Origin of the sequence: Halalkalicoccus sp. NIPERK01 (assembly GCF_030287405.1) — an archaeon.
Classification (GTDB): Archaea; Halobacteriota; Halobacteria; order Halobacteriales; family Halalkalicoccaceae; genus Halalkalicoccus.
The window spans coordinates 107,489-214,218 of sequence record NZ_JASVVV010000003.1 but is presented as its reverse complement, the minus strand read 5'-3'; the positions used below and the strand labels follow the sequence as shown (position 1 = coordinate 214,218).

Annotated in this window: 123 protein-coding genes, 3 tRNA genes and 2 pseudogenes (2 of these 128 running past the window's edge); 64 read left to right on the top strand and 64 right to left on the bottom strand. The window is 66.6% G+C overall.

Features of this window, described 5'->3' with window-relative positions:
* Window positions 1–270, bottom strand: partial view of a DUF8056 family protein gene (locus tag QRT08_RS10595; protein WP_286045916.1) — the 5' portion only. 243 nt of this gene lie to the left of the window's left edge; only the first 270 of its 513 coding nucleotides appear in the window; the start codon lies at window positions 268–270; its stop codon lies beyond the left edge, outside the window.
* Window positions 271–355: 85 nt separating this feature from the next.
* Between QRT08_RS10595 and QRT08_RS10590 the strand changes: the two genes are divergently transcribed.
* Both QRT08_RS10590 and QRT08_RS10585 read left to right on the top strand, forming a co-directional pair.
* On the top strand, window positions 356–1,645 hold the full coding sequence (locus QRT08_RS10590) for a glucose-6-phosphate isomerase (RefSeq protein WP_286045915.1): 1,290 nt from the start codon (window positions 356–358) through the stop codon (window positions 1,643–1,645).
* Between the two features lie 93 nt (window positions 1,646–1,738).
* Window positions 1,739–1,885, top strand: a complete 147-nt coding sequence (locus tag QRT08_RS10585; RefSeq protein ID WP_286045914.1) for a CopG family transcriptional regulator — start codon at window positions 1,739–1,741, stop codon at window positions 1,883–1,885.
* On the opposite strand, the gene QRT08_RS10580 is transcribed toward QRT08_RS10585, so the two are convergent.
* The gene (locus tag QRT08_RS10580) at window positions 1,882–2,340 is read right to left on the bottom strand and encodes an NOB1 family endonuclease (protein ID WP_286045913.1); all 459 of its coding nucleotides are present in this window, start codon (window positions 2,338–2,340) and stop codon (window positions 1,882–1,884) included. The two genes, QRT08_RS10585 and QRT08_RS10580, sit on opposite strands and share 4 nt — an antisense overlap.
* Window positions 2,341–2,586, bottom strand: coding sequence for a PRC-barrel domain-containing protein (locus QRT08_RS10575; protein WP_286045912.1), 246 nt, complete (start codon window positions 2,584–2,586; stop codon window positions 2,341–2,343). It abuts the gene before it with no gap.
* A gap of 121 nt (window positions 2,587–2,707) precedes the next feature.
* Here QRT08_RS10575 and infB point away from each other — a divergent pair, with 121 nt between their 5' ends.
* Window positions 2,708–4,510 carry a translation initiation factor IF-2 gene (gene infB / locus QRT08_RS10570; protein WP_286045911.1) on the top strand — a complete coding sequence of 601 codons (1,803 nt, stop codon included), beginning with the start codon at window positions 2,708–2,710 and terminating at the stop codon, window positions 4,508–4,510.
* Window positions 4,511–4,535: 25 nt separating this feature from the next.
* Here infB and QRT08_RS10565 read toward each other — a convergent pair whose 3' ends face one another.
* Genes QRT08_RS10565 through pepF form a run of 5 tightly spaced genes read right to left on the bottom strand, consistent with a single transcriptional unit; the run spans window position 4,536 to window position 9,324 of the window.
* Complete coding sequence (locus QRT08_RS10565; protein WP_286045910.1) at window positions 4,536–4,922, bottom strand: DUF5811 family protein; 387 nt, start codon at window positions 4,920–4,922, stop codon at window positions 4,536–4,538.
* Between the two features lie 52 nt (window positions 4,923–4,974).
* Window positions 4,975–5,718: a DUF6517 family protein gene (locus tag QRT08_RS10560; protein ID WP_286045909.1), complete on the bottom strand. Its 744-nt coding sequence runs from the start codon at window positions 5,716–5,718 to the stop codon at window positions 4,975–4,977.
* 40 nt (window positions 5,719–5,758) lie between these two features.
* Window positions 5,759–6,226 (bottom strand): pyruvoyl-dependent arginine decarboxylase, encoded by a 468-nt coding sequence (locus tag QRT08_RS10555; protein ID WP_286045908.1) that lies wholly within the window; start codon window positions 6,224–6,226, stop codon window positions 5,759–5,761.
* A 39-nt stretch (window positions 6,227–6,265) separates the two neighbouring features.
* Window positions 6,266–7,483: a proteasome-activating nucleotidase Pan2 gene (pan2, locus tag QRT08_RS10550; protein ID WP_286045907.1), complete on the bottom strand. Its 1,218-nt coding sequence runs from the start codon at window positions 7,481–7,483 to the stop codon at window positions 6,266–6,268.
* 53 nt (window positions 7,484–7,536) lie between these two features.
* Window positions 7,537–9,324: an oligoendopeptidase F gene (gene pepF / locus QRT08_RS10545; protein ID WP_286045906.1), complete on the bottom strand. Its 1,788-nt coding sequence runs from the start codon at window positions 9,322–9,324 to the stop codon at window positions 7,537–7,539.
* Between the two features lie 91 nt (window positions 9,325–9,415).
* Here pepF and QRT08_RS10540 point away from each other — a divergent pair, with 91 nt between their 5' ends.
* Complete coding sequence (locus tag QRT08_RS10540) at window positions 9,416–10,744, top strand: M28 family peptidase (protein WP_286045905.1); 1,329 nt, start codon at window positions 9,416–9,418, stop codon at window positions 10,742–10,744.
* Window positions 10,745–10,750: 6 nt separating this feature from the next.
* On the opposite strand, the gene QRT08_RS10535 is transcribed toward QRT08_RS10540, so the two are convergent.
* Window positions 10,751–11,020, bottom strand: coding sequence for a helix-turn-helix transcriptional regulator (locus QRT08_RS10535; protein WP_286045904.1), 270 nt, complete (start codon window positions 11,018–11,020; stop codon window positions 10,751–10,753).
* A 102-nt stretch (window positions 11,021–11,122) separates the two neighbouring features.
* On the opposite strand from QRT08_RS10535, the gene QRT08_RS10530 reads away from it, so the two are divergent.
* Window positions 11,123–11,650, top strand: coding sequence for a universal stress protein (locus tag QRT08_RS10530; protein WP_286045903.1), 528 nt, complete (start codon window positions 11,123–11,125; stop codon window positions 11,648–11,650).
* Here QRT08_RS10530 and truA read toward each other — a convergent pair.
* Both truA and QRT08_RS10520 read right to left on the bottom strand, forming a co-directional pair.
* Window positions 11,625–12,422: a tRNA pseudouridine(38-40) synthase TruA gene (gene truA / locus QRT08_RS10525; RefSeq protein WP_286045902.1), complete on the bottom strand. Its 798-nt coding sequence runs from the start codon at window positions 12,420–12,422 to the stop codon at window positions 11,625–11,627. The two genes, QRT08_RS10530 and truA, sit on opposite strands and share 26 nt — an antisense overlap.
* Window positions 12,423–12,592: 170 nt before the next feature.
* Window positions 12,593–12,733 (bottom strand): hypothetical protein, encoded by a 141-nt coding sequence (locus tag QRT08_RS10520; RefSeq protein ID WP_286045901.1) that lies wholly within the window; start codon window positions 12,731–12,733, stop codon window positions 12,593–12,595.
* Window positions 12,734–12,806: 73 nt separating this feature from the next.
* Here QRT08_RS10520 and QRT08_RS10515 point away from each other — a divergent pair, with 73 nt between their 5' ends.
* Both QRT08_RS10515 and QRT08_RS10510 read left to right on the top strand, forming a co-directional pair.
* On the top strand, window positions 12,807–13,250 hold the full coding sequence (locus tag QRT08_RS10515) for a J domain-containing protein (RefSeq protein WP_286045900.1): 444 nt from the start codon (window positions 12,807–12,809) through the stop codon (window positions 13,248–13,250).
* Window positions 13,251–13,433: 183 nt separating this feature from the next.
* Entirely contained in the window at window positions 13,434–15,050 is a 1,617-nt protein-coding gene (locus QRT08_RS10510) for a GTPBP1 family GTP-binding protein (RefSeq protein WP_286045899.1), read from the top strand.
* Here QRT08_RS10510 and QRT08_RS10505 read toward each other — a convergent pair.
* The 6 genes from QRT08_RS10505 to QRT08_RS10480 form a co-directional block, all read right to left on the bottom strand.
* A complete protein-coding gene (locus QRT08_RS10505) occupies window positions 15,025–15,513 on the bottom strand; it encodes a double winged helix-containing putative transcriptional regulator (protein WP_286045898.1) in 489 nt (162 codons plus the stop codon). The two genes, QRT08_RS10510 and QRT08_RS10505, sit on opposite strands and share 26 nt — an antisense overlap.
* Window positions 15,510–16,442 carry a methenyltetrahydromethanopterin cyclohydrolase gene (gene mch, locus QRT08_RS10500; RefSeq protein ID WP_286045897.1) on the bottom strand — a complete coding sequence of 311 codons (933 nt, stop codon included), beginning with the start codon at window positions 16,440–16,442 and terminating at the stop codon, window positions 15,510–15,512. The genes QRT08_RS10505 and mch overlap by 4 nt, the downstream gene beginning before the upstream one ends.
* A 46-nt stretch (window positions 16,443–16,488) precedes the next feature.
* On the bottom strand, window positions 16,489–16,797 hold the full coding sequence (locus tag QRT08_RS10495; protein WP_286045896.1) for an MTH1187 family thiamine-binding protein: 309 nt from the start codon (window positions 16,795–16,797) through the stop codon (window positions 16,489–16,491).
* Window positions 16,798–16,943: 146 nt separating this feature from the next.
* Window positions 16,944–17,309, bottom strand: a complete 366-nt coding sequence (locus QRT08_RS10490; RefSeq protein ID WP_286045895.1) for a DUF7344 domain-containing protein — start codon at window positions 17,307–17,309, stop codon at window positions 16,944–16,946.
* Window positions 17,310–17,358: 49 nt separating this feature from the next.
* Window positions 17,359–17,472, bottom strand: a complete 114-nt coding sequence (locus QRT08_RS10485) for a helix-turn-helix domain-containing protein (protein ID WP_286045894.1) — start codon at window positions 17,470–17,472, stop codon at window positions 17,359–17,361.
* A gap of 71 nt (window positions 17,473–17,543) precedes the next feature.
* The gene (locus tag QRT08_RS10480) at window positions 17,544–19,769 is read right to left on the bottom strand and encodes a CDC48 family AAA ATPase (protein ID WP_286045893.1); all 2,226 of its coding nucleotides are present in this window, start codon (window positions 19,767–19,769) and stop codon (window positions 17,544–17,546) included.
* 93 nt (window positions 19,770–19,862) lie between these two features.
* On the opposite strand from QRT08_RS10480, the gene QRT08_RS10475 reads away from it, so the two are divergent.
* From QRT08_RS10475 to QRT08_RS10465, 3 genes are all read left to right on the top strand, one after another.
* On the top strand, window positions 19,863–19,991 hold the full coding sequence (locus QRT08_RS10475; RefSeq protein WP_286045892.1) for a hypothetical protein: 129 nt from the start codon (window positions 19,863–19,865) through the stop codon (window positions 19,989–19,991).
* The gene (gene larC / locus QRT08_RS10470; protein ID WP_286045891.1) at window positions 19,988–21,307 is read left to right on the top strand and encodes a nickel pincer cofactor biosynthesis protein LarC; all 1,320 of its coding nucleotides are present in this window, start codon (window positions 19,988–19,990) and stop codon (window positions 21,305–21,307) included. Before QRT08_RS10475 ends, larC begins: the two co-directional genes overlap by 4 nt.
* An 83-nt stretch (window positions 21,308–21,390) precedes the next feature.
* Window positions 21,391–21,534 carry a hypothetical protein gene (locus QRT08_RS10465; protein ID WP_286045890.1) on the top strand — a complete coding sequence of 48 codons (144 nt, stop codon included), beginning with the start codon at window positions 21,391–21,393 and terminating at the stop codon, window positions 21,532–21,534.
* Window positions 21,535–21,642: 108 nt separating this feature from the next.
* Here the strand turns inward: QRT08_RS10465 and QRT08_RS10460 are convergent, their stop codons facing one another.
* Window positions 21,643–22,368: a hypothetical protein gene (locus QRT08_RS10460; RefSeq protein WP_286045889.1), complete on the bottom strand. Its 726-nt coding sequence runs from the start codon at window positions 22,366–22,368 to the stop codon at window positions 21,643–21,645.
* Window positions 22,369–22,446: 78 nt separating this feature from the next.
* Here QRT08_RS10460 and radB point away from each other — a divergent pair, with 78 nt between their 5' ends.
* The 6 genes from radB to QRT08_RS10430 all read left to right on the top strand — a co-directional run bounded on the left by radB (window position 22,447) and on the right by QRT08_RS10430 (window position 26,327).
* The gene (radB, locus tag QRT08_RS10455) at window positions 22,447–23,145 is read left to right on the top strand and encodes a DNA repair and recombination protein RadB (RefSeq protein ID WP_286045888.1); all 699 of its coding nucleotides are present in this window, start codon (window positions 22,447–22,449) and stop codon (window positions 23,143–23,145) included.
* A 203-nt stretch (window positions 23,146–23,348) separates the two neighbouring features.
* Window positions 23,349–23,666 (top strand): 30S ribosomal protein S24e, encoded by a 318-nt coding sequence (locus tag QRT08_RS10450; protein WP_286045887.1) that lies wholly within the window; start codon window positions 23,349–23,351, stop codon window positions 23,664–23,666.
* Entirely contained in the window at window positions 23,667–23,801 is a 135-nt protein-coding gene (locus QRT08_RS10445; protein WP_286045886.1) for a 30S ribosomal protein S27ae, read from the top strand. It begins immediately after the preceding gene.
* A 23-nt stretch (window positions 23,802–23,824) separates the two neighbouring features.
* Entirely contained in the window at window positions 23,825–25,441 is a 1,617-nt protein-coding gene (locus QRT08_RS10440; protein WP_286045885.1) for a bifunctional N(6)-L-threonylcarbamoyladenine synthase/serine/threonine protein kinase, read from the top strand.
* Between the two features lie 39 nt (window positions 25,442–25,480).
* Entirely contained in the window at window positions 25,481–25,756 is a 276-nt protein-coding gene (locus QRT08_RS10435) for a DUF5808 domain-containing protein (RefSeq protein ID WP_286045884.1), read from the top strand.
* Between the two features lie 37 nt (window positions 25,757–25,793).
* Window positions 25,794–26,327: an XTP/dITP diphosphatase gene (locus tag QRT08_RS10430; protein WP_286045883.1), complete on the top strand. Its 534-nt coding sequence runs from the start codon at window positions 25,794–25,796 to the stop codon at window positions 26,325–26,327.
* Window positions 26,328–26,339: 12 nt separating this feature from the next.
* Here QRT08_RS10430 and QRT08_RS10425 read toward each other — a convergent pair whose 3' ends face one another.
* The 3 genes from QRT08_RS10425 to QRT08_RS10415 all read right to left on the bottom strand — a co-directional run bounded on the left by QRT08_RS10425 (window position 26,340) and on the right by QRT08_RS10415 (window position 28,739).
* Window positions 26,340–26,810: a DUF7384 family protein gene (locus QRT08_RS10425; protein WP_286045882.1), complete on the bottom strand. Its 471-nt coding sequence runs from the start codon at window positions 26,808–26,810 to the stop codon at window positions 26,340–26,342.
* Between the two features lie 173 nt (window positions 26,811–26,983).
* Window positions 26,984–27,658 (bottom strand): potassium channel family protein, encoded by a 675-nt coding sequence (locus QRT08_RS10420; protein WP_286045881.1) that lies wholly within the window; start codon window positions 27,656–27,658, stop codon window positions 26,984–26,986.
* Window positions 27,659–27,665: 7 nt separating this feature from the next.
* Window positions 27,666–28,739 (bottom strand): DNA-methyltransferase, encoded by a 1,074-nt coding sequence (locus QRT08_RS10415; protein ID WP_286045880.1) that lies wholly within the window; start codon window positions 28,737–28,739, stop codon window positions 27,666–27,668.
* Between the two features lie 148 nt (window positions 28,740–28,887).
* Here QRT08_RS10415 and mbhE point away from each other — a divergent pair, with 148 nt between their 5' ends.
* The 10 genes from mbhE (at window position 28,888) to QRT08_RS10365 (ending at window position 37,861) form a co-directional block, all read left to right on the top strand.
* Window positions 28,888–31,242, top strand: coding sequence for a hydrogen gas-evolving membrane-bound hydrogenase subunit E (gene mbhE, locus QRT08_RS10410; protein WP_286045879.1), 2,355 nt, complete (start codon window positions 28,888–28,890; stop codon window positions 31,240–31,242).
* Window positions 31,239–31,697: an MnhB domain-containing protein gene (locus QRT08_RS10405; RefSeq protein ID WP_369684832.1), complete on the top strand. Its 459-nt coding sequence runs from the start codon at window positions 31,239–31,241 to the stop codon at window positions 31,695–31,697. Before mbhE ends, QRT08_RS10405 begins: the two co-directional genes overlap by 4 nt.
* Window positions 31,694–32,047: a sodium:proton antiporter gene (locus QRT08_RS10400; RefSeq protein WP_286045878.1), complete on the top strand. Its 354-nt coding sequence runs from the start codon at window positions 31,694–31,696 to the stop codon at window positions 32,045–32,047. The genes QRT08_RS10405 and QRT08_RS10400 overlap by 4 nt, the downstream gene beginning before the upstream one ends.
* A gap of 23 nt (window positions 32,048–32,070) precedes the next feature.
* Window positions 32,071–33,627, top strand: coding sequence for a complex I subunit 5 family protein (locus QRT08_RS10395; protein WP_303650306.1), 1,557 nt, complete (start codon window positions 32,071–32,073; stop codon window positions 33,625–33,627).
* Entirely contained in the window at window positions 33,624–34,196 is a 573-nt protein-coding gene (locus QRT08_RS10390; protein ID WP_286045876.1) for a Na+/H+ antiporter subunit E, read from the top strand. The genes QRT08_RS10395 and QRT08_RS10390 overlap by 4 nt, the downstream gene beginning before the upstream one ends.
* A complete protein-coding gene (locus QRT08_RS10385; protein WP_286045874.1) occupies window positions 34,186–34,482 on the top strand; it encodes an MrpF/PhaF family protein in 297 nt (98 codons plus the stop codon). Before QRT08_RS10390 ends, QRT08_RS10385 begins: the two co-directional genes overlap by 11 nt.
* Window positions 34,482–34,826: a monovalent cation/H(+) antiporter subunit G gene (gene mnhG / locus QRT08_RS10380; RefSeq protein ID WP_286045873.1), complete on the top strand. Its 345-nt coding sequence runs from the start codon at window positions 34,482–34,484 to the stop codon at window positions 34,824–34,826. Before QRT08_RS10385 ends, mnhG begins: the two co-directional genes overlap by 1 nt.
* 42 nt (window positions 34,827–34,868) lie before the next feature.
* A complete protein-coding gene (locus QRT08_RS10375; RefSeq protein ID WP_286045872.1) occupies window positions 34,869–35,222 on the top strand; it encodes a 4a-hydroxytetrahydrobiopterin dehydratase in 354 nt (117 codons plus the stop codon).
* Window positions 35,223–35,333: 111 nt separating this feature from the next.
* Window positions 35,334–35,903 (top strand): hypothetical protein, encoded by a 570-nt coding sequence (locus QRT08_RS10370; RefSeq protein ID WP_286045871.1) that lies wholly within the window; start codon window positions 35,334–35,336, stop codon window positions 35,901–35,903.
* A 29-nt stretch (window positions 35,904–35,932) separates the two neighbouring features.
* On the top strand, window positions 35,933–37,861 hold the full coding sequence (locus tag QRT08_RS10365; RefSeq protein ID WP_286045870.1) for a nuclease-related domain-containing protein: 1,929 nt from the start codon (window positions 35,933–35,935) through the stop codon (window positions 37,859–37,861).
* Between the two features lie 70 nt (window positions 37,862–37,931).
* On the opposite strand, the gene QRT08_RS10360 is transcribed toward QRT08_RS10365, so the two are convergent.
* Together QRT08_RS10360 and QRT08_RS10355 are read right to left on the bottom strand one after the other, a co-directional pair.
* Window positions 37,932–38,003, bottom strand: a tRNA-Thr gene (locus QRT08_RS10360).
* Between the two features lie 61 nt (window positions 38,004–38,064).
* The gene (locus QRT08_RS10355; protein ID WP_286045869.1) at window positions 38,065–38,709 is read right to left on the bottom strand and encodes a DUF7114 family protein; all 645 of its coding nucleotides are present in this window, start codon (window positions 38,707–38,709) and stop codon (window positions 38,065–38,067) included.
* Window positions 38,710–38,762: 53 nt separating this feature from the next.
* Between QRT08_RS10355 and QRT08_RS10350 the strand changes: the two genes are divergently transcribed.
* Entirely contained in the window at window positions 38,763–39,431 is a 669-nt protein-coding gene (locus QRT08_RS10350; RefSeq protein ID WP_286045868.1) for an enoyl-CoA hydratase/isomerase family protein, read from the top strand.
* On the opposite strand, the gene QRT08_RS10345 is transcribed toward QRT08_RS10350, so the two are convergent.
* On the bottom strand, window positions 39,428–40,216 hold the full coding sequence (locus tag QRT08_RS10345; RefSeq protein ID WP_286045867.1) for an NAD+ synthase: 789 nt from the start codon (window positions 40,214–40,216) through the stop codon (window positions 39,428–39,430). The genes QRT08_RS10350 and QRT08_RS10345 overlap by 4 nt on opposite strands.
* Before the next feature lie 236 nt (window positions 40,217–40,452).
* Here QRT08_RS10345 and QRT08_RS10340 point away from each other — a divergent pair.
* Window positions 40,453–40,523, top strand: a tRNA-Gly gene (locus tag QRT08_RS10340).
* 385 nt (window positions 40,524–40,908) lie between these two features.
* Window positions 40,909–41,139: a hypothetical protein gene (locus tag QRT08_RS10335; protein ID WP_286045866.1), complete on the top strand. Its 231-nt coding sequence runs from the start codon at window positions 40,909–40,911 to the stop codon at window positions 41,137–41,139.
* Between the two features lie 3 nt (window positions 41,140–41,142).
* Here QRT08_RS10335 and QRT08_RS10330 read toward each other — a convergent pair whose 3' ends face one another.
* The 4 genes from QRT08_RS10330 to QRT08_RS10315 form a co-directional block, all read right to left on the bottom strand.
* Complete coding sequence (locus QRT08_RS10330; RefSeq protein WP_286045865.1) at window positions 41,143–41,931, bottom strand: YihY/virulence factor BrkB family protein; 789 nt, start codon at window positions 41,929–41,931, stop codon at window positions 41,143–41,145.
* Between the two features lie 72 nt (window positions 41,932–42,003).
* Entirely contained in the window at window positions 42,004–42,606 is a 603-nt protein-coding gene (locus QRT08_RS10325) for a hypothetical protein (RefSeq protein WP_286045864.1), read from the bottom strand.
* Window positions 42,607–42,858: 252 nt separating this feature from the next.
* Complete coding sequence (locus QRT08_RS10320) at window positions 42,859–43,566, bottom strand: Nmad3 family putative nucleotide modification protein (protein WP_286045863.1); 708 nt, start codon at window positions 43,564–43,566, stop codon at window positions 42,859–42,861.
* A gap of 22 nt (window positions 43,567–43,588) precedes the next feature.
* Window positions 43,589–44,497, bottom strand: coding sequence for an acyltransferase (locus QRT08_RS10315; RefSeq protein WP_286045862.1), 909 nt, complete (start codon window positions 44,495–44,497; stop codon window positions 43,589–43,591).
* Window positions 44,498–44,607: 110 nt separating this feature from the next.
* Between QRT08_RS10315 and QRT08_RS10310 the strand changes: the two genes are divergently transcribed.
* A complete protein-coding gene (locus tag QRT08_RS10310; protein ID WP_286045861.1) occupies window positions 44,608–45,663 on the top strand; it encodes an aldo/keto reductase in 1,056 nt (351 codons plus the stop codon).
* A 1-nt stretch (window position 45,664) separates the two neighbouring features.
* Entirely contained in the window at window positions 45,665–45,826 is a 162-nt protein-coding gene (locus QRT08_RS10305) for a hypothetical protein (protein WP_286045860.1), read from the top strand.
* Window positions 45,827–45,838: 12 nt separating this feature from the next.
* On the opposite strand, the gene QRT08_RS10300 is transcribed toward QRT08_RS10305, so the two are convergent.
* A complete protein-coding gene (locus QRT08_RS10300; protein WP_286045859.1) occupies window positions 45,839–46,030 on the bottom strand; it encodes a hypothetical protein in 192 nt (63 codons plus the stop codon).
* On the bottom strand, window positions 46,027–47,796 hold the full coding sequence (locus tag QRT08_RS10295) for a heme-binding protein (protein ID WP_286045858.1): 1,770 nt from the start codon (window positions 47,794–47,796) through the stop codon (window positions 46,027–46,029). The genes QRT08_RS10300 and QRT08_RS10295 overlap by 4 nt, the downstream gene beginning before the upstream one ends.
* Before the next feature lie 138 nt (window positions 47,797–47,934).
* On the opposite strand from QRT08_RS10295, the gene QRT08_RS10290 reads away from it, so the two are divergent.
* A complete protein-coding gene (locus QRT08_RS10290) occupies window positions 47,935–48,450 on the top strand; it encodes a PadR family transcriptional regulator (protein WP_286045857.1) in 516 nt (171 codons plus the stop codon).
* On the opposite strand, the gene QRT08_RS10285 is transcribed toward QRT08_RS10290, so the two are convergent.
* From QRT08_RS10285 to pyrH, 4 genes are read right to left on the bottom strand one after another with little or no spacing between them, the layout of a single operon-like run.
* On the bottom strand, window positions 48,439–50,190 hold the full coding sequence (locus tag QRT08_RS10285) for a site-2 protease family protein (protein WP_286045856.1): 1,752 nt from the start codon (window positions 50,188–50,190) through the stop codon (window positions 48,439–48,441). The genes QRT08_RS10290 and QRT08_RS10285 overlap by 12 nt on opposite strands.
* Window positions 50,191–50,232: 42 nt before the next feature.
* Complete coding sequence (locus QRT08_RS10280) at window positions 50,233–50,412, bottom strand: DUF7836 family putative zinc-binding protein (protein ID WP_286045855.1); 180 nt, start codon at window positions 50,410–50,412, stop codon at window positions 50,233–50,235.
* A 40-nt stretch (window positions 50,413–50,452) separates the two neighbouring features.
* Complete coding sequence (gene lysS, locus QRT08_RS10275) at window positions 50,453–52,123, bottom strand: lysine--tRNA ligase (RefSeq protein ID WP_286045854.1); 1,671 nt, start codon at window positions 52,121–52,123, stop codon at window positions 50,453–50,455.
* Entirely contained in the window at window positions 52,113–52,838 is a 726-nt protein-coding gene (pyrH, locus tag QRT08_RS10270) for a UMP kinase (protein ID WP_286045853.1), read from the bottom strand. Before pyrH ends, lysS begins: the two co-directional genes overlap by 11 nt.
* Window positions 52,839–52,928: 90 nt before the next feature.
* On the opposite strand from pyrH, the gene QRT08_RS10265 reads away from it, so the two are divergent.
* The 3 genes from QRT08_RS10265 (at window position 52,929) to QRT08_RS10255 (ending at window position 55,422) form a co-directional block, all read left to right on the top strand.
* Window positions 52,929–53,756: a molybdopterin synthase gene (locus QRT08_RS10265; protein ID WP_286045852.1), complete on the top strand. Its 828-nt coding sequence runs from the start codon at window positions 52,929–52,931 to the stop codon at window positions 53,754–53,756.
* A gap of 233 nt (window positions 53,757–53,989) precedes the next feature.
* Window positions 53,990–54,238: a DUF7123 family protein gene (locus tag QRT08_RS10260; RefSeq protein WP_286045851.1), complete on the top strand. Its 249-nt coding sequence runs from the start codon at window positions 53,990–53,992 to the stop codon at window positions 54,236–54,238.
* A 77-nt stretch (window positions 54,239–54,315) separates the two neighbouring features.
* Window positions 54,316–55,422, top strand: a complete 1,107-nt coding sequence (locus QRT08_RS10255; RefSeq protein ID WP_286045850.1) for a site-2 protease family protein — start codon at window positions 54,316–54,318, stop codon at window positions 55,420–55,422.
* A gap of 71 nt (window positions 55,423–55,493) precedes the next feature.
* Here the strand turns inward: QRT08_RS10255 and thiL are convergent, their stop codons facing one another.
* Window positions 55,494–56,357: a thiamine-phosphate kinase gene (gene thiL / locus QRT08_RS10250; protein ID WP_286045849.1), complete on the bottom strand. Its 864-nt coding sequence runs from the start codon at window positions 56,355–56,357 to the stop codon at window positions 55,494–55,496.
* Between the two features lie 88 nt (window positions 56,358–56,445).
* Here thiL and QRT08_RS10245 point away from each other — a divergent pair, with 88 nt between their 5' ends.
* The 5 genes from QRT08_RS10245 to hisS all read left to right on the top strand — a co-directional run bounded on the left by QRT08_RS10245 (window position 56,446) and on the right by hisS (window position 60,488).
* The gene (locus QRT08_RS10245) at window positions 56,446–56,907 is read left to right on the top strand and encodes a 30S ribosomal protein S19e (RefSeq protein ID WP_286045848.1); all 462 of its coding nucleotides are present in this window, start codon (window positions 56,446–56,448) and stop codon (window positions 56,905–56,907) included.
* A 47-nt stretch (window positions 56,908–56,954) separates the two neighbouring features.
* On the top strand, window positions 56,955–57,311 hold the full coding sequence (locus QRT08_RS10240) for a DNA-binding protein (protein ID WP_286045847.1): 357 nt from the start codon (window positions 56,955–56,957) through the stop codon (window positions 57,309–57,311).
* A gap of 6 nt (window positions 57,312–57,317) precedes the next feature.
* Window positions 57,318–57,908 (top strand): DUF7411 family protein, encoded by a 591-nt coding sequence (locus tag QRT08_RS10235; protein WP_286045846.1) that lies wholly within the window; start codon window positions 57,318–57,320, stop codon window positions 57,906–57,908.
* A gap of 36 nt (window positions 57,909–57,944) precedes the next feature.
* Window positions 57,945–58,805: a DMT family transporter gene (locus QRT08_RS10230; RefSeq protein WP_286045845.1), complete on the top strand. Its 861-nt coding sequence runs from the start codon at window positions 57,945–57,947 to the stop codon at window positions 58,803–58,805.
* A gap of 384 nt (window positions 58,806–59,189) precedes the next feature.
* Window positions 59,190–60,488, top strand: coding sequence for a histidine--tRNA ligase (hisS, locus tag QRT08_RS10225; protein WP_286046230.1), 1,299 nt, complete (start codon window positions 59,190–59,192; stop codon window positions 60,486–60,488).
* A 12-nt stretch (window positions 60,489–60,500) separates the two neighbouring features.
* On the opposite strand, the gene QRT08_RS10220 is transcribed toward hisS, so the two are convergent.
* Together QRT08_RS10220 and pyrF are read right to left on the bottom strand one after the other, a co-directional pair.
* Complete coding sequence (locus QRT08_RS10220) at window positions 60,501–61,298, bottom strand: inositol monophosphatase family protein (RefSeq protein ID WP_286045844.1); 798 nt, start codon at window positions 61,296–61,298, stop codon at window positions 60,501–60,503.
* Window positions 61,299–61,342: 44 nt separating this feature from the next.
* A complete protein-coding gene (gene pyrF / locus QRT08_RS10215; protein ID WP_286045843.1) occupies window positions 61,343–62,134 on the bottom strand; it encodes an orotidine-5'-phosphate decarboxylase in 792 nt (263 codons plus the stop codon).
* Between the two features lie 98 nt (window positions 62,135–62,232).
* On the opposite strand from pyrF, the gene QRT08_RS10210 reads away from it, so the two are divergent.
* Window positions 62,233–62,883 (top strand): HAD family hydrolase, encoded by a 651-nt coding sequence (locus QRT08_RS10210; protein ID WP_286045842.1) that lies wholly within the window; start codon window positions 62,233–62,235, stop codon window positions 62,881–62,883.
* Here the strand turns inward: QRT08_RS10210 and QRT08_RS10205 are convergent.
* Entirely contained in the window at window positions 62,871–63,248 is a 378-nt protein-coding gene (locus QRT08_RS10205; RefSeq protein WP_286045841.1) for a DUF7993 family protein, read from the bottom strand. The two genes, QRT08_RS10210 and QRT08_RS10205, sit on opposite strands and share 13 nt — an antisense overlap.
* Window positions 63,249–63,272: 24 nt before the next feature.
* Entirely contained in the window at window positions 63,273–63,725 is a 453-nt protein-coding gene (locus QRT08_RS10200) for a DUF2240 family protein (RefSeq protein WP_286045840.1), read from the bottom strand.
* A gap of 79 nt (window positions 63,726–63,804) precedes the next feature.
* Between QRT08_RS10200 and QRT08_RS10195 the strand changes: the two genes are divergently transcribed.
* Complete coding sequence (locus tag QRT08_RS10195; RefSeq protein WP_286045839.1) at window positions 63,805–64,176, top strand: 30S ribosomal protein S8e; 372 nt, start codon at window positions 63,805–63,807, stop codon at window positions 64,174–64,176.
* Between the two features lie 53 nt (window positions 64,177–64,229).
* On the opposite strand, the gene QRT08_RS10190 is transcribed toward QRT08_RS10195, so the two are convergent.
* A complete protein-coding gene (locus QRT08_RS10190; RefSeq protein ID WP_286045838.1) occupies window positions 64,230–65,228 on the bottom strand; it encodes a phosphate uptake regulator PhoU in 999 nt (332 codons plus the stop codon).
* A 224-nt stretch (window positions 65,229–65,452) separates the two neighbouring features.
* On the opposite strand from QRT08_RS10190, the gene QRT08_RS10185 reads away from it, so the two are divergent.
* Genes QRT08_RS10185 through phoU form a run of 5 tightly spaced genes read left to right on the top strand, consistent with a single transcriptional unit; the run spans window position 65,453 to window position 69,860 of the window.
* Window positions 65,453–66,424: a PstS family phosphate ABC transporter substrate-binding protein gene (locus QRT08_RS10185; protein WP_369684831.1), complete on the top strand. Its 972-nt coding sequence runs from the start codon at window positions 65,453–65,455 to the stop codon at window positions 66,422–66,424.
* A gap of 58 nt (window positions 66,425–66,482) precedes the next feature.
* On the top strand, window positions 66,483–67,418 hold the full coding sequence (gene pstC / locus QRT08_RS10180) for a phosphate ABC transporter permease subunit PstC (RefSeq protein WP_286045836.1): 936 nt from the start codon (window positions 66,483–66,485) through the stop codon (window positions 67,416–67,418).
* Window positions 67,418–68,302 (top strand): phosphate ABC transporter permease PstA, encoded by an 885-nt coding sequence (pstA, locus tag QRT08_RS10175; protein WP_286045835.1) that lies wholly within the window; start codon window positions 67,418–67,420, stop codon window positions 68,300–68,302. Before pstC ends, pstA begins: the two co-directional genes overlap by 1 nt.
* Before the next feature lie 11 nt (window positions 68,303–68,313).
* Entirely contained in the window at window positions 68,314–69,177 is an 864-nt protein-coding gene (gene pstB, locus QRT08_RS10170) for a phosphate ABC transporter ATP-binding protein PstB (RefSeq protein WP_369684830.1), read from the top strand.
* A gap of 2 nt (window positions 69,178–69,179) precedes the next feature.
* A complete protein-coding gene (gene phoU / locus QRT08_RS10165) occupies window positions 69,180–69,860 on the top strand; it encodes a phosphate signaling complex protein PhoU (RefSeq protein WP_286045833.1) in 681 nt (226 codons plus the stop codon).
* Window positions 69,861–70,565: 705 nt separating this feature from the next.
* Here the strand turns inward: phoU and QRT08_RS10160 are convergent.
* The 6 genes and pseudogenes from QRT08_RS10160 to QRT08_RS10135 all read right to left on the bottom strand — a co-directional run bounded on the left by QRT08_RS10160 (window position 70,566) and on the right by QRT08_RS10135 (window position 74,362).
* Window positions 70,566–70,650, bottom strand: a tRNA-Leu gene (locus tag QRT08_RS10160).
* A 200-nt stretch (window positions 70,651–70,850) separates the two neighbouring features.
* On the bottom strand, window positions 70,851–71,000 hold the full coding sequence (locus QRT08_RS10155; protein WP_286045832.1) for a 50S ribosomal protein L40e: 150 nt from the start codon (window positions 70,998–71,000) through the stop codon (window positions 70,851–70,853).
* A 41-nt stretch (window positions 71,001–71,041) separates the two neighbouring features.
* Window positions 71,042–72,505 carry a sodium:solute symporter family protein gene (locus tag QRT08_RS10150; RefSeq protein WP_286045831.1) on the bottom strand — a complete coding sequence of 488 codons (1,464 nt, stop codon included), beginning with the start codon at window positions 72,503–72,505 and terminating at the stop codon, window positions 71,042–71,044.
* Between the two features lie 8 nt (window positions 72,506–72,513).
* Window positions 72,514–72,714: pseudogene (locus QRT08_RS10145) on the bottom strand (DUF3311 domain-containing protein); the annotation flags it as partial.
* Between the two features lie 98 nt (window positions 72,715–72,812).
* On the bottom strand, window positions 72,813–73,778 hold the full coding sequence (locus QRT08_RS10140; RefSeq protein WP_286045829.1) for a patatin-like phospholipase family protein: 966 nt from the start codon (window positions 73,776–73,778) through the stop codon (window positions 72,813–72,815).
* 77 nt (window positions 73,779–73,855) lie between these two features.
* On the bottom strand, window positions 73,856–74,362 hold the full coding sequence (locus QRT08_RS10135; RefSeq protein ID WP_286045828.1) for a DUF367 family protein: 507 nt from the start codon (window positions 74,360–74,362) through the stop codon (window positions 73,856–73,858).
* A 76-nt stretch (window positions 74,363–74,438) separates the two neighbouring features.
* Between QRT08_RS10135 and QRT08_RS10130 the strand changes: the two genes are divergently transcribed.
* On the top strand, window positions 74,439–74,756 hold the full coding sequence (locus tag QRT08_RS10130) for a nuclear transport factor 2 family protein (protein ID WP_286045827.1): 318 nt from the start codon (window positions 74,439–74,441) through the stop codon (window positions 74,754–74,756).
* Here the strand turns inward: QRT08_RS10130 and QRT08_RS10125 are convergent.
* Window positions 74,744–75,892 carry an MFS transporter gene (locus tag QRT08_RS10125; protein WP_286045826.1) on the bottom strand — a complete coding sequence of 383 codons (1,149 nt, stop codon included), beginning with the start codon at window positions 75,890–75,892 and terminating at the stop codon, window positions 74,744–74,746. The two genes, QRT08_RS10130 and QRT08_RS10125, sit on opposite strands and share 13 nt — an antisense overlap.
* Before the next feature lie 155 nt (window positions 75,893–76,047).
* Between QRT08_RS10125 and QRT08_RS10120 the strand changes: the two genes are divergently transcribed.
* Window positions 76,048–76,302, top strand: a complete 255-nt coding sequence (locus QRT08_RS10120) for a ribbon-helix-helix protein, CopG family (protein WP_286045825.1) — start codon at window positions 76,048–76,050, stop codon at window positions 76,300–76,302.
* Entirely contained in the window at window positions 76,299–76,772 is a 474-nt protein-coding gene (locus tag QRT08_RS10115; protein ID WP_286045824.1) for a type II toxin-antitoxin system VapC family toxin, read from the top strand. The genes QRT08_RS10120 and QRT08_RS10115 overlap by 4 nt, the downstream gene beginning before the upstream one ends.
* Here the strand turns inward: QRT08_RS10115 and serS are convergent, their stop codons facing one another.
* Window positions 76,773–78,128, bottom strand: a complete 1,356-nt coding sequence (gene serS / locus QRT08_RS10110; protein ID WP_286045823.1) for a serine--tRNA ligase — start codon at window positions 78,126–78,128, stop codon at window positions 76,773–76,775.
* Between the two features lie 92 nt (window positions 78,129–78,220).
* Here serS and QRT08_RS10105 point away from each other — a divergent pair, with 92 nt between their 5' ends.
* From QRT08_RS10105 to QRT08_RS10085, 5 genes and pseudogenes are all read left to right on the top strand, one after another.
* Entirely contained in the window at window positions 78,221–79,138 is a 918-nt protein-coding gene (locus tag QRT08_RS10105) for an MBL fold metallo-hydrolase (RefSeq protein WP_286045822.1), read from the top strand.
* A 93-nt stretch (window positions 79,139–79,231) separates the two neighbouring features.
* Window positions 79,232–79,333: pseudogene (locus tag QRT08_RS10100) on the top strand (AEC family transporter); the annotation flags it as partial.
* Between the two features lie 117 nt (window positions 79,334–79,450).
* Window positions 79,451–81,436 carry an AMP-dependent synthetase/ligase gene (locus QRT08_RS10095; protein WP_286045821.1) on the top strand — a complete coding sequence of 662 codons (1,986 nt, stop codon included), beginning with the start codon at window positions 79,451–79,453 and terminating at the stop codon, window positions 81,434–81,436.
* Between the two features lie 106 nt (window positions 81,437–81,542).
* The gene (locus QRT08_RS10090) at window positions 81,543–83,459 is read left to right on the top strand and encodes a cation:proton antiporter domain-containing protein (protein WP_286045820.1); all 1,917 of its coding nucleotides are present in this window, start codon (window positions 81,543–81,545) and stop codon (window positions 83,457–83,459) included.
* Between the two features lie 47 nt (window positions 83,460–83,506).
* The gene (locus tag QRT08_RS10085) at window positions 83,507–83,914 is read left to right on the top strand and encodes a DUF2391 family protein (protein WP_286045819.1); all 408 of its coding nucleotides are present in this window, start codon (window positions 83,507–83,509) and stop codon (window positions 83,912–83,914) included.
* Between the two features lie 395 nt (window positions 83,915–84,309).
* Here QRT08_RS10085 and QRT08_RS10080 read toward each other — a convergent pair whose 3' ends face one another.
* The 6 genes from QRT08_RS10080 to QRT08_RS10055 form a co-directional block, all read right to left on the bottom strand.
* Entirely contained in the window at window positions 84,310–84,639 is a 330-nt protein-coding gene (locus QRT08_RS10080; protein WP_286045818.1) for a DUF5615 family PIN-like protein, read from the bottom strand.
* On the bottom strand, window positions 84,636–84,884 hold the full coding sequence (locus QRT08_RS10075; RefSeq protein WP_286045817.1) for a DUF433 domain-containing protein: 249 nt from the start codon (window positions 84,882–84,884) through the stop codon (window positions 84,636–84,638). Before QRT08_RS10075 ends, QRT08_RS10080 begins: the two co-directional genes overlap by 4 nt.
* 858 nt (window positions 84,885–85,742) lie before the next feature.
* A complete protein-coding gene (locus QRT08_RS10070; protein ID WP_286045816.1) occupies window positions 85,743–86,903 on the bottom strand; it encodes a hypothetical protein in 1,161 nt (386 codons plus the stop codon).
* Window positions 86,896–87,270 (bottom strand): hypothetical protein, encoded by a 375-nt coding sequence (locus QRT08_RS10065; protein ID WP_286045815.1) that lies wholly within the window; start codon window positions 87,268–87,270, stop codon window positions 86,896–86,898. Before QRT08_RS10065 ends, QRT08_RS10070 begins: the two co-directional genes overlap by 8 nt.
* Entirely contained in the window at window positions 87,209–87,898 is a 690-nt protein-coding gene (locus QRT08_RS10060) for an AAA family ATPase (protein WP_286045814.1), read from the bottom strand. The genes QRT08_RS10065 and QRT08_RS10060 overlap by 62 nt, the downstream gene beginning before the upstream one ends.
* An 855-nt stretch (window positions 87,899–88,753) precedes the next feature.
* Window positions 88,754–89,755, bottom strand: a complete 1,002-nt coding sequence (locus tag QRT08_RS10055) for an agmatinase family protein (protein ID WP_286045813.1) — start codon at window positions 89,753–89,755, stop codon at window positions 88,754–88,756.
* Between the two features lie 170 nt (window positions 89,756–89,925).
* On the opposite strand from QRT08_RS10055, the gene QRT08_RS10050 reads away from it, so the two are divergent.
* Both QRT08_RS10050 and QRT08_RS10045 read left to right on the top strand, forming a co-directional pair.
* Window positions 89,926–91,359, top strand: a complete 1,434-nt coding sequence (locus tag QRT08_RS10050; protein WP_286045812.1) for a sodium:solute symporter family protein — start codon at window positions 89,926–89,928, stop codon at window positions 91,357–91,359.
* A gap of 43 nt (window positions 91,360–91,402) precedes the next feature.
* Window positions 91,403–93,115, top strand: coding sequence for an aldehyde ferredoxin oxidoreductase family protein (locus tag QRT08_RS10045; RefSeq protein ID WP_286045811.1), 1,713 nt, complete (start codon window positions 91,403–91,405; stop codon window positions 93,113–93,115).
* Window positions 93,116–93,117: 2 nt separating this feature from the next.
* On the opposite strand, the gene QRT08_RS10040 is transcribed toward QRT08_RS10045, so the two are convergent.
* Together QRT08_RS10040 and QRT08_RS10035 are read right to left on the bottom strand one after the other, a co-directional pair.
* Window positions 93,118–93,708, bottom strand: coding sequence for a class I SAM-dependent methyltransferase (locus tag QRT08_RS10040; protein WP_286045810.1), 591 nt, complete (start codon window positions 93,706–93,708; stop codon window positions 93,118–93,120).
* Between the two features lie 78 nt (window positions 93,709–93,786).
* Entirely contained in the window at window positions 93,787–94,335 is a 549-nt protein-coding gene (locus QRT08_RS10035) for a VIT1/CCC1 transporter family protein (protein ID WP_286045809.1), read from the bottom strand.
* A 253-nt stretch (window positions 94,336–94,588) separates the two neighbouring features.
* Here QRT08_RS10035 and QRT08_RS10030 point away from each other — a divergent pair, with 253 nt between their 5' ends.
* Both QRT08_RS10030 and QRT08_RS10025 read left to right on the top strand, forming a co-directional pair.
* Entirely contained in the window at window positions 94,589–95,161 is a 573-nt protein-coding gene (locus tag QRT08_RS10030) for a DoxX family protein (RefSeq protein WP_286045808.1), read from the top strand.
* Window positions 95,162–95,219: 58 nt separating this feature from the next.
* The gene (locus tag QRT08_RS10025; RefSeq protein WP_286045807.1) at window positions 95,220–95,576 is read left to right on the top strand and encodes an SHOCT domain-containing protein; all 357 of its coding nucleotides are present in this window, start codon (window positions 95,220–95,222) and stop codon (window positions 95,574–95,576) included.
* A 33-nt stretch (window positions 95,577–95,609) separates the two neighbouring features.
* Here the strand turns inward: QRT08_RS10025 and QRT08_RS10020 are convergent, their stop codons facing one another.
* From QRT08_RS10020 to QRT08_RS10010, 3 genes are all read right to left on the bottom strand, one after another.
* Window positions 95,610–95,888: a DUF7521 family protein gene (locus QRT08_RS10020; protein WP_286045806.1), complete on the bottom strand. Its 279-nt coding sequence runs from the start codon at window positions 95,886–95,888 to the stop codon at window positions 95,610–95,612.
* Window positions 95,885–96,259, bottom strand: coding sequence for a winged helix-turn-helix domain-containing protein (locus QRT08_RS10015; RefSeq protein ID WP_286045805.1), 375 nt, complete (start codon window positions 96,257–96,259; stop codon window positions 95,885–95,887). The genes QRT08_RS10020 and QRT08_RS10015 overlap by 4 nt, the downstream gene beginning before the upstream one ends.
* A gap of 70 nt (window positions 96,260–96,329) precedes the next feature.
* Window positions 96,330–97,469 (bottom strand): thiolase family protein, encoded by a 1,140-nt coding sequence (locus QRT08_RS10010; protein ID WP_286045804.1) that lies wholly within the window; start codon window positions 97,467–97,469, stop codon window positions 96,330–96,332.
* A 222-nt stretch (window positions 97,470–97,691) separates the two neighbouring features.
* Here QRT08_RS10010 and QRT08_RS10005 point away from each other — a divergent pair, with 222 nt between their 5' ends.
* The gene (locus QRT08_RS10005) at window positions 97,692–98,228 is read left to right on the top strand and encodes an HTH domain-containing protein (protein WP_286045803.1); all 537 of its coding nucleotides are present in this window, start codon (window positions 97,692–97,694) and stop codon (window positions 98,226–98,228) included.
* 92 nt (window positions 98,229–98,320) lie between these two features.
* Here QRT08_RS10005 and QRT08_RS10000 read toward each other — a convergent pair whose 3' ends face one another.
* Window positions 98,321–99,235, bottom strand: coding sequence for an SDR family oxidoreductase (locus QRT08_RS10000; protein ID WP_286045802.1), 915 nt, complete (start codon window positions 99,233–99,235; stop codon window positions 98,321–98,323).
* A 122-nt stretch (window positions 99,236–99,357) separates the two neighbouring features.
* Between QRT08_RS10000 and QRT08_RS09995 the strand changes: the two genes are divergently transcribed.
* The gene (locus QRT08_RS09995) at window positions 99,358–100,041 is read left to right on the top strand and encodes a haloacid dehalogenase type II (RefSeq protein ID WP_286045801.1); all 684 of its coding nucleotides are present in this window, start codon (window positions 99,358–99,360) and stop codon (window positions 100,039–100,041) included.
* Between the two features lie 78 nt (window positions 100,042–100,119).
* Here the strand turns inward: QRT08_RS09995 and QRT08_RS09990 are convergent, their stop codons facing one another.
* Window positions 100,120–100,872 (bottom strand): hypothetical protein, encoded by a 753-nt coding sequence (locus QRT08_RS09990; protein WP_286045800.1) that lies wholly within the window; start codon window positions 100,870–100,872, stop codon window positions 100,120–100,122.
* A 197-nt stretch (window positions 100,873–101,069) separates the two neighbouring features.
* On the opposite strand from QRT08_RS09990, the gene QRT08_RS09985 reads away from it, so the two are divergent.
* Window positions 101,070–101,483 (top strand): universal stress protein, encoded by a 414-nt coding sequence (locus QRT08_RS09985; RefSeq protein ID WP_286045799.1) that lies wholly within the window; start codon window positions 101,070–101,072, stop codon window positions 101,481–101,483.
* A gap of 10 nt (window positions 101,484–101,493) precedes the next feature.
* Here QRT08_RS09985 and QRT08_RS09980 read toward each other — a convergent pair whose 3' ends face one another.
* Window positions 101,494–102,579, bottom strand: a complete 1,086-nt coding sequence (locus QRT08_RS09980; protein ID WP_286045798.1) for a CNNM domain-containing protein — start codon at window positions 102,577–102,579, stop codon at window positions 101,494–101,496.
* 144 nt (window positions 102,580–102,723) lie between these two features.
* On the opposite strand from QRT08_RS09980, the gene QRT08_RS09975 reads away from it, so the two are divergent.
* Complete coding sequence (locus QRT08_RS09975; RefSeq protein ID WP_286045797.1) at window positions 102,724–104,166, top strand: aryl-sulfate sulfotransferase; 1,443 nt, start codon at window positions 102,724–102,726, stop codon at window positions 104,164–104,166.
* A 249-nt stretch (window positions 104,167–104,415) separates the two neighbouring features.
* On the opposite strand, the gene QRT08_RS18810 is transcribed toward QRT08_RS09975, so the two are convergent.
* On the bottom strand, window positions 104,416–105,081 hold the full coding sequence (locus QRT08_RS18810; protein WP_286045796.1) for a helix-turn-helix domain-containing protein: 666 nt from the start codon (window positions 105,079–105,081) through the stop codon (window positions 104,416–104,418).
* 597 nt (window positions 105,082–105,678) lie between these two features.
* Here QRT08_RS18810 and QRT08_RS09965 point away from each other — a divergent pair.
* Window positions 105,679–106,104 (top strand): EamA family transporter, encoded by a 426-nt coding sequence (locus QRT08_RS09965; protein WP_286045795.1) that lies wholly within the window; start codon window positions 105,679–105,681, stop codon window positions 106,102–106,104.
* 158 nt (window positions 106,105–106,262) lie between these two features.
* Here the strand turns inward: QRT08_RS09965 and QRT08_RS09960 are convergent, their stop codons facing one another.
* Window positions 106,263–106,730, bottom strand: the 3' portion of a protein-coding gene (locus QRT08_RS09960; RefSeq protein ID WP_286045794.1) for a DedA family protein. It continues 75 nt past the right edge of the window; the window shows 468 of its 543 coding nt (coding positions 76–543); the start codon falls outside the window, past its right edge — the gene reads right to left on this strand; it ends in the stop codon at window positions 106,263–106,265.

The following is a 106,730-nucleotide window of genomic DNA, read 5'->3' as shown; positions in this document are numbered from 1 at the left end:
GCGACGGGCGACCAACAGGACCGGCGCGAGGATCGGCGCGATCACGAGCATCCCGACGAGGAGGAAAAACGAGCGCACGAACGTGATCGACTCGGAGGCCCCGAGGGTGGCGGCGATGACGCCGATCAGCGCGAGCGTGAACAGCAACGCCAAGAGGAGCGAGACGAGGGCGCTGACGAGGACGTACCCCCGGTAGACGGGCGAGTCGCTCGCGCCGAAGGAGTAGCGAAACGAGCCGAGCAACCCCGAATACGTCCGCTCCTCTGCCATCGCCGGAGGTTGGGCGGGCGGGCGAATAAGCACCCCGGTCGGCGAGGACGACAACCCTTTTGCGCCGCGCCCGCGCGCACCCGGTATGGAAATCGACATCGGCAACGCCCTGGAGTCGGTCGCCACGCCCGGCGTCTCGCGCGAGGCCCTCGAACGGCTCGACGAGCGGGTCGCCGCGGCCCACGACCGGATCGAGGCGGGGATCGACGAGCGCGAGCACGGGTACGCCGCCCTCGCGCTCCCCGAGACCGCCGACCCCGACGCGATCCGCGCGGCGGTCGACCCGATCGACTGCGACACCCTGCTGGTCGTCGGGATCGGCGGCAGCGCGCTGGGCGCGGCGACGCTCGCCGACGCCCTCGACGTCGACATCGACGTCCACACGCTCGACAACGTCGACCCCGAGCACACCGCGAGGCTGCTGGACTCGCTCGACCTCTCGCGGACGGCACTGCACGTCGTCTCGCGGTCGGGAACCACGGCGGAGACGCTCGCGAACTTCCTCGTCGCCCGCGAGGCGATGGATTCTGCGGGAGTGGACTGGACCAAGCGCACCCTCGTCACGACGGGCGAGGAGGGCAACCTCAGGGATCTCGCCGAACGCCACGACCTTCCCGTCCTCGACGTTCCCGCGGGGGTTCCGGGCCGGTTCTCCGTACTCTCGACGGTGGCGCTGCCGGTCGCGGCGCTCGGCGGCGGCGACGTCGAAGGACTGCTCGCGGGGGCGGGCGCGGAGGCAGAAACGCTCTCGGGATCGCTGTTCGAGACCCCCGCGTACGCCTACGGCGCGACGACCTACGCGCTGGCCGGCCGTGGGTGGACGGTCAACGCGATGATGCCCTACGCCGAATCCCTCGAGACCTTCGCCGAGTGGTTCGCCCAGCTGTGGGCCGAGAGCCTCGGCAAGGACGGCGTCGGCCAGCTCCCGGCGCGCGCGCTCGGCGCGACCGATCAGCACTCACAGCTCCAGCTGTATCGGGCGGGCCCCCGCAACGCGATGGTGACGCTCGCCCGCCCGCGCGAGCGGACCGACCTGACGATCCCCGAGACGGAGTTGGAGGGGTTGGCGTACCTCGGCGGTGCGTCGCTCGGGGAGCTACTCGACGCCGAGTTCGAGGCGACCGAGGCGAGTCTGGCGGCGGCGGGTCGGCCCTCGATTCGGATCGAGATCGAGCGCGTCGATGCCCACGAACTCGGGGGCCTCCTCTATGTCCTGGAGGCGGCCTGCATCGTCGCGGGCGAACTGTTCTCGGTGCCGACCTTCGAACAGCCCGCAGTCGAGTGGGGCAAACGCGCCGCCCGCGGCCTGCTCGGCGGCGGGGAGTTCGAGGAGGCGCGCGCGGTCGAGGAGAAGACCCGCCTCGTGATCGACTGACCGCCTCCTATCTGACAGTGGATATGTAACTTCGATAGAGAAGTTATAGAAGTCTGACATAGTTTTATATCGGATGGCGTCGTAGAGGAGGGTATGACCCAGCGGTACAGCCTCGTGTGCGACGACCAACTCGCGGCGAGGGTCGACGCCATCGCACAGGAGTACGGCCTGACCGAGACGGAAGTCCTCCACCAACTCGTCACGATCGGACTCGAACGACGCGAGACGGTCGCGCGCTAGGTGGGGTTCTTGCGCGCGAGCGGACTCCCGCAGACCTCACAGCGGTCGTGCTGTTCGTCGAACTCCCGACCACAGCCCTGACACTGGAACGTCCAGCGGCGCTGCTCGGTGATCCCCTCGCGGGCGATCACCTCGACGTCGACGTTGAGTTTCTCGGCGACGTTCTGCATCGCGTAGTCGTCGGTCACGAGGGTGCCGTCAAGCTCGAACGTGGTCGCGATGAGGCGGACGTCCGTCCGCGAGAGTTCCTCGAGATCGCCGAGTTCCGCGGCCGCCCGCTTGACCGTGTCGACCGTCTCGTCGGTCGGGATGTGGATGTGCATTCCCGAGCCCTCCATGGCGTCGTAACGGTAGGCGCTCTCGTCCTCGAGTTCCTCCCGGACGAGCGGGACGCTCGCGGTCTGCTCCGTCGTGTGGTACTCGTGGATGAACGCAGAAGAATCGAGGACGTACATTTAGCGCTGGACGACGATGTAGTCTTTGACGGCCTGCACCCGGGAGACGGGCATTCGCAGTCGGTTCTCCTCGTCGAGTTCGAGCCCGAGGTCCGCCGCGGTGATGTCGTCGTTCGGCGTGACCACCAGGTCGTGGAGTTCGCCGGTCTTGATGTCCATCGTGATGTTGTACAGCATCCCGAGTTCGGCACCGTCCGCACCCATGACCGCCTTTCCCGAGAGGTTCTCCGCCAGTATCTCCGACATACCCCACAGAAGAGAGCGGACGCTAATAAACGCCACGGGGCCGATTTCCCGGTTTGCGCGCTACGATGGACTTAACTACCGCGCCCCGTTCGGCTAGGACACGAGCTTCTCGGGTGGTAGGATGTCGGACACAGATACAACACGGACGTCGTCGGGGCTCAGGACGCCGATCGTCGCCGTCCTCGGGCACGTCGATCACGGGAAGACCAGCCTTCTGGACAAGATCCGCGGCTCGGCGGTGATCGAGGGCGAGGCCGGCGCGATCACCCAGCACATCGGGGCGACGGCCGTTCCTCTGGAGACGGTCTCGCGGGTCGCGGGCAGCCTCGTCGACCCCGACGACTTCGACCTTCCGGGGCTCCTGTTCATCGACACGCCGGGCCACCACTCGTTTACCACCCTCCGTTCGCGCGGCGGCGCGCTCGCGGACATCGCGATCCTCGTCGTCGACGTCACCGACGGCTTCCAGCCCCAGACGATCGAGGCGATCACCATCCTGCAGGACTCCTCGACGCCCTTCGTCGTCGCCGCGAACAAGATCGACACGGTCGCGGGCTGGAACCCCCGCGAGGACAGCCCCGTCCAGCGGACCTACGAGGCCCAGAGCGACCGGGCGCGCTCGCGACTCGACGAGCGCCTCTACGAACTCATCGGCGAACTCTCGGATCACGGCTTCTCCGCCGATCTCTACTGGCGGGTGCAGGACTTCCAGAAGAACGTCGGGGTCGTCCCCGTCAGCGCGATGACCGGCGAGGGCATCCCCGACCTGTTGACCGTCCTCATGGGCCTCTCCCAGCGGTACATGAAAGAGGCCATGGAGATCGACGTCTCGGGGCCCGGCGCGGGCACGGTGCTGGAGGTCAAAGACGAGAAGGGCTTCGGGGCGACCGTCGACGTGGTGCTCTACGACGGCACCGTCAGGGAGGACGAGACCATCGTCGTCGGCGGCACGCACGAGCCGATCGTCACGGACGTGCGCGCGCTGCTCCAGCCCCGCCCGCTGGCCGAGATTCGGGCCGAGAGCCGGTTCGACCGCGTCGACGAGGTGGGAGCGGCGGCGGGCCTGAAGATCGCCGCGCCCGACCTCGAGGAGGCGATGGCCGGCGCGCCCGTCCGCGTGGTACGCGACCGCGAGATCGACGACGTGATCGCGGAGGTCGAGGCCGAACTCGCGGAGGTCGAGGTCGAGACCGAGGAGGAGGGCGTCGTCGTCAAGGCCGACACCCTCGGCAGTCTCGAGGCGATGGCGAACGCGCTGGCGGAGGCCGAGATCCCGATCATGCGCGCCGAAGTGGGCGACATCGCGCCGCGGGACGTTTCGGTCGCGAGCACCGCCGACGAGCCGATCCACCGGGCGATCCTCGGGTTCAACGTCGAGGTGCTGGGCGACGCGAAACGCCACGCCGACGAGAGCGAGGTCCGGGTCTTTCGCGACGACGTGATCTACCAGCTCGTCGAGGAGTACGACGAGTACGTCGAGGACTCGAAGCGCGCCCAGCAGGAGACGATCCTCGAGAACATCACCCGACCGGGACGGTTCCAACTGCTCATGGACCACACGTTCCGCCAGAACAACCCCGCCGTGGTGGGCGTCGAAGTGCTCGGCGGCACCGTGAGAAACAACGCCCAGGTCGCGAAGTTCGAGGGCAACGAACCCACGCGTGTGGGACGGATCAAGGGCATCCAGGAACAGGGCGAGGACGTCGCGGAGGCCCGACAGGGCAAACGCGTCAGCGTCGCCATCGACGGGCCGACGGTCGGCAGACAGATCGAGGAGGGCGACGAACTCTGGATCGAGATCCCCGAGAAACACGCGAAGATCCTCGAACAGGAACTCACCGAGGACATCCCGGCCGACGAACGCGAGGTTCTCCAGATGTACCTCGACAAACAGCGCCGTCGGGACCCCTTCTGGGGGAAGTGAGGGCGGAGCCGCCTCGAAATCGGGGCTACCGAGCGGTCGGCGAGACGTCGTCGTTTATCGCGTGTTTGACCTGAAGGGCGGCGCTCGCGGCCAGACCGCGGGCGACCTCCTCGCGGTCGTCCTCCGAGATGTACTCCTCGCTCTCGAGGTCGGGCTGGAAGCCGGCGCTGATCGGGTGGCCGATGGGTGGCTGGACCGCGACCATCGCCTCGGGGCCGCCCTGACCCTGACTGACCTCCGCGCCGACGGCGTACTCGTCGGGCAGGTACTCGCGGACGCGGCGGGTGATCGCTGAGAGGTCCGCACGAAGCGTCCGGCGCTGGTCCGCCGTGAGTTCGGGCATCTCTTCGGGCATGCGCTGACCGGCGTTCGTCGTCTCCGGCAGCCCGGCGTACGGCGTATTTCCGTTCATGAACTGGAACCACCCGGGATAGGTGCCCCCACGTCAAAAGTCCGTCGGCCCCTCATCCGGTCGCCTCGACGAGTCCGACGACCTGCTCGCGCAACGTCGAGGGGTCGAACCCCAGATCGAGAACGCTCGCGAGGGAGACCCCGGAGACGCCGGGAACGAGCGTTTCGAGGGCGTCTTCGGGGGGAAAGACGCCGCCGGCGACGTACGCCGTGTCGACCGCCGGCTTCCAGACCGCGAACACGCCCTCCATGTCGAGGGGCTGGCCCGAGAACTCGACCGTCGTCGAGACGCCGTGGGCGCTGACCTCGCGCGAAAACGGCGGCAGGGGTGTCAGACCGCGGTACTCGACGATTTCGCCGTCCATCGCGGGGAGCGGGTCGGCGGGGTCGACGCGCTCTACCGCCTCGATCCCCCGCGCTCGAAAGCCCGACTCGACGCCGCGCATGGCGTCGTCGACGAGGCGTTCCGGGGTGGCAAAGCGACGGCCGATCCCTTCTAGGGTCATGCGCGAGGCGACGAAGCGCGCGAGGCTGCGGTCGACCTCGCCACGGGAGAACTCCGCGATCGACTCGCGAAGCGCCGTGTAGTCGTACGTGTAGGTCCGCTCGTGGACCGAAAGCGCGTCGATCCCCCGGTAGGAGACCTCGTACTCGTCGCTCCGTTCGCTCAGTCGCCCCCACCCCTCCAGGGCATCGTCGTCGATCACCGGCCACGGGTACGTCTCCCGCGCGCTCCCGAGGCAACCGGCGAGGGCGGCCATCCCGACGACGCCGCCGAGAACCTGTCTGCGCTTCATGACACACAGATGTGAAAACAGACCGATAGTTATGGAGTGCCTATCGGATCGGTCGACCCCGGCCGTAGACTGCGAGGACCACGGCGGTCGCGTACCCGCCGTCGGGTTCGGCGTGGGCGGTGACGGCTTCGGGGTCGCGGAACGTCCACTCCCTGAGCGCCATCCCGGCTTCGAGGCCGCGCTCCGCCCGCTCGCGGGCGCGGTCGGTCGATCCCTCGCCCGCCGCCTCGTAGAAGAGGCCGGGGCCCTCCTCGCTTCTCGCCCACGCGAGGGCGGCGCTCACGGGTCGTTCGGAACTCATCGCGCGCGCCTCGACCACGGTGAGGCCCGTTCCGACGGGGCCGAGGTCGGGCGCCGCGTCGACGAACTCGACGCTGGCGTCGGCGGGGATCACGGAAGAAACGTGCGTGAGGTTGTAGTTGTGGACGTTGGCCCCGGCGAGGGCGGCGTCGTACGAGGCCATCTCGGTGGGGGCGGTGGCCCCGCCCCGGACGATACGGATATCCATGCCCGAACTCGGCCCGAGCGGACCAAAGGGGGTTCGATTCTAGTAGACGTAGTAGCGCGTGTCGTTCTCGGCGTCGGTGGCGACCTTCCGGAGGGCCTCCTCGAAGTCCTCGTTGGTGACTTCGGTGCGGTCGTCACGGACCGCGAACATCCCGGCCTCCGTACAGAGGCTCGCTAGTTCGGCGCCGCTGAAGCCGTCGGTGTCTGCCGCGAGCGCCTCGAAGTCGACGCCGTCGGCGACGTTCATCTCGGCCGTGTGGATCTCGACGATCCGCTCGCGGCCCTCGGCGTCGGGTTCGGGCACCTCGATGAGGCGGTCGAACCGGCCCGGCCGGAGGATGGCGCGATCCAGCATGTCGAAGCGGTTGGTCGCCGCGATGATGCGGATCTCGCCGCGTTCGTCGAAGCCGTCCATCTCCGAGAGGAGTTGCATCATCGTGCGCTGGACCTCCGCGTCGCCCGACGTCTTCGACTCCGTCCGGGTGGCGGCGATGGCGTCGATCTCGTCGATGAAGACGATCGCGGGTTCGTGTTCCCGGGCGAGTTCGAAGAGGTCGCGCACGAGACGCGAGCCCTCGCCGATGAATTTTTGAACCAGCTCCGAGCCGGCCATCTTGATGAACGTGGCGTCGGTCTCGTTCGCCACGGCCTTCGCCAGCATCGTCTTGCCCGTCCCCGGCGGGCCGTGCAGGAGGACGCCGCCCGGCGGGTCGATACCCACTTCCGCGAACTGCTCGGGGTTCGTGAGCGGGTCCTCGACGGCCTCGCGGACCTCGCGGATCTGCTCGTCGATCCCGCCGATGTCGGCGTAGGACACCTCGGGGCTGCGGTCGACGGTCATCGCCTGTGCCCGGGCGTCGGTCTCGACGTCGAGGGCGGTCTCGACGCCGAACGAGTCGTTGACCGCGACCCGGTCGCCCGCATCGAGACCCTCGGCGAGCGCGGGGTCGACCTCGGTGAGCACCTCCTGGTTGGTGCCGTGCTGTTTGATGATCGCCCCGTCCTCGGTGAACTCCTCGACGGTGGCGACGTACAACGAGGCGGTCTTGAGCGCGCCGTTCTCGCGTTCGAGCGAGTCGACGCGGTCGTGGAGCGTCTCGCGGCGGTCGGTCGCGTCCTCGATGCGCTCTTCGAGCTGGTCGTTGATCCTGACGAGGTCGACGTAGTGTTCGCGGAGGGCGGCGAGCTGTTCGCCCTCGGGCATCTCGGAGTCGATGTCGAGGCGCGGTCGATCGGGAACAGAGGGGCTATGGGCCATTGATGTCCACTCTAGGAAAGCACGTCAAAAGTGCCTTTGGGTGGCGGCCGATCCTACAGCAACGAATCCATCTCCCCGAGGTACTCGTCGTACACCGAGAGCGCCTCGGATATCGGCTCGGGAGAGCGCATGTCGATGCCCGCGACCTCGAGCAGTTCGAGGGGGTACTCGGTCGAGCCCGATCGGAGGAACTCCCGGTAGTCCGCGGCGGCGGGTTCGCCGTCTTCGAGGATCCGCTTCGAGAGCGCGACCGCGGCGCTGATCCCCGTCGCGTACTGGTAGACGTAGTACGCCCGGTAGAAGTGCGGGATGCGCATCCACTCGCGAGCGATCCGGTCGTCGACGACGGCGGGTTCGTAGAACTCGGCCTTGAGGTCGCCGTAGAGGTCGTCGAGCGCGTCGGGCGTGAGGGCGCCACCCTCCTCCTCGATCTCGTGAGCGCGGTGTTCGAACTCAGCGAACATGGTCTGGCGATACAGCGTCGAACGGAACCGTTCGAGGTACTCGTTGAGGACGTGCAGGCGGAACGCCTCGTCCTCGACGGTGTCGAGGAGGTGATGCGTGAGCAGCGCCTCGTTGACGGTGGAAGCGACCTCCGCGACGAAGATCTCGTAGCCGCTGTAGACGTAGGGCTGGTGCTCGCTGGTGAGTTGCGAGTGCAGCGAGTGGCCCAGTTCGTGCGCCAGCGTGTACATCGAGGGGATGTCGTCCTGGTAGTTCATCAGGATGAACGGCTGGGTGTCGTACGTACCCCCGGAGTACGCGCCCGCCTGCTTGCCGACGTTCTCGTAGACGTCGACCCAGCGGGAGTCGAGCCCTTCGGCGACCCGCGACTGGTACTCCTCGCCGAGCGGCGCGACGGCCTCGACGACGTGATTCGCGGCCTCGTCGTACTCGACGTCGGGGCTCTCGCCCTCGGCGACCGGCATGTAGACGTCCCACATCCGCAGTTCCTCCACCCCGAGCGCCTCGCGCTTGAGGTCGACGTGGCGATGGAGCGTATCGAGGTGGTCGTGGACCGTCTCCACGAGGTTGTCGTACACTTCGACGGGGATGTTCGGCCCGTCCATCGCCGCCTCGCGGGCGGTCCCATAGTCCCGCGCCCGCGCGAGTTTGACGTCGGCCTTCACGCTGTTTTTGTACGCGGCGCCGACCGTGTTCCTGACGTCCTCCCACGTGTCGTAGAAGCCCTCGTAGACCTCGCGGCGGAACTCTCTATCCAGATTCTTCTGGAGCCTCGTGAAGTTCGCCTGCGTGATCTCGACGGCCTCGCCGTCGCGCTCGACGACCGGGAACTCCAGATCCGCGTTCGAGAGCATGTTGTAGATCTCGCCCGACGCGCCGGTGACCTCGCCCAGTTCGGCGAGCAGACCCTCGATCTCCGCCGATCGCGTGTGGGGTTTCATCCGCAACACGTCGTCGAAGTAGTGGTCGTACTCCTCGAGGGCGGGTTCCTCGGCGATCAACGCGTCGAGTTCGCCCTCCGAGAGCTCCTGCAGTTCGGGCTCGACGAAGCTCGCGGCGCTCGACGCCTCCGAAGCAAGCGACTGGGCGCGGGCGGTCAGCGCCTGATACTCCTGATTGCGGGTGTCCTCGTCGCGGCGCATCCGCGCGTAGGCGGCGACCTGCGAGAGTTCGCGCATCACCTCCTCGCGCAGCGAGAGCAGGTCGTACAGCGTCTCGCCGTCCTCCGTGATCCGGCCCTCGTAGGCCTCGAGGTCCGGGATCCGATCCTCGATCGCCTCGTAGGCGGCCTCCCAGTCGTCGTCGCTGGCGTAGATGCTCTCGAGGTCCCACGTGTACTCCTCGGGGATCTGGCCGCGTTCGGGAACCGAACTCATAGCACACGGTAGGTGTCAGTACGGACTAAACACTAGCGGTTCGCCGCGAACGCAACGCAACGACCATGTGACGGGCGCGAGAGCACCCGATATGACGGAACTCGACACGCTACTGGGGCGGGCGTGGCACGACGACAGCGCGTGGGAGTTGCTGACCCGGCTGACCGAACTCCCCGAGCGCATGGGGGGGCATCCCGGCGAGCGACGGGCGGCAGAACACGTCGCCGACGCCTTCGAGGACGGGGGCGTCGAGGGCGTCGAGATCGAGGAGTTCGAGATGTGGCGCTGGGACCGGGGTCGCGCGGCCCTCGCCGTCACCGATCCCGTCGAGCGCTCCTTCGAGACGCTCGCGCTGCCGTACTCGCCGGCCGGCGAGGTGAGCGCCGAGCTGGTCGACGTCGGCTACGGCACGCCCGGGGAGATCGAAGACGCCGACGTCGCGGGGAAGATCGCCGTCGCGAGCACGACCACGCCCCCCGAGATGGGGCGGTTCGTCCACCGCATGGAGAAGTTCGGCCACGCGGTCGCGGCGGGCGCGGAGGCGTTCGTCTTCGCGAACCACGTCCCCGGCCAGCTCCCGCCGACGGGCGCGTTGCGGTTCAACGGGGAGGCCGCCGCACCCGGCGTGGGCGTTTCGAAGGAGACCGGCGCGTGGCTCACCGACTACGCCGAGCGGGGCGGACGGGCGAAACTCTCCGTCGAGGCGAGTACGGAGGAGGGGACGAGCCAGAACGTCCACGGGACGCTCGGCGAGGGAGGGGAGGAGATCGTTCTCGTGGGCCACTACGACGCCCACGACATCGCGGAGGGCGCGCTCGACAACGGCTGTGGGATCTCCGTGGTCGCTGGTGCGGCCCGCCTCCTCTCGGAGATGGACCTCGACTGCCGGGTCCGGGTCGCGGGCGTCGGCTGCGAGGAGGTCGGCCTGATGGGCGCCGACGCGCTCGCCGAATCCCTCCCCCTCGATTCGGTTCGGGCCGTCGTCAACGTCGACGGGGCGGGGCGATTTCGAAACCTGAAGGCGTACACCCACGGTTCCGAGCGGATCGAGGATCTCGTTCGGGGAGTCTGCGGGGAGTGGGGTCAGCCGGTCTCCTTCTCGCGCGATCCCCACCCCTACAGCGACCACTGGCCGTTCCTCCAGCGCGGCGTCCCGGCGCTCCAACTGCACAGCGAGCGCGCCCGGCCCGCGGGCGGCGTTCGGGGCCGGGGCTGGGGCCACACCCACGCCGACACCCGCGAGAAGGTCGATCCCCGCAATCTGCGCGAGCACGCGATGCTCGCGGCGCTACTGGTTCGCGAACTCACCGAAATCGAGGTCCCACGGATCGACGAGAGCGAACTCCGCGAGCGGCTCGAAGAGAGCGACGCCGAGGCAGGGATGCGCGCGGCGGAGGTGTGGCCCGACCACTGGGAGTGACGACGGTCAACACGGCGCCGGGTGGCCGTCGGCGGCCGTCTCGCCCGCCTTCGAGAGGGAGTAGATGCGCTGTCGTGCGTCCCTGAACGAGATCCGCTCCTCGACCAGCCCCTCCTCTTCCAGCCGGGAGAGCGCGTATCGAGCCGTCCGAGCCGTCAACAGTGACTCGTCACGGATCTCCCGTTGGGTGAGCGAACCGTTGTGTTCGAGCACGAGGAAGACGAGTTTGGCACTCGGGGGGAGATCCGACAGCCGCTCGGCGGGGAACGCGCTCATCACCTATGTCAGGCGTCCCGAGGTTTGAAACCGTTTCGCGCTCGTGCGCGTCGTTCTCACGACCGGGAATCGTTTTCCTCGTAGCGGATCGAACGCGCGACCATGAACCGCCACGTGCTGGTGGCGATGGGGGCGACCGAGGCGTCCGAGACCGCCCTCGAACACGCGCTGCGGGAGCATCCCGACGCGAGGATCACGATCGTCCACGTGACGGCCACGAGCGATCCGCTCGGCCTCTTCGGGGACCGCGACCCGGAGGCGTACATGGTTCCGGAGTGCGGGTTCGATCTCGACGACGAGGTGATGCCCGACGGGAACGCGTTCAACCGAGCACAGCGGCGGCGGGCCGAGCGCGTGTTCGACCGGGCGTGCGAACTCGCGGACGAGCACGAACGGGAGATCGAGCCCGTAGTGAGATCGGGAAACGCGGTCGAGGAGATCGTCACCTGCGCCGACGAGCGGAACGTCGACCGCGTCGTCATCGCGGACCACCAGCAGACGGAACTGCGCCCCCTGCTGTGGAGCGTCCCCGAGTCGGTCGCCAGAAACGCCAGTCCCCCCGGTCACGGTGCTGTGCTGACTCTTAGCGTGGAGACGCCCGTCGTTACCCGTCGACTCCGCGTTCGATGAACCCGGCGACCCGCGCGCCTGCCTCGCGCTCGACGCGCTTCTCGCCGAAGACCTCACGGGCGCTCTCCGCACCACGCTCGTCGACCTCGAAATCGAGGTCGTACGTCACGTCCACGAGGACGAGCGGCTCCGGCGGCGCCGGTGGAATCCCCTCCGGGCCGGTGAGGCGCTCGTCCGAGAGCGCCCTCTCTGCGAACGCCGGGTCGCGCTCTCCCCGGCCCACCGCGGCGACGAGCGAGACGAGCCGGCGGACGAGCTGCCTGAGGAACCCGTCGGCGCGGACCGTGACGACGACGAACTCGCCCTCCCGTTCGAGATCCGCCTCCCGGATCGTGCGGGTGGTGTCACCGCCGTCGGGCGTGAGGTTGTGGAAGTCGTGGGCGCCTACGAATCGGTCGAGAGCCGCCCGTAACAGCTCGTCGTCGGCCGCCGGCGCGTGGAGGTGGTAGGCGTACGCCCGCGAGAGGGCGTCGTACCGGGCGTGAAACCCCTCGGCGTCGGCGCTCGCCCAGACGCGGATCTCGGCGGGCAGTTCGCCGTTGAACGCGGCGGGGGTGAGCCACTCCGGACACTCGAAGGCGACCGTCTGGGCGAGCGCCGAGACGCCGGCGTCGGTCCGTCCGGCGGCGGCGTAGTTTTCGGGTTTCTCCCCCTCGAAGACGCCGTGCCGGCGGAGCGCGCGAAAGAGGGTCCCTTCGACGGTTCGGACGTCGGGCTGGCGCTGGAAGCCGCGATACGGATCGCCGTCGTAGGCGACGCGAAAGGCACGCATACCGCGAGTAGCGGGCCGAATCGGATAGCTCCCCCGACATCTCAGTCCGACGACTACGTCACCGGCTGGAACCGCCTCGTGGACGTACCGGGAGTCAGCGAACCGGACGAACCGATCGAAGGGGTCCCCGAGCGGCCACCCGAGTCGCTCGCGAAACGACGGGACGCTCGCTAGCCCATCCCGCCGAGACAGCGCGCACACCGCCCCGCCGGGCCGTCGAAGTGGCGATCACAGACGAGGCTCCCGCAGTTCGGACAGGTGTGGCTGGCGGGCGCGCGCTCGCAGTGCTGACAGACCCCCGTGAGGCTCATGGCGGGGGTACGCCTCGCTGCCCCTTCAGTTCGCCGGCGAGACGTTTACGGTCCCCGCCTCCCTACCGAAGCCGTGACCGGATCGCGGCTGCTCGTGGTGCTCGCCTCGGTGTTCGCGGGGATCGCCGTCCTCATGGTCGCGCTCGCCGCGGCCTACCGGACGCCGGTGCCGCTCGCGATCGCGCTCCCGTTCGGCGTCACCGGCTACGTGCTGTGGTATCAGGGGACCGGCCGGCTGGCCGCCCGCGTCCGGGAACGCGCCCGCCGGCCCGGCAGGGAGCGAACCCGGACGCGGGAGCGAACGCGCCGCCGGAACGCCCGGACCACCCGCCCGCCCCGCACGTCCGGGCCGACCCGCCGGGAGGCCTACCGGACGCTCGGTCTCGACCCCGGCGCTGGGACGGGCGAGGTCAAGCGCGCCTACAGGGAGAAGGTCAAAACCACCCACCCCGACCGGGGCGGCGACGAGGAGGCGTTCAAGGAGGTTGCGAACGCCTACGACCGGCTGACGGAGTGAGAGGGATCGTGGCAGTCCGGGGAGGTCCTGCCCGGGGATCGAACCACGGCGTCGGCTCTCGGGAGGCGACGTAGCCGGGTGGCTACGAGACTCCCTGTGAGTATCGATGGCGGGGGATCGCTCCCGTGTCCAACGGTACCACGAAACGAGTGGTTTTTGTCGACCTCCCCCCAACCCCTCCCCATGAGCCCCGACCGAGCCGTGTTGCGCGACGCGATCGAACACGGCGAGAGGGAGGGTGGCAGCGTCGAGTTCAAGGAACGACTCACCAGAGCCGACCACCTCCACGGGGGGCGAATGGAGAGCCTCGCGGCCCAGTTGCGCCACCGCGTCCTCTCGGGCGACGGCGAGGCGACGTACGTCGTCGGCGTCACCGATTCGGGGGGGATCGCCGGCATCAGCCACGACGCCTTCTCCGAGTCGATGGACGTCCTCTCGCTGCTCGCGGAGGAGGCGAGCGCCCACATCCACGACGTCCAGACGTGGGGTGCGGACGGCCCGGACGGCGAAGACGGCCTCGTCGGCGTCGCGACCCTCAGAACGGGGTCGATGCTCCGGACCGACGACGAGCACGTCGTGATCGGCACCGCCGGCCACGTCGACCACGGCAAGAGCACGCTCGTCGGGAGCCTCGTCACCGGCCAGCGCGACGACGGCGAGGGCGGGACACGGGGCTTTCTCGACGTCCAGCCCCACGAGGTCGAACGCGGCCTCTCGGCGGACCTCTCGTACGCCGTCTACGGCTTCCGCGAGGGCCAACCGGTTAGAATGGACAACCCCCACCGGAAGGCCGACCGGGCGGGCGTCGTCCGGGAGTCCGACCGGCTCGTCTCGTTCGTCGACACCGTGGGCCACGAGCCGTGGCTCCGGACCACCATCCGGGGGCTCGTGGGCCAGAAGCTCGATTACGGGCTGCTCACCGTCGCGGCCGACGACGGCCCCACGAAGACGACCCGCGAGCACCTCGGGGTGCTTCTGGCGACCGACCTGCCCACCATCGTCGCGATCACCAAGGTCGACCTGGTCGACGACGAGCGCGAACGCGAGGTCGCCCGCGAGGTCGAACGCCTCCTTCGCGATGTGGGGCGCACGCCCCTGCCGGTCGCGCGCCACGGCGTGAACGCGGCGATCGAGGAGATCGACGAGACGGTCGTCCCGATCCTGCGGACGAGCGCGGTCACCGGGCGAGGGCTCGACACGCTGGACGCGGTCTTCGAGCGCCTCCCCAAGCGCGCGAGCGACGACGGCGAGTTCCGGATGTACATCGACCGCACCTACTCGATCACCGGCGTGGGCGCGGTCGCCTCCGGAACGGTGAAATCCGGCGTCGTCGAGGCCGGCGACGAACTGCTCCTGGGGCCGCTCGCCGACGGCACCTTTGCCGAGGTCGAGGTCCGATCGATCGAGATGCACTACCACCGCGTCGAGGAGGCCCAGTCGGGCCGGATCGTCGGCATCGCGCTCAAGGGGGTCCGCGAGGCCGACATCGAGCGCGGGATGGTGCTGCTCCCCCGCGAGGCCGATCCCGAACCCGTCCGGGAGTTCGAGGCCGACGTGATGGTGCTCAACCACCCCACGCGGATCACGACGGGCTACGAACCCGTGGTCCACCTCGAAACGATCAGCGAGGCGGGCGTGTTCACCCCCTCGGAGGGGCGGTTGCTGCCGGGCGACACCGGCACCACCCGCGTGCGCTTCAAGTTCCGCCCCTATCTCGTCGAGGAGGGCCAGCGCTTCGTCTTCCGCGAGGGCCGCAGCAAGGGCGTCGGCACCGTCACGGACGTGACCCCGGCCGACTGACGTATCCTTCTTCCCGGCGCTCGGCGAGACCGACCAGCACCAGCCACTCCAACAGTCTCCCGACCCGCTCGCCCCAGAACGCCTCCCAGTCGGGGTCGCGGTGGCGCTCCCACCGCGGGACCGCCTCGAAGCGCTCGAAGACCTCCTCGGCGGTGAGCGGTTCCCGAGAATCGAGCAGCGCGTCCACCTCGCGTGCGCCGTAGACACCCGAGAGCAACGCCTCGGACAGGGCGGGATCGGGCTCCTCGTGCGGCCGGTAGAATCCCGTCTCACCCTCTCGAACCAATCCCAGTCCCCGAAGGAACGTCAACCAATCGCTCGCCGCGTCGGGATCGACGTCGGTACGCGAAGCGAGGCGCTCACAGCAACTCGCCTCGGGTTCGGGAACGAGGGGGACCGCCTCGCGGATCCGCTCGACCGCCTCGACGGCGCCGGGCGGTTCGGGCACCGGTTTGACCCTCATAGTCCGAAGCTCGATTCGAGCAACGCCTCGTCGCGCCGGCCGTAGTGGTAGGTCGCCCCGCCGAGCACGTCGATCGTCACCTCCGCGGGCGCGAAGATCGACTCGGGCACGTCGTACAGTTCCCAGCCGACGTCGTCGAAGATCTCGACGAAGGGGCGACCGTACTCCTCGCTGGCCGTGGAGGCCACTTCCTCGAATCGGTCGAACTCCTCGCGGACGACGACGTGGGCACGCCCCCCGTAGGCGAGCGCGTCGTTCGTCCGGCCGATGGCGGCCTCCTCGCTGCCGGCGACGGGCGCGACCGGCGCGCTCGCGCTCGCGGTGACGACATCGAGCGGGTCGTAGCCGAGTTCCGAGAGGCGGAAGACGGCGAGTTCGGCCCCCCGGGCGGCCATGTTGACGCTGCCGGCGATGCTCGCCGTCGAGAACGCGGGGAGGAAGAGCGCGCCCGTGTCGACCTCGGCCAGTTCGGCGACCTGCCCGGCCGCGGCCGCGGTCGGGAGGTCCTCGCTCTCGACGGTAAGCACCGCGAAGTCGAGGACGTCCTCGTAGCCCACGCGGGCGAACTCCTCCTCCTCGGCGACCAGCGCGCGTGCCGGACCCGACCCGAGCCCCTCGAAATCCTCGACGGCGAGTTCCCAGCCGGCCTTCTGCGAGCAGAGCACCGAGAGGGCGGGCTGGTCGGTCGAGAACTCGACGAACGGCATCGGAACGCCCCCGACCGCGTCCATCCGGGTCTGGACGGTCGCCAGTCCCGCCGTCTGGATCTCGACGAGCAACAGGCCGGCCTCGAGGCCGCCGTCGGCCTCGACGCCGAAGTCCAGCACGGTGGTCTCGCCGTCGAGTTCCGAGACGAGGAGGTTGAGTTCGTCGGCGAAGTCGATCGCCTCGTCGACGAGTTCGAGCGCCATGCGATTGAGGCTGTCCATACCCCCGACTGCGAGGGGACTCACCTTGGGAATACCGGTCGATCGGTCAGGAACTGTGTGGTTCGCGCCCGAGTTCGCGCTCGACGGCCGCGACCTTCTCGCTCGCGCTCTCGTCGCTCGCGCGTTTGTCGTCGACCTTCAACACGGTGCTCACGCGGTCGGCGTCGACCGCCTCGTGGGCCGCCCGCGCGGCGGCGAACAGTTCCTCGGTGCTCTCGGCCTCGATGACCGTCCCCATCGGGTTGGTCTCGTAGCTCACGTCGAACTCCTCGAGGGCGTCGACGGCCTTGGCCACCTCGCCGGCCATGCTCCCCTCGGTCACTGGCGCGACGCTCAGCAGTGCGATCACGGTCATACCCGATGGAACGCGGTCCAGTTACTAAAACGGACGGTGCCCACACCATCGGTCGTGGGAGATCGAACGGCGATGATCGATTCGGTGAGCAACAGCGCGTTGCCAGCCCGTCTTCACCACCGCCGATGGACGTGTGACCGACAGTATCAGAGGAGCGACTGTTCGAGGTCCGAAAGCGCCCTGCCGCCGGCCTCGGTCGCGACCGCCGTCTCGGTTTCCCGATCGTATTCGATCAACCCCGCGGCCGCGAGTTTCGGGAGGTGGACGTGTCGGAGCGACCGGAGGACCCGCTCGCGCTCGCCGGCCGGAACGGGTTCGTCCCTCCCGGCCCACTCCCCGGCCACGACCGCCGTCGCGACGGCGGTCGCGTCGACCGGTTCCCCGCACTCGCACACCTGCCTCAGTATCGCCCGCCGCCGTGGCTTCGACAGCGTTCTGAGCACCGTTTCGATCGCCACGCCCCCCTCGGGCGGGACGGATGGCACGTCCGATTTATCGGTTTTCGTCGGCATCTCTATTAATGGAATACGGAATAGTATATAAATAAGTCTGGACCACGGGTCAGGCACCGTCCGGTCCCGGGCGCGCGAAGACGGCGTCGAGGTGTTTGCGCTCGGCCACGCGGAGGTGCTGGTGGAGCGTCGAGGGAGTGATCCCGAGCGACGCCGCGATCATCCTCGGGGTCCTCGCAGGTACTCGCGCGCGGCCAGCCGAAGAGGCCCGAGAGGTACGCCGCCTGCTGTCGTCTACTGGAAGCCGATCCGGCTACCCTGTCTGCCCCGCCCGGGTTCGGCGGTGCCGCCGGCGAACTCGTCTTTGATCTGCTCGTAGTAGTCGAGGATGTCGTCGGTGATCGTCGGACGCACGGACTCCATCGCCCCCCGGAAGTGGCGCATCTCGACGACCTCCGCGTCGGGGTCCTCGCGCAGCGCGGTCATCGCCGCCTCGCGGGCGATGCTCGCCAGATCGCTGCCGACGAACCCGTCGGTGATCTCGGCGAGTTCGCGCAGGCTGACGTCCGCGGCCAGCGGGATGTCCCGGGTGTGGATCTCGAGGATCTCTTTCCGTCCTTCCTCGCTGGGCTGGCCGACCATCACCAGCCGATCGAACCGCCCCGAGCGGATCAGCGCGGGGTCGATCATGTCGGGTCTGTTGGTCGCGGCGATCACCATCACGTTCTCCATCTCCTCGAGCCCGTCGAGTTCCGTGAGGAGCTGGTTGACGACTCTCTCCGAAACGTTCGAGCCGACGTCCTGACCCCGCGAGGGGGCGAGGCTGTCGAGTTCGTCGAAGAAGATCACCGTCGGCGAGACCTGCCGGGCCTTCCTGAACGTCTGGCGGATCGCCTTCTCGCTCTCGCCGACCCACTTGCTGAGCAGTTGGGGCCCGCGGATCGAGATGAAGTTGGCGTTGGTCTCGTTGGCGACGGCCTTCGCCATCAGCGTTTTCCCCGTTCCTGGTGGCCCGTAGAGCAGGACGCCCGCGGGCGGGTCGATCCCCAACCGGGTGAAGCGCTCGGGGTTCGTCAGGGGCCACTCGACGCTCTCTTTGACGTCGCCGATGGCGTCCTCGAGGCCGCCGACGTCGTCCCACGACATCTTCGGGAGTTCGACGAGCACCTCGCGCATCGCGCTGGGTTCGACCTCGCCGAGCGCACCCCGGAAGTCCCCGCGTTTGACGATCATCCGGTCGATCAGTTCGGGCGGGACGTCCTCCTCGTCCAGGTTGATCTGCGGGAGATACCGACGAAGGGCGCGCATCGCCGCCTCCTTGGTGAGGCTCTCGACGTCCGCGCCCACGAAGCCGTGGGTGTCGTCCGCGAGTTCCGAGAGGCTCACGTCGTCCGACAGCGGCATTCCTCTGGTATGGATCTGGAGGATCTCCTCGCGTCCCTTCTCGTCGGGCACGTCGATCGAGATCTCGCGGTCGAAGCGGCCCGGCCGCCTGAGGGCGGGATCGACGCTGTCGACGCGGTTGGTCGCGGCGATGACGATGACCTGGCCACGGGATTCGAGGCCGTCCATCATCGTCAACAGCTGGGCGACCACGCGCCGTTCGACCTCGCCGGTGACGTCCTCACGCTTGGGCGCGATCGAGTCGAGTTCGTCGATGAAGATGATCGCGGGGGCCTCCTCGGCGGCGTCCTCGAAGATCTCCCTCAATTGTTGTTCTGACTCCCCGTAGTACTTCGAGATGATCTCGGGGCCGGCGATCGAGAAGAAACTCGCGGAGGTCTCGTTGGCGACCGCCTTCGCGAGCAGCGTCTTGCCCGTCCCGGGCGGGCCGTGCAACAGGACCCCTTGGGGCGGCTCGATCCCGAGTTTCTTGAAGATCTGGGGGTGTTTCATCGGCAGTTCGACCATCTCCCGGACGCGTTGAATCTCGTTCTGGAGGCCGCCGATGTCCTCGTAGGTTATCCCTGATCCTGCTTTCTCGAAGCCCGAGATGGGCTCCTCGCGCAGTTCGACGTCGGTGTCCTCGGTGATGAGACACACCCCCTCGGGGTCGGTCTCGACCGCAATGAGGGGAATCGCCTGGCCGGGCGAGCGCATGAACGGGTGGTTCGTCGAACTCATCACGGGGACGATGTCCCGTTCGACGACCGGGCGTTTGAGGATCTGGCGCTTGACCATGCCGGCTGCGTCCGACCCGAACTGAACCGACGCCTCCTCGGGTGGGGCGAGCACGAGTTTCTCGGCCTTCGTCGCGTCGGCCTTCCTGATCGTGACGCGCTCGCCGATGCCGACGTCGGCGTTCTGCCGGGTGAACCCGTCGATGCGCACGGTATCGGTGTTCCAGTCCTGGCGGTCGGCGCGCCAGACCTTCGCGGCGGTGGTGTCGCCGCCCTCGATCTCGATGATGTCGCCGGGACTCAGCTTCAGGTGCAACAGCGTGTCCGGGTCGAGGCGGGCGATGCCCCTCCCGGAGTCGTTCGGGTAGGCTTTCGCCACCTCGAGTTGTACTTCGTTCATGATGGGCCTGCGGGGATGGTTGTGTGTCCACCTGCAGCGCCGATAGGTCTTGTGTTCCCCCTACCGACCCTGCGTGGTATTCATTCGCACGGTATGGTACGCACGAACGACTACAAAACCCTATTGCTTGACGGACCGCCCGGCGGCCACCAGAACGACGGCGTTCGGGGATCGAGCGATCGCGTGGGCTTTTTGCTCGCGGGCGCGAGGGGCGAGGTATGAGAACGCTTGCGTTCGACGGTCGGACCGGTGCGAGCGGCGACATGATCCTGGGGGCGCTCGTCGCCGCCGGCGCGGATCCCGGCGTGCTCGCCCCGATCGAGGCGGCCCTCGGGGTGCGATACGAGATCCGCGACGTGGTGCGAAACGGGATCGGCGCGACGAGCGTGGACGTGGTCCTCGCGAGGGAAGGGGGCGAACGGCACGCGAATCACGATCACGACGTGGATCACGGAGATCACGCCCACGAACGCGAGGATCACACGGATCACGCGGGCCACGCCCACCATCACCACGATCACGCGGACCACACCCACGCGGAAGGGGCGGGACCGAACCGTTCCTACCGGGAGGTCTGCCACCTCGTCGAGTCGATGGACCTCGATCCCGACGTCGAGGGGAGCGCGATCGAGGTCTTCACGGTCCTCGGGGAGGCCGAGGCCGAGGTCCACGGCGAGGACCTCGACTCGATCCACTTCCACGAGGTCGGCGCCGACGACGCGGTCGCCGACGTGGTCGGCACGCTCGTTCTCCTCTCGGACCTCGATCCCGACCGCATCGTAACGACGCCGCTGTCGGCGGGCGGGGGAGTGGTCGAAATGAGCCACGGGACCTACCCCGTGCCCGGCCCCGCGGTCGTGGCGATCGCCGAACGCGCCGACTGGTCGATCCGCGGCGGCCCGGTCGAGACCGAACTCCTGACCCCGACAGGCGCGGCGATCCTCGCGGTCGTCGCCGAGGGCGTCGAGACGCTGCCCGGCCTGCGGGTCGTCGCCTCGGGCTACGGCGCGGGTGACCGGGAGCTAGAGGACCACCCGAACGTCCTTCGGGCGACCGTCGGCGACGAGGAGGGGATGGCCCGCGAGGAGATCACGGTCCTCGAAACCAACGTCGACGACGTCTCGCCCGAGGTGCTGGGCGGGCTTCAGGAGACCCTCACGGAGGCCGGCGCTCGCGACGTCTCGATCCTGCCCGCGACGATGAAGAAATCGAGGCCCGGCCACCTCGTGAAGGTGATCTGTCGGCCCCCGGACGCGGAGCGGGTGGCCCGTCGACTCGCCGAGGAGACCGGAACGCTGGGGGTGCGTGCGGTCCCCGGGATCCACCGCTGGGTGGCCAGCAGGGAGATCGAGACGGTCACGCTGGAGATCGACGGCGACGCCCACGAGGTGGACGTGAAGGTCGCGAGCGACGCGTCCGGCGAGGTCTACGACGCCAGCGCCGAGTACGACGACGCCGCGGCCGTCGCTCGTGAGACCGGCCTGGCGATCCGCGAGGTCCTGACCCGCGCGGAGGCGGCGTGGCACGACCTCGCGTGAACCTAATACTGAAATAAACACATGGTATTATCATATCATTATCAGGACCAGGGTTATGTCCGAGGCGGGTCGAGTGGTCGTCGATGACACCGGAACTCGTCTCGCGGCCGGAGAAACCGACGGCGACCACGAACGACTCGACCGAGGAGGGCACCTGTCCCGACTGTGGCGCGACCGCGATCAACGTCCAGGGGCTGCTCGACTGTCCCGAGTGCGGGTTCTGGTAGGGACTCTCGTTGCCGATCATCGTCTCTTCGCCGGTTAGCTGAACCACGATGGCTGGTTCGCCCAGCCACCATCTATGGCTTCTAACGAGAATCCCCATGAGCGACCGGCTACTCCTCGCGGTGTTCCTCCAAGGCCTCCTCGACGGTGAGTTCGCCGTGGGCGACCCGTTTCGCCAGTGCCTCGTCGATCTCCCGGTTCTCGGGCGAGCGTTCCCGGGAGCGGCGTTTGATCACGGTGAGTTCCCCCGCCGTGGGTTCGATTTCGCGGCTCTCGACGGCGTCGCCCTCCATCCGGGCGATGTTGACCGCCGCGAGCACGTCGCCCATCCCGCGGGCGCCGGTCCCCAGCGAGGGGGTCGTTCCGGTCTCGTCGACGAGTTCCACTCGGACGCCATCGAGGGCGTTGACGATCGTCGCGCCCTGGAGGCGCGCCCCGTCCCCGATCCGTACCAGCGGGTCGACGCCCCCCCGAACCTCCTCGAGGACGAGTTCCGCGGCGTCGGCGAGGGGCACCTGAAAGGCCGCGACGACCGTCTCCCCCGAGAGGACCGCGATGCCCGGCCGGTCGCCGGGATCGACGCCGACGATCGTCCGGCCGTCGCCCTCCCGGAGGGTCGAGAGGGCCGCCTCGACCGCCCCGCGGGGGTCGTCGGGGTCGGCCCGGATCGACTCGACGCCGCCGGGGAGTTCGTCGGCAGGACCGGTGATCACGACCTGAGCGTGTTCGGGGAGGTCCTCGCCGGGTTCGATCGTCGTGAACGCGACCCCGCGCTCGCGGAGTTCGCCCACGACGCCGTGGTACACCTCGAAGTCCTCGGTGGCGACGACGATCACGGGCAGGGTTCGATCGCGGGTCGCTAAACCCTTTCGCGGACCGGGGCGTTTTTGGCCCCGTCACCCCGACGTTGCGGCGTGAACGACGCCATCCCCGTCGGCTGCCCCCCGGTCGACGACCTGCTCGGCGGCGGCGTCGAGCGCGGGACCGTAACGCAGGTGTACGGCCCGCCCGCCGCCGGCAAGACGAACCTTGCGCTCTCGGCGGCCGTCGAGTGCGCCGCGGCCGGCGAGCGCGTCGCCTACATCGACACCGAGGGCCTCTCGCCGGACCGGTTCGAACAGCTCCTCTCAGCCCACGAGGGGGACATCGGGACCCTCTCCTCGCGGATCGTGATCAGCGAGGCCCACACCTTCGACGAGCAGGAGGAGGCAGTCCGGGACGTCGAGGACCTCGCCGAGGAGGTGTCGCTGATCGTCCTAGACAGCGCGACCGGCTTCTACCGACTGCAGCGCACCGAGGACGAACGCGAGGGCGACGCGCTGCGCTCGGTGGCCCGCCAGGTCACCCACCTGCTCGGTCTCGCCCGGAAGCACGACCTCGCCGTGCTGATCACCAACCAGGTCTTCACCGACCCCGACTCGGAGATGACCCGCGGGCTGGGGGGTAACACGCTCGAACACTGGACCGGCACGGTGCTGCGGATCGACCGCTTTCGCGGCGGCAAGCGCCGGGCGACGCTCGAGAAACACCGCTCGAAACCCGCCGGAGAGAGCGTCCAGTTCCGGATCACCGCGGAGGGACTGGCGGGGATCGACGAGTTGGCCGGGCCGTAGCGATACGGATCACTGTAGACGGCTGTGGACCGCGAACGAGCGGAGCGAGTGAGCGGTAGCAGAAGCCGACCAACGGGAGGATTCTGCGCTTTTGGTGCAGCTTTTGCCGAGCGAGTAGCTTGGAGAGCTACTCACGCAGCGCAAAAGGTGCGTCCCGAAATCCTTTTACGCGCCTCAGGGAGACGTATAGACAACTGAGCATCATGGACATCTCAATCGTTTCGGAGGAGGAGAACCCGATGTTGCACCGTACGGACGTCACCTTCGAGATCACCCACGAGGAGGCCACCCCCGAGCGCCTCTCTGTCAGGGATAGCCTCGCGGCGAAACTCAACAAGGACGCCGAGGAGGTCGTCATCCGCGAGATGAACACGAAGTTCGGGATGCGCACGACCGTCGGCTACGCGAAGGTCTACGAGAGCCCCGACTTCGCGCGCGACGTCGAGCAGGATCACATGCTCGAACGCAACAAGATCAGCGCTGGCGACTCCGAAGGCGCCGACGAGGGGGAGGAAGCGTAGATGGCCCGCTACGACCTCTACGGCGAGGATGGCTCGGTGGAGCGCGAGCAGTGTCCCCGGTGTGGCGACTCGTTCCTCGGCGACTACGGCGACCGCATGCACTGCGGTCGCTGTAGCTACACCGAGTGGAAGTAGTGGCGTTGCGGAGTCAGCGATAAATGCGCGTTCTCGGGATCGAGGGGACGGCGTGGGCCGCCAGCGCCGCGTACTTCGACTCCGAGACCGACGGGGTCCTCATCGACTCGGACCCCTACCAGCCCGGCAGCGGCGGCATCCACCCGCGCGAGGCCGCCGAACACATGAGCGAGGCGATCCCGCGGGTGATCGAGCGGGTACTCTCGGAGGCCGATCAGGTGGACGTGGTCGCGTTCTCCCGCGGACCGGGACTGGGTCCCTGTCTGCGGATCGTCGCCAGCGCCGCCCGCGCGCTGGCTCAATCCCTCGACGTTCCCCTCGTGGGCGTCAACCACATGGTCGCCCACCTCGAGATCGGCCGACACCGCTCGGGCTTTACGAACCCGGTCTGTCTCAACGCCAGCGGCGCGAACGCCCACGTGCTTGGCTACCACAACGGGCGGTATCAGGTGCTCGGCGAGACGATGGACACGGGCGTGGGCAACGCGCTCGATAAGTTCGCGCGCCACCTCGATTGGAGCCATCCAGGCGGGCCGAAGATCGAGGACCGTGCGAAAGACGGCGAGTACGTCCCCCTCCCGTACGTCGTCAAGGGGATGGACTTCTCGTTCTCGGGGATCATGAGCGCCGCGAAGGACGCTGTCGAAGCTCCTTCGACTGGCAACCGGAACTCTTCGAGTTCCGGTGACGCCGTCGATTCCGGCGAGCGGATCGAGGACGTCTGTTTCTCGCTGCAGGAGACCGTCTTCGCGATGCTCGCCGAGGTCAGCGAACGCGCCCTCTCGCTCACCGGAAGCGACGAACTCGTTCTCGGGGGTGGTGTCGGCCAGAACGCCCGCCTCCGGGGGATGCTCGCGGAGATGTGCGACGCCCGCGGCGCGTCGTTTCACGCCCCCGAACCCCGATTCCTGCGCGACAACGCCGGAATGATCGCCGTCCTCGGCGCGAAGATGGCGACGGCGGGCGACACCCTCCCGATCGAGGAGTCCCGTGTGGACCCGAACTTCCGGCCCGACGAGGTCGACGTGACGTGGCGCGGCGGGGAGTCCGTCTCCCGCCCGACGACCGACGCGGAGGAGGTGATCGGCGCGGAAGCGGTCGTGGACCTCGGCGAGGACGTGAGCAAGCGCCGGCGTCCCAAGCGGTATCGACACCCCGACCTCGACGCCCGGCTTCGACGCGAGCGCACCGCTAGCGAGGCCCGACTGACGAGCCTCGCCCGCCGCGAGGGCGTCCCGACGCCCACGGTGCGGGACGTCGACCTCCGGGAGGGGACGATCGTCCTTGAGCGCGTCGGTCGGGCGGACCTGAGCGCGGGGATCACGCCCGAGCGCGTCCGCGAACTGGGCGGTCACCTGGCGACGCTCCACGGAGCGGGGTTCGTCCACGGCGATCCGACGCCGCGAAACGTGCGGATCTCGCCGGAACGAACCTACTGCATCGACTTCGGGCTGGGCTACCACACCGACGAGACGGAGGACCACGCGATGGACCTCCACGTCTTCGAGCGGTCGCTCGCGGGGACGGCGGCGGCGTTCGAAGTCTGCAGGGCGGCGTTCGAGGCGGGCTACCGCGAGGCGGGCGACGAGGCGGTGCTCGACCGGCTTCGCGAGATCGAGGGGCGGGGACGCTACCGGTAGTCCTGAGGCTTTATAATGCGGGCGGGCGTTGGGTGAGGTATGGCCGAGAAACCAGACTCCGGGACGCTGTTCGGCATGCCATACAACTTCGAACGACCGAGCATCGGGCGGCTGCTGTCGGCGTACTGGCAGCCGGGCAAGGGGATGCTCGTCGAGAAGCCCTTCGGCGTCGGCTACACGCTGAACCTGGCGAGTTGGCGCTCGTGGGTCGTCCTCCTCGTGGCCGCGGGCCTGCTCTACAACGAGCGAAGCGCCTCGATGGAGCCCGAGGACAGCGACGAGGAGGAGCCGGTCGAGGTCGTCGTCGACGACTGATCGTCAGCGCTTTTTCGGTGCGGGTCGCCCCTCCGGTATGCTCCGGTTCGTGACGAGCAACGCCGGCAAAGCATGCGAGGCCCGCGAGTACCTCCCCGAGGAGGTCGAACGCGTCGAGTACGACTACCCCGAGATCCAATCGGATAGTTTGGAGGAGATCGCCGCGGCGGGCGCACGCGACGCCTACCGCGAGATCGGCGAGCCCGTCTTCGTCGACGATTCGGGGCTTTTCATCGACGCCTTCGAGGGGTTTCCGGGACCGTATTCCTCGTACGTCGAGGGGAAACTCGGGATCGAGCGCGTCCAGGAACTCACCCACCGCGAGGAGGACCACCGCGCACGGTTCCGGGCCGTCGTCGCCTACGCCGACGGCGATGGTGTGGAGACGTTCGATGGCTCGGTCCGGGGCCGGATCGTCGCCCCCCGCGGCTCCGGCGGGTTCGGCTACGACCCGATCTTCGAACACCGGGGGACGACGTTCGCGGAGATGAGCGCCGAGGAGAAGAACGCCGTCTCCCACCGGGGGCGAGCGCTCGCGGCGTTCGGCGACTGGTTGGCCGAACGCGAGTAAGCCGTCCTGCGGCTACGCACGGGGGTCCCGGTCCGGGCCGGGGTACTCCCCGTCCCTCACGACTGGATAGAGCCGTTCGGGGTCGAAGACCGTCAGGAAGGCCTCGGGAGAGCGGACGCTCGTCGAGAGTCGGGGCTTGAGTTTCGCTCCCGTCCGGGCGCTCAGGAGGTCCTCGTCGAACGAGAGGATCTGGGCGGCGTTCCCGTGGTAGGCCGCCGCGAGCGCGGGGTGGTCGCCCGGCGACTGCTCGACGACCCGTGCGAGCCCCTCGGTTTTCACGCGCCACGCGAGCGCGAGATCCTCCCCGCGCAGGTCGGCGACGACCGCCTCGGCGTCGTCGAGCAGCCGGTCGGTGACGACGAGCGTGAGCCACGAGTGGCTCCTGAGGAGGTCCACGGCCTCGCGTGCGGTCTCGTCGCCGAGGAGGTCCGCGACGAGGACGTCGGCGTCGGCGACCACGCGGGTGGGGTCAGGCTCGCTCATTTCGGAGGTTCTCGAGGCGGCGCCGGATCGCCTCGCGCTCGACCGGCGAGCCGGCCCGCTCGAACAACTCCCGCCAGCTGATATGCGTCATTCGATCGTCTGACATAAATTTAAGTCCCGACGGGTCCACTCGGAGGATGGGGCGCGAGATCACTCCCCATTCCACCCACACGTCACGCGCCCACCGCCTCCTCGCTGCCGAGGAGTGCCGCCCTGACCCCTTCGACACTCTCTTGCTCGACGATGACGGCGATGTCGTCACCGCCTCCGATCGTGGTTCGTGGGAGCGGTATCGTCATCGCCTCGTGGTCCGACCCGTGGGCGTAGATACGCGCGCCCTCGGGGAGGTCGATCTCGCTGACGCGCTTTCCGATCGCGGGCGAGCCGTCGGGGACGGTGACGGTGATGAGTTGGAGGCGTTCGGTCAGGTCGGTCACGAGGTTGAAGTCCCCGCCGAGGAGGGCGGTCTTCGCCCCCGCCGCACCCAGCCGCTCGGGGTAGACGATCTCGTCGACGTCGTCGGCGTACTTCTGGTAGATCTCCTCGCGGTAGTCGTGGTCGATCCGCATGACCGTCCGACAGCCGTAGTGCTTGCCGACCATGCACGCCGCGAAGTTGGTGTTGAGGTCGCCGGTCAGCCCCGCCAGCGCGTCGGCACCGTCGACGCCGGCCTCCTCGAGGACGCCCTCGTTACCGCCGTCGCCCTCGACGGCGTCGAACCCCGCCTTCCGGGCGCGCTCCGCTTTGTCGTGGTCGATGTCGACGATCGAGACGTCGTGGCCCTCCTCGTCGAGGATCCGTGCCGTGCGCATCCCGACGCGTCCGTACCCGACGATAACGAACTTCATGGCCATTCTATGACGACCCGCTAGAAAAACGTTGGCCCCCGTTTTCACGCCTCCCGGCCTCGACGGGTCGGTAGACCACCTCGTAGCCCGCATCGCTTTCCTCAACCCCCTCGACGGCGTAAAACCGGACGTTTCGCTCCTGTTTCGTCCGCACCGGGAAGTCGTAGTGGGCCGCGTCGTAGCCGAGTTCCTCGGCCCCCACCCGTTCGACGAACGCCTCGTGGGCCGCGAGGCGTTTCTCGATCACCGCCCGGGAGAACGCCGGGAGGTCGGCGAGTCGCTCGGAGAACGCCTCGACCAGTTCCGGATCGAGTTCGTAGCCCACCGAGTGCCGCCCGGCGACCATCGCCGCGAGCGTCGTCGTCCCCGTCCCCCAGAACGGGTCGCAGACCGTATCGCCGTAGATCGAGAACATGTTGATCAGTCGGTAGGGGAGTTCGAAGGGAAAGGCCCCCGAGCGCTCGCGGGCCTCGCCGTCGAGGCGCTGGTCGATTCCTCGAATATCGCTCCAGAGGTCCGAGAACCAGCGGTTTCGCTCCTCCCAGAAGTACGCGCTCTCGTAGCGCGCCTCCGAGTGGGGTTCGAATCGGCGGGGACCGCCCTTGCGAAAGACCAGCACGTGTTCGTGTTCGAGGGTGGGATAGGCGTTGGTCGGGACCATCCCTGACCCCATGAACTTCGCGGCGCTGTTGGCGGGTTTTCGCCAGAGGATCCCGGGAAGGGAGACGAACCCCCGCTCGCGAAACGCCTCGGTGACCCGGACGTGGTTCGGGTAGGTCTGGAAGGTGTTTTCGACGGTGCGGGTGGCGTCGCCGACGTTGACGCAGGCGATTCCCCCCTCCCGGAGGACGCGGTCGAGTTCGTCCCAGACCGAATCCAGGACCCCGTGCATCAGTTCGAACGCTCGCTCGCCCTCGCCCGCGTCGAGCGCCGCGTCGATCTCGGGGTCGAGGCTCGCGAACGCCCCGTCCCACATCTCGATCATCGGGTACGGCGGCGAGGTGACGACCAGGTCGACCGACCCGTCGGGGAGCGCGAGGTCGCGCGCGTCGCCGACGTGGAGGGCGTGTTCGGTCCGCATACCCGTTCGTTCGCCGCCACCGGGTTATATGCTCCTATCGATAGCGTTGATTCAATATGGCCGACGACCGCCAGGTCCGCCACGCCGCCGAGTGGGGTTTCGTACGAATGGACAATAGCTAAGGCCGGTCGACGGCCAGCATACGCGTATGGTTTTCTCCTCGGAGCCGGCGGTGGCGTTTCTCGTCGTCTGTCTCCCCTTCCTCGCTGCGGCGCTGGTCCCGGCGGTCCACCGGGCGGTCGGCGAGCGAACCGGCTACGTCGGTGCGGCCGTCGCGCTCGTCTGTTTCGGGCTCCTGGCGACACTCGTGGGCACGGAGGCGACCGTCTCGGTCCCGTGGATCCCGGCGCTGGACGTCGCGTTCGAACTCCACGTCGACGGCTGGGCGCTGCTCTTCGCCCTGCTCGCGAGCGGGATCGGCGCGCTCGTCTTCACCTACTCCGTGGGCTACATGCACGGCGAGCGCGGGCTTGTGCGGTACTACGCCGCGTTGCTCGCGTTCATGGGCTCGATCCTCGGGGTGGCGCTGTCGGCGGACCTGATCGCGCTCTTTCTGTTCTGGGAGCTGACGAGCGTCTGTTCGTTCCTCCTGATCGGCCACCACACCGAGGATGCCGCCTCGCGGTACGCCGCCCGGATGGCGATGATCGTCACGGTCGGGGGCGGGCTGTTCGTCCTCGTGGGCTTTCTCGCCCTGTTCGTCGCCTCCGGGAGCGCGCTGGGCACCGAGACGTTCTCGCTGGTGGCGATGCTCGAGGAGCCGGATGCGATGCGGGCGGCGCTCCGCGAGGCGGGCCTGTTCGTGCCCGCGCTCCTCCTGCTCGCGGTCGGGGCGGCCTCGAAGTCCGCACAGGTCCCCCTGCATTTCTGGCTACCGAATGCGATGGAGGCACCCACGCCCGTCTCGGCCTTTCTCCACTCGGCGACGATGGTGAAGGTCGGCGTCTACCTCGTCGGCCGGCTCAGACCGCTCCTGGGGAGTTCCGAGTGGATGCTGTTGTTCGCGACCCTCGGGCTGGCGACGATGACGATCACCGCGGTGCTGGCGGTCGCCGCCTCGGACGTCAAGGAGTTGCTCGCCTATTCGACTGCGAGCCACCTCGGGTTGATGATCGCGGGCTTCGGCTTCACGGTTCCCTATGGCGCGGAGGCCGGCGTCTTCCACCTGCTGAACCACGCCCTGTTCAAGGCACCCCTCTTCCTCGTCGCCGGGATCGTCGCCCACGAGGCCGGGACCCGCCGGATCGACGAGTTGGGCGGGCTTCGCCACGACCTGCCCGTCACGGCGCTCATCACCGTCGTCGCGGCGCTGGGCATGGCCGGCTTCCCCCCGTTCAACGGCTTCTACTCGAAGGAACTGCTGTTCGAGGCGGCCTACGAGGTCGGCCACGCCGCGGGCGGGCTGGCGTGGCTCTACCCCGTCGTCGCGGTGTTCGCGAGCGTCTTCACCGTGTTGTACTCGCTGCGGTTCCTCGCGCTCTTTTTCGGGACGCGTCCCGAGGGGCTGGGAACCGTCCATCGCCCGCCCGCGACGCTTCTGGTTCCGCCGGCCGTCCTCGCGGCCGTCGCGGCCGTCGTCGGAATCGCCCCCCAGTTCGCCGTCGACGGCTTCGTCGGGTGGGCCGTCGAGCCGACCGCGATCGAGGCCCACGAGATGCACGCCGGCCTGCCCACGTCGCTCTCCCCGCCGGTCCTGATGTCCGTCGCGGCGATCGGCGGGGGCGCGCTCGCCTACCCGTTCTACGCCGGCGTTCGGGACGCCGTTCGGGCGCTCGCCTCGGTTCGAGCCCTACGCCCGAACTGGTGGTACGACGTCGCGCTGGCCGGCCTCGATTCGGGGAGCGCGCGGCTGATCCCAGCGGTTCAGAACGGGCTGTTGCGAACGTACGTGACGTGGGTGCTGGGCGCGACCTGCGCGCTCGCGCTCGCGGGCTACGCCGCCGCGGGCGTCTCGATACCGGCCTACGACGGGGTCGGCGTCTCGCTTCCGATCGTCCTGATACTGGTCGTCGCGGTCCTCGTGGCCGTCGCGGTCGCGGTCGCGCCCTCGCACATCGCGGGCGTGCTCACGGTCTCGATCCTCGGGGTCATGATCGCGGTCTTCTACGTCCTGACCAGCGCGCCCGACCTGGCGCTGACGCAGCTCGTCGTCGAGACGCTCGCGCTGCTGGTCTTCCTGCTCGTCCTCGAGGAGATCCCGGAGTTCTACGGCGACATCGAGACGGGACCCGCGCTCCGGGACGCGGGCCTCTCGCTCGTCGTCGGTGCGACGGTCTTTCTCACGGTCCTGTTTACGACGCGCTCGCCGCCGGGCGGGGGCGAGTCGATCGCGCGCTACTTCACCGAACACGCGGTCCCCGGCGGGGGCGGCACCAACGTCGTCAACGTGATCCTCGTCGACTTCCGCGGGTTCGACACGCTCGGGGAGATCACGGTGATCGCGATCGCCGCGGTCGCCGTGCTCGCGCTCATGACCATGCGGGACGGAGGTGAGACGACGTGACGACGGTCATCATGCGAACGACCGCGCGGGTGGTCGTTCCGATCATCCTGATCGTCTCGATCTCGCTGTTCCTCCAGGGCCACAACCTGCCCGGCGGCGGGTTCATCGGCGGCGTGCTCGCCACGACGGCGTTCGCGCTCGTCTACATCTCCTACGGGCTGGACTTCCCCCGCGTGCTCGGCCACGAGATCGAACCGGCCGAGCGCGTCTTCGAGGACCCCATCGTCGTCGCCTACCGCCGGACGTTCCTGCTGGGGCTGGTGATCGCGATCGGCGGCGGACTCGTTCCGATCCTCTTCGACCTGCCCTTCCTCTCGCAGACGTACGTGATCCTCCACGACGTCCCCATCTACGGCGAGATCGAACTCGCGAGCGCGCTCGTGTTCGACCTGGGCGTGTTCCTCGTGGTCGTCGGGGGCCTTCTCACCGTGTTGTCGGTGGTGGGAGCCGAATGACCGCGTTCGTCCTCGCGTCGGTCCTGGGGATCCTCTTCGCCGCGGGCACCTTCCTCCTGTTGCGCCGTGACCTGTTGCGGGTCGTCTGGGGGGTGACGATCCTCAGTCAGGCCGCGAACGTCTATCTCGTGACGATCGGCGGCATCGTCGAGCCCTCGGCCGACAGCGTTCCCGTCCTCGCGGGCCACGGCGAGCACGCCCCCCACACGACCGACCCGCTCGTTCAGGCGCTCGTCCTGACGGCCATCGTCATCAGTTTCGCCATGACAGCCTTCGCACTCGTGTTGACCTACCGCGTCTACCAGGAGCACCACACGCTCGATCTCACGACCCTCGGAGGTGAGCCGTGACCGACCAGTTCGTCGCCGCGCCGATGCTCGTGGCGCTCCTCAGCATCGTCGCCACCCTCGGGACCCGTCGACGGCTCGGCACGCAGATCGCCCTGAGCGTCGCGGGCGCGCTCGCGTACGCGGGGACGGTCCTCGCCATCGTCTGGCGGGTCGTCTTCTCGCCGACGGCGAGCGCCGCGACCTACCAACTGGGAGGCTGGCCCGCCCCCTTCGGGATCACGCTCGTCGCCGACGCCCTCTCGGCGTTCATGCTGAGCATGGTCGCGGTCGTGGGATGCGCGGCGCTCGTGTTCTCGGTGGGCTACATGACCCCGGACGAACAGCGAGTCTTCTACCATCCGCTGTTTCACTGCCTGCTCCTCGGCGTCAGCGGCGCCTTTCTCACGGGCGACCTGTTCAACCTCTTCGTCTGGTTCGAGGTGATGTTGCTGTCGAGCTACGTCTTCGTCGCCTTCTACGGCCGGAAAAAGCACACCCGCGCCGCGTTCTGGTACGTCGTGCTCAACCTGGTCGGCAGCGTCGTCATGCTGGTTGCGATCGGCGGGCTCTATTCGGTCACGGGCACGCTCAACATGGCCGACATGGCCCGCCGGCTCGCCGATCCCGCGGCCTTCGGCATCGGGGTCGAGGCCGTCGTGGGCCTTTCAGCACTACTCTTCGCGGTGTTCGCGCTCAAGGCCGGGCTGGTCCCGTTCCAGTTCTGGGTGCCCTCGGCGTATCGCGCCGCACCCCTCCCGGTGACGGCGCTGCTGGCGGGCGTCACCAAGAAGGTCGGCCTGTACGCGATCGTCCGGCTGTACTTCACCGTCTTCGGGGCGACCCGGCTCTCGGTGTCGATCCCCGGCGTGGGCGGCGACTCGCTGCTCGCGTTCTACGGGGCCGTGCTGTTCGCTCTGGCGACGGCGAGCGTCCTCGTCGGGGGACTGGGCGCGCTCTCGGCGGGCGAACTCGAGGGCGTGTTCGCCTACTCCTCGATCAGCCAGATCGGCTTCATCTCCATCCCGCTGGCGATCGGGGCCGCCTCCTCTACGCCGGCGATCCACCGCCTCGCGGTGCTGGCGGCGCTGGTGTACGCGCTCAACCACGCGCTGGCGAAGGGGACGCTCTTTCTGGCCGCCGGGACGGTCAGGAGCGCCGTCGGGACGAGCCGCCTCCGCGACCTCGGCGGGATCGCCTCGCGCTCGCCCGCGCTCGCGGGGGTCTTTTTCGTCGCGGCGCTCGCGCTCGTCGGAATCCCGCCGCTGTCGGGCTTCTTCGGCAAGTTGCTGGTGTTCGACGTCGCGCTGCGCGCGGAGGCGACGTTCGGACTGGCGCTGTTGCTCGGCGGGACGGGCCTGACCATCGCCTACACGACGCGGGTGTGGAACCGGGCGTTCTGGGGGACACAAACGCCGGCCGTCTCGGCGTCGAGCCCCAACCGCCTCCAACTGGCAGTCGTCGTGGCGCTGGCCGCCTGTATCGTCGCGGTCGGCCTCGGATTCGACCCGATCTACCGCTTCGCCGACGCCGCCGCGAGCGCGGCGATCGACCGGGGTGCGTACGTCGACGCCGTCGGCCTGACCGGGGGTGAGGGGGCGTGAGGGTTCGGACGTGGCCCGTCGTCGGAACGGGATTGGGCGTGCTGTGGGTGTTCGTCCGCGACGTCGAACCGACCGTCGACGCCCTCTTCGGGCAGTTCCTCGTGGGGCTCGCGGTCGGACTGCCGCTCGCCTACCTCTTCCGGCGGTTCTACGACGACCGCATCGATCTCCGACGGCTCGTACACGCGGTCCCCTACGTCCTGTTGTACCTCCTGACGTTCTCGCGTGAGGTGATCGTCGCCAACCTCGACGTGGCCTACCGCGTGCTCGCGCCGGGCACGCGCATCGAACCCGAGGTGATCCTGATCCCCCTTCGCGTGCAGGGTGACTTCGGGGTAACGACCATCGCCAACAGCATCACCATCACGCCGGGGACGATCACCCAGGACTACGACGCGGAGCGAAACGCGCTGTACGTCCACGTGATCGACGGGCGCGACCCCGAGGCCGTGGTCGCGCCGATCCGGACGTGGGAGGACTACGCGCTGTTGATCTTCGACGAGGAACTCGACCCCGGGTCGCCGGCCCCCGAGATCGTCGTCGACGGGGGTGAGCGCGATGGTCACTGAGGGGGTCGATCCCGAGTTCGTCGTCCTCGCGGTTCGCGCCGGACTGGTGGTCGTCAGCGCCCTGTGTATCCTGTGTGCGTACCGCGCGATCGCCGGGCCGACGGTCCCCGACCGTGTGGTCGCCATCGACACCATCGTCACCAACGTCGTCGCCATCGCGGTGCTGTTCGCGCTCCAGACCGGACGCAGCCTCTTCGTCACGGGCGCGCTCGTGCTCGCGATCATCGGCTTCATCACCACCGTCAGCGTCGCGAAGTTCGTCACCGAGGGGGACATCATCGAATAATGCTCAGCACGCTCCAATCCGTTCTGATCACCGTACTGATCGCCGTCGGGTGTTTCTTCCTGACGGTCGGGACCATCGGCCTGCTGCGCTTTCCGAACGTCTACAACCGAATGCACGCCACCAGCAAGCCCACGACGCTCGGCACCGCCGCGATCTTCTTCGCGGGGTTCGTCCACTTCGGCCCCGGCGGGGCCGGCCTCGCCTCGCTTGTCGGCGTCTTCTTCCTCTTCCTGACGGTGCCGACGGGCGCGCACATGATCGCCCGCGCCGCCCAGCGCATGGGCGTGCCGTTCATGGAGGGCGTGACCTGGCCCGGCGAGACCGACGAGGACCGCGAGAGCTGACCGGGGCGAAGCTACAAACGCCGGGATGCCCTACGCCCGCACATGGCACAACAGTTGGCGGACCAGGCCTGTGAGGCGTGTACCTCCGAGGACGAACCGCTCTCCGAGGCGGAGTACGCGGAGTATCTAGAGGAACTCGACGACGAGGTCTGGGAGGTCGTGGAGGACCACCACCTCGAAGGGACCTACGAGTTCGAGGACTTCCGAGATGCGCTTGAGTTCACCTACGAGGTCGGCGAACTTGCGGAGGAGGAGTTCCACCACCCGGACCTACACCTCTCGTGGGGCGAGGTAGTAGTGGAGATGTGGACCCACAAGATCGACGGCCTGCACAAGGGCGACTTCGTGATGGCCGCGCGGATGGATAGGATGTACGAGGAGTACGCGCCGGAGTGATGGAACGGCAGTTCGTCTATGAGTTGTGTCGCGAGCGCTTCGAGAAGCGCGACGCGCTGGTGAAGCATGGGTTGGAGGAGCATCAAAACCAAGAGGTAGAATAGGTGATGTATGCCCCTGTTCTTAAGTATATATAGAGCTACTACCGTGATGATATTGTATGGCATTCAGTGGGTGAATACTATGGTTGATAAATATGATTTCAGGGATGATCCGCTTAGAACTGACAGATTACAAGCTCCAGAAGGTAACCTTGAGGAGGTGAAAAACCTTGTTGACAAATACGCCAATGACCATGGAGATCTATCTAGAGAGGAAACTTTGGAAGTTTTTTCTGCAGTTTTATCTATGATGTCAATAGATATGGTGAAGGGAAATGAAAAACTATCTTTTGAGATAGTAGAGAACTTACTGCGTAGTACAGCTAATGATAGCGAAAACTTAGAAAAATTGGCTGGTATATCTGGCAAAATAATAAAAAATGGCGGAGGAGAAGAATTATTTAGAAAATCAATGTCTCTCGAGAACAATAACCCTGTTAGACAATACCATATTCAAGCGTTACTCTGGATTGCAGCAATAAAGAATGAGGAAGGAATTACTCAACAGGATATCCATGACCATCTAATATTATTGTCAGACTCATTCAGGAATTTCCGAGAAAAGCGGGGGCTGGAATAATATATTATATTATACACTATAAATATAAAATGACCCTCTGTGAATTATGTTCAGCGAAGGGCGCAGAGTCGGTTTCAGATCATGTGGCTCTTTGTAATGAATGCTTAGGAACTAGACGTGGGGAAGAAATCAAATTTCAACAATCGTTATTTCAAACGTTAGAAAAGGTAGATACCAAAAAAACAATCACCCAGCTCAAGATACATCTTGTAATACATAATTATATAACTAATAACCCAAATATCAACGCTGACTCGGCGGGAGTACCTCCAGGGCTACTTCGCCATGGAATTAACTTGTTATGTAGTTTTGAAAATAGTTCGGGGAAAATTGCCTATCAAGAAGTGGTTGACGAGTTGTTCAATGTGTTTTCGAATTACCAAGATAAAGATATGAACTCGTTGAGAGCTGATGGTATGAGTGATCAAAAAAAGATTGAATCAGATATTGAGCTAGCTCTCCGAGATCGCGATCTTATCTCCGGTCGTTTTGCTTCTGGGCAGCAAGAAAAAAGGGTGGCAAAAGTTTCATATAGGGAATTCGACAAAGAATTGACTGAACAAAATGGATTTACTATAGACGAAGCCATACAATTTGTCATTAGTATTAATCAGCTATTTCATAAGAAAGAAAATAAGATAGTCAATCTATTCATACGGCTCGCAAATCCGGCTGATTATCCTACTCACGATGAACTGAGATTTTTTAAAGATGATATTCTTAGATCAGCAATAACTCCTATTGTTGAAAATATATCTGAACGATATTTTGATTCTCTTTGGATATACGATAGTAAAATGTATAATGAAATAAAAATACCAAATCATGGTAAATTTTCGAGGTTCTTGAATCGAATGTCTACTACGTTTGGAAATCAAGAAGGAATCGGCATAACACCAGAAATGGAGAATTTCAACAGGCCATATCGATGTCCTTACGATATTGGCCCTTTAGAAAAACATTTGTTCGTTAAAACTGGCAACAAGTATCTGTGGCCGGATCGGCAATCAACATTTTTAACTTTATCATCTACATTTTATTACGATATTAGAAAATCGAATATAGATTCGGGCGAGTTTTCTGATAGATGGGGGAAGTATGTGGAGGAACTAACATTTGAATATATAAGGAATTTATTCAATGATAAGAATATATATCAAAACGTAAAATATGATAATCCAGATCATCCAGATAATAATGATAAAGCTGAAGCAGATATTGTTATTAAACATAATGATAGACTCCTTGTAATCGAATGCAAATCACGAAAACTTACGGCAGGGACTAGGTCTGGTTATGACTCTTTGGAAAAAATTCGTAGTGAAGTTGAGGACGGTATTGATGGAGGATACAGACAAGCAACCAGGTTTATTGAAGGAGTGAAGAGTGGATATATAAATAAAATATCTGTAGACGGTAAGAAAATAAAGATAGGAGATAACTATGAAGATTATATCCCAATTATCATAATGGGAAATCATTACGGAAGGATAACAACTAGATTCCTCTTAGAGCTGATCAAGGAACGAAATTTTTCTCCTTATGCAACTGATGTTTACTCTCTAGAGGCTATCTCGAAGGATGCGTCTGCTGATGAATTTCTTGAATACATTAATGTGAGACGAAGACTAGTTAACACACAGGTTGAAGTTTGGAATGATGATGAGCTGGACTGCTATTGGAGTTATAAAAAAGGAATATTGAATCATAAACTAATATCTATTTTAGAGAGAGCACAGTTTGAACGACCGAATGAGTTGTATCTCGGAAAGGTGGACGATGTCTTTACCCGAACTACCCTCCATCCTCATTTCGATCTTCCAAGTGATATTCTACAGGCTGAAATATCTATAGGTGTCAACGAAAGCCGGAAAATTGGATGGATATGTTTCCCGCTAGAGGGGGCGCAAATTCGTCACCATATTTTTGGAATAGACCCCGATTTAGAGTATAATTAATTAATCTTTCCTCTATATTATTTACTGTCTTAAAGAAGGCCATCAATTTAACAGGAGCAGGATTCTTAGAAGCCTAGGCCGGGATTTGAACCCGGGCTCTCGTCCTTACCAAGGACGCGCTTTACCGCTAAGCTACCCAGGCGCGCATCGCTTCCTTCCCGTGGAGCGTGTTTAAGGGTTTCCATCCGCGTTCCCTCGCACGGTTAGGGGTCGGTCGCGGAGGGCGGGACGTGCCCGTCGGCACTCGGAAGGAGGGTCGTCCCGCGAAACAGCGTCGCGGCGTCGGGCAGGGGGTCGCCGGCCTCGCGTGCCAGTCGGTCGAGCGCGCCCCGGACGGGGGTCGGGACGGGCGGGTCGACCGCGCTCGCGGCGGCGACGTCCGCGAGTTCGAAGACGTCCCGCTCCAGGTTGGCGTCGAGCGTCGCCCGGTCCGCGTCGGGTTCCCGCCGGTGGGTCTGGTCGCGGCCGAACGCGCGGATGGTCTCGACGGCCCGTTCCGCGGCGTCGGTCATCGCGAGCAGGTAGAAGCCCCGCGAGACGAGGATGTCGGCGACGAGCACGTCGAGGTTCGCGGCGGTCTGATCCTCCGAATCGGCCCACGGTTCCTCGTGGGCGAGCGTACGGGTGAGTCGGAGCCCCTCGTAGATGAGCTGGACGCCCGCGGCCCGTTCGGAGAGCGCCTCGGGGTCGACCGCGGGGTCGGCACGCTGGGCGACCAACAGGACGAGCGCGCCGGGGGCCATCGAGGCCGTCGCGAGGAGCGAGTCGATCCGGTCGGCCAGCCGCGGTGGTTCGATGTCGGCGAGGGCCTCGCGCGCGCCCCGGCGTGCCAACTCGGCCTGTTCCATTTGCCCGCGATAGGGATGGAAGGGGCAAAGACCTTTGGAAACCACCCGCCTGCATGATCGAGACCGAATCCACGGGCGACGTCCGCCGCGTCACGCTCGCGCGTCCCGAGCGCCGAAACGCACTCACCCCCGAGGGGCTGGACGACCTCGCCCGCGCCGTTCGCGAGGCCGACGAACCCGTCGTCTACCTCTCGGGCGCGGGCTCGGCGTTCTGTGCGGGCGCGGACCTCGACGTCGTCGCGGACCTCGAGGACGGCCGCGCGTTCGCCGAGCGCGGTCAACGGACGGCACGAGCGATCGAGGAGGCCGAGAGCGTCGTGGTCGCCGGCATCGACGGCCCCGCACGCGGCGGCGGTCTCGAAATGGCGCTGGCCTGCGACCTGCGGATCGCGACCCCCGAGGCCACGTTCGGCGAACCCGGCGTCAGCCTCGGCCTGTTCGGGGCGTGGGGCGGCACCGTCCGTCTGCCACGGCTGATCGGCTCGGCCGACGCGATGGACCTCTCGCTTTCGGGGAGAGTGATCGACGCCGAGGAGGCCCTTCAGATGGGCTTGATATCGCGAATCGTCGAGGCTCCCGAGGAGGTCGCCCGCGAGGTCGCGGACAACGACCACCGGGCGCTCGCGCTGACCAAGGAGCGACTGCGCGACGACTCGCCGACCCCCGAGCAGGAAGAGGCGGAGGCGGCGGCGTTCGCCGAACTGATCGAGCGCCGGCGTTAGCGCTCGGGCGCGGGCGGCACCGCGCGCTTGTGGGCGCTTCGCTCGTAGAGCGAGTCGACCTCCCGGACCACGCGCTCCTCGCAGCCGACGATTCGACTGGTCGCCGCGACCGAGAGCGGGCCGTCGACGTGGAGCGCGAGCACCGCGTCGAGGGTGTCGTAGTCGATGCCCAACTCGCCCTCGTCGGTCTGGTCCTCCCAGAGTTCGGCGGTCGGCGTCTTCTCGGCGAGGTCCTCGGGGATCCCCAGGTGGTGGGCGAGCTGGCGGACCTGCTGTTTGTAGAGGTTGCCGATGGGGTGGCAGTCGACCGCGCCGTCGCCGTACTTCGTGAAGTAGCCCACCGCCGCCTCCGCGCGGTTGCCGGTCCCCAGCACGATCCGGTTCTCGTGGTTCGCGAGCAGGTAGTTGAGCACCGCCCGCGTCCGCGCGCGGGCGTTCCCGACCGCGACGTGGTCGCCCTCGACTTCCGGAAGGGTCGAGACGAACGTCTCGACGATCGGGTCGATCTCGATCACGTCGTACGCGATTTCGAGGTCGCGCGCGACGCGTTCGGCGTCGCTCATGTTCGCCTCGCTGCTCACCTCCCCGGGGAGGACGAGCCCGCGGAGCCCCTCGCTCCCGAGCGCGTCGACGGCCAGATACGCGGTGAGCGTGCTGTCGATCCCGCCCGACAGCCCCAGGACCGCGCCGTCGGCCCCGGCATCCGTCACCGTCTCCGTGATGAAGCCGGTGATCCGGTCGTGAACGGTGTCGAGTTCCTCCTCGGAGAATCGCAGGTCGATCATGGGTGCCGATAGTGACTACAACGCCTAATAGCCACCTCCACGCGCGAGAAACGGGATGTGCGTCCACCGGAACGAAGCGCTACGTTCAAGTGACGCGGTCGGCTATTCGGAGCTAAGCGCCGGTGTCTCACCGAGCGAAGGTGGGGCTCGGGGCGTGAGCGAAGCGCAGTGCGCCGGTGGTGAGCGATTCCGTAGGAATCGCGATCCTCGGCGCGCGAAGGAGGCCACGACTGAGCGCGCCGGTGGTCTAGTGGTAGGACATGAGCTTCCCAAGCTCATAGCCCGGGTTCAACTCCCGGCCGGCGCATTTTTGTCGCGAGCAGCTCCGCGAGCGACAAAATCGTAATAGGGAGTTGAATTAGACGAGTCGCAGCCCGCACAGCCGAGCGAAGCGAGGCGAGCAGGACCGTCTCGGCGTTGTTCAACTCCCGGCCGGCGCACTTCTGCCGAATCGAACCCGCGAGTGGCGCGTAGCGCCGCGAGCACTCCGGTGAGGCGAATGCAGTACGAGGGAGTGAAGCGAGCGAACGGAGCGACTGGGTTCGCCTCCCGACCACTGCCCTTCACCTGCTCGGGGAGTCGGTTACGTATCGTTATCCGAGGGCTCTTTCGGTGGAGCACGAGACGGGCGGAGGGATCGTTTCCGAAGAACTATGTCGGATGTCAACACAGATCCGGCCGGTCGGAGAACCATGACAGCACCCGACTCGCTCAGGGACGTCAAGGAACTGCTCGAAGCGGGCTGGGACGTCAGGTGGCAGGGTCGTACCGGGAGCGACTACCCGCCCGACTACCGGCTGGTCGAGTTCGAGAAGAACGACGACCAGGTCGACTACACGCCCGTCAAACAGCTCCACCTCCAGGAGGAGGACTACGAGGAGGTAGCGAGGTTGCGCGAGGACGGGTCGGAAGACGGCGAGTGACGCCTACGCCCCTGCTTCGCGGTGGTGGCCCGCGAGGACGACGTTCGTCGTCGCCCCCACGAGCAGGACGAACGCGCTCCCGTAGAGCCAGATCGACAGCAGGATCACCGCGCCCATCGTTCCGTAGATGCTGACGGTGTCCGCGAGGTCGACGTAGACCCCGAACACCGCCTCCATCGCCGTCCAGCCGACCGCGGCGATGACCGCCCCCGGCAACGCCTCGCCGACGGTGACGTCGGCTTCGGGAAAGACGTAGTACATCGGGAAGAACGCGACCGTCAGCCCGACGACGAGGACCAGCGGGTTGAGCGCCTGCACCACCGGATGGTCGCCGAGCGCGAGCGTCGCCGCCGCGAGGCCCGCGCCGACCGTCCCGAGGACGATGGCGACGAACACGACCAACCCGTCGACGACCCGTCCGACGACCCCCTCCTCGCCGGCGTCGTAGAGTTCGTCGAACGCGGTGTTGATCCCGCGGAAGATGCGTAACATCCCCCAGAGCAGCGACGCGACGCCGATGACCGACGCCCCGGCGCGTTCCGAGGCGGTCGTCAGCGCGTCGACGACCAGCCCCTCGCCGGCAGGGCTGAGGTACGTCCGCGACAGCGCGACGATGCGCTCGGTCAACAGGTCGTTGCCGACGGCCGAGGCGATGACGAGCAACAACACCAGCAGCGGGAGCAGCGAGAGGAAGGCCGCGTGCGCGATGCTGCCGGCCATGAAGGTGACGTTGTGCGCTCGCATCTCCCGGACGACGTCCCGGCCGACGGCGATCACGCGACGCGGCTGCATAGCTGAGGATATCGTTCGTCGCGGAAAAAACCGATTCGATGTCGTTCGACCGGTTGGGACGGGCGGTGGGCGTTACTCCTCGTCCTCGTCGCCCGGCTCGTCCGAGGCCACGTCCTCCTCCTGTTCGTCGGTCTGGAGGCTCCCCTCGTTGATCTCCTCGGCGTCGGGGTCGACCATCTCCACGTCGTCGGCGGGGTGGCCCTCGGAGCCGCCCTCCTTGGTGTTCTCGGGGACGGCGTCGCCCTCGGTCGGGCCGGCGATCTCGGCCTCCTCGGCCGCGCCCTGTGCCTCGGGCGTCTCGCCCGTCTCGGGGTCGCCGAAGTCCCGCGGCGTCTCGGTGTTCGCGTCGGCGATCACGCCGCTTTCCTCCTCCTCGGGGTCGTCGCTCGTCCACGGCTCGCTGACCTCGACCTCGGCGTCCGAGGCCTGCTGCTGGGCGCGCCCGATGGCGATCCAGCCCGCGCCGACGGCGATCTGGCGGAGCGCCCGACCCGTGTTCGAGCGAAGCCCGGCCAGCCCCTTCAGGACCGTATAGCCGCCGACGAGCAGCGAGAGCGTGCCCATCCGGCCGTGTTTGACGACGATCGGTCGGAGCGTCTCGACCGCGGAACGCACGCCCGCCGGCAGTTTCCCCTCGCTGTCCGTCGAAAGCGGCACGTACTGTTGTGGTCGCATCGGTCCGGGATACTCCACCCAGACGCTTAAAAGCACGACCGGCAGGCGCGACCGGCCGTTCATACTGTCGGCCATACCGACGGACAGCGAGCGCTGGCAGGACGGGAATTACTCGCGCTGTTGCTCATCACAGCAGGCATATACCGGTTGATACGGATGGTTGTAACTGTTTACCGGTGGATCACCCGTGCGGGTCAGCGATCACCCGTAACGGACTACAACCACCCGTATGAGTTCCTCTGACCGACGGTATCAGAAATCGAGGTCGGCCGGCGACAACGAGAGCAGTTCGTCGGTCGCCTCGCCGTCGAACCGCAACGGTCTGCGCCACCACGGCCCCTTCCCCGAGTCCGAGGAGAGGTCGGTGACGATCCGGTTGGGCTCGCTGCCCCGTTCGCCGGAGAGCGGCAGCGCGCGATCCCGGAGGCCGGATCGCTCGGGGTCGCCGACGAGCAGCACCTCGGCGTCGAAGACCTCGCGTTTGCAGTGGGCGTTGCTCGCGAACGGCGCCCGGTCGGCCTCGGGAAGTTCCAGATACTCCTCGCCGCTCACCGGGTCGGCCGCGAGGGTGAACGACCCGATGACGTACGCGCCCCACTCCGGCGCGATCCACGGCTCGGGGTCGTCGCCGACGGTCGAGAGCGTCGCGTAGAAGAACACGACGTCGCCCGCCGCGAGGTCCGAGAGCGGTCCGGCCTTGACCGCGTGTTCGTCGCCGTAGGTGTAGGCCTCACAGCCCGGATAGCCGACGAAGGAGGGGTCGAGGTGGACGCGGCGGTCCAGAAGGGAGTCGGGGACCTCGAACTTCCGGTCGAGGTCCCCGTAGGTCGGCACCGGCTCACGGACGGGTTCGCGCTCGGGGATCGGGACGTACTCGAAGCGGCCGTCGGGATAGATCGGCCCCCGAAACCCCGGAAGCGAGGTGTTCGCACCGACGTTGATGGCGACGGCTCGGCTCATTCGACCGATACACGCTACCGTCTCACTTGACTGTATCCCCCGGTTCGAGCGTCCGGCCGAACTCGTCGAACCGCTCCAGGTCGGACGGCAGGTCGTAGGGGATCTCGCGGTCGTCCCGGCGGTTCGCGAGGCGGTCCCCGATGGGTTCGGCGCGCTCCTCGAAGCCGGGTTTGATCCGCACGCTCTTCGCCGGCGTGCCGACGACGACGTGGTGGGCGGGGACGTCCCCCTGAACGATCGCGCGTGCCCCGACGATGCTGTTCTCGCCCACCCTGCATCCGGCCCGGACCATCGCGTCGTAGGTCACGCGCGCGTCGTCTTCGATCACGGTGCGGAAGTTCGTCACCTCGGTCTGGTCGACCACGTCGTGGTCGTGGCTGTAGATGTGGGCGCCGTCGGAGATCGAGACCCGGTTTCCGATCGAGAGCCGGCCACGGTCGTCGAGGTGGACGTCGTCGTGGACGACCGTGTTGTCGCCGACCGTGATGTTGTGCCCGTAGGTGAACGTGATCCCCTTGAAGAACCGACAGCCCTCGCCACACTCGGCGAAGAGGTGCTTCGCGAGCATGCTTCGAAAGCGCAGCGCGAACTCGACGTTGTCGGCCATCGGCGTGGCGTCGAACTGCCGCCAGAGCCACTGGAGGTGCTTCGAGCGCCTGAACGCCTCCTCGTCCTTCTCGGCGTAGTACTCGCTCTCGAGCGTCGAGTTACACGGATCGTAGCCCTGCAGGCGGACCCGCTCGGCCGGCGAGACGTCCTCGCCCGCCCGCCAGCGCTCGTAGGCCGCCCGGTCCCCGTAGAGGTCGATCAGGGTGTCGCGGACGACCTCGCAGGTGTCCTCCTCGCCCGCGAGGCGCTCGTCGACCTCCGCGATGAACGTCTCTACCCCTTGTTCTGCCTCCTCGGGGAGCGAGACGTGGCGTTTCGTCATGGCGGGGCGTTCGACGCGGTCGTTCAAATGGGTTCGGTTATCCCCGCTCCTGTGCCCCATCGGCGGTGCGCTCCGCATCCGCTAAGTGCCCCCGCTCCATACCCGCGGGTATGCACTACCGCACGCTCGGCGACTCGGACGTCGAGGTAAGCGAGGTCGGCTTCGGCGCGTGGGTCGTGGGCACCGACTGGTGGGGCGACAGGGGCGAGAAACAGGCCCTCGACATGCTCGAACACGCCCTCAACCGGGGGATCACCTACTTCGACACGGGCGACGTCTACGGCCACGGCCGCTCGGAGGAACTCGTCGGCGAGGCCTTTTCCGACCGGCGCGAGGAGGTCACGCTCGCCACCAAGGTCGGCTACGACTTCTACAACAATCCCCAAGCAGGTCACGGCGAGATCCCGAAGGAGATCACGCCCGAATACGTCCGCGAGGCGGTCGAGAAGAGCCTCGCTCGCCTCGATACGGAGTACGTCGACGTGCTCCAACTGCACAACGCGGACGTCTCGGAGGTCGACGACGACGTCCTCGAAACCCTCGACGAACTCCGCGAGGAGGGGCTGATCCGGGCGACCGGCTGGGCGCTCGGCCCCTCGATCGGCTGGCTCGCCGAGGGCGATCGGGCCATCGCCGAGGAGTTCGATTCGGTCCAACTGGTCTGGAACCTGCTCGAACAGGAAGTGGGAACTCACTTCCTCGAGACGATCGAGGACCTCGACGCCGAAACCAGCCTGATCCCGCGCGTCCCCCACTCCTCGGGTCTGCTCAACGAGCAGGTCACCCCCGAAACCGAACTCGGCGAGGGCGATCATCGAGGATTCCGGCCCGACGAGTGGTACGAGACGGGCTGGGAGAAACTCGAGACGCTGCGGTTCTTGGAGAGAGACGGCGAGCGCACGATGGGCCAGGCCTCGATCGCGTGGCTGCTCGCACACGACGAGGTCGCGAGCGTGACGCCGACGTTCCGAACCACAGAGGACATCGACGAGTGGGCGGGCGCGAGCGAGGTGCCGGCGCTATCGGAGGAAGAACTCGACCGCGTCGCTGAACTCCACGCGACGAACTTCGGGATCGACCGCGACGACGGAATGGACTCGCTTCGTTCCTCCGTCGGCGGCGCGGACCTGCGCGAGGCGGGGATCGAGAAACAGCCCGCCGACTGACGTGCGCAGGTTCCTCCTCGGTACCGCCGCGTTTCACGCGGTTCTCGCCGTTCTGATCTTCGTCCACGCCCGGCGACGGGGCCGGTCGGCGGGACGATGGGGCGTTCTCACCCTCGCGTTCGGACTCGGCGGCGTCGCCGGCTACGCACTGCTCGGACGTTGAATCGTCGGCTCCTCAGCCGGCCAGCCGCCCGTAGACGACGACCGCCAACGCTAGCCCGAGACCGATCCCCGCGCCGATCACCAGCCCCGATCGGAGGTTCCCGCCCAGCAGGCCGATCAGGAGCGCGACGACGACGGGAAACCCCGCGAGCACGGCGATCCTGAGTCGTTCGGCGGAGCGGCCCTCCGTCGGCCCCTCGCTCATGCCAGGAAGACGTGACGCGGCCGGTCCGCGAGCACGTCACGGCCCCACTGGACCGTGTCGCGGAAGGCGTCCGAGCGGAAGAAGGCCATCGCGTCCTCCTTCGAGCGCCACTGGCTGGCGATGAACATGTCGTTCTCGTCCGCGACGTTGACCATCAGGTCGGTCTCGTGGTGGCCGTCCATCTCTTCGAGCAGGCCGCCGACGGTGTCGAACTTCTCGACGAACTCCTCGCGATGGTCGGGCTCGACGGTGTAGAACATCCCCATCGTGCCGAAGCCGCTCTCCTCGCCCGCGCGACTCGCGGGTCGTTCCTCCCCGCTCGTTTCCTCCGCGGGACCCCGTCCCGCGCGGGCGACGATACCGGGCAGGTCGGCCAGAAAGCCCCCGGCGGTGTCGGCGGCGTCGGCCGTCTCCCAGATGCTGACCACGGCCGATCGGTCCCCGTCTTTCGCCTGGTAGGTCGCGGTCTTGACGTGGGTGTCGTAGCGGTCGAACCCCTCGGCGAGGTCCTCGACTTCGGGAGCCAGCGTGTCGGGGTCGGCCTCCGAGTACAGCACCATCGCGTAGACGTCCTCGCCGTGGGGCTTTCCGGCGTAGATGTCGAGGTCCGCGAGTTCGCCGCGGATGTCGTCCGTATCGGCCTCGCCGGTCTCTTCGGGTTCGACCTCCTCGTCGGCGAGCGCACCCGCCGTCACCTCGCGTACTCCGGGCAGTTCTTCGAGGAAGCCGCGGGCGGTGTCGGCGGCGCGTTCGGTCTCCCAGACGCTGAGGACCGCCGTCTCGTCCCCGTCTCCGCGCACCTCGGTCAACACGTGGCTGTCGTAGTGCTCGAAGTTCCCGCGGAGCCCGTCGACCTCCTCTCGGACGGTTTCGACGTCCGCGTCCGATCGGAGGACGAGTCCGTGTGCCCCCTCGGGGGCGTCGACCTCGACTCCGAGCCGGCCGAACTCCTCGGCGAGGTCGGTGTCGACGCCCCCACCCGTAGCGGTGGAGACCGACTCGCCGGCGAGAAACGCCTCCAGCTGGGAGGGCGCGAAGCGCCGCCCCGTGTAAAAGCGGCCGAACTCGGCGTACTTCGAGGAGGAGGGGTCGAAGCGCATCTCGGTGAGCAGGCGCTTGATGTCGGTCATGTCGTCGGCGAAGAGGGTGACGCCCCACTCGTGGTCGTCGAGGCCGACGCTCCCGGAGATGATCTGGGTGACCTTCCCCGCATAATCGCGCCCGATCTCGCCGTGTGCCGCCATCAGTTCGCGTCGCTCCTCGAACGGCAGGTCGTACCAGTTGTACTCGGGATCCCGCCGTTTCGACATCGGGTAGAAACTGACGAACTCCGTCTCGGGGAGGTCGGGGTACAGCCGCGAGTCCATGTAGCGCCTGAGGCCGGGGTCGGCCTCGACGTCCGGATCGAAGTAGTCCGCGGCGGCCTCGGTGTAGCCCGAGGCCTCCGTGACCGACAGGTAGGAACTCGCCCGGTCGGTGAACTCCGAGAGCGCACAGCCCTCGAACTCGCGTTCGGCGGTGTCGAGTTCCGCGAGCGTGGGTCGGAGGTGGAGGATCAGCAGGTCGGCCTTGTGTCCGAGCACGCTGAACGCCGCCGTATCGCCCTCCTCGACGGCAGCGTGGTCCTCGAGGAACGCGACGCCCTCCGCGAGGGCGGCCTCGCGGTCGCGGTCGGTGGCCGCGCGCCAGGCGTCCCAGTCGACGCTCCGCAGGTCGTGCAGCACGTACAGCCCCTCCTCGGTTCGGGGCGGCTCGCGTCGTCCCATGTCGGGCGTTGGAGGCCGCGTGGGAAGGACCTTTCTACACGGGGCGGCGATCCAAGCGCGAGGGGTGTCTCGGCGGGTACAACGGGCGTACATACCGGAAACGAAACGCTTTCACCCCGCCCCTCTGAACAGGGGCCAATGCGAAAGAGTGGGCCGCCCAAGGGGGTCATCTCGTATCTCGTTCTCGAACTCCTGGACGAACGCCCCCGGTACGGCTACGAAATCCTCAAGGAGATCACCGAGATCAGCGGCGGCCACTGGGAGCCCTCGTACGGCTCGGTCTACCCGATCCTCTACAAGTTCGAGGAGGAGGGCTGGGCCCAGCGCCTCGACCGCGAGGACGAACCCGACCGGAAGTACTTCGAACTCACCGACGCCGGCCGCGAGGAACTGGGGAGAAAACGCGAGGAGATCGCCACGACGGGCCGGGAGTTCGCTGACGTGATCCTCGGGTTCTACCACGTCTACGTCGCGCTCGCGACCGACGAGCGCTTCTCGCTCCCCGAGCGGGAGGGCCACTGGCGCTTCGACGGGACGTTCAGCGCGTGGATCGCCGAACAGGTGATCCGCCACTACGAGCGCGACTTCGGCGCGTTCGAGCGCGTCGAGGACACCCCCGAGGGGTTCGCGGAGCGCTACGGCCTAGACGAGTAGGCCCTGCCCGAAGATCATCACGAGCAGGCCCACCAGCATCGTGACGCCGACGGAGATCGTCACCGTCTTCGTGAGTTCGTAGCTCCCGCTGATCGGTAGGCGCGAGACGATCGCCTCGGTGCTCGTCCGCAGGATGTGCCCGCCGTCGAGCGGGAACGCCGGGATGCAGTTGAAGAATCCGAGGTTGAGGTTGATCCACCCGGTCCAAAACAGCAGGTTCGCAAGCACGAAGACGCCGCCGCCGAGCGGCGCGAGCGCGCCCTCGACGACGTAGAACTCCGTCACGAAGCCGGTGAAGCCCGCGAAGTTGAAGGGGACCGACGGGTCGACGATCGAGAAGATCGGCAGCGTGAGCGCGACGAGGATCGCGCCGACGAGCGTGTTCGCGCCCGCGTCGCCGTCGCCGCCGAGCAACCCGAGGAAGGTGCTCGCGGGGTAGGGCTGGATCCCGAGGTCGTCGACGACCACTCCGCTCACGCCGGGCTGGACGTTGATCCCGACCTGACCGTACCCCCCGGGGTGTTCGCCGAGTTCGACCGTGTAGGTCTCGACCTGTCCGTCGACGACGGCCTCGATCTCGACCGTTTGGCCGGGCTCGGTGGTCCGGAGGACGGACGTCAGCTCCCCGCTGTCGACGGTTCGCTCGCCGTCGACAGCGGTTATCACGACCCGCTCGCCGGCGGGCATGCCGGCCGCGCTCGCGGGACCGTCCTCGGCGACGGTCGAGAGCGCGCCCGCGGCGAAGGTGTGTTCCGCGCCCGCGGCGGTCCGGACGGTGGCGGTCGGGTCCGCGCCGACGGCCTCGCGGAACTCGGCCTCGGTGGTCACCGACTGGCCGTTCACCGAGGCGACGGTGTCGCCGGCTTCGAGGCCGCTCGGCCCGCCGTCGACAGTCTCCGCGACGCTCACCTCGCGCTCGACCGTCACCTCGCGTTCGCCGTCGACCGTCAGCACCACCTCGCCGTCGGCCCCCGAGAGGGCCTCGTCGAGTTCACCCGCGTCGGCGACGGACTGGCCGTCGACGGCGGTGATCCGGTCGCCGGCCTCGATCCCCGCTCCCGCCGCGGGCGATCCGGGAAAGGCACCGCCGACGGGCGCGCCGGGCGCGACCGCGATCGAACCCGCGACGGGCCCGAACAGCAGGCCGAACGCCAGCACCGTCACGACGAAGTTCGCGGTGACGCCCGCGGCGAACATCCGCGTTCGGCCGCCGCGGTCCGCGCGCTGTTGGCTCTCGTGGTCCGGTTCGACGAACGCGCCGATGGGGACGATCGCCAGCAACGCGACGCCCATCGACTCGATGTCGATGCCCTCGACCCGGCAGAGCAGGCCGTGGGCGCCCTCGTGGACGACCAGCGCGACCAGCAGTCCGAAGACGATCTCGGGGGCGACCGAGAGCGGGAGAAAGTCGTTGACGCCGGGGATAACGACGACGTTTCGCGGCTCGGTGACGGCGGTCCGCTCGGGCGTGTAGAGCGCCGAGACCGCCGCGAAGAGGACGAACGCGAACGACAGCGCCATGACCACGAGCGCGATCCCGACGCCGACGTTGCTGAAGGCCCGCCAGAACCGCCTGGGGCGCGAGAGCCGATCCAGAAGGACGCGGCCGCGTTTCGTGTGGAGGGTGATGATCGGGCCCTGTGTCCCGATGTAGCTGGGAAGCAGCCCCCGGTTGCGAAGCGAGAGCAGCGCCGCCCAGTAGATCGCGACACCCACGAGGACCCACGTGAGCGTACTCATTACCCTTCATCGGCGACCGGCGCTCAAATGGGTTTGGTTCCGCTACTGGAACTGCTTCAGCACGTCGAGGTCCCGATCCGTCCGGGTGAACTCGGCGGTGCGGCGTTCGGTCCCGCAGCCGTCACAGGCGAATGCCTCCGTGTGCGCGGGGAGGTCACCCGGCTTTCGCTCCCACGTCTTGCGGCACTCGGGACACAACAGTCGCACGAACGTCTCGTTCATACGTGCCACACAATAACACGAAACAAAAACGTTGCCCCGATCAGCGCTCGCGGCGAAGCCGCGCGAGGACGAATTCGCGGTCGATCTGTCCCAGGAACTGCCCGAGTTTGGGTCCCTGCTCCTGATCGAAGAAGAGACGATAGCCCGTCGTGAAGAGGTCGCCGACGGGGACGTCGTTTCGCTTCGCGGCCTCGTAGATCTCGCCCTGGATCTCCCCGGGGGAGTGGCCCGCCTCGACGAAGTCGGCGAGTTCCGAGAGCGCCCGCGCCGTGTTCTCGTCGACCACCACGTCGGGCAACTCGGATCGCTTCAGGTCGTAGTCGTACTCGTTTCCGGTCTCGCGGGCCCAGTTCCGCGCCAGTTCGACGCGCGCGAGGGCGTTCTCGATCGCCCGGCCGGGGGCGTCCTCGGGGACGTGCCCCTCGCGGCGGGCGATCTCCGTACGGAGTTCCGGATCGTCGGTCATCCCGAGCACCGCGGCGAAGGTGTAGGGCAGACGGATCCGATCGTCGCGAACCTCGTCGACGCAGAGGGGATAGACCCGCTCGGCGCGCGCGCGTTCGCGTTCGTCGGCGTCCTCCTCGCCGAGGTAGATCCGCTCCAGCCTATCGAACTCGTCGACGAGGAGGTCGATCCGTTCGACGTTGAAGTCTCGCGCGCGGCCGGGATCCTTCGCGAAGAAGTACCTGAGAACTTCGGGTTCGATCAGGTCGAGCACCTCGGAGACGAGCATGACGTTGCCCGCCGAGGAGGAGAAGGCCTCGCCGTCGAGGGTGAACCACTCGTAGACCATCGGGATCGGCGGCTCGAACCCGAAGACCGACCGAGCTATATCGACGCCGCTGGGCCACGACCCCTCTGCGTGGTCCTTGCCGAACGGCTCGAAATCGACGCCCAGAACCCGCCACTGGGCGACCCACTCGAAGCGCCACGGGAGCTTTCCGTCGCGGAGACCCGCGGTCCCCTCGTGGCCACAGCCCTCGATGACCTGCTCGCCGGCCTCGACGTCGACACACTCGTACTCGACGGTACCGGAACCGAGGTCCACACCGGTGATCCGGTCGGTCAGGTGGCCGCACTCGGAACACTCGGCGAGGAAGGGGACGTACGACTCGTCGACGCCGTCCTGATACTCCGCGAGGACCTCGCGGGCGCGTTCGCGGTTCTCGAGCAGGTATCTCGTGGGCTCCTCGAACGCGCCCTCGGCGTACATCTCGGTGTTCGAGACGATCTCGATGGGCACCCCCAAGAGATCGGCGCTTCGTTGGATGAGCCGCGAGAAGTGGTCGCCGTAGGAGTCACAGCACCCGAAGGGGTCGGGGATCGCGGTGTAGGGCTTTCCCAGGTTTCGCCCGAGCGCCCCGGCGTTCACGTCCCCGAGGTCGACGATGTTCCCCTCCAGATCCGCGAGTTTGCGGGGCAGCCCTCGAAGGCGGTCCTTGTCGTCGGCCGTAAAGACCTGGCGGACCTCGTGACCCCGCTCCCTGAGGACCTCCGCGACGAAGTAGCCCCGCATGATCTCGTTGACGTTGCCGATGTGTGGGACTCCCGACGGGGAGATACCGCCCTTGATGACGATCGGGTCGTCCGGGTCGCGGTCCTCGATCCGGTTCGCGACCTCGTCGGCCCAGAAGACGTAGCCGCGCTCGCCGTCGTCTCCATCCCCGTGAATCGCGTAGGGATCGGCGTCCGCGTCGGCGTTATCGCTCATCCTCGGCCCAGTAGGTGGGTTCGTCGCCGACGCCCTCGGGAACGACGTCGGTCCCGTCGTGGTCGCCGTACCTGACCGCGCTCGCGACCCGTTCCGGTTCGGTGCCGTCAAGGACGATCGTGCGCATCCCCGAGCGCTGGATGATCTTCGCCGCGAGCAGGTCGACGGGTGCCGAGGAGCCGGCGGTCATCTCGATGTCGGCGATGACGTCGACCAGTTCGCCGGCGGTGATTCGTTCGAACCGCTCGGCGTCGGGGTCCTCGTTCGGGTCGGCGTCGAACACGCCGGGGACGCTCGTCGCGTACACCAGCAGGTCGGCGTTGGTGTACTCCGCGAGGGCGGCGCTGACGGCGTCGGTCGTCTGTGCCGGCGCGACCCCGCCCATCACGCAGACGTCGCCGTTTCGCAGCACCTCACCGGCCTCCTCGTAGGTCTCGATCGGGGCGGGAACGACCGCCTCGCCGAGCGCGGCGATCAACAGCCGGCCGTTGAGTCGGGTGACGTCGATCCCGATGGTGTCGAGTTCGATCTCGTTCGCCCCGAGTTCGCGACCGGTGGAGATGTACTCGCGTGCGATCCCCCCACCGCCGACGACCGCGCCGACCGAACAGCCGTCGTCCGCGAGGTCCCGGATCACGGCGGCGTGCTCGGCGACCCGGTTCGCACCGAGATCCGGCGCGAGAACGCTGCCACCGATAGAAACGACCACGTTCATGCTTGCAATCGGGTAGCCCCGTCCCCGGCTTAAGGATTGTCAACTCCCGGCGGCGACACGTACAAGGCCGGACCGCCCCTGTCTGCGGGCATGTACGTACTCGGGATCGTCGGCCCCTCCGACAGCGGAAAGACCCGTCTGGTCGAATCACTCGCGGCCCGCCTCGCCGAGCGCGGACGCGTCGCCGCGGTCAAACGGCTGGGCGAGTCCCCGACGATCGACACCGCCGGAACCGACACCGACCGACACCGCGAGGCCGGCGCGGCGACCACGTACGGGCTGGCCGACGGGGAGTGGTTCGCAGCCGGGGTCGACCGGACGCTCGCGGAAACGCTCGACGAACTCGCGTCAAGCCACGACTACGCCCTCGTCGAGGGGTTCGCCGACGCGGCGATCCCACAGGTCGCCCTCGGCGGTCGGGACCACCGCGGCGAGACGGTCGCGACCGCCGAGGACGCCGACGGGATCGACACCGGGGCCGTGATCGAAGCACTCGAATCGACCGAGCCCTACGTGACGCTCGACGCGCTCGTCCGGCGCGCGAAGGACTCGGACTGGGCGGATCGGGCGGGCGCGATCGCCACCTTCACCGGACGCGTCCGCGAGAGGGACGGCGTCGAGGACGCCCCGACCGAGTTCCTCGAGTTCGAGACCTACGAGGGGGTCGCCGAGCGGCGTCTCGCGACGATCCGAGAGGAGCTAGAGGCGCGCGAGGGCGTCTACGAGGTGCTGATGCACCACCGGACCGGCGTCATCGAGTCGGGCGCGGACATCGTCTTCGTCGTCGTGCTCGCGGGCCACCGTGAGGAGGCCTTCCGGACCGTCGAGGACGGCATCGACCGCCTCAAAGACGAGGTCCCGATCTTCAAGAAGGAGGTGACGGCCGACGAGGAGTTCTGGGTCCACACCCGGGTCTGAGACCCTCGAAACGATTCGGAACGCCGCCTCGGACGGAAAACGACAGGTTTGTATGTCTCCACTCCCTACTACCAAACGGAGCCCGTAGAAGTCGTAATAAAACGTCTTGACCGGTCTAGAAGCTTTTTGAAAGGTTGTTTTTAGTATGATTTTCCGTGAAGGGGGTAGAACCGACCCTAAACATCCTCTACTTATAACATTATATGGGCGTTAAAGAACTGGCGAGGAAGACGATGAGCACCACCACCCAGCCCTCCATGACCCAGGAATCGAAGGAAGCGCGGCTTAAACAATACCTTAATCAGCGTGCGGCCGGCGGCGAACTCTACTTCAAGAGCAAGTTCATCGCCGACGACGTCGGCCTCTCCGCGAAGGAGATCGGCGCGCTGATGGTCAAGCTCAGCGATTCCGCGGAGGACCTCCGGATCGAGAAGTGGTCGTACACGAGTGCCACGACGTGGCGCGTGACCCCGGTCGCATGAACTGAACACCCCGCTGGCGCTGCCCTCCCAGTCGCCTCGTCGAACCCTTATATCGGCGGGGGCCCAACCCAGGGACGATGAGCGAGGCCCCGACCGAACCCCCGGTCGCCGACGTCGAGGACGTGTTCTTCGTCTACGAGTCGGAAACCGACGGCGACGTCCTCCGGTACTACGGTACGCCCCGGACCGACGGTCGCACCGTGATGCAGGAGCTCTGGCCCGTGTTCCGCGAGCGCGGCTACGAGGTCCGCCTGACCCGCGAGTACGGCGAGTGGGTGCTCGTCGCCGAACCGATCGACCTCGGCGTCGACGGCGTCCCGTGGACGAACGTCGTCCTGTTCGTCGCGACGGTCGTCTCGACGCTCTTCGCGGGATCGCTCTGGTACCACCTCGATCCCTTCTCGCCCGAGGTCGTCCACGCGTGGCCCTTCACGATCGCGATCATGGGCGTCCTCGGCGTTCACGAACTCGGCCACTACGTTCTGAGCAGGCATCACCGGGTCAGCGCCTCGCTGCCGTACTTCATCCCGATCCCGACCCTGATCGGGACGATGGGGGCGGTGATCAAGATGAAAGGCCAGATCCCGAGTCGGAAGGCGCTGTTCGACATCGGGGTCGCGGGTCCGCTGGCGGGGCTGGTCGCGACCGTCGTCGTCACCGTGATCGGACTCCACCTCCCGCCCGTGACCGCTCCCGCGAGCCTGCTCGGGGATCCCAACGCCGTCCAGATCGAACTCGGCTACCCGCCCCTGCTCGAGGCACTCGCGTGGCTCGTCGATCAACCCCTCCGATACGAGGACCCCGCTACGTCGGTCAACCCGGTCGTGATCGGCGGCTGGGTCGGGATGTTCGTCACCTTCCTGAACATGATCCCGGTCGGCCAACTCGACGGCGGCCACGTCCTGCGGGCGATCCTCGGCGAGGAATCCGAGCGGATCGCCGCGTTCGTCCCCCTCGCGCTCTTCTCGCTGGCGGGCTACCTCCACTACGTCCGCGACGTCCCCGGCGACGCCGCGTTCATCTGGGCGTTCTGGGGCTTTCTCGCGCTCGTGTTCTCCTTCGTCGGCTCCGCGACCCCGATCGACGACCGCGAACTCGGGCCGAAACGGATCGCCATCGGCGTGCTCACCATCGTCCTCGGACTGCTGTGTTTCACGCCGGTCCCGATCCAGGTCGTCGGCTGATACCGTCGGCCGTACGTCGTTACGGATCCTCGCCGCTACGAGGTGGGGAGACTCTCCAAATACCGCCCGTATCAGCCGTGGGTGAACCCCCTGTCCGCGAGCGCCTCGCCGTCCATCTCGACGCCCGCCTTTCTCACCTCGCCGACGACCGTGATCGGCGTCGGCGAGGCCGATTCGACCGTCGATAGCTCCGTCTTCGGGAGCGTGAACACGAGTTCGAAGTCCTCGCCGAAGAAGAGGGCCGTCTCAAGGGGGTCGTCCGCCACCTCCCGTGCCGCCCCGTCGACGGGGATCGCGTCGCTCTCGATCGAAAACCCGCAGTCGCTCGCCTCGGCGAGTTGGTGTAACGACCTGGCGAGGCCGTCGCTCGAATCCATCATTGCGCTCGCGTGGGGCGCGAGCGCGCGCCCGGCGCCGACCCGCGGCTCGAACCGGAAGAGGTCGTTCGCCCGGTCGCGCTCGCCGTCCCGGAACAGTTCGAGGGCCGCGGCGCTGCGCCCGAGGGTGCCGGTAACGCAGACCGCCTCGCCGGGCCGCGCCCCCGAGCGATACACCGGTTCCACACAGGCGCCGACGACCGTCGTGGCGACGGTGAACTCCCCGTGGGTGTCGAGGTCGCCGCCGACGTACGCCCCGCCGACGAGGTCACAGACCGCGCTCGCGCCCGCGACGAACCCGCGGATCTCCTCTTCCCTGAATTCGGGGGCGGCGTAGACCGCAACTGCCGCCGTGGCCTCGCCGCCCATCGCCGCCACGTCCGACAGGGAGGCCCCGACGGCCCGCCAGCCGGCGGTGTATCGCGTCGTCCCCGCGGGGAAGTCGGTCGTCTCGTGGAGCATGTCGGTCGTCACCAGCAGGTCCCCGACCACGGCGGCGTCGTCGCCGGCGTGCGAGAGCGCCCCCGAGAGCATCCGGAGGGCGGCGCGTTCGTCCATACCCGTCCATCCGTCGATGGGCGCAAAAACGGCCCGGTCGAATCGTGACAACGATGCTTTTAAACACGCCAGCGCCGAACTGCGGCCAATGACGACGCTCTACGACGTTCCGGCCGACGAGCTCATCGAGGCGCTCTCGGACCGACTCGACGACCGCATCGACCAGCCGGAGTGGGCCGCCTACGCGAAGACCGGCGCGAGCCGCGAGCTCCCGCCCGAACGCGAGGACTTCTGGACGGTCCGTGCGGCGAGCCTGCTTCGAAAGGTCGCCGTCGACGGCCCCGTCGGGGTCGAGCGCCTCGCGACCCACTACGGCAGCGCGAAGCGCGGCTCGAACCGATACACGGTCGCCCCGCCGAAACAGACCGACGCCAGCGACAACCTCATCCGGACGATCCTCCAGCAGCTCGAGGACGAGGGGCTCGTCTCCCAGCAGGGCGACGCGGGCCGCGTGCTGACCGCCGAGGGCCGCAGCCTGCTTGACGAGACCGCCGGCGAGGTGCTCGCCGAGATCGCAGCCGAGCGTCCCGAACTCGAACGCTACGCCTGAGTCAGCGCTCCGTAATCGTTTTGTCGCCCGCGTCGGAACACCTACACATGAGCGAACGCCCGGACGACGAGCGACTGGAGGAGCTCAGACAGAAGAAGCTCGAACAGCTACAGGACCAACAGCAGGGCGGTGGCGAGGGATCGGAGGAGGCCCAACAACAGGCCCAACAGCAGGCCGACGCCCAGAAGAAGGCGATGCTCCGCCAGCACCTCACCGACGGGGCCAGAAAGCGGCTCAACTCCGTGCGCATGAGCAAGCCCGACTTCGCGGAGCAGGTCGAACGCCAGGTGCTCGCGCTCGCCCAGAGCGGCCGGATTCAGGGCAAGATCGACGAACAGAAGATGAAAGCGCTGTTGCAGGAACTCACGCCCGAGCAGAAGAGCTTCGACATCAAGCGGCGCTGAGGCGATATGGACCTCGGGCTGCTGTACAGCGCCGGCAAGGACTCCTCGCTCGCGGCGCTGTTGCTCGATCCGTTCTACACCGTCACCCTCGTCACCGCGACCTTCGGGATCACCGACGACTGGAACCACGCCCGGCGGACGGCCGAAGCCGCCGGCTTCGACTTCCGGACGCTCGACCTCGATCCGGCCGTCGCGGAGGCGGCCGTCGACCGGATGATCGCCGACGGCTCCCCCCGAAACGCCATCCAGGAGGTCCACACGCACGCCCTGGAAGAACTCGCGGGCGAGGGGTTCTCGGCGGTCGCCGATGGCACCCGGCGCGACGACCGGGTCCCGACGGTCCCGCGGGCGCAGGCCCAGAGCCTGGAGGACCGCCACGGCGTCGACTACGTCGCGCCCCTCTCGGGGTTCGGTCGCGGGGCGGTCGACCAGCTCGTCGACGCCCGACTCGACGTCGAGTCGGGACCCAGCGAGTCGGTCCCACGGGCCGACTACGAGGCCGAACTCCGCGCGCTGCTCGCCGAGCGCGAGGGGCGGGCGGCCGTCTCGGCGGTCTTTCCCGATCACGAACAGAGCCACGTCACCGACTTTCGATAGCGAACCGTTCATGGCGGCCAGCGGCGACCCGTGCGTATGGACCTCGGTCTACTCGCAAGCATTCTCGCCGCCCTGCTCTGGGGTGGCTATCTCGTCGCGCTCAAGCGCTTCTTTTCGGAGTACTCCGCGGGGGTCATCATCGTGGTCGTCCACGCGGTCGCCATCGCGCTGTACACGCCGGTCGCACTCGTGCGCGTTCCCCGGGGCGCCCTCGGAGCGCTCGTCGCCGGCGCGCCGGGGCTCGCGGTCGTCGTCGTCTCCAACGCGCTGGCGTTCATGGCGTTCATCCGGGCGATCGAGACCGGCGAGATATCCTACGTCGCGCCGATCAGCAAGATCGTGCCCGTTTTCGTCCTGCCGATCGAGATCGTCCTCCTCGGCGAGCATCTCACCGCCCTCCAGATCTCGGGGGTGGCGCTCGCGACGCTCGCGGTCTACGTCGCGAACTTCACCGGCGGGTCGCTTCTGGACCCGATTCGTCACGCGCTCGGGTCGCGTGCGGCCGGGTTCGCGCTGCTCAGCGCGGCGCTGTACGCCGTCGGCGACGTGGGCCGGCGGATCACGCTTCAGGAACTCGCGCTCCCCCCGGAACTGCTCGTCCTCGGCCTCCTGGGCGGGATGGCGCTGGTCCTCTCGCCACACGCCGCCCGGACGTGGGACGGGATCGGCGGGGACTGGCCGAAGTTCCTCGCGGCGGGGACGCTGGTCGCGGTCTCGGAACACCTCACGGCGCTCGCGTTCTCGCTCGTACCCGCGAGCATCGCCTCGCCGGTCATCAACACGCAGGCGATCGTCGCCGTCGTCCTCGGGGGGCTTTTCCTCCACGAGGCGGCGTTTCGCACCCGGTTGATCGCCGCGATGCTCGCCGTGGTTGGGGTGGGGCTGATCGCGCTGTGAGCGGCGGCAAGTGAGAGGAGTCAACTGCCCCACCCCACACGCCGAAGGCGTGTTGAGGGTGTTGCCAGAACTCTTTGAGTTCTGGTTGCTAACCCGAAGTCGCTGACTTCTGGTGATGGGGCTTGTCCGTGAACTCGACCTCGAACCCGTCAGGGTAGGCGGTGAATCCGCTCTTCGGCTTCAATGTGGCTTCGTGACTGGTTATATGTAACTGGAATGTCCAGCTATGCGAACGCGCTCCTTCCTACCGCTCGCTTCACTCGCGTCATCAGAACGCGAAGCGTTCTGATTGGCTAACGAGACGCTTTGCGTCTCGTGAACGCTTGAGGAAGGGGACTCCGCGCTACCGATTAGTTGAAGCGCCTCACCCCCAAACCCGGGGACATGTACAAGCGGATCAAGGGGTTTCGCGACTTCTACCCCGAGGAGATGCGCGCGCGCCGCGCGGTGACCGAGCAGTTAGAGGAGACCGCCCGGCGCTACGGCTTCCGGGAGATCGGCACGCCCGCCTTAGAGCGAACGCGGATGTACGTCGAGAAGAGCGGCGAGGAGATCACCGACGAACTCTACCACTTCACCGACCAGGGCGGGCGCGACGTGGCGATGACGCCCGAACTCACCCCGACGGCGGCGCGGATGGTCGTCGCCAAACAACAGGAGCTCTCGAAGCCGATCAAGTGGTTTTCCACCAGGCCGTTCTGGCGCTACGAACAGGTCCAGCAGGGGCGCTTTCGCGAGTTCTACCAGACCAACGTCGACGTCTTCGGCTCCGCCGAACCCGAGGCCGACGCCGAGGTCCTCGCGTACTGTGCCGACGCGCTCACGGGATTGGGGCTCACGGGCGAGGAGTTCGAGTTCCGCGTCTCGCACCGCGACATCCTCGGGGGGCTTCTCGAGGCGTTCGACGCGACGGTCGATACCCGCGAGGCGATCCGCGCGGTCGACAAGCGCGAGAAGATCGAGGAAGGGGAGTACTACGGCCTGCTGAGCGACGCCGGCCTCTCGAACGCGCAGGCCGAGCAGTTCGACGCGCTGCTCTCGACGGACGACCTCGGGGAACTCGCCGAGTTCGCGGGGACCGACCGGGTCGAGGCGGCGGTCGGAAACCTCGAAGCCGTCCTCGAGGCCGCCGAGGACTTCGGCGCGCGCGAGCACTGTACGATCTCGCTGGAGACCGCCCGCGGGCTGGATTACTACACGGGCGTCGTCTTCGAGTGTTTCGACTCGGCGGGCGAGGTGAGTCGATCCGTCTTCGGCGGCGGCCGCTACGACGACCTGATCGAGGGGTTCGGCGGCCAGCCCACGCCCGCGGTGGGGTTCGCCGTCGGCCACGAGACGCTCTCGCTCCTGTTGGACCGGGCGGACGCCCGACCCGCCGGGGCGTTCCGGACCGACTACTACGTCCTCTCTGTGGGCGACACCCGCCCGGTCGCGGCCCGCGTCGCCCGCGAGTTGCGCGAGCGGGGCCACCGCGTCGAGACCGACCTCTCGGACCGGAGCTTCGGCGCGCAGATGAACTACGCCGACGGGATCGACGCCGAGACGGTCGTGATCGTCGGCGAGCGCGACCTCGAAACCGGCGAGATCACCGTCAAGGACATGCGCTCGGGGGACCAGACGACGACCCCCGTCGAGTCGTTCCCCGGCGAGTCAGAGCGGCCGACCTACGACGACCTCGCGTAGCCCGTTCCCGACCTACCGCTCGGTAACGGACCGGACCGCGTCGAGGACCGCCCCGTGGACGTGGCCGTTCGACACCACGAGCCCGCGGCTGTCGTGGCGCCAGCGTTCGCCCGCGACGTCCGTCGCCTCGCCGCCCGCGTTGCGCAGGAGGTGGACGCCAGCGACGGTGTCCCACGGGTTCGGGCGGACGTCGCTCAGCGCCCCGTCGAGGCCGCCGTCGGCGACGAGCGAGAGCGTGGCCTGCGCACAGCCGAACCGGCGCACGTCGCCGAAGCGCTCGACGACCCCCCGGACGACCCGGGCGAACGCCTCGCGCTGGTCGAAGTCCCACCACAACGTCGGCGCCACCGTGCAGGCCTCGGGGTCCGTCCGGTCGCTAACGTCCACGGGTTCGCCGTTCAGGCGCGTTTCATCAGCGTCGGCCACGTAGTAGTCGTCGATCGCGGGCATCGCGTTGGTCGCGGCGACGGGTTCGCCGTCGACCGTCGCGGCGACGCTCGTCGCCCAGATCGGGATCGATCGTACAAAATTGCTGGTGCCGTCGATCGGGTCGATCACCCACGCCGGCCCCTCTTCGGGGACCTCCTTCAGCGCGTCCTCTTCCTCGCCGACGATCGCGTCGCTCGGGAACTCCTCGCGGATGACCTCGATGGCTCTCGATTGTGCGTCCCGATCGGCCTGCGTCACCACGTCGGTCTTGTCCTCTTTGGTCTCGACGGCGATGTCGGTTCGGAACTCCGACATCGCGAGGTCGCCGCCGGCGCGGGCGGCGCGTTCGGCGACCGCGGCCCTCGTTGCCAGATCGTCCATGGGCGTACGGGGGCCGTCGAGTCACATAAGGGTGGGAGTCGAGGCTACCGATACCGGTTCAACCGCCGTTTGAGGCGTTTGGCCGCCTCGCCCGCGGCCTTCGCGAAGTCCTCGCCCTCTCCTGCAAAGATGATGCTCCGCGAGGAGTTGACCAGGCCCACCCCGCCGGCGAGGCCGAACTCGATGGCGGCCTCCGCGTCCCCGCCCTGCGATCCGACGCCGGGCACGAGGAAGGGAAGGTCGGGGACCTGCTCGCGAAGCTCCTCTAGCTCCTCGGGCGCGGTCGCGCCGACCACGAGGCCGACGTTGTCGTTCGCGTTCCACAGGTCACAGAGCGCGGCGACCCGCTCGTAGACGGCCTCGCCGGAGGCGAGTTCGAGGTCCTGGAGGTCCGCGCCGCCGGGATTCGAGGTCCGGCAGAGCACGAACACGCCCTTCCCGGCGTTCGAGAGGAACGGTTCGAGCGAATCCCGCCCCATGTAGGGGTTCGCGGTGATGGCGTCGGCGCGGTCGAGGAGTTTCGCGTACTGTCTCGCCGTATTGCCGATGTCGGCGCGTTTGGCGTCGAGGATGACCGGCACGTCCTTCCCGTGGGCGTAGGCGATCGTCTCCGTGAGCGTGCGCCACCCCTCTGGATCCTCGTAGAAGGCGGCGTTGGGCTTGTAGGCGGCGGCATGGGGATGGGTCGCGTCGATGATCCGGCGGTTGAACGCCCACCGCGGGAGGTCGTGTTCGCGGAGGTGCTCGGGGAGCCGATCGGGGTCGGGATCGAGGCCGACGCAGACGACCGAGTCGCGCTCGTCGATCCGCTCGCGGAGTCGTTCGAAGAAGTCCATGTCCCCCCATCGCGGGGCGCGGACTACAACGTTCCCGTTCGGCCGCGAGGCCCCGAACGATGCTATAGGCTCAAATGCCGGGGGCGCCAAGGAGGGGTATGGCACTCAGAGCGGTCGTGTTCGACCTTGATTACACCCTCGCGGTGGTGTCGCGCGACCGGTCGACCCTGCTTGCGGAGGCCTCCGACGCGGTCGGCGTTCCCGCGGTCTCCCGGGAGACCTACGGCGAGGCCCACCAGCGCGCACACGCCCACGAGACGCGCGGGCCGATCTTCTCGGACCTGCTCGACGGGGGCGACGGCGAGGCGCTCGCGGAGGCGTATCGAAACGCGATCGCCGACAGCCTCACGCCGATCGAGGGGGCCGAATCGCTGATCACGACCCTCCAGGATCGGTACGCGGTCGGCCTGCTGACCAACGGACCGGTCGTCGCCCAGCGCGACAAACTGCGGACGCTCGGCTGGGAGGGGCTGTTCGACGCGGCGGTCATCACCGGCGAACTCGAGGAGGGGAAACCCCATCCGGGGGCGTTCGAGGCGATCCTCGATGCGCTCGGGGTCGATCCCGAGGAGGCGGTCTACGTCGGCGACGGCGTCGAGACCGACGTCGCGGGCGCGACCGGGATCGGCATGGCCGTCGTCCAGGTGCTGTACCCGGACGGGCCCGGCCCCGATCCGCGGGCGGACGCCCACGTCGACCGGGCCGACCTCGTGAGCGACCTCCCCGATCTGGTCGCTCAGTTCGACTGAACCGCCCGTTCGAGCACCGACACCGCCCGCTTTACCTCCGCGCCGTCCTCGACGAACACGAGCGTCCTCGGGGGGCGGGTCGCCTTCGGACGCACCCGCAACCCCGCCGATTCGGCGCCCGCCACGGCTTCCTCGTGGCTCGCCGAGAACTCGACGTGTGCCCGGTCCGGATGGACGTACACGCCGGCCAGACGCTCGCCGGCGGCCGCGATCGCGTAGGCGAACGCGCCGTCGGCCGTCGGTTCGACGTCGGGGTTCGCCTCGGTCACCGCGAGGGCCGCCAGTTCGCCGTCGGTCCGACCGTCGACCTCGCTGGCGAGCAACCGGGCGATCCGCGTTCCGTCGGTCAGCCGTTCCTCGACCATGGGGACGCTACCTCCGCCTCGGGATTAGTCCTCCCGGTTCAGCGTCCCGCGGACCGCCGGGACCTCCGCCGAGACGTCGATCCCCTTCCGGCGGGCGAAGACGACCGCCGCGACCTCGATCGTGACCCCCAGCTCCCCCTGCAGTTCGTTGATCCGCGCGACGGCGGTCCGCTTGTCGACGCCGCCGGCGACGATCCGTTCGAGGACGCGCTCGAACGGCGAGCGCCGGACGAGGAGGTCCTCATCGGGGACGAACTCCTCGGGAATCTCGACGTCCTCGACGGCGAAGGTGGCTTCGAGGCCCCCGTCGGTCCGCGAGAGCAGCCCCTCGCTCACGGCCACGTCGATCAGGCGCTTGGCCTGGTCCGGCGAGAACCAGTCCCGATCCAGCGAGAGCGAGACGACGAAACGACTCTCCTCCATCGTGCGCGTGCCCGCCCCCCGAAACGGCGCGGCGACGGCGACCCGGAGACTCATCGCTCGGGAGTGCTCGCGGCCGAACCCTAAACGGTTCGGATGCGATCCCTTTTAGTAGCCACCGCCACTCCTTCCGGCCATGAACGATCACGGCCGTTCGACGCGAAAGCGCACCGGCGGGCGACTGCGCCCGATGGCGAAGCGGAAGAAACACCAGCTCGGGCGCGGCCCCACCGAGACCCAGGTGGGCGAGAAGAAGTTCAAGACCGTCGACGCCCGCGGGGGCAACCGGAAGGTCCGCGCGATCGCCACGAACGTCGCGAGCGTCTCCGCCGGCGGCGAGGTCAAGAGCGCCGAGATCGAGGACGTGATCGAGAACCCCGCCAACCCCAACTACGTCCGCCGGAACATCATCACGAAGGGCGCGCTTCTCGACACCTCCGAGGGGACCGCCCGCGTCACCTCCCGGCCCGGCCAGGACGGGCAGGTCAACGCCGTCCTCGAGGAGTAACCGACCGATTCCCGGCCCGTTTTCCGTGTGCTACCGGCGAGTCCGAACCGGGACTACGGCCGCGGCGCGGCCTTCTGGAGCGCCGTCTCGGCGATGTTGCCGCCGTAGTCCGCGGTCCGGGAAAGCGAGTCGACGACGAGTCCGAGGAACTGCGCCTGGTGGGCGTCGTCGAGGTTCCTGATCCGCTCGTCGGCGCTGCGGGTGTGTTCGTCGATCGCCTCGACGTCCTCGCGGGCCTGGTTCGCCAGCCGGGTCGCCCGCGAACTGTCCCCTTCGAGAAAGGCGTCCATCGCCCGCTCGACGACCGCGATAGCGTCCTCGTGGAGTTCGACGAGCGCCCCGGCGACGTCCTCGGGGATCTCTCCGAGGTCGAGCGCGATGGTCGCGATCTTCGTGGAGTGGTCGGCGATCCGCTCTAGCTGGCGGGCGCTGGAGTGGTAGTCGAAACACGCCTCCCGTCCCAACCCGATCTCGGCCGCCGCTCCCGGGTTCCGGAGGGTCGAACGGAACACCCGCGAGACCATGAACCACAGGCGGTCGACGTCGTCGTCGCGCTCGATCACGTCGGCCGCCAGTTCGTCGTCGTCCTCGAGCAGCGCGCGGACGGCGTCGGCGAGCATCGTGGTCGCGATCATCCGCATCCGCGTGACGGCGTTGTGGACCGAGAGCTGTCCCGAGTCGAGCAGGTCCTGGAGGACGACGTGCTCGCCCGTCTCCTCGACGACCTCGAAACCGACGAGCCCCTGCGTGGCGTCCCGAACGCTACGGCGCTGGTCGGCGGTGACCTGTCCCGTTTCGAGGCGGACGACGTCGAACCCACTGACGTACATCGTCACGACCGCACGCGTGAGGTCCCGGCCGCGGAGGTCGCCGATGTCGAGGGTCCCCTCGACGACCTCGTCGCCCCCACGCGGCGAGAGCAACAGGGAGTCGCCGTCGGGGTAGAACGCGACCTCGGTCCCCGCCTCGACGCCGTTGGCCGTCGCCCACTCCTTCGGGATCGAGACGGTGAAGGTCGAACCGCCGGTCACCTGGACCTTTCGGGTGTCCATACCCGACCGTCTCCGCCGGGGAAGGTAAATCTGGCTATGAATATATAGCACACGTCCGCCGCCGCTCGGGACCGGCGTCGAACGCGGGGCTCCGTCGGGAGCGACCGGTCGTCATCGGAGACCTCGAACTCGGTTGGGGATCGAGCCCGAAGCGGGCTCGAATATTGTCCTCTATATAGTACTCATAGAAGGGTATTTAGTCCTCAGACGGTCACGTTCCGGTGATGTCGAGAGACACATCGGGGTGGCCGACACGCTCCGTCTCTAGGCGCGATCTTTTGGCGGCGATGGGAGCGTCGGGCGCGATCGGACTCGCCGGATGCACACGGGTGGCGAGCGACGAGCCCGAAGAGGTGAACATCGCCGGGAGCAGCACCGTCTTCCCGATCGCGGAGGCGATCGCATCGGACTTCGTCCAGGAGAACCCGGACATCAACGTCTCGGTCAGTCAGACCGGCAGCGGCGGCGGGTTCTCGAACTTCTTCTGTCCGGGGATGACGGACCTCAACAACGCCAGCCGGCCCATCGAGGAGGACGAACGGACCCAGTGTAGCACCAACGGGGTCGAGCCGATCGAGTTCACCGTCGGAACGGACGCGCTGACCGTGGTCGTGAACCCGGAGGCCGACTGGGTCGACTGCGTGACGATCGACGAACTCCGGCAGATCTGGCGGGCGGACGGGGCCGAGCGCTGGAGCGACGTCCGCGAGGACTGGCCCGACGAGGAGTTCGACCTCTACGGGGCCGACACGGTCAGCGGCACCTTCGATTACTTCCGCGAGACCGTCATCGGCGAGGACGCGAACCACCGCAACGACTACGCGGGCACCGAGAAGGACCGGACCATCGTCCGGGGCGTCCGGGGGTCGCCGTACGCGATGGGGTATTTCGGCTTCTCGTACTACAGCGAGAACCCGGACGCGATCAAGGCGCTGGCCGTCGACGGCGGCGAGGGCTGCGTCGAGCCGAGCCTCGAGACGGCCCAGGCCGGCGAGTACCAGCCGCTCTCGCGGCCGCTGTTCACGTACGCCGCGAAGGGGTCGCTCTCGAACCCCGCCGTCGAGAAGTTCGTCCGGTACTTCATCGAGAAGGCGGCGACCGACCTCGTCGCCGACGTCGGGTACGTCCCGATCACCGAGGAGGAACGCGACGAGGACCTAGAACGCCTCGACGCGGCACTGGAGGACGTCGCATGACCGGGTTCGAGACGACGGCCGACCGGGCGTATCGACCACGGCCGGAGGTGACGCGGCGATGAGCGACACGACGGCCCCCGACCTCTCGCGGCGGAGCGGGCAGAACACCCGCGAGTTCGCCTATCGGGCGGTCTTTTTCGTCTGTGCGTTGCTGTCGATCCTCACGACCCTCGCCATCGTCGTGACGCTGCTTTCGGACGCGCTCACGTTCTTCGCGGAGGTCTCCCCGATCGCGTTCCTGACCGGGACGACGTGGAGCCCGGCGAACGAGCCCGTCAGCTTCGGCGTGCTCCCGCTGGTCACCGGGACGCTCGTCATCACCTTCGGCGCCGCGGCGATCGCGCTGCCGGTCGGACTGCTGACGGCGATCTACCTCGCGGAGTACGCGAGCGACCGCGCCCGGTCGGTGCTGAAACCCGCGATCGAGGTGCTCGCGGGCGTGCCGACCGTGGTGTATGGCTACTTCGCGCTGGTGTACGTCACGCCCGCGCTGAGCGTCGTCTTCCCGACGATCAGCACGTTCAACGCGCTTTCCGCCTCGATCATCGTCGGCATCATGATCATCCCGATGGTCTCCTCGATCAGCGAGGACGCGATGAGTTCGGTGCCCGACTCGCTTCGGGAGGCGGGGTATGGGCTGGGCGCGACGCGATTTACGGTCTCGACGAGCGTCGTCGTCCCCGCGTCGGTCTCGGGGATCGCCTCCTCGTACATCCTCGCGCTCAGCCGCGCGATCGGCGAGACGATGGCGGTCACCATCGCGGCGGGCAACACGCCGCGGCTGGTCGATCTCACGGATCCGGCGGGGATCTTCCTCGACTCGATCCAGACGATGACCGCCGCGATGGTCCAGTTGGGCGCGAGCGACGTGACCGGCCAGTCGCTGGCCTACCGGAGCCTCTTCGCGGTCGGATTGACGCTGTTCGTCATCACCTTCGCCATGAACCTGATAAGCGAGTGGGTGGCCTCGCGCTACCGGGAGGAGTACCGATAATGGCCGCCGAAACCGAAACACGAACCGACTTCGGCGAGGTCAGCCGGTGGAAGGACGGGGTGTTCAAGTACGTGACGCTGGCGGCGGCGCTGTTCGGCGTCGTCACGCTCGGGGTGTTGCTGGCGTACGTCACCGTCGACGCCGTCGGCTGGCTCGACTGGCAGTTCCTCACGAGCCCGCCCCATCCGCTCCCCGAGGAGGCGGGGCTGTTCCCGGCGCTCGTCGGGTCGATCGTCCTGATGCTGCTGATCGCGCTGGTCACGTTCCCGCTCGGCGTGGGCGCGGCGATCTACCTCGAGGAGTACGCCTCGGACGGCCGCCTGACGCGGTTCATCCAGCTCAACATCGCGAACCTCGCGGGGGTTCCCTCGGTGGTCTACGGACTGTTGGGGCTGGGGCTGTTCGTCCAGCTGCTCAGTTTCGGGTACGGCACCCTGCTGGTCGCCGCGTTCACGGTGTCGCTGCTGATCCTGCCGATCGTCATCATCTCCGCACAGGAGGCGATCCGGTCGGTGCCGGACTCCCTGCGGCAGGCCTCCTACGGGATGGGCGCGACCAAGCGCCAGACGATCCGGAACGTCGTCCTGCCCCGGTCGCTACCGGGGATCATGACCGGGACGATCCTCGCGCTCGGGCGGGCGATCGGCGAGACCGCGCCGCTGATCATGATCGGCGTTCCGACGACGGTGTTCGGCGTACCCGACGGCCTCTTCGCGAAGTTCAGCGCGATGCCGATGCAGATCTACACCTGGTCGAGCTACCCCGACACGGCCTTCCAGTACGGCGTGGTCTCGGCGGGCGTCGTGACGCTGCTGGTGGTACTGCTCTCGATCAACTCGATCGCGATACTCATCCGCAACAAGTATCAGACGGAACGCTCATAATGACACGAGACATGACGACATCGGATCCGGACGAAAGCGACGGAACGACCGCCTCGGCGAGTCCGGATCCCGGCGGATTCTCGGAGGCACAGGCACAGTCGAGCACGCGGGAGGACTCCTCGACGGCACGAACCGTCGTCGAGAGCCGGGATCTGGCCGTCTACTACGGCGACGAACAGGCCCTCCAGCCCACCACGATGGAGATCCCCGAAAAACAGGTCACGGCGATCATCGGCCCCTCCGGCTGTGGCAAATCCACGTTCCTGCGCTCGATCAACCGCATGAACGATCTGATCGACGTCGCCCATGTCGAGGGCGAACTCCTGTTTCGCGGCAAGAACGTCTACGACGAGGACGTCGACCCCGTCGCCCTCCGACGGAGGATCGGCATGGTCTTCCAGAAACCCAACCCGTTCCCCAAATCCATCCGCGAGAACGTCGCCTACGGGCTGAAGGTCCAGGGTGAGACGGTCACCGACGAGGCGATCGAGACCGCGCTCAAACGCGCGGCGCTCTGGGACGAAGTCAAGGACAAACTCGAGTCCTCCGGGCTGGACCTCTCGGGCGGCCAGCAACAGCGGTTGTGTATCGCGCGGGCGATCGCGCCCGACCCCGAAGTCATCCTGATGGACGAGCCCGCGAGCGCGCTGGACCCGGTCGCGACCAGCCAGATCGAGGACCTGATCGAGGAACTCGCCCGGGATTACACGGTGGTGATCGTCACGCACAACATGCAGCAGGCGGCACGAATTTCGGATAAGACCGCCGTCTTCTTGACCGGTGGGGAGCTCGTCGAGTTCGGCGACACCAACCGCATCTTCGAAAACCCCGAGAACCAACGGGTTGAAGACTACATCACGGGTAAGTTCGGATAAGAATGGCTCGGAAGGAATACCAACAGAAGCTCGACGAGTTGCGCGAGGACGTACTGTATATGGGCGAGGTGGTCCAGGAACGCCTGCGCATGGGGCTCGCGGCGCTCGAGGACAAGGACGAGGAGCTGGCCGAGGAGGTCATCACCCGCGACGCCGAGGTCAACGAGATGTACCTCGAACTCGAGCGCGAGTGTACGGACCTGATCGCGCTCCAACAGCCGGTCGCGGGCGACCTCCGGTTCATCGCCGCCTCGTTCAAGATCATCACCGACCTCGAACGGATCGCGGACCTCGCGACCAACCTCGGGAAGTACACCAAACAGGCCACCCGCGACCTGTTCCCCGACGTGGACGTCCAGGGAATCGGGGCGATGACCCTCGAGATGATCGAGGCGGCGCTGACCGCCTACGCCGAGGAGGACGTCGGGGCCTGCTACGAGATCGCGGAGCGCGACGACGAGTTGGACGAGCGCTGTGAGCGCGCGAGCGAGGTGGTCGTCCGGGACCTGATCGAGACGGAACTCGGCGACGGCACCGACGAGGAGGAGGTCGAGGAGATGCTCCAGGACGTCTCGCGCCTGCTGCTGACGATCCGGGACCTCGAACGCGTCGGCGATCATGCGGTAAATATCTCCGCGCGCACCCTCTACATGGTCGAGAACGACGACGAACTGCTCTTCTAGCGGACCTTTTTCATCGTCGGGTGTCCTCGCACGCCTCCGGCGTGCTGCGGGCATCACTCCTCGAAAAATCTCCTCCAAAAAGCCGCGAGCGCGGAGCGCTCGCGGTCCACTACATAATCAACGGAGGAATTGGGATATTAATACTAATTAGTACTGTTGTGTTTTTATATACAATGGATAAATTCAGAACAATAATTGAGTGGGTCGTGGTTAACACAACCTCCTTAAAAATATCCGAAGATCTGATTAGTGAGTTTGAAGATGTATTCGTTAAACGGTTGTATTTTCTCACGCCATTTCTGAGTATAGTATTCGTATGTTTTCTTAGGTTTTCACGGAAGGCGTATGGTTCTTTGTTGACATTGTCCGGAGCAGCTATTATATTTTATCATATAATAAATGGATTAGGTAGAGTACAGTCTCATATAACTAAAACTTTCGACGGTCCCGACCATCAGATGCAGGCACTGGTACGTAGTACCGTCAGCCAATGGTATGGTGCATTATTGACACTCAGTGGGCTTTTAATTGAATTTCTTCTGGAACTCAGCGGGTAAATAGCTGATAACGGCTACAACAGACATACTCCTAGGAATATTATTACTATTTAAATTACGGCGGGAAATGCTCGCTTCGCTGTGCGTCCCCGGCTACTTTAATACATTATTCGAGAACTGCCGCGAACAAACTCACGAGCGGCAGTTATGCGAGGGAAGGGATTTGAACCCTCGAACCCCTACGGGAGCGGGTCTTAAGCCCGCCACTTTTGGCCATGCTCAGCCACCCTCGCGCGTACTGTTCTCTCTCCGTCGCTCAAAAGTGCGTTTCGGTCCGGAACTACGGTTTTCAATTTCTTCCACAGAACCACGGCGGTAGCGGACCGGACGAGCGAAGCGAGTCCGGCTTTTTGGAGGAGATTTTTCGAGGAGCGGTGTGCGAACGAAGTGAGCACACCCGACGATGAAAACGGTCCGTACGAAAGGTCCGTGTTTAGACGGAGCGTCGTTCCGTGGCCTTGGGCCGGAGGTTTCCGTACCCACACTTCCGGCAGCGCTCGGCGTCCTGTGGGTTGCGCGCGTTGCACTTCATGCAGATCTGTTTGTGCAGAGTCCGACGCTCCGCGGTGTCGAATGAAGCCATACCCCCGTTTTTCTCCCGGCGTAGTTAAGGCTTCTCTCCCGTCAGTCCGCGAACTCGAAGTAGATCGCCCGTCGCTCGCCCGCGGCGGGCGTCGTGACCCGCGAGACGCCGAGGGTCAGGGCGAGTCCGAGCGCCATCCCGAACAGCGACGCGCCCCACCCCCAGTAGGCGGTCGGCACGAACGGGAGGAAGACGCTCGCCAGATAGAACGCCTGACTGCCGACGATGCCGGCGGCGATCCCCGTTCTGGTCGTCCCGGTCCAGTAGAGCGCGACGATCACCGGGAGCGCGAGCTGGGCGAACCCGCCGAAGGCCGTCGCGCCGACCTCCAACAGGGTTCCGGGCCGGAGGAGGCTCGCGAGGAACGCCCCGGTGGCGAAGACGGCGACGCCCACCCGTCCCAACAGGTCCTCGCGTCGTTCCGACGCGGCGGGGTTGACGAACGGGCGGTAGATGTCGCGGGTGAAGTACGACGACCCCGACAGCAGCATCGAATCCGAGGAGGACATCATCGCGGCGACCGCCCCCGCGATCACGAGCGCGGCGAACCAGACCGGGGTGTACTCCGCGAGAAGCAGGGGCAGGACGTTCGCGCCCGGAGCGGCCTCGATCCCGAGCCCGCGGGCCCACGCCCCGAGCATGAACGCGGGGACGAACAGCGCGAGCACGAGCACGGGCCAGAGCGCGAAAGTCCGCTTGAGCACCGTCCTCGACCGGGCGACGAAGAAGCGCTGATTCACTTGGGGGAACATCGCCACCCCAAAGGCGATGCTGACGGCCTGTGTGACGACGAACGCCGGGGTGTAGAAGTCGCCGCCCAGTGCCGTGAACTCGGGGGCGACGCCGACGAGTTCGGCGGTCGCCGCCGACGGGCCGCCGGCGACGGCGAGGATCCACAGGAGGGCCGCCCAGACGGTCACGAGCATGAACGCGCCCTGGAGCGTGTCGGTCCAGGCGACCCCGCGCATCCCCGCGAGCACGACGTAGACGATCATGAACAGCGTGATCAGCCCCGCGCCGGCCCAGTAGGGCACCGCGCCGTCCGTCAGCGCCGCGAGCGCGGTGCCCGCGCCCATCTGCTGGAGCATCACGTACGGGAAGAGCCAAAAGAGGCTGATCCCGGCGACCAGCGCTCTCAAACCATCCGACCCGAATCGGTCCCCGAGCATCTCCCCGAGCGTGAGGTAGCCGTGCTCGCGCCCGACGAGCCACTGTTTGTACCCCACCAGATACCAGAGGACGGCGAAGATTATCCCGTCCATGACGCCCATGACGAGGATCCACTCGGGTCCCGCCCGGTAGGCGGTGTTGGGCCCGGCGAAGAACGTGAACGCCGACAGCAGGGTCGCGAACGTCGTAAACAGGAGGACGACCGTACCGAAGGTTCGGCTCGCCAGATAGTAGTCCTCGGCGGTCCGGTCCGTCAGCCGATAGGCCGCGACCCCGATCAGGAGCGCCAGAACCAGATAGCCGACGACGATTCCCAGCTGAACTGCGAGGCTCACGGCGCCCCCTCGATCCAGAGCCCCCACGCCCGCCGCGAGAACGACCAGAACGCGAGCGAGGCCAGCCCCATCCAACCGACGTGCCACCACAGCCAGACCGGGAGCCCCCAGACGACGTCCGATACCCCCCATAGGAACCACGGCACGGCGAAGACGACGAGCACGACGAACGCCACACCCCAGCCGTATCGTTCGACCGTCGAAACCATTGTCGTCGTATTGTCTACCAAGTCCCGATAAGCATTTCTATTCCAATCAAAATTCCCTATCGAAGAAATCTATTCTTCAGTACCGGCTGGTGGGGATATCACCCGTCCACGGACGGGTGGTCCCCGAGGAAGGACGCGGCCCGCCGCTCGCCGGCCTCGATCAGGTCACGGACGAACTCCCAGCGGCGGTCGAGTTTCGAGGGGTAGCCAAGCCGTCGCCCGAGTTCGATCCGCCGGACATCGGTGTGGACGAACTCCTCCGGGAGGTAGCCCGCCTCGACCCACTCGTTTACCTGCTCGACGAACCGGAGTTCCTGGTTCAGCGAGATGTTGCCCGAGAGTTCGTTGCGCCGATCGGCGATCTCCTCGACGGTCCGGGGTTCGCTCTCGCGGGTCTGGGGGTTGATCTGGATCACCCACAACTCGTCGGGGTGCTGGTTGCCCATCAGGTCCCTCACGGGCGGGTTCTGGCTGAAGAGGCCGTCCCAGTGGTAGTGGCCGTCGATCTCGACGGCGGGGAACAGCGTCGGAATCGCCGCCGAGGCCAGCAGCGCGTCGGCGGTGATCTCGCCGTCGACGAACGTCTCGAACCGACCGCTGTTGACGTCGACCGTGCCGATCACCAGTTCGGGCGTGTCCTCGCGTTCGAGCAGCCGCCGACACCGACGGAGTTCGATGTTCCGCTCGATCACCCGCCGGAGTCGGCGCTGGCCCCACTCGGCGGCCGGCAGGTCGTAGGGGCTGATCTCCGGCAGCGGCGCGCCGCGGGCACGGAGGGTCGCGTCCCACTGGAGCCACCCGTTCGCCAGCAGTTCCACCGGCGAACGCGCGGCGATGTCGGCCCAGATCGCGTCGAGGCGGTCGCGGGCCGCCTCGGGGCCGTCGGTACAGAGGCCGTTCCACGCCGCGAACGCCGAGAGCGCTCCCCCGGAGGTGCCGCTCAGCCCGACGAGTTCGAACTCCGGTTCGAGTTCGGGGAGCAGGCCCTTGAGCACGCCCGCGGTGAAGGCGGTGTGGCTGCCCCCGCCCTGACAGGCGATGGCGACTCGGGTCGGTTCGCTCATCCGCGGCCTCCGGCGACGGTTCTCATGGATCGGTCCTCGATACACGGAGTGATAAATCGGCGGTGTCGGGGCGTCGTTCAATCACCCTCGCCGCGGTCGAGGTACTCGGCCTGAATCTCCACGACCTCGGTCGAGTCCTCGCATGCGGCGTACCGGCGGAGGGGTTCGTCGTTGAGTTCGAGGAAACTGTGCCCCCACCGGAACTTCGAGAGGATCGACTCGGCGTGCTCGCGCTCGCCGAGGACGGCCAGTCCGGCCGCGAGCGCTTCCACGGTGGTGAGGCGAAACGGCCGGCCGAAGTTCACGGGATTGGCGGCGACCAGGAAGGGCAGCGCGCGGTGCTCGCCGGCCATCGAAAACAGCGCCTCGCCCGCGCTCTCCCACGAGCAGTCGAGCGCGACGAGTCGGGCGCTTTTCTCGCGGTCCGCCGGCGAGAGCGCCTGCTCCGCGTGGGGGTTGAGCACGATCCCGTAGGGGGTCGCCCGGTCCGAGCGGTGAAGCTCCGCGAGGTCGAACCGGGCGAGCTTGCGGGCCGTACACTTCTCGGGGTCGTCGTCGCCCTCGTAGCGGACGTGAAGCTGCACTACCGGAGGGGAGACGGCCGGCGAGTAAAAGCGCCCCGTCCCGAACGTTCTTTTCGAGTCCCGCCGAGGAGCGCGTATGGACGCCGTCCGCGAGTACTATCGCACGATAGACTCACACGCCTACGACGACCTCGCCGAGTTGCTCGCGCCCGATTTCATCCACTATCGGCCCGACCGGACGATCGAGGGGCGCGAGGCGTTCGTCGCGTTCATGCGCGAGAAGCGGCCGATGAAGGACACCACCCACGAGATCACGGCCGTCTACGAGGCCGACGGGGGCGTGGCGGTTCGCGGGCGACTGCTCGATGGCGACGGCGAGGGACTGTTCGACTTCATCGACTGCTTCGAGTTCGAGGACGGCGACGTCGCCGCCGTCCACACCTACACGCGGTGAGCGGCGAGCCACGTCGCCGCGATCAGCAGCGTCGCGCCGACGACGAGGACGACCGGGACGAGCATTGCGTTCGCGATCCCGTAGACCCCCGTGATCGCGCCCACGACGGCGGGGACGACGGCCATCCCGACGTAGGTCGCGCTCGTCGAGATGGCGTTTACGGGTCCGCTGTACTCGCTTGCGGCCTCGACGCCGACCGCCGACAGCAGGGGGAACTGTCCGCACATGAACAGCCCGAGGACGAACACCGCCGCGAGCATCGCATACCCGTCAGTGGCGACCAGCGCGACGTACATCGCGGGGATCGCGGGAACGGCGAGCGCGAGCGAGAGGGGCGCGTAGCCGACCCGTTCGGCCAGCACGGTGTAGGCCACCCGGCCGGGGACGTACGCGAGCAGGTACGCCGAGAGCGCGAGCGGGGCGAGCGTCGCCGGCAGCGACGTACCGGCGTAGTAGGGCAGCCACGTGAAGATCGACCCCTCGATCCCGCCGACGAGCAACAGGGCCCCGGTCATCCCCAGAATCGTGGGCTCGCGGACCAGGTCCGCCGCACCCGAAAGCGAGATCGGGCGTTCCTCGTCCATGCGCTCGGGCATCGGGAGGTTTCGGATCGAGAGCGCCACCGGCAGAAATCCCAGTCCGAGCACGAGGAAGACGACCCGCCAGTCGGCGATCCGCATCACGAGCGCCGCGAGCGCCGGTCCCGAGACCGCCCCGAGCGCCCACGCCAGTCCGTGCAGCGTGAACACCCGCCCCCGGCGCTCGGGGTAGAGGTGGCTCAACAGCGCCCGGTCGAGGGCGCGAACGCCGCCCAGCGAGATCCCGTGAAGGAGCAACGCGCCCAGAAAGAGGGGATAGACCGGCGCGCCGCTCATCACGAGGAGGAACGCGCCCGCGCCGAGAACGCCCAGTAGGAGGGTTCTATGCACCCGAATCCGGCCGGCGGCGAGGCCCACGACCAGAACAGTGAGGAAGAAGCCGGCGGTGCCCGCGGGCGCGACGAGGCCCAGAAGCCCCGGCGAGATATCGAAAGCGGCCTCGAACTGCGGGAGGAGCGCGCCGCGGATCTGGAGGCTCGCGGCGTCGAGCGCGACGAAGACGAAGATCGCCGCGGTCCAGCGGATTCGACGCTCCATACCCCGGCCACCGAGCGAGCGCCTAAATACGTCCGCGTCGGTGCCGGTTTGTCCGGTAGTTTCGCTCGCGTTCGCTTCCCACGACCGAACCGGGCCGATACACGAGGCTGGTACATGCGAAATACGTATCACATGTGATCGTCTATATGCATGTAATGGCCCAGTCGAGTTCGAAGGTCGTCCAGACGGAACTCACCGACGAAGAGTATCGGCAGTTCAGAGCGTTCGCCGAGGAGGAGGGCGTGTCGATCAAGGAAGCACTCAGGCGTGCGGCACGGGAGTACGTAGACGAGCGGGCACGACCCGATCCGGACGACCCCTTCTTCACCTACCACGACGAGGCCGTTGAGGGCACCGAGTCCACCGATGCCCGCGAGATGGACGAGGACCTCTACGCGAGCGATTCATGACGACCCTCGACGACCGATTTCGGCCGGACGGTCGGGGAGCGGCCGCGCTGTTCCTCGATTCGAGCGCGATCTACGCCTACTTCTATCCGCGAGACGAACTCCACGACGACGCCCGGAGTGCGTTCGAGGCGATTCGGACCGGGGAGCTACCGTATCGCCCGCTCTATACGAACGACTACGTGCTCGACGAGGCGGTGACGCGCCTCCGGCGCTACACCTCACACGCGGTCGCGACGGACGCCCTGACGCTCCTGTATTCGAGCGACGCGATTCGTCTGCGCCGGGTCACGGACGACGTCTTCGACGACGCGGTCTCGCGGTTCGAGCGCTACGACGACCACGGCGAGATCTCGTTCACCGATCACGTCATCGCCGCTCACGCCGACGCGCTCGGGATCCACCACGTCTACACCTACGATGGCGATTTCGACGCGTTCGGCCTGACCGTAGTCCCCCACTACGTCGAATAGCTACTCGCGCTCGCCCGCGCCCAGCGCGCTCTCGCCGACCGGGTCGTGGCCCTCGATGACCTCCTGGCCGCCCATGTAGGGGCGCAGTTCCTCGGGCACGGTGACGGTCCCGTCCGCGTTCTGGTAGTACTCCAGAACGGCGACCATCACCCGCGGGAGCGCCACCCCGGAGGCGTTGAGCGTGTGGAGGTACTCGGCGGACTCGTGGCGCTCGGGCCGGTACCGAAGGCCGGCCCGGCGGGCCTGGAACGCCTCGAAGTTCGAGGCCGAGGAGACCTCGAGCCAGCGCCCGCCCTCCTCGGGGCCGTCGTCCATGTCGTCGCCCGGTGCCCACACCTCGATGTCGTACTTGCGGGCCTGCGAGAAGCCCATGTCGCCGGTACACATCTCGAGGATCCGGTAGGGAAGCCCGAGGCGCCGGAGGACCTCCTCGGCCTCGCCGACGAGTTCCTCCAATCGTTCGTCGCTCTCGTCGGGTTCGACGAAATTGACGAGTTCCACCTTGTTGAACTGGTGGACCCGGACGATTCCCCGGGTCTGGGTGCCGTGTTCGCCGGCCTCGCGGCGGAAGTTCGGGGTGTACGCCTGGTGTTTGAGCGGGAGGTCCTCCTTCAGCAGGATCTCGTCGCGGTACATGTTCGTGACCGGTACCTCGGCGGTCGGACAGAGCCAGAGGTCCTCGTTTTCCAGCCGGTAGGCGTCCTCGGCGAACTTCGGGAGTTGGCCGGTGCCGGTCATCGACTCGCTGTTGACCGGGATCGGCGGCATCACGTCGACGTAGCCCTGCTCGCGGTGCACGGCGAGCATGAACTGGATCAGCGCGTGTTCGAGTCGCGCGCCGTCGCCCTTGAGGAAGTAAAAGCCGCTCCCCGAGACCTTCGTCGCGCGCTCCTCGTCGATGATCTCCAGGCGCTCGCCGAGTTCGTAGTGGGGGACGAGGTCCTCGGGCAGGTCGTGGATCGCGTCGAACCCCTCGCGTCGGACCTCGACGTTGTCCGACTCGTCCTCGCCGACGGGGACCTCCTCCTGTGGGACGTTCGGGAGTTCGAGGAGGTGGCGTTCGAGTTCCGACTCGAGTTCGTCGGCGCGCTCCTCGACGCGCTCGATCTCGGCTTTCAGCTCGCTCGACCGCTCGATGGCCGCCTGTGCTTCCTCCTCCTTCCCCTCCTGTTTGAGTTCGCCGATCGTCCTGCTCACCTCGTTTCGTTCGTGACGAAGCGAATCGCCCTCGGCCTTCAGTTCGCGCCACTCCTCGTCGACCGCGAGGACCGCCTCTAAGTCGACGTCGACGCCCTTGACGTCGAGCGCCCAGCGCACTTTTTCGGGGTCCTCGCGGAGAATCGAACGGTCGAGCATTCTTGTCCCCGCTTCAGCGCCCGGGGAAAAGAGCGTATCGGCCTCGCCGCCGGATGACGAACGTTTTTACCCCTCGGCTCGCGGGTTCGGGTATGGCAATCGGTGACTACTACCCCGTGGACGGCTGCCCCGAGTACTACTACCTCGACACCGGTATGTACGACACCGAGCGCTACGGCGCGGTCTACGTCGTCGACGCGGAGCGCCCCGCCCTGATAGACACCGGGATCGGCACGAACTACGAGTTCGTCCTGGAGGCGATGGATGATATCGGCATCGCCCCCGAGGACCTCGCGGTCATCGCGCCGACCCACGTCCACCTGGATCACGCCGGCGGGGCGGGCTACCTCGCCGCCGAGTGTCCGAACGCCGAGGTCCACGTTCACGAGATCGGTGCGCGCCACCTCGTCGATCCCGAGCGCCTGATCGCGGGGACGAAAGCGGCCGTCGAGGACCAGTGGGAGTACTACGCCGAGCCGAAACCCGTTCCCGAGGAGCGGATCGTCGAGCTTTCGGACGGCGACACGATCGACCTCGGGGACAGGAGCCTGGAGGTGTATCACGCCCCCGGTCACGCCCCCCACCAGGTGATCTACTACGACCCCGATGCGTCCGTGGTGGCGACGGGCGACGCCGCGGGCATCTGGGTGCCGCAGTTGGAAACCGTGCGACAGACCTCCCCGCCGGCGAACTTCGACCTCGAGGCCTGTCTCGACGACGTCGAGACGATCCGCTCGCTCGATCCCGACACCCTCCTGTTCGGCCACTTCGGGCCCGCGCCCGCGAGCGACGAGGTGCTCGACACCTACAGGGAGGTGCTCACCGACTGGGTCGCGGACGTCGAGGAGAAACGCGCGGAACTCGGGGACGACGAGGCGGTGATCGAGCACTTCGTCGAGACCACGGAGATGGCGGAGGTCTGGGGCGAGCGCAAGGCCCGCGCCGAGGAGCGCCTGAACACGCGGGGCGTGCTGGGGTATCTGGACGCGTCGGCGGAGTCGGAACGGTAAAAGACGTCGGCGCGTTAGGCGGGGTGAATGGCGCTTTTCCTCCGGCTGGCGGCGCTGCTGGCGCTCCTGCTCGTCGGGGCCGGGCTGCGCGCGGCGGGCGAACTCGGGGGCGACCGGGAGTTCGCCTCGCTGAACGTCTTCGGGACGACGCTCGTCTCGGTCGGGACGCTGTTCGTCCTCATCGCGCTGGTGTAACGTCCGCGTTCCGAGAGGTCCCGACCCTCGTCGGGGCGGCGTCCGGCGGATAAACGCCACGAGTGATGTGTCGCGTTGCCGGCATACTTTTCGTGCTGTGTCGGCTACCCACACGCCATGCACTGGCGCGAGGCCGAACGCGAGTACACCGACGCGGTGATCGGCGAGTCGACGCTCGCCCGGCTGTTCGAGGAGAGCGTCGCCCGGAACGAGGGGCGGGTCGCCCAGCGGTACAAGGGCGGCGTCTACGACCGCTCGTTGACCCCGTCGGTCGTCGAGCGGGCGCCGGACGGCGAGTTCGCGACGCTGACCTACGGCGAGATGGCGTCGGTCGTCCGCAACCTCGCGGCGGGCTTTCGCGACCTCGGCGTCGGGCGCGGCGACCGCGTGGGGATCTTCGCGGACACCCGCATGGAGTGGGCCCAGGCGGACTTCGGTCTGCTCGCCGCGGGCGCGGTCGTCACGACCATCTACGCCGGATCGTCGCCGAACCAGGTCGAGTTCCTCCTCTCGGACCCCGGTGCGAGCGGCGTCGTCGTCGAAAACGAGGAACGCCTCGAACGGGTGCTGGCCGTCGAGGACGACCTCGACCTCGAGTTCGTCGTCGTGATGGACCGGATCGAGGGCTACGACGACCGGGCGAACGTCCTGACGCTCGCGGAACTCCACGACCGCGGCGCGGAGCGGTTCGACCGCGAGCAGTATGAAGACTGGATCGACGCGACCGATCCCGACGATCTGGCGACGCTGATCTACACCTCCGGGACGACGGGCCGGCCGAAGGGCGTCGAACTCACCCACGCGAACCTCCGGGCGAACGTCAACCAGTGTCGAAAGCGCTTCGGTCCCCGCCCCGACAAGGGGGGCCTCCCCGCCATCGACGCCGACACCCGGACCGTCTCCTTCCTCCCGCTCGCGCACGTCCTCGAACGCCTCGCCGGGCACTTCCTGATGTTCGCGAGCGGGGCGTCGGTGGCGTACGCCGAGAGCCCCGACACGCTGCGCGAGGACTTTCAGGCCGTGCGTCCGACGACGGGCACGAGCGTACCCCGGGTCTACGAGAAGATCTACGACGCGATCCGCTCGCAAGCGAGCGAATCGGGCGTGAAACGGCGGATCTTCGAGTGGGCCGTCGGGGTCGGAAAGGCGTATCACCGAACCCCCTCGCCGGGGCCCGTTCTCAAAGGAAAGCAGGCGCTCGCGGATCGCCTCGTCTTCAGCCAGGTCAAGGAGGCGCTCGGCGGGGAGATAGCGTTCCTCATCAGCGGCGGGGGCAGCCTCTCCCCGGAGCTCTGTGCGCTGTATCACGGCATGGGGCTGCCGATTCTGGAGGGATACGGCCTGACCGAGACCTCGCCGGTGATCTCGGTCAACCCGATCGATGCCCCCGAGATCGGAACCATCGGCCCGCCGCTGCCGGACGTCGAGGTCAGGGTCGACGAGTCGGTCGTCGGCGAGCGCCAGCGCCGGGAGGCCGACGGCGAGGTGGGCGAACTCCTCGTGCGCGGGCCGAACGTCACCCGAGGGTACTGGAAGAACGAGGCGGCCACCGCCGAATCCTTTACCGACGCCCCCACGAGCGAAGCGAGCGGGGAGTCGGAGGGCTCGTCCTCCGGGAGGTGGTTCCGCACGGGCGACATCGTCGAGATCCGCCCGGACGGCTACGTCGTCTTTCGCGAGCGGGCGAAACAGATCATCGTCCTCTCGACGGGCAAGAACGTCGCGCCCGGGCCGCTAGAGGACGCCTTCGCCGCGAGCGAACTCGTCGAGCAGTGTCTCGTGATGGGCGACGGCCGGAAGTTCGTCTCGGCGCTGATCGTCCCGAGCGCCGAGGGCGTCCGCGAGTGGGCCGCGATCGAGGGGATCTCCCTCCCCGACTCCGAGCGCGAGATCTGCCGGGACGACCGGGTGCGGAGGCGGATCGAGCGGGAGGTCGAGCGCGCGAACGAGGGCTTCGAGCCCCACGAGCGCATCAAGCAGTTCCGGCTGGTGCCCGAGGAGTTCACCGAGGACAACGGCATGCTCACCCCGACGATGAAGAAGAAACGCCGCACCATCCTCGAACGGTTCGCCGACGAGGTCGAGGCGATCTACGCGGAGTGACCAGGGGAGCGCTTTATCCGGGCGGGTTCCATAGGTCCTCGCGTATGACCGGAACCGCGAGAACCGTCGACCCCACCGTGGCGGCATCGCCGGGTACGCCACCGTGATGAGCGATGCGATCCCGCCGCAACTCCTCCCGGTGGGCGTCGATCCCAACCTGCTGTTGATCGTCGCCTCCATCGTCGCGTTCGGGGTGCTCTCGCAGGTGCTCGCCGACCGGTATCGGGTGCCGAGCGTGCTGTTCCTGATCCTCTCGGGGATCGTCCTCGGGCCGAAGGTCCTCGGGATCGTCACTCAAAGCGCCTTCGGGGGCTCGCTGTCGACGATCGTCGGCCTCAGCGTCGCGATCATCGTCTTCGAGGGGGCCTTTCACCTCCACGTCGACAAACTGCGCCAGTCGCCCGTGGCCGCCGTTCGCCTGATCACCGTCGGCTCGCTGATCTCGTTTCTGGGCACCGCGGCGGCCGTCTACTACCTGCTCGGGGCGGACATCGGCATCGCGCTCGTCGTGGGGGCGCTGTTGATCGCGACGGGGCCGACCGTCATCACGCCCATCCTCGAGATCGTCCCGGTGCGACGGCCCGTCGGGGCCGCCCTCGAGACCGAGGGGATCGTCAACGACGTGACCGCGGCGATCCTGGCGGCGGTCATCTTCAAGGCCGTCACCGCCCAGCAGATCGACCCCCGGAACTTCCTCGTCGGCTTCGTCGAACGCCTGGGGGTGGGCGTCGGCGTCGGCCTGCTCGTCGCGGGCCTCCTCTGGTACGTCCTCACGCGCGTCGACCTCTCCTCGGGGAACGCCCCCGAGAACGCGCGCCTGATCACCTTCGCCGGGGCGCTGGTCGCCTACAGTGTCGCCAACACGATCGCCACCGAGGCCGGCGTCGCCGCGGTCGCGACCGCCGGGGTCGTCCTCGGCAACGTCGACATCCCCTACCGCGAGGAGATCGAGGAGTTCAAGGGCACGATCCGGCTGATCGTCCTCTCCTTCATCTTCATCGCGCTGGCGGCGCTGATCGAGATCGACACCCTGCTGTCGATGGGCCTCGCGGGGGTCGCGGTCGTGGCCATCGTGGCGCTCGTGTTGCGCCCGCTTCTGGTCTTCCTCTCGACGGTCCGGACCGGCCTCTCGTTCCGGGAGAAACTGTTCGTCAGCGCGGTCGGGCCGCGGGGGATCATCCCCGCGGCGATCGCGACGCTCTTTGCCCTCGAACTCCAGCACCTCGCCACCCAGGAGGGCAGAGGGGCGCTCGTCGCCCAGTCGAACATCCTCGCGGGGACGGTCTTCATGGTGATCGTCGTCACCGTCGTCCTCCAGGGCGGACCCGCGAGGTGGTTCGCCGAACGCCTCGACATACTACCCATGCGTGTACTCATCGTCGGATCGGGCAAGGTCGGTCGATCGCTCGCCGAACGCCTCGTCGAACGCGGGGAGGACGTCGTCGTCATCGAGGAGGACGAGGAGACACTCCAATCGTCGCGTTCCGCGGGCTTCACCGTCAAACAGGGTGACGGCACCGACACCGACGTCCTCCGAAGCGCCGGCATCGAGAACGCGAAGGCCGTCATCGCGGCGACGGGCGACGACGACACGAACCTGCTGGTCTCCCAACTGGCGCGCTCGACGTTCGACGTCGAGGACGTCATCGCCCGGGTGAACGACCCCAAGAACGTCGACCCCCTCGAGGAACTCGGCGTGCAGACGATCTCCTCGACGGACGCGACGGCGTGGGCGATCGACAACGCCATCGAGCGCCCCGCGCTGTCGGACTGGATGACCGAGATCGGGCGCAGCGGCGACGTCCAGGAGATCGAGGTGACCTCCGAGGACCTCGCCGGGAAGTCCATCGCCACGCTCGCGGAGGACCTCCCGAACCGGTGTCTGATCGCGCTCGTGGGACGCGACGGCGAGAGCCGGGTCCCCGACGCCGACGACACCCTCCAGTACGGCGATCACGTCACGTTCCTCGGGCAGACCGAGGCGGTCCGCGAGGCCATCGATCGGTTCCACCCCCACGACTGACCGGCCCGGATCGAAAGGGCCGAGGGGCTCGACCGGAGAGCCACGGTATGCGCCGCCCCCGCTTTCGACCCTCCGACCTCGCCCAGCAGGTCGTCGGCGGCTTCCTGCTCGCCGGCCCGTTCGTCGTCACCGAGGAGGTGTGGGCGCTCGCGGCCAGCATGGCGCTCTGGCAGGCGGTCGTTACCGTCGCGATCGTCGCGCTGATCGGCTACGGCGCGCTCTATACGGCCGACCGCGATCGGGATCCCGACGCAGAGCGCGACGTCGCCGGCGTCCCGCTTCGGTTCGTCTCGCTCATGCTGGTCGCCTTCGGCTCCGTGGCGCTCCTGGCGTTCGTCTTCGACGCGCCCGACACCTTCGACGCCGGGTGGTCCGTCGGACTCCGGGCGGTCTGCATCGGCGCGGTGTTCAGCGTCGTCGGCGCGGCGACGGCGGACAGCCTGTTCAACGGCTGAGCGGTAGCCGGGGCCGTACTGGCCCGTTCGATCCCCGGTCACGCCGAAACGCTCGTTTACATCGGGTACAACGTATACGTAGCAGGTCACTACTCGTTCGTTCGGGCGTAACTAGACGCGTGGGTCCGCCAGTGTCCCTCCAACAGTTCGATCGACTCCCGGAAGTCGAGGTCGAGTTCCTCCGTCCTCGTAGACCGGCCGACTCATGCGTGGGAACCACTCGCCGCAAAAATCTCCTTTAAAAAACCGCTCACGCCTCGTTTCACTCGGTACTCGCGGTACAGCGCTCGATCGATCATCTATACGATTGCCGGTTATCGGTCACACGCTGGCTCGTCGGCCGATCTGCCGGCCCAGAAACCCGACGTCGCTCGGCCGTTTCAACTGTGCTCGGGTCATGCGAAGACGACCTCGCCGCTGAGGTCTCGATCATCGTGACGCTGGAGTACTGCGTCGATTCTCTTCACGAGATCTCCTACGGATCTGCCGTGTTGAGAGGCGTAGATCACGCCGGGGTGCTCGGGGTCGGCGTTCTCGGTTTCGACGAGTGAGAGGAAGTCGTCATCGAACGTCAGGACGGCCCACTCTCGTTCTCTAGCGTACTCCATGTGTTCCTCGTCGGTGTACCCGAGGGTCTCCTCTTCGAGCGTGGTCGTCACGTCCCAATCGCGGCGTCGTAACCCCTCGACGACGGGTATCCAGACGTTCTCATCCGCGTAGATCATGCCGTAGTCGGGCGACCGGTCCCTTCGCCGGCCATCGCTTCCCGGAACTCCTCGATGTTCGCGTAGTAGAACGCGAGCGCGGTGTGGACGTCCGCGAGCGAGAGCGCGGGGTAGAGATCGACGATCTCGTCGGGATCGTAGCCGCTGTGCTCGTACGCGCTGGCGACGTTGAGGACGCGGATTCCCGTCCCTTCGATAGTCGGCGCGCCGTCGCTGTGATCCGGGTCTCGGACGATCTCGGTCATGCCCGTATTTCGGCGGCTTCGATCATAAACACCCGCACCTTTTTGCTGCGGGTCCTCCCTCACTCCGTTCGCTCAGTCGAACCACTTGCAAAAATCTGCCCAAAAAGGCCGCTCGCTCACGTCGTTCGTTCGCGGGTGCAGTAGGAGACCTTCCGCCACCGCACCGCTACAGCCGACAGCCTACGGCTTCGGCCCCTCCTCCGCTAGCTCGTCGTAGACCTCGACCACGAGATCGAAATAGTCGTCGGTCATCAGCCGGGGGTTCTACACGGACCTTTTTCCGGCTCGGGTTTCCTCGCTCGCGTTCGCTCGCTGTGGGAACCACTCGCCGCAAAAATCTCCTCCATTGCCGGACTACGTCCGGCAGACAGTCAGAAAGCGAAGCTTTCTGACCACACCACCAGAACGCTCCGCGTTCTGGTTAGCAGCCAGAAACCTCCGGTTTCTGGCGACAAAAAACCGCTCGTCGCTTCGCTCCTCACGGCAGCGGACCGCGATCGGCTAGCTCGTCATAGACCTCGACCACGAGATCGAAGTAATCGTCGGTCATCAACCGCGGGTTCTGCACCCGGTGGAAATCCTCGCAGACGAACCGCGTCTCTTCACTACTCAGCCCGTAGGCGTGAAACGCCGCCGCGTCGATCTCGGCCTGCAGGCGTTTTCGCTCCTCGGGGTCTATATCGCGACGTTCCGAAGAACTTCTTCGAGTCGCTTCTGAACTTCGCTCGCCTGTAGAATCCTGATCGACCGCTGATCTTGGAGATCCGTCGTTTCTTTCTCGATATCCTGAACCACCAGAAGGCCGTTCCAGCCAGGACCGAAGTAATCGGTGTCATCCTCGTAGACGAACTCGTGATCCTACTGGAGGAACGCGAGATATTCGAGCGTCTCCTCGATTCCCTGTTGAATCGTCTCCCGCCTCGAGGAGTTCTTGATCTCCGTGATCAGGTACTCGGTCCGGTCGTCTCCCTGAACCTCGAGAACGATCACGTCGGGCCGCTTCGTCCACACCGATGCGACGTCCGTACCGAAATACTCCGCTGCCACCTCTCGTGCCTCCCGTTTTACCATCTCTGCACGAGAGAGGTTCGAACGTTCTTTGTCCGGTTCGGACGGTGCGAAACGGAGACCTCTGTCGCGAGCGGAGTTATCATGGTACAGAACGACCTCCGTGTCCCCGCTTTCCATCCGCGCGACCTCCTGGGAACCCGATTCGATCGTTCGTAGGCGAAACTCGTCACCACGGAGGTCCTCGATCGTGGAGATGAAACGGAACAGGACGAACAGTTCGAGCAGAGTTTCCTCGTCGTTCGGCGTGATAGCCGTCTCGTCGAGTAACTCCCGAATCGCTGCTTCCTCCCCGGCGAGGCTACTTCGATACGTCCGTAGGAGTTCTACCGCGTCTCGATAGATCGGTTCTCTAGAGTTTGCAGCACGCTCTAGCATCCGTTCGGTCGGTTCGTACTCCTCCGGATCCCTGATCCTTGTGACGTGTACGTTCCGTTCGAACAGGTCGGTCATCGTATCGACCAGTTCGAGGTTCTCTCGCCAGCGATCGGTCACCCACTCGTACTCCCGTTTGAAGTACTGCTCGCAGTCGATCAGCGTCGTGTAGATGACCGAGAGGAGCTGCTTCAGGACGACGTTCTCGTCGGTGTCATAGCTCTCCGATCGATTCTGGCAGACGAACAACGACGCGTCACGAGGGTTTCTGGAGTGGCGCTTCCGAACCGTCGCGGACCAGTCGATACGTCCGTCGACTCGGCCACGACTCGTTCTGGTCGTGTTCTTCGTCTGGGTCTTCACGCTACGCAGACGTTGGGGCAGCGATTCGACGAAATCGACGACGTCCGGTCGAAGGACGAAGTGAAGGCGGATCAAGCTCTCGTAGTCGTCGAACCGTTCGTCCAGACCGGCGGGTTTGATTTCGCTGGCCAGCCGATCCTCCGAGAAGCCGCCGTGCATCACGTACGCGAGAACGTCCTGAGTCAACTGGTCGAGGAGTTCCTGCCTATTCATCCATGCTGACCCCCAGTACGTCGCGTCCCAGTCGTTCCAGCCGTGTTTCGTCGATCCCGTCGACCCTCGCTATCTCGGAGACGATACGTTCTCGTCGGGGGACACCCTCCAATTGTGGGAACACGTAGTTAGTCACGGCCTGCGTGCTCGCCGCTTCGACCTCAGTATTGGAACCGAGGACGTGGGCGAGCATGTCCCGTACGATGGCGGGACCGATCTTCCGACCATCGATGGTCGAGTTGGTCGCTTTCCATACTTCGCCGACGATTCGGAGGGTATCCTCGTCCGGTTCGAGTTGCCATATATCAGCATATGTTTGCAGCAACTCGAGCCGCTGATCCGGTTCCGCAGGGAGATCGGGTAGCATCGACGTGGATGAACGCGAACCGACGCATGAACGCGTACGAGAGCTCGTAGAGAGAGGTCTTGTCGTAGCTGTTCATCGTTGCCAGGATCCGCCACGACGTCGGCATGACGTACTCGTGAGCACTTGGTTCCCCTTCGGTACGGTTCGCCGGCAGGATCTCGATCTCCTCGCCCCCACGTTTGTACGGTAGTTGAACAGCTTGCCCCGAGAGTAGCGTGAAGAGCTGACCGAACGATTTGTCGATATCCGCGCGGTTGATCTCGTCGACGATCAGCAGTTCGTTCCGTTGTTCGCCCCCTCGCTTGAAGCGTCGAAGCACCTGTCCGGGTTCAAACGATAGGTCGCCGTCGCCCGCCTCCTCGGGCATATACCCACCTACGGTCTCAAAGGTCGACCAGTCGGCCGTTGCCGTCGTGAGCTGGTAGTCGGTATAGAGGTCGTCATGCTCGTCGACGAGGTGTTCGGACACCCGGCGAGCGATCTCGGTTTTTCCAGTTCCAGGTGGTCCGGTGAAGACGAGGTGTTTCCCCGCGTTGATCGCGGCGTTAATCTGCCCGATGAGCTCTGCTGCCCCGTTGTCGGGAAAATACAGTCCCGACAGGGCCGATTTCGGAACGTCCGCCTGCACTTGCTTTCGAGGGTCGAGTTCGGCGCTATCGGATCCGGACTTCGACCCATGAACGAACTCCTCGATCGAACCGAACTTTCCCCTGATACCGCCGATCCCCATTTCGTTCAGCGGGCTGAATCCCATCGGGTAGTCGATGTCGTAACCGGCGAGGTCGTGAACGAGACTCGAATCGACACCTAGCTCGATCGGTTCGTTGAGATAGATGATACAGATCCAGGGACTACCATCCTCGTGATTCGGCCAAACAGTTCGCCCGAGTGGTTCGTTCTCCTCGGTAGCGACGACCTCTACCGCGTATTCGTACGTCCCATTCCGATAGAAAATCAGGAAGTCGCCCGGTTCGATTCCCTTCCATTTCCCTCGAACCGTCTCCTTCGTGCCCCAGAGCCGAACACGATCCGTCTCGAAGCTCCGGTCCGTGTACTCTCCGATCTGATCCGCCGGCACACCGTCGACAACGGTTCTTTGGAAGTTCTCTAGCGCCGCTTCGTTCCCGTACGGCGCCTGAAATATCCGGGGACCATCGTAGGACATGCCCTTCCGTTTCCCTCCTCGACACGGTGCCTTTAGCTTTCCTCTACACTCGTCCGAAGTTTTAGAAGAGAACAGGGGACCAAGAGCGCCAATGTACCTCTACCCACACGAATCTGCACGTTGTCCTCGATGTGACGAGCGAGTCTTGTACGGACTGAAAGACGAGGCATCCGGCTGGAAAATCGTTCTCGAGTGCGATCGCGATTCGGGGTGCGGACGGCAGTTCTCTAGTCTCTGGATCCGTTTGAGTGATGTCGATAGCTTCGACGAAGCCTATGAACGAGCGGCCTCGATCGTTGCCGAAGAGGTATCGAACGGCTAGGCGAACTTCCGCTCCAGGAACCGAACGAGGAGATACGCCGCCAATCGCTCGGTCCCCTCCGTCGGGTCGTAGGTGGGCGCGACCTCCATCAGGTCGACCGCGCCGACCGCCTCGCTCGCCCCCAAGACGTCCATCACGGACAGCGCCTGCTGGGCCGACAGCCCACCTGGAACCGGCGTGCCGGTGCCCGGAGCCACGGACGGATCGACCGCGTCGACGTCGAAGGTGACGTAGACGGCGTCGGCCCCCTCGGCGGCCGCCTCGACCGCCCGCTCCGTGACCGCCCGGATCCCCTCCTCTCGCACCTCGTTCATCGTGTAGAGGTTCAGGCCCACGTCGTCGGCGAACTCGAAGAACTCCGGGCTCTCGTAGCCCCTGATCCCCACCTGGCTGACGTTCGCGTACTCCGCGAACTCCGAGTCGACGATGTGGTGGGTACTCGAACCGTGGAAGTGCTCGCCGAACACGGCGCTTTCTGCGACCGTGTCGGTGTGGGCGTCGATCTGGACGACTCCCACCGAATCGGCGTCGATCCCCTGTGCGAACCCCTCGAACGCCGGATAGGTACAGTAGTGATCCCCGCCCAGCAGCACGGGAAACGCCCGTTGGGCGACCGTCGCGACGTGGGCGGTGATGCTCTCGGCGGTCGTCTCGCGGTCCATCGGGAAGACGGGGACGTCCCCGCAGTCCGCAACGGACAGTTTCGAGAAGTCGACCTGTTCGCCCGTGCCCATGTTCGTCAGCCCGCCCTTGTACCCCGAGAGGTACGCCCACCAGGCGCTGGCCCGGCGGATCGCCTCGGGGCCGTAGCGCGCCCCGGGGCGGTTGCTCACCGCGCCGTCGTAGGGCGTGCCGAGCACGCCGACGTCAGCAGTGGAAAGGTCCTCGACGTCGCGAGGGTCACCTTTGAGAAAGGTGTTGAGCCCGGCGTAGGCGAGTTCGACGTCCGATTCGGGAACCCGCTCGCGGAATCGGGCGGCGGGCGAGTCCTCGCTCATCGCTCGGCCTCCGTCCCGGTCTCGTCGGGGTCGGTCATGTCCGGAGTGGAGGCGGGCGGGCGCTTATACGTTCCGTGATCGAGGCGGGGGCGCGATCGAACCCCGCCCGTCGGCCACCGACCGCCGCCCGGGATCGACGTCTCTATACGGGTCGATCGGACAGTCGAGCCATGGTAGCGTCACCCATCGACGGCGGGATCGTCGTGCTCTATCTGATCGGGATGATCGCGGTCGGCTACTGGGGGTATCGGCGCTCCGAATCGTTGGAGGAGTACCTCGTCGCGGGGCGGAACATCCCGCTGTGGATGTACGTCCCGGTGATGTCGGCGGTGATCCTCGGCGGGGCGTCGACCATCGGCGGCGCCGGATTGGGCTACCAGTACGGCGTCTCGGGGGCGTGGCTCGTCGTCTGGCTGGGGCTGGGCGTCGCCGCGATCGGCCTGCTGATCTCGACCCAACTGGCGAACCTCAAGGCCTACACGCTGGGCGAGGTGCTCGAACGCCGGTTCGACGCCTATTCGGGGACCGTCGGCGCGGTCGTCGCGGGCGTCTACGCGCTGACGATCGCCATCACGCAGGTGATCTCGATCGGCACCGTGTTGAGCGCGCTCTCGGGGTACGGCCTCGCGGAGATGACCGTTCTTGCCGGTGCTATCGTCGTCGCCTACACGGCCCTCGGGGGGATGCTCTCGGTGACGATCACCGACTTCCTCCAGTGGCTGGTGATGACCGTCGGGATCTTCGCGCTCGCCCTTCCTCTGGGACTCATCGAAGTGGGTGGAATCTCGGGGCTCACGAGCAAACTCGATCCCTCCTACTTCAGCCCCGGCGGGATCGGGTGGGGGACGGTGTTCACCTACTTCCTGCTGTACTTCCTCGGGATCATGATCGGCCAGGACATCTGGCAGCGCGTGTTCACCGCCGACGGCCCCCGCACGGCGCGAGTCGGAAACGTCGCGACCGGTGCCTACGCGGTGGTCTACGGGATCGCGACCGCCGTGCTGGGAATGATCGCGCTCGTGCTGTTCCCGGCGATCGAGAACCCCGACCTCGCGCTGCCGACGATGGTCATCGAGACAGTCCCGGTCGGCCTCGCGGGGCTGATCCTCGCGGGGTTCATCTCCGCGATGATGTCGACCGCCGACTCGGCCCTGCTCGCCGCCAGCACGCTCTTTACGAACGACATCTACCGCCGGTTCGTCGACCCCGACGCGAGCGAGAAGCGCTACACCGACACCTCCCGGCTCGGCATCGTCGTGCTGGGCGCCGTCGCCATCTGGGCGGCGGTCGCCATCGGCGACGTGATCAACGCCCTGACGCTCGCGTACAACCTGCTGACCGGCGCGATTTTCGTCCCGATCCTGGGCGCCTTTTTCTGGAAGGGCGCGACCTGGCAGGGGGCGCTCGCGGCGATCGTCGGGGGGTCGGTCGTCGTCGTCGCGAGCATGGCCCTGTATGGGTTCGCCTCGGACCTCCCGATCATCTACGGGTTAGCGACGAGCCTCGTCCTCTTCGTCGGCGTGGGCCTCGTGACCGGGCCGCCGCCGCGCGAGAAGCTCGAACGCTGGCTCGCGGACACGTCCTCGGAGCCGACGATCGAGTGACCGGGCGCGCAGCTTTATTGGGCACGACCCCGAAGCCCGGCGTATGCTTCACGCCGAGGGGCCGCTGCTCTCGATCGATCTCGGGGAGCGCAGCCACGACACCGAGGACATAGACGACGTCCTGTCCAGCTTCATCGGTGGACGGGGCGTCGGGACGAAACTCGCCTTCGAGCGGGTCCCGTTCGACGCCGACCCGCTGGGGGAGGAGAACAGGCTCTACTTCACCACCGGGCCGATGCAGGCCAGCCGGATGAGCTACACCGGCCGGACGAACGCGACCGCGCTCTCGCCCCTTACCGATGGACTCGTCTCCTCGAACGCCGGCGGGTTCGTCTCGCGGAACCTCGCCGGGACGGGCTACGGCGCGATCGAGTTGGTGGGAAAGAGCGACGAACCCGTGGTGATCCACGTCACGGACGAGGTCGACGAGTCACACTCGTCGGGCAGCGAGACGGCGTCTCGCGCTCGGGTCGAGTTCGATCCGGTCCCCGATCTGGAGGGCGCGCTCGTCTCCGAGGTGACGGAGTACGTCGAGCGCGAGCGCGACCTCACCGAGGAGAACGCCGTCGCGATCGGTCCCGCCGGCGAGAATCTGGTGAAATTCGCCGCGATCATGACCACCGAATCGCGCGCGTTCGGGCGTGGCGGGCTCGGGGCGGTGCTTGGATCGAAGAACGTCAAGGCGATCACGTTCGACGGCGACTCGCATCCCGAGATCGAGATCCCCGACGTCCAGAACGACGTCCACCGCGAGGCCGCGACCACGGACCACATCATGAAACGCCAGGGGACGACCTCGGTGACGGACCTGGCAAACGAGGTCAACGGCCTGCCCACCCGGTATTTCTCCGAACAACAGTTCGAGGGCGCGGAGGGGATCAACGGCGACCGCGTCGAGGAGAAGAAGTTCAAGAAGGGCACCTGCTCGGCGTGTGCGTTCGCCTGCAAGCTCCCCACGAGGGACGAGGAAAGTGGGTTGGAAACCGAGGGGCCCGAGTTCGAGACGGTGATGGCGTTCGGCTCGAACTGCGCGGTCGACGACATCGTCGACGTGATGCAGTCGAACGAGCTCTGCGACGAATACGGGCTGGACACCATCTCGTGTGGCAACACCGTCGCCGCCTACCTCGCCAGCGAGGACGCCTTCGGCGACGCCGAACTGATCCACGAGACGGTCGAGAAGATCGCCCGCCGGGAGGGGATCGGCGACACGCTCGCCGAGGGGATCTCCCGCGCCCACGAGGAGCTTGGGGTGGGTAACTGGACGGTCAAGAACCTCTCCTTTGCGGGCCACGAGGGACGCACCCTCCACGGTCAGGGGCTGGCCTACGCGGTGGCGAACCGCGGCGCGGACCACATGTACTCGACGTTCTACGCGTGGGAGTATCCCTTGGTAGGGAAGGACGCCGCCTTTCCCCAGAGCGGGTTCGAGGGCAAGCCCGAGGCGATCGTCGAACAGGAGAACGCCCGCGCGCTGGAGGACTGCGGGATCGTCTGTCGCTTTTCGAGAGGAGTCATGAACCCCGACAGGTACGAGGCGCTCTTCTCGGCCGACTACGAGGCCCTCCTCGACGTCGGCGCGCGCGTCGTCGAGATGGAGCGGGAGTTCAACAACGAGCGCGGGTTCGACCGGAGCGACGACACCCTGCCGTACGCCGACCAGTTGGAGGGGTTCGACGACGCCCTCACGGAGTACTACGAGGCGCGCGGCTGGAACGACGACGGCACCGTCTCGACCGCCTCCGCGGACGACTGAGACTACCGCTCGCAGACGAGCGCGTAGTGGTACGGGGGCAGGTCGACCTCGTCGACCGCCGCGAACGGGGCGGCACGGACCCGCCGTCGCGTCTCCGCGGGCGGGAGGCGCACCTCCTCGGGCGGCCCGCGGGGCGCGCCCGCGACGGTGGTTTCTGCCTTCGGCCGGTCGTGCCAGTTGACGACGATCAGGCGGCCCCCCGGCGCGAGCGATCGGTACGCCCGTCTCACGAACTCCGCGGGGTCCTCGATCCCGTGGAAGGTGTTCGCGACGAGGAGGTCGTCGACCGGTTCGGGCAGAAGCGCCTCCAGGTCGCGTGCGTCCCCCTCGATGGGCGTGACGTTCGAGAGGCCACGCTCGGCGGCGGCCTCGCGCAGGTCCTCCAGCAGCGCCGGGTCGATGTCGATCGCGTAGACCGGGGCCGGCGCCACGATCCCGGCGGCGGGGAGCGTGAAGTAGCCGTCCCCGGAACCGACGTCGGCGAGCGACCGGTCGGCCTCGAGGCCGAGGTCGCACAACAGGCGTTCGGGCTCCGGCCAGAGTTCGCCCCACCACCCCCAGTCGGGCTGTCGCGTGTTCCGAAATCGGTCCATGTCCGCCGTTTCGACCGGCGGGGGAAGTACGTCCCGTTTCCGCGGTCGCGGCGCGTCGAGAACCTCGAGGGCGGCCGCTCACGCGAGGCCGCCGAGGAGAGCGCCCACGGTGTAGGCGACGGCCGCGGCGAGCATCCCGACGACGAACATCTCCCCGCCGGCGAGGTACCAGCGGCGGTTCGTCACCAGGCTCCGGCTCGCGCCGACGGCGAAAAAGGCCCCGCCAGTCGCCACGATCGAGAAGGTGAACGCGGGCGTGAGCGCGAGCGCGTAGGGCAACAGCGGCGTCCACCCGGCGACGATGAACGCCAGAAACGTCGCGAACGCCGTGTAGACGGGGGGTTTGTCGGCGACGACGCCACCGACGGGCGCCGCCTCGCCGAGTTGGGCCGTCCGGTAGTCCAGCGCGGAGCGCTGGCTGAGGTAGTTGCTCATCCCCATCGAGAAACCGTCGGCGAAGAGGTTCGCGATCCCCAGAATGAGGACGATCGCCGGGTCGAGGGCGGCCCCCGCGACGCCGGCGACGACCGCGAACGTCGTGACGATCCCGTCGTTCGCCCCGTAGATGACCTCCGCGATGTACCCGCCGGGGTTCTCCAACTCGTCGCCCAGTAGCCGCTCGATCATGTGATCCCCTCGCCCCGGCGACCGATAGACTGTCGGTCATACCGCCGTGAATCGACCGTCGCCAGCACAGGCGGGACTCGTGCTGTTTTCCGTCGAATCATGCCATCGCAGGTCATGCTCCCATGACCGACAGTATAAAACCGCGTGACCGACATCCCCTGCAAGCCGCCGTCGGCGCGCGTTCTCAACCTCCGAGAACGTGCTTCCTATTATATACCCCTCGGCAACCTCTCTACGATCGTAGGTGAACGAAATGGCAACTGCAACCCCCATCCAGGAACCGAACGTCTTCGAGAGCAAGATCGGCGGCATCACCGTCCGCGGCCAGGCCCACAGCCTCAGCGCGTGGTTCGTCCTCGCGCTCCGCCTCATGATGGGCCTCGCGTTCCTGAACGCGGGCCTGAGCAAACTGCTCGGCCCCGAACCGTTCAGCGCGCAGGGCTTCCTGCTCGGGGCGGTCCCCGCGAACGGCGGCCCGCTCGTCGACGTGTTCGCGTGGATCGGCCAGACGGGCTGGATGCTCGCGTTCGTCGACGTCGCCGTCCCGTTCGGGCAGGTCGCGATCGGCCTCGCGCTCCTCGTGGGCGCGTTCGTCCGCCTCGCGGCCTTCTGGGGCGCGTTCATGATGGCGACGTTCTACTTCGCCAACTGGGACGTCGCCCACGGCCTGATCAACGGCGACTTCGCGTACATGCTCGTGTTCCTGGCGGTCGCGGCCTTCGGCGCCGGCCGGATCCTCGGGCTCGACACGCTCATCGAGCGCTACGAGGTCGACGGGACGCCCCTGCTCGAGAAGTACCCGAAGCTCGACTACGTCCTCGGCTGATCCCGGGGACTGAGTCACGTATCGACGATCGAACGCCGAAACCAACGGAGACATACCGATGACGACGACCGCGGGAACGGGACGATGGACGAGGCGACTCCTGGGAGGGCTCGGCGTTCTGCTGATCGCCACGCTCGCCGCCGCGAGCACGAACGCTGGCGGCGTGTCGATGTGGGACGGCCACGTGTGGGGCATGGGCGGTGGACTCGGCTGGGGGCTCATGTGGATCGTGGGCCTCCTCTGGATGGTCGCGCTCGTCGCGATTCCGGTGGCCCTGATCTACTGGCTCGTCGACGGGGACCGGACCGCAAGCGAGGGCGACGGCGCCCTCGCACACCTCCGCGACCGGTACGCCCGCGGCGAGATCGACGACGAGGAGTTCGAGACGCGCCGGGCGAAACTCGAAGAACGCTGATCGCCTGTTTTTCCGCTCGATCCCGCCGATCCGTCAGGTGGTGTACAGCGAGTAGAGGATGATCCCGAAGCCGATCGCCGTCAGCACGCTCTCGATGACCAGCACGATGTCGGTGTCGAGCCCGAACGCCTGGTGGGCCGCCCCGGCGAGAAACGCCCCGAGCGTCACGGCCCCGAACCCGAACGTGAGCGCGCGCAGCGCCGGGATCCGCGTCCGTCGGTACGCGCTGTACGCGAAGTAGGTGATCAGCCCGCCGAAGACCAGCGTGAGCGTCTTCAACGCGGCGACGAGCGTCGCGGCGAGGACGCTCACGTCTCCCTCCGCAGCTCCGACCAGAGGCTGACGAGCCCCTCCTGGGGCTCGGAGACCGGGCGGTCGATCGCCACGTCGAGCGAGCGCTCCGGGGAGACGAACGCCCTGACCGTGACGAAGTCCGCGCGATAGAGCGCGCGGTGGTGGCCGCCCCGACGGATCTCGGTCTGCTGCGTCACGAGCGAGGCCTCGTCGAGGCGCTCTACCTTCCGATACGTCGTCGAGAGGGGGATGTCACAGCGCTCCGCGATCTCCGTGACCGTCCGCGGCTCGCCGAGTTCCGTGATGATCTCCCGACACGTCCGGTCGTCCAGCGCCCGAAAGACGGCGTCGGGATCGGGTACGTCCCGCCCATCTCCCGTCCGTAGCATGGATATCGATCCATCGAATCACGACAAAAACGTTTCCGTCGCCGGTCGCCCCCGACGGAGCCGAGCGGGGCTATCGCTCTAGCAGCATCGCGATACCCCCGCCGCCGCCGATGCTCATGCCGACGACGCCGCGCGTGTGATCCTCTCGGTCCATTCGATGGGCGAGCGTCGTCGTGAGGATCCCGCCGCTTGCCCCGATGGGGTGGCCGAGCGCGACCGCGCCGCCGTCGGGGTTCTGGATCTCGGGCGGGATTCCGAGACGCTCGCGGACGTGGACCATCTGGGCGGCGAACGCCTCGTTCAACTCGTAGCTGTCGACGTCGTCGACGGCGAGGCCGTTCCGGTCGAGCAGCGCCTCGACGGCGTTGCCCACCGCGATCCCGAACCACTCGGGGTCCCGGTACGCGAGGGCGTAGTCGACGACCTCCGCGAGGGGGTCGTCGAACCCCTCGACGCCGTCGCCCACCAACAACGCACAGCCGGCGCCGTCGCTCAGACTGGAGGCGTTGCCGGCGGTGATCGTCCCGTCCTCGGCGAACGCCGGCGGAAGCTCACCCAGCGACTCGACAGTCGAGTCGGGGCGCGGCCCCTCGTCCTCCGTGACCCCCTCGACGGCGACGAGTTCCGCGTCGAACCGGCCCCCGTCGATCGCCGCCGCGGCCCGGCGGTTGCTCTCGGCAGCGTAGGCGTCCTGTGCCTCGCGCGAGACGTCGAACCGCTCGGCGAGCGCCTCGGTCAGTTCGCCCATGTGCGCGTCGCGGGTGACGTCCCACAGCGCGTCGTAGACCAGCGTGTCGACGAGGCGGCTGTCGCCCAGCCGTTTCCCGCGGCGGTGCTCGCGGCTCACGTGCGGCGCGTTCGACATCGACTCCATCCCCCCGGCAACGGCGACGCTCGCCCGGCCGCTCTCGATACGGTCGACCGCGAGCGCGATCGCCCGGAGCCCCGACCCGGAGGCCTCGTTGACCGTCGTCGCCTCCGTGCCGGCGTCGAACCCGGCTTCGAGGACCGCCTGCCGCGCCGGGACCTGTCCGACGCCGGCCTGGATCGCCTCGCCGAGTCCGACCCAGTCGATCCCCGCGGGGTCGAGGTCCGTCCGCGCCCGCAGTCCGTCGAGCGCCGCGGCACCGAGTTCGACCGCCCCGACCTCGGAGAGGCCGCCGAGCAACGCGCCGTGTGGGGTCCGTACCGCGTCCACGAGGTAGACCATACCATGACTTCGCGCCCCGCCGTCATAGCTCCCCCTACCGGATCGCTCGCTCTCCCGTTCGATCGCCGGTAGGTCGATCGACGCCCGGAGGCGCTACGGGTGGCGTCTCGACGGCGGCTCGTCGTTCGTCGAGTTGATGACACGGTAGTGACACTCGGTGGTGACTGACCTGTCTTGTTGTCTCAATTAACTTTATCCGATAGGCTGGAGACGCAACTGCCAATGAACGCCCGAACCGAGCCTGAGACGTATCGAGCGGAGGTGGTCCTGCGCTCGTTGGCACCCCACGGGGTGAGCGAGCGTCAGCGAACGATAATCGACCAGGTCGAGGACTTTCTCGACACCGAGCTACTGGAGGCCGTCGACGTCGAGGTGTGGGGCCGGGAGATGCGGGCCGACCCCGAGGTGCGGACGGCGGCCCACGAACGCTACACGGCCATCGAGTCGTGGGCCGAGGGACGTGGCTGCACGCTCGCGCCCGGGTTCGCCCGCCGCCGGCGCGAGTCGATCGTCGACGACCAGCCCGAGGAGGTGATCAGCTTCCCGCTGATCTGTCTGGTGCTGTACGCCGTCGACGAGGGGGCCGACGAGGACCCCGTGCGGGCGGTGTTCCCGTGTTCGGACGGCGAGCGCACCTACACGGTCATGGACGGGATCGAGACGCTCTCCCACCGGACGGCGCTGAGCGACCTGACCCCCGAGGAGCCGTCCGAGGCAGCCGAGAGACGCCGTCGGCCCGGCACCGTCGGGCGCCCGTAGACGGGGTCGCCTCGTACCGTCGGCCGTGACCCGTTACGGGAGAGTCCGACGATCCGGCCGTTCCCGGCGGTGGGTACGTACAGCCGACGGTATCACTCGTAGGTCGTGGTGAACCCGCCGTCGAACAGCAGGTCCCCGCCGTTGAGGTGACTGGCGTGCGAGGAGAAGCCGAACACGAAGAGGTTCGCCACCTCGGCGGGCGTCATCATCTCCTTCGTTCGAGCCTGCCCGAGCATCACGTCCTCGACGACCTCCCGTTCGGTGATCCCGCGCTCGCGGGCGGTGTCCTCGATCTGATCGACCATCAGCGGCGTCAGCACGTAGCCGACGCTGACCGAAAAGCCCCTCAGGGAGCCCTCGCCCTCGGCGGCGATCGACCGTGTGAGCCCGTTGAGACCGTGTTTCGCGGTGATGTAGGCGACCTTGTCCGTGGTGGCGTAGTGGCCGTGGACCGAGGACATATTGGCGATCGCGCCGACGCCATCGCCGGAAGTCGATGACTTCCGGCCGCCAGCCGAGCTTTGCTCGGCGCTGTCGCTCGTCTCGCGGATGTGCGCCATCGCGTGTTTCGCGACGAGAAACGGCGCGCGCAGCATGACGTCCAGGAGGAGGTCGTACGTCTCGACGGGGAAGTCGGGGATCGAGGCGATGTGTTGTATCCCCGCGATGTTGGCGACGTAGCGCAACTCGCCCTCGGCGGCGGCCGCCTCGACCATCGACTCGACGTCGGCGTCGTCGGTGAGGTCGGTCGGGACGGGGACGACCTCGCCGTCGGCCCCCACGTCCGCCGCGAGGGCGGCGGTCTCGTCCAACCCCTTCTCGTCGACGTCGCCGCCGACGACCGTGAGACCGTTGGCGGCCAGCGCGACGGCGGTGGCCCGTCCGATCCCCGAGGCGGCCCCGGTCACGACGGCGACGCTCTCGGGGCCGAACCGGGGATCCTCGAGGACGAGGAGGTCGTCGGCGGTCAACTCGGGGACGGTCAGGTCGAACTCGTCCGTGGACATGGTTCGGGCGGACCGACGACGGCGAGGGACAAAACGGTGTGGTGACGGTGGACGGTCCGGACTCGGGAGCCGCCCTCGGACGGCCCGGGGAGTTATCGTCGCCGGCGGCCAACCGCCCGTCCATGACGTTCGACGCAAGCACGGTCACGACGGTCACGTTCGACTCGTACAGCACGCTCGTCGACGTGGATGCGGCCGAGACTGCGCTCGCCGAGCGCGTCGCGGACCCCGAACCGGTCTCGAAGCTCTGGCGGGCGCGCTCGCTCGAGTACACGTTCGTCGCGAACCAGATCGACGCCTACCAGCCGTTCTACGAGATGAACCGCGACGCGCTCCAGTACGCCCTCGACGTCCACGACGCGGACGTCTCCGAGTCGGAACGCGACGAGATCCTCGCGGTCTATCACGAACTCGATGTCTTCGACGACGTCCGCGACGGCATCGAACGCCTCCGCGAGGGGGGCTACCACTGTTACGTCGTCTCGAACGGCGACCCCGAGATGCTCGAGTCGATGGTCGAACACGCGGATATCGGAGACATACTGGAGGATACGATCAGCGCCGACGAGATCCGGACGTTCAAACCGGCCGCCGACCTGTATCGGCACGCCGCCGCCCGGACGGGGACGCCGATCGACGAAATCGCGCACGTCACCGCGGGCTGGTTCGACGTGCTGGGCGCCCGCCACGCGGGGATGCAGGGGGTGTGGGTCGACCGGAAGGGCACCCCCTGGGAGCCGTTCGGCGGCGAACCCGACCTCACGATCGGGACGTTCTACGAGCTGGCGGACGAACTGGGCGTGTAGAGCGAGCGCCGTCCAGATCCCGTGTCGCCGACGCGCCTTCGGCGGGGTCGGGATCACGGCGCGGAGCGCGACCGGGGGTCACCGCAGCCCCGGATGAGTCGACGGGCCGAACCGATCGGGGTCGATCGAGTCGGCCGACTCCGGGGAGTCGTAGGTGAGCCGTCGGCCCTCGACCCACTCCTCGTCGGCGTTGGTCACCCAGTCGACGAGGCCGACGACCTGTCGGATCGTCACGAAGTTGTAGACCCCGTCCCACGGGCCCGCGAGGTCGTACTCCGCCTCCCCGGAACCGTGATAGAGCGCGGGAAGCCCCTGGTGGATCCCCGCGACCTCCTCGAACACCTGCCGGCGGACGTCCCGGAGGCCGTCGTGCTCCGGGCTCCACTTCTCCGCGTGGATCCGGTCGAGCACCGACTGGAGGACGGCGTCCGGATCCGAGAGGTCCGCCGGGAGGAACACGCGCGGCTGGCCGAAATCGCTCGCGGCGAAGAAGAGCAGGCGCCCCTCGAAGTCGGCGGCGCGCTCCTCGAGGACGGTTCGGACGCCGTCCTCGTCGAGGTTCGCGCCGTTCGAGGCGCGTAGCTCGCGCTGTCTGGCGAGGAGGTGGACGTACAGTTCGTCGGGGTCGGTGGGCTCGTCGGGGTCGTCACAGGCGTCTGCCGAATCGTCCTCGGCCGTGGCCGGCCGTGTCGTCCCGACGGCCGCGAGGAGCCCGGCAGCGACGCCGACGGACCGGAGGGCGTTCCGACGCGAGAGGGGCGTCGAGGTCGAGTTCGTCGGATGCGATTCTCGGGCGTCGGCCGCCGGTGGGCGGTCTGGGGTGTCGTACATCGATAGCTCCGGCACTGGAATCCAGCGTGGGGGTCGTCCGAGCCGTAGCCCGATTGTAATGGCCTCCATAGCGAGGGTAGGGTGGCGTGAGCGATCCGACGGCCCCCCGTCGTAACCGACGGGCGGACGACCGTACTCGGCGTTCACCGGGCGCGGCGGGACCGGACATATAGGTAGCCGGACGCTACTGGCGGACGATGTACGAGCGCATCCTGCTTCCCGTCGCCGAGGACGCATCGCCGGACGAACGCTACGGGCCCGTCTACGACCTCGCGAAACGGACCGGGGCGACGGTGGCGGTCCTCTCGGTGGCCGACACGGGCCGCGACAGCGTGACGAACCTCGGCGGCGAGGTCGTCGACACCCTCGAGCGGGAGGCGACCGACGCCGTCGAGCGGTTCGCCGAGCACGCACGCGAGCGCTCGATCCCGGTCGAAACGGAGGTCGTTCAGGGCGTCCCACACGAGAAGATCGTCGCGTACGCCGACGCCCGCGACGTCGACCTGATCGTCGTGCGAAAGCGCGATCGCGGCCGGCTCCGGGAGGCGCTGTTGGGAAGCGTCACCGACCGCGTGATCCGTCTCTCCGAGAAGCCCGTCCTCGTTCTCTGAACCGGACGGTTCACGCCGCCGAGGCGGCGGTGGTTTCGTCTACCTCGTCGAGCGGGTCCTCGAGTTCCCCGACGACGGCCTCCATCGCGTCCGTGGCGGTCACCAGCCCGACGAGGTCGCCCTCCGCGGAGCGAACGAGCGCGAGTTCCTGGCTCTCGGCCTGGAACCGGTCGATGACGTCGCTGACGCTCGTCCCCTCGGGGACGGTCATGGGCGGGGCGGCGATCCCCTCGAGGCTCGTCTCTCCGGACTGGAGGGCGTCGATCCGATCGAGGGCCGCCGAGACGTAGACGATCCCGCGGAAGTCCTCGGGGTCCTCGCCGATCAGCGGATAGCGGTTGTGCAGCGACCCGGAGAGTCGTTCGAGGTTCTCCGAGAGGGACAGTTCCGTCGAGAGGAAGACCACGTCCTCGCGGTCGACCATGACGTCCCCGACGGTCATCCGCCCGACCGCGAGCGCGCCCAGCACCTCCTCGTAGCGTTCCTCGTCGAGGTCGCCCCGCGCGAGCAGCGACTCCATCCGGTGTCTCAGGTCGGCCCGGCTCTCGATGCGGTCCTGTTCGGTTTCGAGCCACGCGCCGGTCATCTCGATGCCGAACAGTTTGAGCGTCGCCTTCGCGACCCAGTCGCCGAGCGTGATCAGCGGGGAGATCAGCCAGTGAAACCAGTACAGGGGGGTCGCCCCGTACCGACAGACCCACCGCGAGCGCTCGACGCCCAGATACGTCGGGGTCTGTTCGCCGTGGGTCAGGTGGACGAGGTTGATGATCAGAAACGAGAGGATCGCGGCCGACCCGACTGACGCCAACAGGGTCCCCTCGAACAGCGGTTCGAAGAGCGCGGCCAGCGCGGGCTCGGCGACGATCCCGACCGCGATGCTCGAGGCCGTGATCCCGACCTGACAGGTCGTCAGGTAAATCTCAAGGTTATCGGTCATCGCCCAGGCGCGTTCCAAGGCGGGGTTGTCACCGACGAACTCCTCCTCGTCGAACTGCCGGGCGCGGGTCAGACCGAACTCGACGGCGACGAAAAACGCGTTCGCAGCGATGAGACCGGCCCCGGCGACGAGTCGAGCGGCGACCTCTAAGGAGACCATTCGCCGGACGGAGACGGCCGAGACGCAAAGAACGTTCGATGGGTTCCTCCGGGGTGAAAAAGGAAAGCCATATTGGTTCCCTTACTGAAGGCATGATATGGTAATCCGAGGAGTGGGGGAGCCGAACGCATCGCCCGAAGGACCGTGAGCGAGCGATCAGCCACTGGGGTCGAGCGGGTGCGATCGGCCGTTTCGCGCAACCGACTGCGGATCCTCTTCGCGGTGCTGATCGTCCTCTCGATCGCCGTCCTCGTCAGCGGCGCGACCGCCGACACCCTCTCGACGGCGACCGAGGAGGACGTCCCGACCGCACCCGAGGGCGACGGCCACACCGTCATCACCGAGTCGGGGCGGTCCGGAACGATCACCGCCTACGCCCCCGACGGAAGCATCCTGTACTACGAGAACGAACGCACCAAGTACTTCGACGTCGACCCGGTCGAGGGAGAGCCGCTGACCGTCGAGTACGCGGCGACCGACACCATCCACACCGAGGGGCCGACCTGTGGCTCGCCGCCGTGTGCGAAGAACGTCATCGAGCGCACGAACCTCGAGACCGGCGAGACCGAGGTGCTCGTCGAACGCTACGAGCCCCAGGAGATCGCGGCCGAGTGGCACGACGTCGACCGCCTCGACGAGAACCGGTTCGTCGTGGCGGACATCCACGCCGACGAGGTGTTCATCCTGAACACCGAAACCGGGATGAAAGAGTGGACCTGGGACGCCCAGGCCGACTTCCCGATCGAGGAGGCCGGGCCCTACCCGGGCGACTGGGCGCACATCAACGACGTCGAGTACGTCGAGGATCCGGGCAGCGAACTCGACGGCACGATCATGGTCAGCATGCGCAACCAGGACCAGGTCGTCTTCATCGACCCCGAGGAGGGCCTCAAAGAGGAGTGGACCCTCGGCGCCCAGAACGACCACAGCATCCTCTACCACCAGCACAACCCCGACTACATCCCCACCGACCAGGGTGGCCCGGCGATCGTCGTCGCCGATTCGGAGAACGGCAACGTAGAGGAGTACCAGCGCGAGGGCGACGAGTGGACCCAGACGTGGGAGTGGTCCGATCAGTGGATGCAGTGGCCGCGCGACGCCGACCGCCTGCCCAACGGGAACACGCTCGTCGTCGACAGCCACGGCAACCGCGTCATGGAGCTGAGTCCCGACGGCGAGGGCGGCTGGGAGGCCGTCTGGGAGGTCCCGTCGACGATGCCCTACGACGCCGAGCGCCTCGAAACCGGCGACGAGAGCGAGGGCGGCGAGAGCGCCCAGCAACTGGGCTACGAGTCACGGACGCCGAGCGACGGCGGGAGCCAGAGCGCCGAGAGCGAGAGCGGGTTCGACCCGATCGGCATCGTCGTCAGGGCCTTCCACGAGGTCGGCCTGGTCATCGAGTCGTACATCCCCCACCGAGTTCACAACGCCATCCTCTTCATCAGTCCGGTGTGGATGGGTACGGCACACTTCGCTGCCGTGGCTGTCGGTGCCCTGACCACGATCGCATGGATCGGAATCGAACTCGGCTGGCAGCTCTACGACAGGGGAATCAGGGCACGGCTCCCCGTCTACCGGAAACGGTAGCCCGGAGCGCCGTTCAAAAGAGGGTTCGTTTAGCTCCGTCGGAATCCTGGCCGCTACGAGGACGGAGTGGGGATCGGTAGATACAGGGCAAGTGGATAACGGAGCAGCGATCAACTTCACTACTAGCTGTCAATGTTGGTCTGCTGAACACAGAGCGCGTTTCGGTCACGACACTCACCCCAGGACGCTGACGAAGACACATCGTGCCCTCAGGGTGATGTCGTCGCCGCTGCACCGAGTAGCCGTTGATCACTCTGGCTTTTCACCGTCATCCATCAGCGAAGAAACGATGAGTCGTTTGGTCCCACGCCGAAGGAGACCACTGGCTGCAGGTTGAGAGATATCCAGATTAGCGGCGACTTCGCTGAGAGTTGCGTTCCGTGGGTCTTCGAAATACCCCGTGTCGAGTGCGACGAGGAGTGCCTCTCGTTGGCTATCGGTCAATCCTGCGTCCGTATTCCCTAAACTAGCGTATTCGTTCACGCGCAGTAACTCGATATCAATGTCGTTCCGTTCCGCATAGTCCCATAGAGGGGCCAGATTCGTCCGGTCGGGCATCCATACCGTTAGAATCCAACCGTTTCTGTCGTTCTTCATATCGAGTATGACACCGTTCGCGGTCGAAATAATCGGTGAGATGATCTTCGCTTCGTCCGTATACTCGAAGCTATAGATCGCCTTCTCGTCTCTGGTTTCAATAACTCGTTCAAACTCGCCAATGGTGTGATCGTTCCGCAATCCATCTTCGAACCGGCGGAAATCAGATGACTGTATGCGATAGAAGAATTTCCCCGATATAGGGTCGGTTCCTGCCTCTAACACCGACTCGACTTTCGAACTCTGGTCGTGAGTGACCGTCTTTGTGAGCACTATGTCAGGGTGCTCGACTCGGACAACTGCTTTGATATCGGTCACTGTTCTATAGGGGAGGTGTCTCTAATATATGAACATGTATATCTGGTGAAGCCGTTGGCAACCATCAGAACCGGTTTGTTGCATACGGAGGATATAACGCATTGACGGTGCGCTCCGAATCGGAGTCAGCGACACGCTACATACGGAGTCTGCGTTCAGCAGTCGGGCGCTGTTCCATGGGTCAGTGAAACGGAGGCTGCTGGGGGACATAAGAGAGCGTCCGGCGGAGTTGGTGGTCCACTACTCAGAACGAGGATGAACGCGCATCGAAAATCTCTCGTGGAGTTCTCTGGGCGATACTCATCCTTTTTGCTCGCCCTCGTCGTCCTCACCGCATCACCGAGCAACCTGCGAAAGCGGTCAGGAGTGCATGAAATCTTCTAGACCCGATATAAAGGGATTATTCGATTAAGGGAGAGACCGATGCGGGCACGGTCGGTCTGCAGTATGTATGGTACAGAGACGCCATACCGATGACCGAGGCAGCGACACTGAGCCAAAATCCCACCTCCCCGTCGGGGTCACCCCGCCGTTCGACACCAGTCGCTTCGAGCGTCTCTGGGCGTCGCTATTCAACCAGTACGTCGAATCACTATAATGGGTTTCCCTGAGATAGATTCGGCTGTGTTCTTTGGTTTGATTACGATGGTAACCTGGGGAATCTGGGTCGTCTTGGGCAACGCTGCGTCGGAGTCTATCGACCCGAGGACGGCCGCCGCGATCTCCTATCTCGTCGCGGGGCCCCTCGCACTCGGATACATCCTCGTTTCAGACGCATCGCTTGCCGTTACTGCGAGAGGAGGACTGCTCGCTGGCACGGCCGGATTGTTCACCGGAATCGGCCTGATTTCGATGTACATCGGCCTTTCGGGAGGGTCGACGACCGTCGTCTCCACTCTCGGTGCGATGTACTTCGTCGTCGCGGCTCTCATCGGTATGGTCGTCCTCGGAGACGAAGTCACGATAACGAGATTTGCTGGGATAGCGTTCGCAATCATTGGGATCGTCTTGGTTACCCGATAGAGTAGCCTACACGATTATTGGGCATGGGGTTGAACTAGTCGCGTTAGATTCGCATGAACTACCTATCGGCCATCTCACTTGTAGAAACGTCACATAAATAATAGTTCAATGGAGCCATTTTCGGTTTCGCGCGACCGTCTCCCGCATCGAGGAATCCCTCAGACGAGCAGGTAGTCATCGAGGACGAACTGGTAATCGACCAGCAGGTACAGCGCCGCGAGGATCGACTGAAAGGAGAGCGATCCGAGCGCCGAGAGGACGACGAACGCCCGGCCGTCCATGTCCGAGAGGCCGGCCGGAACCGTGAGCAGGCCGCGGACGAACAGCATCGTGTTGCTCACCGGGACGGCGACCGGGCCCCAGCGGTCGAACCAGCCGTCGATCCGGTCGAGACGGGACTCGCTGATGGGGAACCAGCGCTTTTGCAGGATGTAGTTCCGACCGCCGCGCCGGACGAGCGAGAAGAGGACGAACTGGCCGATCGTCGTTCCGACGACCGTGACGGCGACGATCACGACCACGTCGGACGGCGACGACCCGATCAACAGGAGCGCCGTCGGGACGACGAGTTCGCTCGGCATGAACCGGAGCATCATCGCCCCCTCGAGGACGGCGATGGCCAACAG

Bases quoted from the DNA above. Each gene is read 5' to 3' on its own strand.
- pstC (WP_286045836.1), top strand. From the start codon at position 66,483: ATGAGCGACACGACGGCCCCCGACCTCTCGCGGCGGAGCGGGCAGAAC.
- QRT08_RS10000 (WP_286045802.1), bottom strand. From the start codon at position 99,235: ATGTCCACGGACGAGTTCGACCTGACCGTCCCCGAGTTGACCGCCGAC.
- QRT08_RS10280 (WP_286045855.1), bottom strand. From the start codon at position 50,412: ATGAACGAGACGTTCGTGCGACTGTTGTGTCCCGAGTGCCGCAAGACG.
- QRT08_RS10070 (WP_286045816.1), bottom strand. From the start codon at position 86,903: ATGAATAGGCAGGAACTCCTCGACCAGTTGACTCAGGACGTTCTCGCG.
- QRT08_RS10320 (WP_286045863.1), bottom strand. From the start codon at position 43,566: ATGAGCCGAGCCGTCGCCATCAACGTCGGTGCGAACACCTCGCTTCCG.
- QRT08_RS10565 (WP_286045910.1), bottom strand. From the start codon at position 4,922: ATGAACGGAAATACGCCGTACGCCGGGCTGCCGGAGACGACGAACGCC.
- QRT08_RS10035 (WP_286045809.1), bottom strand. From the start codon at position 94,335: ATGATCGAGCGGCTACTGGGCGACGAGTTGGAGAACCCCGGCGGGTAC.
- QRT08_RS10310 (WP_286045861.1), top strand. From the start codon at position 44,608: ATGCACTACCGCACGCTCGGCGACTCGGACGTCGAGGTAAGCGAGGTC.
- QRT08_RS10400 (WP_286045878.1), top strand. From the start codon at position 31,694: ATGACCGCGTTCGTCCTCGCGTCGGTCCTGGGGATCCTCTTCGCCGCG.
- QRT08_RS09980 (WP_286045798.1), bottom strand. From the start codon at position 102,579: ATGGTCTCCTTAGAGGTCGCCGCTCGACTCGTCGCCGGGGCCGGTCTC.
- QRT08_RS10065 (WP_286045815.1), bottom strand. From the start codon at position 87,270: ATGCTACCCGATCTCCCTGCGGAACCGGATCAGCGGCTCGAGTTGCTG.
- QRT08_RS10010 (WP_286045804.1), bottom strand. From the start codon at position 97,469: ATGGTCTACCTCGTGGACGCGGTACGGACCCCACACGGCGCGTTGCTC.
- QRT08_RS10045 (WP_286045811.1), top strand. From the start codon at position 91,403: ATGCTTCACGCCGAGGGGCCGCTGCTCTCGATCGATCTCGGGGAGCGC.
- QRT08_RS10560 (WP_286045909.1), bottom strand. From the start codon at position 5,718: ATGAAGCGCAGACAGGTTCTCGGCGGCGTCGTCGGGATGGCCGCCCTC.
- QRT08_RS10540 (WP_286045905.1), top strand. From the start codon at position 9,416: ATGACGGAACTCGACACGCTACTGGGGCGGGCGTGGCACGACGACAGC.
- pan2 (WP_286045907.1), bottom strand. From the start codon at position 7,483: ATGGCCCATAGCCCCTCTGTTCCCGATCGACCGCGCCTCGACATCGAC.
- QRT08_RS10335 (WP_286045866.1), top strand. From the start codon at position 40,909: ATGACAGCACCCGACTCGCTCAGGGACGTCAAGGAACTGCTCGAAGCG.
- QRT08_RS10420 (WP_286045881.1), bottom strand. From the start codon at position 27,658: ATGAAGTTCGTTATCGTCGGGTACGGACGCGTCGGGATGCGCACGGCA.
- QRT08_RS10555 (WP_286045908.1), bottom strand. From the start codon at position 6,226: ATGGATATCCGTATCGTCCGGGGCGGGGCCACCGCCCCCACCGAGATG.
- QRT08_RS10095 (WP_286045821.1), top strand. From the start codon at position 79,451: ATGCACTGGCGCGAGGCCGAACGCGAGTACACCGACGCGGTGATCGGC.
- QRT08_RS10040 (WP_286045810.1), bottom strand. From the start codon at position 93,708: ATGGACCGATTTCGGAACACGCGACAGCCCGACTGGGGGTGGTGGGGC.
- QRT08_RS10235 (WP_286045846.1), top strand. From the start codon at position 57,318: ATGGACCTCGGGCTGCTGTACAGCGCCGGCAAGGACTCCTCGCTCGCG.
- QRT08_RS10120 (WP_286045825.1), top strand. From the start codon at position 76,048: ATGGCCCAGTCGAGTTCGAAGGTCGTCCAGACGGAACTCACCGACGAA.
- QRT08_RS10330 (WP_286045865.1), bottom strand. From the start codon at position 41,931: ATGCAGCCGCGTCGCGTGATCGCCGTCGGCCGGGACGTCGTCCGGGAG.
- QRT08_RS09985 (WP_286045799.1), top strand. From the start codon at position 101,070: ATGTACGAGCGCATCCTGCTTCCCGTCGCCGAGGACGCATCGCCGGAC.
- mch (WP_286045897.1), bottom strand. From the start codon at position 16,442: ATGGACAGCCTCAATCGCATGGCGCTCGAACTCGTCGACGAGGCGATC.
- QRT08_RS10590 (WP_286045915.1), top strand. From the start codon at position 356: ATGGAAATCGACATCGGCAACGCCCTGGAGTCGGTCGCCACGCCCGGC.
- QRT08_RS10190 (WP_286045838.1), bottom strand. From the start codon at position 65,228: ATGGACACCCGAAAGGTCCAGGTGACCGGCGGTTCGACCTTCACCGTC.
- pyrF (WP_286045843.1), bottom strand. From the start codon at position 62,134: ATGGACTTCTTCGAACGACTCCGCGAGCGGATCGACGAGCGCGACTCG.
- QRT08_RS10375 (WP_286045872.1), top strand. From the start codon at position 34,869: ATGGCACAACAGTTGGCGGACCAGGCCTGTGAGGCGTGTACCTCCGAG.
- QRT08_RS10355 (WP_286045869.1), bottom strand. From the start codon at position 38,709: ATGGAACAGGCCGAGTTGGCACGCCGGGGCGCGCGCGAGGCCCTCGCC.
- hisS (WP_286046230.1), top strand. From the start codon at position 59,190: ATGTACAAGCGGATCAAGGGGTTTCGCGACTTCTACCCCGAGGAGATG.
- QRT08_RS10015 (WP_286045805.1), bottom strand. From the start codon at position 96,259: ATGCTACGGACGGGAGATGGGCGGGACGTACCCGATCCCGACGCCGTC.
- QRT08_RS10115 (WP_286045824.1), top strand. From the start codon at position 76,299: ATGACGACCCTCGACGACCGATTTCGGCCGGACGGTCGGGGAGCGGCC.
- QRT08_RS10050 (WP_286045812.1), top strand. From the start codon at position 89,926: ATGGTAGCGTCACCCATCGACGGCGGGATCGTCGTGCTCTATCTGATC.
- infB (WP_286045911.1), top strand. From the start codon at position 2,708: ATGTCGGACACAGATACAACACGGACGTCGTCGGGGCTCAGGACGCCG.
- QRT08_RS10585 (WP_286045914.1), top strand. From the start codon at position 1,739: ATGACCCAGCGGTACAGCCTCGTGTGCGACGACCAACTCGCGGCGAGG.
- QRT08_RS10450 (WP_286045887.1), top strand. From the start codon at position 23,349: ATGGACATCTCAATCGTTTCGGAGGAGGAGAACCCGATGTTGCACCGT.
- QRT08_RS10140 (WP_286045829.1), bottom strand. From the start codon at position 73,778: ATGAGCGAACCGACCCGAGTCGCCATCGCCTGTCAGGGCGGGGGCAGC.
- QRT08_RS10130 (WP_286045827.1), top strand. From the start codon at position 74,439: ATGGACGCCGTCCGCGAGTACTATCGCACGATAGACTCACACGCCTAC.
- QRT08_RS10240 (WP_286045847.1), top strand. From the start codon at position 56,955: ATGAGCGAACGCCCGGACGACGAGCGACTGGAGGAGCTCAGACAGAAG.
- larC (WP_286045891.1), top strand. From the start codon at position 19,988: ATGAGAACGCTTGCGTTCGACGGTCGGACCGGTGCGAGCGGCGACATG.
- QRT08_RS10205 (WP_286045841.1), bottom strand. From the start codon at position 63,248: ATGGTCGAGGAACGGCTGACCGACGGAACGCGGATCGCCCGGTTGCTC.
- mbhE (WP_286045879.1), top strand. From the start codon at position 28,888: ATGGTTTTCTCCTCGGAGCCGGCGGTGGCGTTTCTCGTCGTCTGTCTC.
- QRT08_RS10505 (WP_286045898.1), bottom strand. From the start codon at position 15,513: ATGAGGGTCAAACCGGTGCCCGAACCGCCCGGCGCCGTCGAGGCGGTC.
- QRT08_RS10350 (WP_286045868.1), top strand. From the start codon at position 38,763: ATGATCGAGACCGAATCCACGGGCGACGTCCGCCGCGTCACGCTCGCG.
- QRT08_RS09965 (WP_286045795.1), top strand. From the start codon at position 105,679: ATGGGTTTCCCTGAGATAGATTCGGCTGTGTTCTTTGGTTTGATTACG.
- QRT08_RS10220 (WP_286045844.1), bottom strand. From the start codon at position 61,298: ATGGACGATCTGGCAACGAGGGCCGCGGTCGCCGAACGCGCCGCCCGC.
- QRT08_RS10535 (WP_286045904.1), bottom strand. From the start codon at position 11,020: ATGAGCGCGTTCCCCGCCGAGCGGCTGTCGGATCTCCCCCCGAGTGCC.
- QRT08_RS09990 (WP_286045800.1), bottom strand. From the start codon at position 100,872: ATGTACGACACCCCAGACCGCCCACCGGCGGCCGACGCCCGAGAATCG.
- QRT08_RS10125 (WP_286045826.1), bottom strand. From the start codon at position 75,892: ATGGAGCGTCGAATCCGCTGGACCGCGGCGATCTTCGTCTTCGTCGCG.
- QRT08_RS10345 (WP_286045867.1), bottom strand. From the start codon at position 40,216: ATGATCGACCTGCGATTCTCCGAGGAGGAACTCGACACCGTTCACGAC.
- QRT08_RS10185 (WP_369684831.1), top strand. From the start codon at position 65,453: ATGTCGAGAGACACATCGGGGTGGCCGACACGCTCCGTCTCTAGGCGC.
- pepF (WP_286045906.1), bottom strand. From the start codon at position 9,324: ATGAGTTCGGTTCCCGAACGCGGCCAGATCCCCGAGGAGTACACGTGG.
- phoU (WP_286045833.1), top strand. From the start codon at position 69,180: ATGGCTCGGAAGGAATACCAACAGAAGCTCGACGAGTTGCGCGAGGAC.
- QRT08_RS10325 (WP_286045864.1), bottom strand. From the start codon at position 42,606: ATGCGACCACAACAGTACGTGCCGCTTTCGACGGACAGCGAGGGGAAA.
- QRT08_RS10260 (WP_286045851.1), top strand. From the start codon at position 53,990: ATGAGCACCACCACCCAGCCCTCCATGACCCAGGAATCGAAGGAAGCG.
- QRT08_RS10480 (WP_286045893.1), bottom strand. From the start codon at position 19,769: ATGAACGAAGTACAACTCGAGGTGGCGAAAGCCTACCCGAACGACTCC.
- QRT08_RS10005 (WP_286045803.1), top strand. From the start codon at position 97,692: ATGAACGCCCGAACCGAGCCTGAGACGTATCGAGCGGAGGTGGTCCTG.
- QRT08_RS10290 (WP_286045857.1), top strand. From the start codon at position 47,935: ATGCGAAAGAGTGGGCCGCCCAAGGGGGTCATCTCGTATCTCGTTCTC.
- QRT08_RS10230 (WP_286045845.1), top strand. From the start codon at position 57,945: ATGGACCTCGGTCTACTCGCAAGCATTCTCGCCGCCCTGCTCTGGGGT.
- QRT08_RS10385 (WP_286045874.1), top strand. From the start codon at position 34,186: ATGGTCACTGAGGGGGTCGATCCCGAGTTCGTCGTCCTCGCGGTTCGC.
- QRT08_RS10475 (WP_286045892.1), top strand. From the start codon at position 19,863: ATGGTACGCACGAACGACTACAAAACCCTATTGCTTGACGGACCGCCC.
- QRT08_RS10315 (WP_286045862.1), bottom strand. From the start codon at position 44,497: ATGACGAAACGCCACGTCTCGCTCCCCGAGGAGGCAGAACAAGGGGTA.
- QRT08_RS10365 (WP_286045870.1), top strand. From the start codon at position 35,933: ATGACCCTCTGTGAATTATGTTCAGCGAAGGGCGCAGAGTCGGTTTCA.
- QRT08_RS10090 (WP_286045820.1), top strand. From the start codon at position 81,543: ATGAGCGATGCGATCCCGCCGCAACTCCTCCCGGTGGGCGTCGATCCC.
- QRT08_RS10575 (WP_286045912.1), bottom strand. From the start codon at position 2,586: ATGTCGGAGATACTGGCGGAGAACCTCTCGGGAAAGGCGGTCATGGGT.
- QRT08_RS10055 (WP_286045813.1), bottom strand. From the start codon at position 89,755: ATGAGCGAGGACTCGCCCGCCGCCCGATTCCGCGAGCGGGTTCCCGAA.
- QRT08_RS10295 (WP_286045858.1), bottom strand. From the start codon at position 47,796: ATGGGACGACGCGAGCCGCCCCGAACCGAGGAGGGGCTGTACGTGCTG.
- QRT08_RS10520 (WP_286045901.1), bottom strand. From the start codon at position 12,733: ATGAGCCTCACGGGGGTCTGTCAGCACTGCGAGCGCGCGCCCGCCAGC.
- QRT08_RS10440 (WP_286045885.1), top strand. From the start codon at position 23,825: ATGCGCGTTCTCGGGATCGAGGGGACGGCGTGGGCCGCCAGCGCCGCG.
- QRT08_RS10030 (WP_286045808.1), top strand. From the start codon at position 94,589: ATGGCAACTGCAACCCCCATCCAGGAACCGAACGTCTTCGAGAGCAAG.
- QRT08_RS09995 (WP_286045801.1), top strand. From the start codon at position 99,358: ATGACGTTCGACGCAAGCACGGTCACGACGGTCACGTTCGACTCGTAC.
- QRT08_RS10425 (WP_286045882.1), bottom strand. From the start codon at position 26,810: ATGAGCGAGCCTGACCCCACCCGCGTGGTCGCCGACGCCGACGTCCTC.
- QRT08_RS10465 (WP_286045890.1), top strand. From the start codon at position 21,391: ATGACACCGGAACTCGTCTCGCGGCCGGAGAAACCGACGGCGACCACG.
- QRT08_RS10300 (WP_286045859.1), bottom strand. From the start codon at position 46,030: ATGAGCGAGGGGCCGACGGAGGGCCGCTCCGCCGAACGACTCAGGATC.
- mnhG (WP_286045873.1), top strand. From the start codon at position 34,482: ATGCTCAGCACGCTCCAATCCGTTCTGATCACCGTACTGATCGCCGTC.
- QRT08_RS10395 (WP_303650306.1), top strand. From the start codon at position 32,071: ATGCTCGTGGCGCTCCTCAGCATCGTCGCCACCCTCGGGACCCGTCGA.
- truA (WP_286045902.1), bottom strand. From the start codon at position 12,422: ATGCGTGCCTTTCGCGTCGCCTACGACGGCGATCCGTATCGCGGCTTC.
- QRT08_RS10155 (WP_286045832.1), bottom strand. From the start codon at position 71,000: ATGGCTTCATTCGACACCGCGGAGCGTCGGACTCTGCACAAACAGATC.
- pyrH (WP_286045853.1), bottom strand. From the start codon at position 52,838: ATGAACGTGGTCGTTTCTATCGGTGGCAGCGTTCTCGCGCCGGATCTC.
- QRT08_RS10430 (WP_286045883.1), top strand. From the start codon at position 25,794: ATGCTCCGGTTCGTGACGAGCAACGCCGGCAAAGCATGCGAGGCCCGC.
- QRT08_RS10285 (WP_286045856.1), bottom strand. From the start codon at position 50,190: ATGAGTACGCTCACGTGGGTCCTCGTGGGTGTCGCGATCTACTGGGCG.
- QRT08_RS10105 (WP_286045822.1), top strand. From the start codon at position 78,221: ATGGCAATCGGTGACTACTACCCCGTGGACGGCTGCCCCGAGTACTAC.
- QRT08_RS10075 (WP_286045817.1), bottom strand. From the start codon at position 84,884: ATGACCGAGATCGTCCGAGACCCGGATCACAGCGACGGCGCGCCGACT.
- QRT08_RS10080 (WP_286045818.1), bottom strand. From the start codon at position 84,639: ATGATCTACGCGGATGAGAACGTCTGGATACCCGTCGTCGAGGGGTTA.
- QRT08_RS10415 (WP_286045880.1), bottom strand. From the start codon at position 28,739: ATGCGGACCGAACACGCCCTCCACGTCGGCGACGCGCGCGACCTCGCG.
- QRT08_RS10490 (WP_286045895.1), bottom strand. From the start codon at position 17,309: ATGCCGACGAAAACCGATAAATCGGACGTGCCATCCGTCCCGCCCGAG.
- pstB (WP_369684830.1), top strand. From the start codon at position 68,314: ATGACGACATCGGATCCGGACGAAAGCGACGGAACGACCGCCTCGGCG.
- QRT08_RS10255 (WP_286045850.1), top strand. From the start codon at position 54,316: ATGAGCGAGGCCCCGACCGAACCCCCGGTCGCCGACGTCGAGGACGTG.
- QRT08_RS10580 (WP_286045913.1), bottom strand. From the start codon at position 2,340: ATGTACGTCCTCGATTCTTCTGCGTTCATCCACGAGTACCACACGACG.
- pstA (WP_286045835.1), top strand. From the start codon at position 67,418: ATGGCCGCCGAAACCGAAACACGAACCGACTTCGGCGAGGTCAGCCGG.
- QRT08_RS10435 (WP_286045884.1), top strand. From the start codon at position 25,481: ATGGCCGAGAAACCAGACTCCGGGACGCTGTTCGGCATGCCATACAAC.
- QRT08_RS10485 (WP_286045894.1), bottom strand. From the start codon at position 17,472: ATGATCGCGGCGTCGCTCGGGATCACTCCCTCGACGCTCCACCAGCAC.
- QRT08_RS10510 (WP_286045899.1), top strand. From the start codon at position 13,434: ATGAGCCCCGACCGAGCCGTGTTGCGCGACGCGATCGAACACGGCGAG.
- QRT08_RS10265 (WP_286045852.1), top strand. From the start codon at position 52,929: ATGTACGTACTCGGGATCGTCGGCCCCTCCGACAGCGGAAAGACCCGT.
- lysS (WP_286045854.1), bottom strand. From the start codon at position 52,123: ATGAGCGATAACGCCGACGCGGACGCCGATCCCTACGCGATTCACGGG.
- QRT08_RS10085 (WP_286045819.1), top strand. From the start codon at position 83,507: ATGCGCCGCCCCCGCTTTCGACCCTCCGACCTCGCCCAGCAGGTCGTC.
- QRT08_RS10445 (WP_286045886.1), top strand. From the start codon at position 23,667: ATGGCCCGCTACGACCTCTACGGCGAGGATGGCTCGGTGGAGCGCGAG.
- serS (WP_286045823.1), bottom strand. From the start codon at position 78,128: ATGCTCGACCGTTCGATTCTCCGCGAGGACCCCGAAAAAGTGCGCTGG.
- QRT08_RS10530 (WP_286045903.1), top strand. From the start codon at position 11,123: ATGAACCGCCACGTGCTGGTGGCGATGGGGGCGACCGAGGCGTCCGAG.
- QRT08_RS10495 (WP_286045896.1), bottom strand. From the start codon at position 16,797: ATGACCGTGATCGCACTGCTGAGCGTCGCGCCAGTGACCGAGGGGAGC.
- QRT08_RS10025 (WP_286045807.1), top strand. From the start codon at position 95,220: ATGACGACGACCGCGGGAACGGGACGATGGACGAGGCGACTCCTGGGA.
- QRT08_RS10195 (WP_286045839.1), top strand. From the start codon at position 63,805: ATGAACGATCACGGCCGTTCGACGCGAAAGCGCACCGGCGGGCGACTG.
- QRT08_RS10245 (WP_286045848.1), top strand. From the start codon at position 56,446: ATGACGACGCTCTACGACGTTCCGGCCGACGAGCTCATCGAGGCGCTC.
- thiL (WP_286045849.1), bottom strand. From the start codon at position 56,357: ATGGACGAACGCGCCGCCCTCCGGATGCTCTCGGGGGCGCTCTCGCAC.
- QRT08_RS10210 (WP_286045842.1), top strand. From the start codon at position 62,233: ATGGCACTCAGAGCGGTCGTGTTCGACCTTGATTACACCCTCGCGGTG.
- QRT08_RS10370 (WP_286045871.1), top strand. From the start codon at position 35,334: ATGCCCCTGTTCTTAAGTATATATAGAGCTACTACCGTGATGATATTG.
- QRT08_RS10200 (WP_286045840.1), bottom strand. From the start codon at position 63,725: ATGAGTCTCCGGGTCGCCGTCGCCGCGCCGTTTCGGGGGGCGGGCACG.